General features: G+C 44.9%; 109 protein-coding genes, 2 pseudogenes and 1 riboswitch (1 of these 112 only partly in view). Of the genes and pseudogenes, 57 read left to right on the top strand and 54 right to left on the bottom strand.

The genetic code is table 11. The annotated features are described in order from the left end of the window. The 11 genes from KIK04_RS16330 to KIK04_RS16280 all read right to left on the bottom strand — a co-directional run. Nucleotides 1–296: the beginning of a DNA and RNA helicase gene (locus KIK04_RS16330; protein WP_232274678.1), read on the bottom strand. It extends 481 nt beyond the left edge of the window; 296 of the gene's 777 nt are visible here — the first part of the coding sequence; its start codon is at nt 294–296; its stop codon lies off the left edge, out of view. Between the two features lie 27 nt (nt 297–323). Then, on the bottom strand, nt 324–2984 hold the full coding sequence (locus KIK04_RS16325; RefSeq protein ID WP_232278772.1) for an acetate and sugar kinases/Hsc70/actin family protein: 2661 nt from the start codon (nt 2982–2984) through the stop codon (nt 324–326). A 25-nt stretch (nt 2985–3009) separates the two neighbouring features. Beyond that, complete coding sequence (locus tag KIK04_RS16320) at nt 3010–3705, bottom strand: iron-dependent peroxidase (protein WP_232274677.1); 696 nt, start codon at nt 3703–3705, stop codon at nt 3010–3012. Next, nucleotides 3696–4973, bottom strand: a complete 1278-nt coding sequence (locus KIK04_RS16315; protein WP_232274676.1) for a normocyte-binding protein — start codon at nt 4971–4973, stop codon at nt 3696–3698. The genes KIK04_RS16320 and KIK04_RS16315 overlap by 10 nt, the downstream gene beginning before the upstream one ends. A gap of 63 nt (nt 4974–5036) precedes the next feature. After that, the gene (locus KIK04_RS16310) at nt 5037–7274 is read right to left on the bottom strand and encodes a serine/threonine protein phosphatase (RefSeq protein WP_232274675.1); all 2238 of its coding nucleotides are present in this window, start codon (nt 7272–7274) and stop codon (nt 5037–5039) included. A gap of 56 nt (nt 7275–7330) precedes the next feature. Further along, nucleotides 7331–8194 (bottom strand): PP2C family protein-serine/threonine phosphatase, encoded by an 864-nt coding sequence (locus KIK04_RS16305; RefSeq protein WP_232274674.1) that lies wholly within the window; start codon nt 8192–8194, stop codon nt 7331–7333. Next, nucleotides 8191–8715 carry an FHA domain-containing protein gene (locus KIK04_RS16300; protein WP_232274673.1) on the bottom strand — a complete coding sequence of 175 codons (525 nt, stop codon included), beginning with the start codon at nt 8713–8715 and terminating at the stop codon, nt 8191–8193. The genes KIK04_RS16305 and KIK04_RS16300 overlap by 4 nt, the downstream gene beginning before the upstream one ends. 52 nt (nt 8716–8767) lie before the next feature. Then, nucleotides 8768–9322 (bottom strand): FHA domain-containing protein, encoded by a 555-nt coding sequence (locus KIK04_RS16295; RefSeq protein ID WP_232274672.1) that lies wholly within the window; start codon nt 9320–9322, stop codon nt 8768–8770. A gap of 199 nt (nt 9323–9521) precedes the next feature. After that, a complete protein-coding gene (locus KIK04_RS16290; RefSeq protein ID WP_232274671.1) occupies nt 9522–9974 on the bottom strand; it encodes a DnaJ domain-containing protein in 453 nt (150 codons plus the stop codon). 128 nt (nt 9975–10102) lie between these two features. Continuing rightward, complete coding sequence (locus tag KIK04_RS16285; protein ID WP_232274670.1) at nt 10103–10528, bottom strand: membrane-associated protease 1; 426 nt, start codon at nt 10526–10528, stop codon at nt 10103–10105. Between the two features lie 175 nt (nt 10529–10703). After that, the gene (locus tag KIK04_RS16280) at nt 10704–12872 is read right to left on the bottom strand and encodes a transcriptional regulator (protein WP_232274669.1); all 2169 of its coding nucleotides are present in this window, start codon (nt 12870–12872) and stop codon (nt 10704–10706) included. A gap of 586 nt (nt 12873–13458) precedes the next feature. On the opposite strand from KIK04_RS16280, the gene KIK04_RS16275 reads away from it, so the two are divergent. Then, nucleotides 13459–15483: a vWA domain-containing protein gene (locus tag KIK04_RS16275; protein ID WP_232274668.1), complete on the top strand. Its 2025-nt coding sequence runs from the start codon at nt 13459–13461 to the stop codon at nt 15481–15483. Here KIK04_RS16275 and KIK04_RS16270 read toward each other — a convergent pair whose 3' ends face one another. The 6 genes from KIK04_RS16270 to KIK04_RS16245 all read right to left on the bottom strand — a co-directional run bounded on the left by KIK04_RS16270 (nt 15484) and on the right by KIK04_RS16245 (nt 20675). Beyond that, nucleotides 15484–16470, bottom strand: a complete 987-nt coding sequence (locus KIK04_RS16270) for a serine/threonine protein kinase (RefSeq protein ID WP_232274667.1) — start codon at nt 16468–16470, stop codon at nt 15484–15486. Nucleotides 16471–16697: 227 nt separating this feature from the next. Next, nucleotides 16698–17762 (bottom strand): nucleoid-associated protein, encoded by a 1065-nt coding sequence (locus KIK04_RS16265; protein WP_232274666.1) that lies wholly within the window; start codon nt 17760–17762, stop codon nt 16698–16700. Nucleotides 17763–17933: 171 nt separating this feature from the next. After that, complete coding sequence (rplT, locus tag KIK04_RS16260; RefSeq protein ID WP_232274665.1) at nt 17934–18293, bottom strand: 50S ribosomal protein L20; 360 nt, start codon at nt 18291–18293, stop codon at nt 17934–17936. Nucleotides 18294–18381: 88 nt separating this feature from the next. After that, nucleotides 18382–18582 carry a 50S ribosomal protein L35 gene (rpmI, locus tag KIK04_RS16255; protein ID WP_232274664.1) on the bottom strand — a complete coding sequence of 67 codons (201 nt, stop codon included), beginning with the start codon at nt 18580–18582 and terminating at the stop codon, nt 18382–18384. Between the two features lie 63 nt (nt 18583–18645). Further along, nucleotides 18646–19143: a translation initiation factor IF-3 gene (infC, locus tag KIK04_RS16250; protein WP_232278771.1), complete on the bottom strand. Its 498-nt coding sequence runs from the start codon at nt 19141–19143 to the stop codon at nt 18646–18648. A 299-nt stretch (nt 19144–19442) separates the two neighbouring features. Next, a complete protein-coding gene (locus KIK04_RS16245; RefSeq protein WP_232274663.1) occupies nt 19443–20675 on the bottom strand; it encodes a glycosyltransferase family 2 protein in 1233 nt (410 codons plus the stop codon). 701 nt (nt 20676–21376) lie between these two features. On the opposite strand from KIK04_RS16245, the gene KIK04_RS16240 reads away from it, so the two are divergent. Then, the gene (locus KIK04_RS16240; protein ID WP_232274662.1) at nt 21377–21904 is read left to right on the top strand and encodes a phosphatase PAP2 family protein; all 528 of its coding nucleotides are present in this window, start codon (nt 21377–21379) and stop codon (nt 21902–21904) included. A gap of 129 nt (nt 21905–22033) precedes the next feature. Next, a complete protein-coding gene (locus KIK04_RS16235; RefSeq protein WP_232278770.1) occupies nt 22034–23254 on the top strand; it encodes an MGDG synthase family glycosyltransferase in 1221 nt (406 codons plus the stop codon). A gap of 194 nt (nt 23255–23448) precedes the next feature. On the opposite strand, the gene trmB is transcribed toward KIK04_RS16235, so the two are convergent. Both trmB and KIK04_RS16225 read right to left on the bottom strand, forming a co-directional pair. Further along, nucleotides 23449–24144: a tRNA (guanosine(46)-N7)-methyltransferase TrmB gene (trmB, locus tag KIK04_RS16230; protein WP_232274661.1), complete on the bottom strand. Its 696-nt coding sequence runs from the start codon at nt 24142–24144 to the stop codon at nt 23449–23451. An 87-nt stretch (nt 24145–24231) separates the two neighbouring features. Next, nucleotides 24232–24402 (bottom strand): hypothetical protein, encoded by a 171-nt coding sequence (locus KIK04_RS16225; protein WP_232274660.1) that lies wholly within the window; start codon nt 24400–24402, stop codon nt 24232–24234. Between the two features lie 278 nt (nt 24403–24680). Here KIK04_RS16225 and KIK04_RS16220 point away from each other — a divergent pair, with 278 nt between their 5' ends. The 7 genes from KIK04_RS16220 (at nt 24681) to KIK04_RS16190 (ending at nt 29001) form a co-directional block, all read left to right on the top strand. Further along, nucleotides 24681–25616: a tRNA modification radical SAM protein MnmL/YtqA gene (locus tag KIK04_RS16220; RefSeq protein ID WP_232278769.1), complete on the top strand. Its 936-nt coding sequence runs from the start codon at nt 24681–24683 to the stop codon at nt 25614–25616. A 1-nt stretch (nt 25617) separates the two neighbouring features. Beyond that, a complete protein-coding gene (locus KIK04_RS16215; protein ID WP_232274659.1) occupies nt 25618–26238 on the top strand; it encodes a tRNA 5-(aminomethyl)-2-thiouridylate-methyltransferase MnmM in 621 nt (206 codons plus the stop codon). Nucleotides 26239–26274: 36 nt separating this feature from the next. Then, nucleotides 26275–26670: a VOC family protein gene (locus KIK04_RS16210; RefSeq protein ID WP_232274658.1), complete on the top strand. Its 396-nt coding sequence runs from the start codon at nt 26275–26277 to the stop codon at nt 26668–26670. A gap of 19 nt (nt 26671–26689) precedes the next feature. After that, entirely contained in the window at nt 26690–27661 is a 972-nt protein-coding gene (manA, locus tag KIK04_RS16205) for a mannose-6-phosphate isomerase, class I (protein WP_232274657.1), read from the top strand. Nucleotides 27662–27835: 174 nt separating this feature from the next. After that, nucleotides 27836–28042 carry a helix-turn-helix transcriptional regulator gene (locus tag KIK04_RS16200; protein WP_232274656.1) on the top strand — a complete coding sequence of 69 codons (207 nt, stop codon included), beginning with the start codon at nt 27836–27838 and terminating at the stop codon, nt 28040–28042. 18 nt (nt 28043–28060) lie between these two features. Continuing rightward, nucleotides 28061–28495 (top strand): hypothetical protein, encoded by a 435-nt coding sequence (locus KIK04_RS16195; RefSeq protein ID WP_232274655.1) that lies wholly within the window; start codon nt 28061–28063, stop codon nt 28493–28495. Nucleotides 28496–28527: 32 nt separating this feature from the next. After that, nucleotides 28528–29001, top strand: a complete 474-nt coding sequence (locus KIK04_RS16190; protein WP_232274654.1) for a small multi-drug export protein — start codon at nt 28528–28530, stop codon at nt 28999–29001. Between the two features lie 141 nt (nt 29002–29142). Here KIK04_RS16190 and KIK04_RS16185 read toward each other — a convergent pair whose 3' ends face one another. The 4 genes from KIK04_RS16185 to KIK04_RS16170 all read right to left on the bottom strand — a co-directional run bounded on the left by KIK04_RS16185 (nt 29143) and on the right by KIK04_RS16170 (nt 34522). Continuing rightward, entirely contained in the window at nt 29143–30987 is a 1845-nt protein-coding gene (locus tag KIK04_RS16185) for a B12-binding domain-containing radical SAM protein (RefSeq protein WP_232274653.1), read from the bottom strand. Between the two features lie 79 nt (nt 30988–31066). Then, nucleotides 31067–32128, bottom strand: a complete 1062-nt coding sequence (locus KIK04_RS16180; RefSeq protein ID WP_232274652.1) for an ABC transporter substrate-binding protein — start codon at nt 32126–32128, stop codon at nt 31067–31069. Between the two features lie 4 nt (nt 32129–32132). Next, nucleotides 32133–32480 (bottom strand): chaperone CsaA, encoded by a 348-nt coding sequence (gene csaA / locus KIK04_RS16175; protein ID WP_232274651.1) that lies wholly within the window; start codon nt 32478–32480, stop codon nt 32133–32135. 32 nt (nt 32481–32512) lie between these two features. After that, nucleotides 32513–34522 carry a RecQ family ATP-dependent DNA helicase gene (locus KIK04_RS16170; protein ID WP_232274650.1) on the bottom strand — a complete coding sequence of 670 codons (2010 nt, stop codon included), beginning with the start codon at nt 34520–34522 and terminating at the stop codon, nt 32513–32515. A gap of 203 nt (nt 34523–34725) precedes the next feature. Between KIK04_RS16170 and KIK04_RS16165 the strand changes: the two genes are divergently transcribed. Next, nucleotides 34726–35799, top strand: coding sequence for an RluA family pseudouridine synthase (locus tag KIK04_RS16165; protein ID WP_232274649.1), 1074 nt, complete (start codon nt 34726–34728; stop codon nt 35797–35799). Nucleotides 35800–36050: 251 nt separating this feature from the next. Further along, complete coding sequence (locus tag KIK04_RS16160; RefSeq protein ID WP_232274648.1) at nt 36051–37070, top strand: DUF2332 domain-containing protein; 1020 nt, start codon at nt 36051–36053, stop codon at nt 37068–37070. A 270-nt stretch (nt 37071–37340) separates the two neighbouring features. Here KIK04_RS16160 and KIK04_RS16155 read toward each other — a convergent pair whose 3' ends face one another. Continuing rightward, on the bottom strand, nt 37341–37907 hold the full coding sequence (locus tag KIK04_RS16155) for a glutathione peroxidase (protein ID WP_232274647.1): 567 nt from the start codon (nt 37905–37907) through the stop codon (nt 37341–37343). A gap of 178 nt (nt 37908–38085) precedes the next feature. Between KIK04_RS16155 and KIK04_RS16150 the strand changes: the two genes are divergently transcribed. The 5 genes from KIK04_RS16150 to KIK04_RS16130 all read left to right on the top strand — a co-directional run bounded on the left by KIK04_RS16150 (nt 38086) and on the right by KIK04_RS16130 (nt 43318). Beyond that, nucleotides 38086–39333, top strand: coding sequence for a macrolide family glycosyltransferase (locus tag KIK04_RS16150; RefSeq protein WP_232278768.1), 1248 nt, complete (start codon nt 38086–38088; stop codon nt 39331–39333). Between the two features lie 68 nt (nt 39334–39401). Continuing rightward, nucleotides 39402–39512, top strand: a riboswitch (SAM riboswitch). Nucleotides 39513–39614: 102 nt separating this feature from the next. Beyond that, nucleotides 39615–40628, top strand: a complete 1014-nt coding sequence (locus KIK04_RS16145; protein WP_232274646.1) for a methionine ABC transporter ATP-binding protein — start codon at nt 39615–39617, stop codon at nt 40626–40628. Next, nucleotides 40618–41283, top strand: coding sequence for a methionine ABC transporter permease (locus tag KIK04_RS16140; RefSeq protein WP_232274645.1), 666 nt, complete (start codon nt 40618–40620; stop codon nt 41281–41283). Before KIK04_RS16145 ends, KIK04_RS16140 begins: the two co-directional genes overlap by 11 nt. Before the next feature lie 47 nt (nt 41284–41330). After that, nucleotides 41331–42176: a MetQ/NlpA family ABC transporter substrate-binding protein gene (locus KIK04_RS16135; protein WP_232274644.1), complete on the top strand. Its 846-nt coding sequence runs from the start codon at nt 41331–41333 to the stop codon at nt 42174–42176. 5 nt (nt 42177–42181) lie between these two features. Further along, nucleotides 42182–43318 carry an iron-containing alcohol dehydrogenase family protein gene (locus tag KIK04_RS16130; protein ID WP_232274643.1) on the top strand — a complete coding sequence of 379 codons (1137 nt, stop codon included), beginning with the start codon at nt 42182–42184 and terminating at the stop codon, nt 43316–43318. 137 nt (nt 43319–43455) lie between these two features. On the opposite strand, the gene KIK04_RS16125 is transcribed toward KIK04_RS16130, so the two are convergent. The 3 genes from KIK04_RS16125 to KIK04_RS16110 all read right to left on the bottom strand — a co-directional run bounded on the left by KIK04_RS16125 (nt 43456) and on the right by KIK04_RS16110 (nt 47624). After that, nucleotides 43456–44727 carry a DUF418 domain-containing protein gene (locus tag KIK04_RS16125; RefSeq protein ID WP_232274642.1) on the bottom strand — a complete coding sequence of 424 codons (1272 nt, stop codon included), beginning with the start codon at nt 44725–44727 and terminating at the stop codon, nt 43456–43458. A 1338-nt stretch (nt 44728–46065) separates the two neighbouring features. Further along, nucleotides 46066–46935: a 1,4-dihydroxy-6-naphtoate synthase gene (locus KIK04_RS16115; protein WP_232274641.1), complete on the bottom strand. Its 870-nt coding sequence runs from the start codon at nt 46933–46935 to the stop codon at nt 46066–46068. Then, nucleotides 46932–47624, bottom strand: coding sequence for a futalosine hydrolase (locus KIK04_RS16110; RefSeq protein WP_232274640.1), 693 nt, complete (start codon nt 47622–47624; stop codon nt 46932–46934). The genes KIK04_RS16115 and KIK04_RS16110 overlap by 4 nt, the downstream gene beginning before the upstream one ends. Nucleotides 47625–48174: 550 nt before the next feature. Here KIK04_RS16110 and KIK04_RS16105 point away from each other — a divergent pair. From KIK04_RS16105 to KIK04_RS16090, 4 genes are all read left to right on the top strand, one after another. Continuing rightward, nucleotides 48175–49407, top strand: a complete 1233-nt coding sequence (locus KIK04_RS16105) for an aminopeptidase (protein ID WP_232274639.1) — start codon at nt 48175–48177, stop codon at nt 49405–49407. A 293-nt stretch (nt 49408–49700) separates the two neighbouring features. Then, nucleotides 49701–50669, top strand: a complete 969-nt coding sequence (locus KIK04_RS16100) for an alpha/beta hydrolase (RefSeq protein ID WP_232274638.1) — start codon at nt 49701–49703, stop codon at nt 50667–50669. Between the two features lie 200 nt (nt 50670–50869). After that, the gene (locus KIK04_RS16095) at nt 50870–51433 is read left to right on the top strand and encodes a GNAT family N-acetyltransferase (RefSeq protein ID WP_232274637.1); all 564 of its coding nucleotides are present in this window, start codon (nt 50870–50872) and stop codon (nt 51431–51433) included. A 34-nt stretch (nt 51434–51467) separates the two neighbouring features. Next, nucleotides 51468–52766: an amidohydrolase gene (locus tag KIK04_RS16090; RefSeq protein WP_232274636.1), complete on the top strand. Its 1299-nt coding sequence runs from the start codon at nt 51468–51470 to the stop codon at nt 52764–52766. A gap of 253 nt (nt 52767–53019) precedes the next feature. Here the strand turns inward: KIK04_RS16090 and KIK04_RS16085 are convergent, their stop codons facing one another. The 4 genes from KIK04_RS16085 to KIK04_RS16070 form a co-directional block, all read right to left on the bottom strand. Then, entirely contained in the window at nt 53020–53427 is a 408-nt protein-coding gene (locus KIK04_RS16085; protein WP_232278767.1) for a GNAT family N-acetyltransferase, read from the bottom strand. Between the two features lie 659 nt (nt 53428–54086). Beyond that, complete coding sequence (locus KIK04_RS16080; protein WP_232274635.1) at nt 54087–54782, bottom strand: MBL fold metallo-hydrolase; 696 nt, start codon at nt 54780–54782, stop codon at nt 54087–54089. Between the two features lie 2 nt (nt 54783–54784). Then, nucleotides 54785–55462, bottom strand: a complete 678-nt coding sequence (locus tag KIK04_RS16075) for a TetR/AcrR family transcriptional regulator (protein ID WP_232274634.1) — start codon at nt 55460–55462, stop codon at nt 54785–54787. A gap of 157 nt (nt 55463–55619) precedes the next feature. Next, entirely contained in the window at nt 55620–56291 is a 672-nt protein-coding gene (locus tag KIK04_RS16070; RefSeq protein WP_232274633.1) for a hypothetical protein, read from the bottom strand. Between the two features lie 168 nt (nt 56292–56459). Here KIK04_RS16070 and KIK04_RS16065 point away from each other — a divergent pair, with 168 nt between their 5' ends. The 3 genes from KIK04_RS16065 (at nt 56460) to cdaS (ending at nt 58945) form a co-directional block, all read left to right on the top strand. After that, nucleotides 56460–56714, top strand: coding sequence for a YciI family protein (locus tag KIK04_RS16065; RefSeq protein WP_232278766.1), 255 nt, complete (start codon nt 56460–56462; stop codon nt 56712–56714). Nucleotides 56715–56966: 252 nt separating this feature from the next. Next, nucleotides 56967–58136 (top strand): MFS transporter, encoded by a 1170-nt coding sequence (locus KIK04_RS16060; protein WP_232274632.1) that lies wholly within the window; start codon nt 56967–56969, stop codon nt 58134–58136. Nucleotides 58137–58321: 185 nt separating this feature from the next. Beyond that, complete coding sequence (cdaS, locus tag KIK04_RS16055; RefSeq protein ID WP_232274631.1) at nt 58322–58945, top strand: sporulation-specific diadenylate cyclase CdaS; 624 nt, start codon at nt 58322–58324, stop codon at nt 58943–58945. Between the two features lie 200 nt (nt 58946–59145). On the opposite strand, the gene KIK04_RS16050 is transcribed toward cdaS, so the two are convergent. Further along, nucleotides 59146–59910, bottom strand: a complete 765-nt coding sequence (locus KIK04_RS16050; RefSeq protein ID WP_232274630.1) for a TrmB family transcriptional regulator — start codon at nt 59908–59910, stop codon at nt 59146–59148. A gap of 423 nt (nt 59911–60333) precedes the next feature. Between KIK04_RS16050 and KIK04_RS16045 the strand changes: the two genes are divergently transcribed. After that, nucleotides 60334–60966, top strand: a complete 633-nt coding sequence (locus KIK04_RS16045) for a DJ-1/PfpI family protein (RefSeq protein ID WP_232274629.1) — start codon at nt 60334–60336, stop codon at nt 60964–60966. Between the two features lie 41 nt (nt 60967–61007). On the opposite strand, the gene KIK04_RS16040 is transcribed toward KIK04_RS16045, so the two are convergent. The 5 genes from KIK04_RS16040 to KIK04_RS16020 all read right to left on the bottom strand — a co-directional run bounded on the left by KIK04_RS16040 (nt 61008) and on the right by KIK04_RS16020 (nt 63744). Continuing rightward, nucleotides 61008–61598 carry a hypothetical protein gene (locus tag KIK04_RS16040; RefSeq protein ID WP_232274628.1) on the bottom strand — a complete coding sequence of 197 codons (591 nt, stop codon included), beginning with the start codon at nt 61596–61598 and terminating at the stop codon, nt 61008–61010. Between the two features lie 214 nt (nt 61599–61812). Then, entirely contained in the window at nt 61813–62028 is a 216-nt protein-coding gene (locus KIK04_RS16035; RefSeq protein WP_232274627.1) for an aspartyl-phosphate phosphatase Spo0E family protein, read from the bottom strand. 271 nt (nt 62029–62299) lie between these two features. Next, on the bottom strand, nt 62300–62602 hold the full coding sequence (locus KIK04_RS16030) for a DUF3817 domain-containing protein (protein WP_232274626.1): 303 nt from the start codon (nt 62600–62602) through the stop codon (nt 62300–62302). A 143-nt stretch (nt 62603–62745) separates the two neighbouring features. Next, on the bottom strand, nt 62746–63147 hold the full coding sequence (locus KIK04_RS16025; RefSeq protein WP_232274625.1) for a DUF5360 family protein: 402 nt from the start codon (nt 63145–63147) through the stop codon (nt 62746–62748). A gap of 15 nt (nt 63148–63162) precedes the next feature. After that, the gene (locus KIK04_RS16020; RefSeq protein ID WP_269670952.1) at nt 63163–63744 is read right to left on the bottom strand and encodes a TetR/AcrR family transcriptional regulator; all 582 of its coding nucleotides are present in this window, start codon (nt 63742–63744) and stop codon (nt 63163–63165) included. A gap of 259 nt (nt 63745–64003) precedes the next feature. Between KIK04_RS16020 and KIK04_RS16015 the strand changes: the two genes are divergently transcribed. From KIK04_RS16015 to KIK04_RS15955, 13 genes are all read left to right on the top strand, one after another. Then, entirely contained in the window at nt 64004–64723 is a 720-nt protein-coding gene (locus KIK04_RS16015; protein WP_232278765.1) for a response regulator transcription factor, read from the top strand. A gap of 6 nt (nt 64724–64729) precedes the next feature. Further along, nucleotides 64730–66145 (top strand): HAMP domain-containing sensor histidine kinase, encoded by a 1416-nt coding sequence (locus KIK04_RS16010; RefSeq protein WP_232274623.1) that lies wholly within the window; start codon nt 64730–64732, stop codon nt 66143–66145. Nucleotides 66146–66325: 180 nt separating this feature from the next. Further along, nucleotides 66326–67207: a PepSY domain-containing protein gene (locus tag KIK04_RS16005; protein ID WP_232274622.1), complete on the top strand. Its 882-nt coding sequence runs from the start codon at nt 66326–66328 to the stop codon at nt 67205–67207. A 350-nt stretch (nt 67208–67557) separates the two neighbouring features. Next, nucleotides 67558–68079, top strand: coding sequence for a GNAT family N-acetyltransferase (locus tag KIK04_RS16000; protein ID WP_232274621.1), 522 nt, complete (start codon nt 67558–67560; stop codon nt 68077–68079). Between the two features lie 527 nt (nt 68080–68606). Continuing rightward, on the top strand, nt 68607–69359 hold the full coding sequence (locus tag KIK04_RS15995; protein WP_232274620.1) for a PepSY domain-containing protein: 753 nt from the start codon (nt 68607–68609) through the stop codon (nt 69357–69359). A 153-nt stretch (nt 69360–69512) separates the two neighbouring features. Then, nucleotides 69513–70394, top strand: coding sequence for a hypothetical protein (locus KIK04_RS15990; RefSeq protein WP_232274619.1), 882 nt, complete (start codon nt 69513–69515; stop codon nt 70392–70394). A gap of 83 nt (nt 70395–70477) precedes the next feature. Next, nucleotides 70478–71350, top strand: coding sequence for an AraC family transcriptional regulator (locus KIK04_RS15985; RefSeq protein ID WP_232274618.1), 873 nt, complete (start codon nt 70478–70480; stop codon nt 71348–71350). 215 nt (nt 71351–71565) lie between these two features. Next, nucleotides 71566–72192 (top strand): PepSY domain-containing protein, encoded by a 627-nt coding sequence (locus KIK04_RS15980; RefSeq protein ID WP_232274617.1) that lies wholly within the window; start codon nt 71566–71568, stop codon nt 72190–72192. A gap of 280 nt (nt 72193–72472) precedes the next feature. Then, on the top strand, nt 72473–73093 hold the full coding sequence (locus KIK04_RS15975; RefSeq protein WP_232274616.1) for a PepSY domain-containing protein: 621 nt from the start codon (nt 72473–72475) through the stop codon (nt 73091–73093). Nucleotides 73094–73360: 267 nt separating this feature from the next. Then, a complete protein-coding gene (locus KIK04_RS15970) occupies nt 73361–74278 on the top strand; it encodes an aldo/keto reductase (protein WP_232278764.1) in 918 nt (305 codons plus the stop codon). A gap of 65 nt (nt 74279–74343) precedes the next feature. Continuing rightward, a complete protein-coding gene (locus KIK04_RS15965) occupies nt 74344–74916 on the top strand; it encodes a DJ-1/PfpI family protein (protein ID WP_232274615.1) in 573 nt (190 codons plus the stop codon). Nucleotides 74917–75095: 179 nt separating this feature from the next. Continuing rightward, nucleotides 75096–75860 carry a GNAT family N-acetyltransferase gene (locus tag KIK04_RS15960; protein WP_232274614.1) on the top strand — a complete coding sequence of 255 codons (765 nt, stop codon included), beginning with the start codon at nt 75096–75098 and terminating at the stop codon, nt 75858–75860. After that, nucleotides 75857–76798, top strand: coding sequence for a DMT family transporter (locus KIK04_RS15955; protein ID WP_232274613.1), 942 nt, complete (start codon nt 75857–75859; stop codon nt 76796–76798). Before KIK04_RS15960 ends, KIK04_RS15955 begins: the two co-directional genes overlap by 4 nt. Before the next feature lie 167 nt (nt 76799–76965). On the opposite strand, the gene KIK04_RS15950 is transcribed toward KIK04_RS15955, so the two are convergent. From KIK04_RS15950 to KIK04_RS15940, 3 genes are all read right to left on the bottom strand, one after another. Further along, nucleotides 76966–77529, bottom strand: a complete 564-nt coding sequence (locus tag KIK04_RS15950; protein WP_232278763.1) for a GNAT family N-acetyltransferase — start codon at nt 77527–77529, stop codon at nt 76966–76968. Between the two features lie 159 nt (nt 77530–77688). Then, entirely contained in the window at nt 77689–78981 is a 1293-nt protein-coding gene (locus KIK04_RS15945; RefSeq protein WP_232274612.1) for a dicarboxylate/amino acid:cation symporter, read from the bottom strand. 117 nt (nt 78982–79098) lie between these two features. Further along, on the bottom strand, nt 79099–80163 hold the full coding sequence (locus tag KIK04_RS15940) for a DctP family TRAP transporter solute-binding subunit (protein ID WP_232274611.1): 1065 nt from the start codon (nt 80161–80163) through the stop codon (nt 79099–79101). Between the two features lie 84 nt (nt 80164–80247). Here KIK04_RS15940 and KIK04_RS15935 point away from each other — a divergent pair, with 84 nt between their 5' ends. The 13 genes and pseudogenes from KIK04_RS15935 to KIK04_RS15875 all read left to right on the top strand — a co-directional run bounded on the left by KIK04_RS15935 (nt 80248) and on the right by KIK04_RS15875 (nt 92996). Further along, on the top strand, nt 80248–81870 hold the full coding sequence (locus KIK04_RS15935; RefSeq protein ID WP_232274610.1) for an ATP-binding protein: 1623 nt from the start codon (nt 80248–80250) through the stop codon (nt 81868–81870). Between the two features lie 74 nt (nt 81871–81944). Then, nucleotides 81945–82379: pseudogene (locus KIK04_RS15930) on the top strand (response regulator); the annotation flags it as partial. A gap of 222 nt (nt 82380–82601) precedes the next feature. After that, nucleotides 82602–83057 carry a helix-turn-helix domain-containing protein gene (locus KIK04_RS24315; RefSeq protein ID WP_332330018.1) on the top strand — a complete coding sequence of 152 codons (456 nt, stop codon included), beginning with the start codon at nt 82602–82604 and terminating at the stop codon, nt 83055–83057. 133 nt (nt 83058–83190) lie between these two features. After that, the gene (locus KIK04_RS15920; RefSeq protein WP_232274609.1) at nt 83191–83859 is read left to right on the top strand and encodes a hypothetical protein; all 669 of its coding nucleotides are present in this window, start codon (nt 83191–83193) and stop codon (nt 83857–83859) included. A 494-nt stretch (nt 83860–84353) separates the two neighbouring features. Then, the gene (locus tag KIK04_RS15915; protein WP_232274608.1) at nt 84354–85295 is read left to right on the top strand and encodes a hypothetical protein; all 942 of its coding nucleotides are present in this window, start codon (nt 84354–84356) and stop codon (nt 85293–85295) included. 352 nt (nt 85296–85647) lie between these two features. After that, the gene (locus tag KIK04_RS15910; protein ID WP_232274607.1) at nt 85648–86583 is read left to right on the top strand and encodes a helix-turn-helix transcriptional regulator; all 936 of its coding nucleotides are present in this window, start codon (nt 85648–85650) and stop codon (nt 86581–86583) included. Nucleotides 86584–86716: 133 nt separating this feature from the next. After that, complete coding sequence (locus KIK04_RS15905; protein WP_232274606.1) at nt 86717–87631, top strand: effector binding domain-containing protein; 915 nt, start codon at nt 86717–86719, stop codon at nt 87629–87631. Between the two features lie 351 nt (nt 87632–87982). Beyond that, entirely contained in the window at nt 87983–88741 is a 759-nt protein-coding gene (gene map / locus KIK04_RS15900) for a type I methionyl aminopeptidase (protein WP_232274605.1), read from the top strand. 46 nt (nt 88742–88787) lie between these two features. Then, nucleotides 88788–89582, top strand: a complete 795-nt coding sequence (locus KIK04_RS15895) for a nucleotidyltransferase domain-containing protein (RefSeq protein WP_232274604.1) — start codon at nt 88788–88790, stop codon at nt 89580–89582. Between the two features lie 164 nt (nt 89583–89746). After that, nucleotides 89747–90226, top strand: a complete 480-nt coding sequence (locus KIK04_RS15890; RefSeq protein ID WP_232274603.1) for a DinB family protein — start codon at nt 89747–89749, stop codon at nt 90224–90226. 354 nt (nt 90227–90580) lie between these two features. After that, on the top strand, nt 90581–90919 hold the full coding sequence (locus tag KIK04_RS15885) for an antibiotic biosynthesis monooxygenase family protein (protein ID WP_232274602.1): 339 nt from the start codon (nt 90581–90583) through the stop codon (nt 90917–90919). Nucleotides 90920–91012: 93 nt separating this feature from the next. Further along, complete coding sequence (locus KIK04_RS15880; protein ID WP_232274601.1) at nt 91013–91924, top strand: polysaccharide deacetylase family protein; 912 nt, start codon at nt 91013–91015, stop codon at nt 91922–91924. A 214-nt stretch (nt 91925–92138) separates the two neighbouring features. Continuing rightward, nucleotides 92139–92996, top strand: a complete 858-nt coding sequence (locus KIK04_RS15875) for an MOSC domain-containing protein (RefSeq protein ID WP_232274600.1) — start codon at nt 92139–92141, stop codon at nt 92994–92996. A 170-nt stretch (nt 92997–93166) separates the two neighbouring features. Here the strand turns inward: KIK04_RS15875 and KIK04_RS15870 are convergent, their stop codons facing one another. Next, nucleotides 93167–93499, bottom strand: a complete 333-nt coding sequence (locus KIK04_RS15870; protein ID WP_232274599.1) for a MazG-like family protein — start codon at nt 93497–93499, stop codon at nt 93167–93169. Between the two features lie 214 nt (nt 93500–93713). On the opposite strand from KIK04_RS15870, the gene KIK04_RS15865 reads away from it, so the two are divergent. Next, a complete protein-coding gene (locus KIK04_RS15865; RefSeq protein ID WP_232274598.1) occupies nt 93714–94292 on the top strand; it encodes an LOG family protein in 579 nt (192 codons plus the stop codon). A gap of 36 nt (nt 94293–94328) precedes the next feature. Further along, nucleotides 94329–94991, top strand: coding sequence for an HAD family hydrolase (locus KIK04_RS15860; RefSeq protein ID WP_232274597.1), 663 nt, complete (start codon nt 94329–94331; stop codon nt 94989–94991). Between the two features lie 106 nt (nt 94992–95097). Here KIK04_RS15860 and KIK04_RS15855 read toward each other — a convergent pair whose 3' ends face one another. Then, nucleotides 95098–96090 (bottom strand): DNA-3-methyladenine glycosylase 2, encoded by a 993-nt coding sequence (locus KIK04_RS15855; RefSeq protein ID WP_232274596.1) that lies wholly within the window; start codon nt 96088–96090, stop codon nt 95098–95100. A 306-nt stretch (nt 96091–96396) separates the two neighbouring features. Between KIK04_RS15855 and KIK04_RS15850 the strand changes: the two genes are divergently transcribed. Beyond that, nucleotides 96397–96726 (top strand): YnfA family protein, encoded by a 330-nt coding sequence (locus KIK04_RS15850; protein WP_232274595.1) that lies wholly within the window; start codon nt 96397–96399, stop codon nt 96724–96726. Between the two features lie 186 nt (nt 96727–96912). Here the strand turns inward: KIK04_RS15850 and KIK04_RS15845 are convergent, their stop codons facing one another. After that, the gene (locus tag KIK04_RS15845) at nt 96913–97881 is read right to left on the bottom strand and encodes a hypothetical protein (RefSeq protein WP_232274594.1); all 969 of its coding nucleotides are present in this window, start codon (nt 97879–97881) and stop codon (nt 96913–96915) included. 219 nt (nt 97882–98100) lie between these two features. On the opposite strand from KIK04_RS15845, the gene KIK04_RS15840 reads away from it, so the two are divergent. Beyond that, nucleotides 98101–99792: a gluzincin family metallopeptidase gene (locus KIK04_RS15840; protein ID WP_232274593.1), complete on the top strand. Its 1692-nt coding sequence runs from the start codon at nt 98101–98103 to the stop codon at nt 99790–99792. 250 nt (nt 99793–100042) lie between these two features. Here the strand turns inward: KIK04_RS15840 and KIK04_RS15835 are convergent, their stop codons facing one another. From KIK04_RS15835 to KIK04_RS15815, 5 genes are all read right to left on the bottom strand, one after another. Further along, a complete protein-coding gene (locus KIK04_RS15835; RefSeq protein ID WP_232274592.1) occupies nt 100043–100645 on the bottom strand; it encodes a class I SAM-dependent methyltransferase in 603 nt (200 codons plus the stop codon). Nucleotides 100646–101305: 660 nt separating this feature from the next. Next, nucleotides 101306–102178, bottom strand: a complete 873-nt coding sequence (locus KIK04_RS15830) for a sugar phosphate isomerase/epimerase family protein (protein WP_232274591.1) — start codon at nt 102176–102178, stop codon at nt 101306–101308. A gap of 170 nt (nt 102179–102348) precedes the next feature. Beyond that, nucleotides 102349–104535: a hypothetical protein gene (locus tag KIK04_RS15825; RefSeq protein ID WP_232274590.1), complete on the bottom strand. Its 2187-nt coding sequence runs from the start codon at nt 104533–104535 to the stop codon at nt 102349–102351. Nucleotides 104536–104650: 115 nt separating this feature from the next. Continuing rightward, nucleotides 104651–105712 (bottom strand): Gfo/Idh/MocA family protein, encoded by a 1062-nt coding sequence (locus KIK04_RS15820; protein ID WP_232278762.1) that lies wholly within the window; start codon nt 105710–105712, stop codon nt 104651–104653. Nucleotides 105713–105747: 35 nt separating this feature from the next. Next, nucleotides 105748–106611: a sugar phosphate isomerase/epimerase family protein gene (locus KIK04_RS15815; protein WP_232274589.1), complete on the bottom strand. Its 864-nt coding sequence runs from the start codon at nt 106609–106611 to the stop codon at nt 105748–105750. A 435-nt stretch (nt 106612–107046) separates the two neighbouring features. Here KIK04_RS15815 and KIK04_RS15810 point away from each other — a divergent pair. After that, nucleotides 107047–107166 (top strand): annotated as a pseudogene (locus tag KIK04_RS15810) (excalibur calcium-binding domain-containing protein); the annotation flags it as partial. A gap of 692 nt (nt 107167–107858) precedes the next feature. Here the strand turns inward: KIK04_RS15810 and KIK04_RS15805 are convergent. From KIK04_RS15805 to KIK04_RS15790, 5 genes are all read right to left on the bottom strand, one after another. After that, on the bottom strand, nt 107859–108731 hold the full coding sequence (locus KIK04_RS15805; protein WP_232274588.1) for a hypothetical protein: 873 nt from the start codon (nt 108729–108731) through the stop codon (nt 107859–107861). 320 nt (nt 108732–109051) lie between these two features. Continuing rightward, nucleotides 109052–110416, bottom strand: a complete 1365-nt coding sequence (locus KIK04_RS15800) for a hypothetical protein (RefSeq protein ID WP_232274587.1) — start codon at nt 110414–110416, stop codon at nt 109052–109054. 271 nt (nt 110417–110687) lie between these two features. Then, the gene (locus tag KIK04_RS15795) at nt 110688–111038 is read right to left on the bottom strand and encodes a hypothetical protein (protein WP_232274586.1); all 351 of its coding nucleotides are present in this window, start codon (nt 111036–111038) and stop codon (nt 110688–110690) included. Between the two features lie 652 nt (nt 111039–111690). After that, nucleotides 111691–111822, bottom strand: coding sequence for a hypothetical protein (locus KIK04_RS24215; RefSeq protein WP_269670951.1), 132 nt, complete (start codon nt 111820–111822; stop codon nt 111691–111693). 44 nt (nt 111823–111866) lie between these two features. Beyond that, a complete protein-coding gene (locus KIK04_RS15790) occupies nt 111867–112139 on the bottom strand; it encodes a DUF2971 domain-containing protein (protein WP_232274585.1) in 273 nt (90 codons plus the stop codon). Nucleotides 112140–113347: 1208 nt separating this feature from the next. Between KIK04_RS15790 and KIK04_RS15785 the strand changes: the two genes are divergently transcribed. Continuing rightward, the gene (locus KIK04_RS15785; RefSeq protein ID WP_332329973.1) at nt 113348–113851 is read left to right on the top strand and encodes a VanZ family protein; all 504 of its coding nucleotides are present in this window, start codon (nt 113348–113350) and stop codon (nt 113849–113851) included. Nucleotides 113852–114045: 194 nt separating this feature from the next. Here KIK04_RS15785 and KIK04_RS15780 read toward each other — a convergent pair whose 3' ends face one another. Continuing rightward, nucleotides 114046–115269: an MFS transporter gene (locus tag KIK04_RS15780; protein ID WP_232274584.1), complete on the bottom strand. Its 1224-nt coding sequence runs from the start codon at nt 115267–115269 to the stop codon at nt 114046–114048. Nucleotides 115270–115343: the final 74 nt, after the last annotated feature.

Genomic DNA, 115343 nt, shown 5'->3' with positions numbered 1-115343 from the left:
TTCTCTTCAACCTCCTGTTGAAAGCGGACTTTTAACAGGATTTCCTTCCCTACAGAAGGGTACGGTATCTCAACATCTTGCTCTAGCATGTAAATGCGATCAGCATGCTTAACGATACCTTTCCTAACGGTCAGAACACCCTCACCGACATGTACATGCGCTCCCGAAATAACGCCATTAGAATGCTCATTATAATAAATATCTACGAAGTTGCGCGGGAAATCACGCAAGTTTTCTAGCATTTCAGATTTTAAAATGCGGCCTCGATTAAATTGGGGTACGAACTGCGTAAACAAAACATCCCTCCTCTCCGCATGAGTTCTTTATTTCAAACCGTCAAAGAAGTCCAATTCAGATAAGTCATTTTCAAAAGGGAAAAAGGTCTTCTCGCCTAAATACAGTTGCTCATGCTGACGAGCAATAGGTACGACATAGAAGCCCCAATTCTGCTCATCTGAAAATACGAAAAATTTAACTTCCCCATTCGTTATCGAGTCCGTATCGTCCTGATCTATTTTGGTGCCGAATCTCTTAACGATATCTTCATATAGAACGGCTTCATAACTGCTCATATCGTTCGTGCATACGTATTTATGCAACATTTGATCAGTACTATCTTTTAAATAAATTTCCATTTCGACCACGTTGATTGGTCTTGAAATATAGCCGTACACTTGATCCAACTTCTCTTGATGAGCAATAAGTATTTTCTCTTGTCGACTATGTGTAAAAGCCGTAACCGAATATGGAACGACTGGCGCATGATTCGTAATCGACGCTTCTATCGTACCTGCTTTTTTAGCACTCAAATAGCGGAGTACTCCACGCAAACAAGCAAGCTTCAATTCTGGCACTTTCCCACCATCTTCTGCCTTCTGCCTAAACTCGATGCTGCGACCAGGTACAAATTCTTTTAACGCTTCTTTAAACATATCGATGCGACAAGATTGCCCCGTAAGCTTAATAATGGAGAACTGTTGCAAGGAACCATCTTGATAAAACTCCTCAAGAAACTTTCGAACGACATCGTAAATGTCAGCCCTTATGAGCTGATTAATTTCTTTAATAGTAAAAATAACGTCTGGGAAATCGTGAACATCTATAAACTTACCTTCTTTTTGCAAGGAAAGCGTCCACCGATCGATCGTCGTTACTTTCAAATCATGGTCATCCTGCTGCGCATGTGTATCATTGAAACGATTGCGAAGCATGCCTGTCTTGCGGAAAAACTCCTTTTTCATCTCTTCCGCAAGCTCCCACAAAAAGTAAAAATTATTTCTCACGCGATGGTATTCGTCACGTGTTCTATTTTCATATTGTTTAAATCTTGTAGGTAGCATGCGTTCAGCCGCTTGGTAGTGAAGTTCTAGTTGTTCATAGACTGCCCCCACCCCAAACTCATCTACATGCCTATATATATCTGTACCTGGAATATCAATAATGTCATCGATGTCCGTAACAGAACGTTTATTTATGTAATATTCAACAAAAACAATTTTCATAAACTGCATAATGCGATACGTAATATTGTTTCCGCCGAAATTGGTATCTCCATTTTCATAGGACGTATGAATATCCAGTCGATAAGACATATGTCCATCCTCAATGCTAAAAGAGCAAGACGACAAATCTGTCGTACCGCCACCACAATCGATTACAAGTGCTTTGTACTCTTCGCCGTCTAGGTAACTATTTTTTTCAATTTGATTAGCAATCGTATTAAACAGTACGGCCATTCCCTCATCTAACGCATCGTCGGTTTCAATTTGGTACTCATGCAATATTTTCGTAAACATTTGAATAAATTGCACTTTCATCTTTACCGGACTCGAAATATGCAAATATTTAAATCGGCACTTAAACTGGTGCTCTGCCGTTTGAATAACAACTTTCATATAAGCTCTTAACATGTCACTTCGCGTAATAACCGCTGTATTACCGTGACCATCCATCACTTCTTCTGTCTTCTCATAATGGTTCACCCACCGTTTCAAGCCATGAAATACGGTTGCTAGACCACTATATCCGTTTCTTTTTGCAAATTTAAGCGCCTCATACCCGACATTAAACCTTACATCCGTCGGATCCGTACAATCGGCCACACTCACGACTGTCGGTAACATTTCAATCCATTCCTCATCGCCTTTGCTTATCTCTTCCGGAAACACGACATAATTAATGCTATTAAGCTTAACTCTGCCATTTAATAAATCATTGTCGCACGGAGCTGAGATATACCTGTTATCCAAATATGCACCAGCAGTCGTACTCGATGTACCAAAATCAATCGCTAATACCGCATCAGTCGTCTCTAACTCCCGTATTTCCAAGTCAGAAATCGGCACTTTGCAATAATACAAATTGGCAGGAGGTAGCGGATGTTCTTGGTAATAACTTTTGTACACATAATCAGAATCCTGCTTCCTAAAAAAGAGGAGGCTGTAATTTTTGTTAGCTGTCTTCCTCAGCTCAATCTCATGCTCTGTAGCTAAGTAAAACGAGCCCGCTTTCCGACCATCTTCTATGACATTTAAAATGCCACATAGTTCATCATGTTCATTGACAAGAAGCACATTTGACTCTGTAATACCGCTGCTTATTTCGACTCGGTAGTTGTCCAGCTTGCCTATTTTCAAGCCCGTGTAAAGCGTCATTCGAGCTGGAATACTAATGTTCCCAACGTCGGACAATGGCGTTCTTAAATATTTATTTATCGCCGCTTCAACGCGCTCAAATCCACCTTTTTTGTAACTGCTAATAAGTAAATGATCATCGGCACTTCTAAATTTCAAAATGATTTGTAGAATTTCTTCGCGATCCAACCTGTTAGCCATTCCTTCAATAAGTTTTTCCTTAAAGCAAATGTTGCGAAGCTCTAATGTGGTCATCTCCAACAATTGCTCACGTGTATATTTCGTAATATGTTGAGCTTTATGATCACGATTCGTCTTGTAAAGTTTATATGAATATGAGTTTGAACTCATCATGTGTCCTCCCTTGGCCTAACGGTCAGTAGAGCGCCATATTATCAATTTGCATCGTCTTGTCGACATCAATGATGCCAAAATGATAATCCCAATAAATATCGGTATGAAATCGCAACGGCAAAAATATTTCTTTAATGAGATCGATTTTAGCCCGCGCTATTTCTGTTTCTTCCTGACCGATATAGAACAAAAGCTCATCTCGCTCTTCACAATTAGCATAAATAGTCGAATGTTTGAAAATTTTACGCAGCGTATCTTTAAGTAAATAAACCGCTTCGCCTGTCTCATATAAACGCAATATATTGAGCGCAATCGCCTCTTTTTCTTCTTGCTCGAACAGTCGCAGCTTCTCTTTTACACTCGTTCCGAATATACCCGCTTCAATATCTCTTAGTACAAATCGAATATAATATTCGCGCTTGTTCATTCCTTGCATTAGATCGATATCAGCCAAAAAGTGAATAATAAGATCGAAAAAAGCGTCTCGCATTTCTAAATCATCCGTAAAGTTAACATCATAATAATCTCGGAAAATAGCATAGAACCGATAATATGGATTGATTTCAACGGTAGGTTCTACTACGGTCGAATTAAGAACTTCGGTACTTAATTCCATATATGGCGAATACACTTTAGCTGCTTTAAATTGTAACTTTTTTTTACTTAAATTCGCCTGTTCTGCCTTAATGACGAGATCCCAGATGTAGTTCAAGCCCATTCTCCTTCACATTTATATTCGGGAAAATACATCTGAACTTCGGATACAATAAAGCTCAATATGTCATGGATAATAAATTGACTACTTTCGGGAATCCGGAAGCGCAGCCGCATCACCTTTTTGTCGCTTTCCATTCTGACGTTATCACTAATAAATGGATTCATACCGTAAGTCGCTTCTTCACCGTCTGAACTTTCTAAAATGATTACCTGTTCAAGATCTACAAACTTTGAACTTTCGAACGAATTAACAATGCGTACAATTTCGCCTTTGGCCCTTACTGTCAACGCTTGTTTATGAGCAAATCGGTCAGTAAAGCTGCTCTTTTTCTTATTTGATACAAGCTCGTACTCAAGCTTATGAATTTTACTGGACACGGGCTGTATAATTTGCAGTACGTTCCAAAGACTCGATTTTTCCTCAGGTGTAACTATCGTTAGTTCTTCTGGTGTCCGCTTAATGTAACGCATCATGGACTCATCACCATCGACAAGATAGCCGTGCTCGGTTCCCGTCAGCACAAGTGACAACACATGCTCGAAGTTGACGCGATCCTTAGCCGGAATTGGAAAACCCGCGTTTCTTAATTCAAGCCGCTTAATGTTCCACAAAGGCACTTTGTCGAGTTGTTTATACGGCTCGTACTGCTCTAAGTTAATTGAAATCTCTAAAATTTCTTCCTCTTCCGACAACGTGCTGTCACAAGCAATAAGCATTACGTCAAAAAACTTATAGGCGTACGGATTGTTCACCGTCTTCCACGGTAAATTGTTTTTTTGAAAGACGTGGTACAGCTTTTCAATTTCCGCCATATAAGTCGGGTTCTGTGCAAGCCGCACTTCAATGCGATGGTTGCCGCTAGCAGTCACAATTTCGCCTGTAAACGTACGGCGACTGTAAATGAGCTGCTTAAGAGTTGCGTAGTCACACTCCAGAAACAAAGTTAATAGACACGCCTCTTCACGCTGACTTAACTTGGCTAGCAAGCTTTTCATGTCGCACATTTTCTTTTCTGCATCGCTCGGAATCATCGGGTACAAAAATTCGTGAATCGGATCTATGTCCTCTCGTGCACACATCGTTACATAAATATCGTGCCGCTCTCCCAAATCCTCGATTTCGTTAAATACCCGCTCTTCCAGCTTCCGATTCATCTCTTCCTGATATTCAACCAAATTAAGAAATACGCTCGTCACGATATTTTTCAACATTTTACGCTGCTCCAAGTCTTCCATCTTGCTCAGCCTATCTTGTACGATGTCCTTCATAGCTTTTTGTTCTCTCCCTCCTCTGCACGGTATGACTAGCTTCTATTTTCCACAGAGCTGTATTTACGGATTAGGTTGTTCTGGCTTCGTTTCGGGTTCCTTAGGCTTACGTTGTTCCTCTGGCACCTTTGTCGGTGGTATTCCGTCTGTAGGTGATGGTGCTGGGGTTTCTTTTATCGGAGCCTCGTTGCTCCCGCTATCCTTAGGGACAGAAGGTTCCGTAGTATTCTTAGGCACTGCTACACCTGCACCAGACTTCTCTTTGACTGCTGCTCCTTCGCTCGCTGGTTCCTTCTCTTTAGCCGCTGCTCCTTCGCCCGTTGGCTCCTTTTCTTTAACTACTGCTCCTTTGCCCTTTGGCTCCTTCTCTTTAACTACTGCTCCTTCACCCTTTGGCTCCTTCGCTTCAGACCCTTCTCCAGCCTGTCCCTTTGCAGCCCCATTACCATTAGCAGCATGACTATCAGCACGGTTGGCGCTTCCATTTCCAGCACGGCCACTGCCTTCCGCTGATCCTCCAGAAGTGGCGCCAGCTTCACGATTACTCGCTGGACCACTACCGGCTCCAACTCCAGCTCCTGTACCCGCACCCGAGCCGCTCGCCACTCCATTCGCGTCAACCCTCGCTCCACTTCCGCCATCGCTAGCACCATCTCCAGTTCCACCGCCACCACCGCTTGCGCCAGTGCCACCTCCATTTGCACCTGTTCCAGCAACGCTTGCACCAGCACTACCCGCGCCCTCAGCTGCACCAGCTGGCGGTACCGGCTCTAGCTTCTCCACAGCTTTCGTAATTTTGCGCTCCATGCCTAACACTCGTTCCAGCATACCTATTTCCTGATAAATTTCCTGCGCCTGAGCAAACGAGTCTATCGCTCCCGTATAATCTTGGGCGGCCATACTCTCATCGCCCTTTTTCTCCAGCTTTTCAGCTTCCAACTGCTTCGTCCCTTTATGAACCCCATACAACTTTTCATCTACCGCATCGAGCTTTTCTTTAATTTTGCTCTCCCCGTCGTCAAAAGAAGCAGCCATCGCCGCCTTACGTGCCTTTTGATACGAGTATTTCGCCCCCATGTAATCTTCGCCTTCAAACCTCACGTCGCCCTCCTTCACCAAGTCCATGACCTTCATGTAGGATTTCGTCCGCTCGATACGCTCATTAATTTCGTTAATATCAAAATCTTTTTGTGACTGCGCTTCCTTATGCGCCTTGTTGTACATCGGCAGCGCCTTCGCATAGTCGCCGTCCTTAACGAGCTTGTCCCCGTCCACAATTAACTGCGCAAGCCGTTGCTTTTTACCAAGAAGCTCTCTATGTATTCGATCCTTAATTTTAATCGCGGCATTTCGCCCTTCACTAAACTCTTTCATCGCTTTCTCATAATTGCCGTCATCCATAAACACTTGTCCATTTTGCTTATGTTCCAGCATGCCTGTCACAAGTTCCGCCTTACGCTGAGCGTCCCTAATCATAAAGAACAACACGCCACCGCCAAGCAACACCATAACGAGCAGCAGCAAACCTATCTTCTTTACCCATTTCCATATTCGCTGCGGGTCCTCTGCAAATATCTTATTCACATAAATAGCCGCGGCAGAGTAATTTTTGATAACGCCCTGCTGCTTACTTAGTAGCACCTCTTCCAGCGTATCAACTAAGCTGTCTGCGTCCTTAGCTTCCTCTACGGCATCGGACATTTCTGCGCTATTTACGCTCTCCCACATTCCTGAAGTACAGAGCAGCATAATATCGCCATCAGATAACCTGTACTTTTTCGAAATAAACGGTTCAAACTCATCCGGCTTTCCTAAATATTGGAGCAAATTATGCCTTTCTTCATGCCGATCGAGCCAATCCTCTGAGATTTGTTCTCCATCCAACATTTGCTGTGTCAAGCTCGTATCCTTACTTTTGAAATTCAACCTTCCCTGCTTAAAATGATGCAGTCTTGCATTTCCAGCTACAACCCATCTAACACGTGTATAGTCAGTTACGATTAGCGTCAAGCTCGCCTTTAGCCTTACCCGCCTGCTTTCCGTTTTCAACAGCTCATTCGCTTCGCGCATATAACGCTTTAGTCTGAATCGTGCCATCGTCGGCTTCTCATGAAACTGTCCAAGAATGCTCTTTATCGCCAATTCCGCGCTTTCTACCTCTCTATCTGAATCAAGCCCATCGGCAATAACCCAACAGGCCTTATCATCTAACTCCATATACGCGAAATAATCTTTATTTCGTACAAAAGTGCCCGCTTCAGACACGAAGCCTGTCACAAACTCGCTGTTGTCCTTTCTCATACTCGCTTCCCGCTCCTCCTTTGCTCCAAAGATGTTCTCTCAAGCCGTAGCAAAGCCTAGTAGCCTTGCTCCATAATTACAACTGTTGCATTATCCTGATTGTGCAATCCCTTTTCTTCCACGGCTTGGATAATTTCTTGAGCAGCATCATACGGAGAAATAGGTTGAGATAAAATGTTCTCCAAGTCTACTTCCGACAACGTGTTGTACACTCCATCGCTACATAAGACAACTTTATCGCCTGGATGGAGCGGTATAGGATCGCTGTATATTTCCATATTTTTAAAACGGTCGTACCCTAAGTAATTAACGAGGCGCTTGCCCATTGGATTATCAAGCACTTCTTCTTTTGTAATTTCATGTCGCAAATAACGATCTTGTAATACCGTTTCCAGTGTGTGCTTCTCATTAATCGTTATAAACTGTCCATCACGGAAAATGGAAATGCTGCTGTCCCCGACTGCTCCCCAATACAAATAATCGTCTGCAATTACAGCGGCGACGAGTGTCGTTCCACCTCGTGCACCTTTTAGATTACGCAATATTTCGCTATTGCTTAACTTAGCTGCTTTTGCAAAAAAAGCCGGGAGCACCTGTAAGTCATCCAGCTTCAAAAATTCGCGAATAAATGTGGTTACAGCTACCGTGCTAGCCATCCGTCCATTTTCTAACCCGCTAATTCCATCGGCAAGTACCGCGATAGTTCCATACCGAGTTGCTACAGTCGAAAAAGAATCATCTTGCTCTTCCCGTGTACCAATCGTTTGTCCATTGCCAATCAACATACTAGGCACCGCGGACTGCTGAATAACTAAGCGCCTTCTGAGATAGAGAAGTATTAATAATGCGAAAGCAAATGCCGATACTATGAGGTAAGGTGTCAGATTGAGCTCTGCCAACTTTGCGATCATCGTCATCATTCCTTGTCCGACTGGTTATCCCACTCAAAATGAATACCGCATAGAGGAATGAAGATGAATTTGCTTCGTCCCAGTTGAAGTACGTCATATGCCGCTAACTCTACTGGTGTATAGACCGCTTCATTGTTATGGTAAGCCAATCCAGAAGCATCGCCTGGAAGCAAGTAGAAATTTCTTTTTTTCGGGTCGTACACGATAACCGCATGGTTCCGTCTCGAAATCGCGTTATCACCGAGGATTCGAATATGCATTTCCTCTGCACGGCCAATAAAGTTCTTCTCGGCCATAATGCGATAATCCTGGCCAAGTTGTGGCCCTTCGATACAAACGAGCCATCCGGTTACCGGCGAAATGCCTTCCGTTTCGCCTAAGTACGGCATCGTTCTATCATCATCTTCCGCCCTCATCGGCGCTTTTTTACTTTCCACTTCAGGCTCAACTGAAATACTGCAGTAAGGACATATGCTGCCGTGCTTCCGCGTACTAAACATGTGACCATTTGCGCATCTTCTCAAACTCATCCTATTCATTCCTCCGTTTAATTCGCATCAAGTTTGCACAACACCCTATTCATTACTTCACTAACAAGCGTGTATTCGCTATGTATAAAATATTGCCGGACGTCAATGGATGAGGTTGATCACTTCCCAGCTTTACCTTTTCACTGGAGATGGACCGTTTCATACCAATCCCGTTGCGGGACTCCAAATCCTCCACATACCAGATCCCCTTTGCATAATTCAACACAGCATGGCTTTTGCTAATCAGGGATGCATAATCTGAATCCGATAAATCTATATCAACCTCACTCTGGCTGGAACTTTTGCCGACTAGCAAGGATGTTTCCCCCTGTATATACCATTCCTTTACGCTTTCCCCCTCTTCATCCAGCAGAACGAGCTTCGAAATCCCTTCCCCTATTTCGCGCACCTCGTGTCCAGCAGGGGCCAATATTTTTTTAATTGCCCATGCTGCCGCTGCAATAATAAGTAGAATGGTAGCGTAGATCATGACGCTGCTGTTCGTATTCATCACGTAAGCATAATAGAGTGCTGCTAGCGCAACAATGACAATAAGTACATCTATTACCCTAATCCAGATGGATTTTGAAATGGCCGTTTCTCTCACGTCTAACCCCCCGATTCACATCTCAATTCCAAAGTTTACTAGAACCTGAATACCCCTAACATCTGCTTAACAAATTAAAAAGCGCCCCACACTTTGACTGCATGGCTGCAACTGCCATCACATCGCCAAAAGAAAGGAGCAGGTTGCCGCTTCTCCCACTGGGGAGAGCTTTCTTCCAATCTTTTAAATTAGTCCTGCGTCATTTCTTTTTTGCTCCAAAATATCGATTGAACAAATCGGTCGTATCAAGCGGATTTTTGTTCGCGCTTGCATCGTCCTTCTTGATGGATGCTTTCTTTGTTTTTGGATTAAAGCCAAAAAACTGTTCAAAGTTTTTTTCCACGTTGCGGATATCGAACGGTTGCGAACTTGCTTGGTTGCTCTGCTTGTCTGCCCCACCTTGCGCAGTTCCGGTTGAAGAGCTGCCCGTATGCGCCCGTCCTCCGTCTAAACGTTCGTTATACGCTTGCCTTGCCGTTTCATCTGACAGCGTTTCGTACGCTTTTTGTACTTCCTTAAAGCGTGCTTCTGCGTCATTGTTGCCAGGATTGACATCCGGATGATATTTTTTAGCTAACTTGCGATACGACTTTTTCATTTCTTCTTGCGAAGCGTTGCGTGACACTTCCAAAATGTCGTAATAGTTTTTCATCTTTTTTCATCCCTGCACTTTTTTTATTTCGAGCTGTTTCAATATCGAAAAGTTCGTTTATATACATTTCAAGGGGCAATAAGCCCCTTGAAATGTCGTTCACCTTAATCAAGAGAGGGTTCGGCTGATTAAACAGCGTATCCGCCTTCGATTTTAGTGAATTCTGTTTTGTCTTTCTTTTGTTTGATGAAGAGCGTGAACGTACCTACGCCTTCTGTGTCGCCATAACGCTCTGTGTAGTCTACAACGAATGCGTTTGGCAGGTGGATTTTGCGTACGACTTGGTCCGCAGCAATAACTTCAAGCGTTACTTTACGGTAGCAGTCTGCTTTTTCAGCAGATACGAGCGACCACAATGCCAATTTCATTGTGTCGTCAGCGCTATCGCCGTCAGTTGCAGTGATGATTTTACCCGACAGTTTGATAGTAGCACCTACGTCTGTCGATCTTGCGTTGGAATCATCCGGTGTGTCTGTCTCATAAACTACGGATTGGATGTTGTCCATTCCCAGCTCGATCGTTTCGGAACCTTCTACTTTAAGTCTGAAACCCATAGATAAAACCTCCTTGGAATGTATAAGTACCCCCGGGACACTAGTACGTTCCCGAGATCTATGTTCAGAGGAGAATCGTTTGACAATTCCCTCAAACATACTTCTTAAGCTTGAAAATAAACCCATAATAACGTCTCCATACGTTCACGATACCGCTGCTCGCGGCATCTGCGGTTTATGCTTTGACTGGCGTCGTGCCTTTTGTAATCGTAACCTCAAGGTTTTTAACGTTACCGTTAAACACTAAGTCAATATGACACAAGTTGTTCTTATCATCGATAATGTAGCTCATGTCATCACCGTCATGGATGATGGAGTTCACATACCCACGAGTGCTCAGCCATTTACTCTTCTGACTGCTTGGGTTGTTACTGAAGAACTTCGCGATATTGTCATGCTTAAAGTCGCCGGTTTGGAACCGGAGAATTCGCTCTATATAAGTGCTCACAAGCGTCTTATAGATAGAATCAAATCCATCCTCAGCCATTGCTAGACTGCGCGCTTTGTAAACGGTAATACGCCTAATGTCTTTGCCTTGCAGCTGCGCATTCTCGGAGGAGAAGACGAAACCGAAGTTCTTTCTGTTAATCGAATCCTTAATATTGTTCGTGAAACCGGAAATTTCCTTAGCCATCGTCGTAACCGCACGCAAGCTGTTTTCACCTGCTTCGATATCAAAACGAACACCAGGATACTCCTTGCTAATACTCTTAAAGTATTCACGCAAATATTCAGGACATTGATAAGCAGATACGATACCTGCCGCGATGTAAGCTGCGCCTACATAGACGCCCTCGATCCACAGCTTCAAAATATCTTCTTTCTCTTTCGAAAGTTGCACACCGTACTCGGTTTGCAACATGCGGCTATCGATAACAACACCTGATTTATCTTTTGGAATAATGGTGAAGTTAGGAACAGCAGGAATGGCAAATTCGCTATACTCTTTACGGGTAAGTACATTGCATTTATCGATGTACTTGTCGATTCCCGAAGTTGCCATGCTGTTAAATGTCGTCTCTTCACCAGACTCAAAGCTGAAGAACAATTGCACTTTATAGTCTTTAATGACTTGAAGCAGCATCGTCAGCGATTCCATATTGTTGCCGTCTTGCTTCACAATTTTCTCATTGCCTTTAAAGCGTTCACGACTGACCTTAACTTTGCCAGCAGTTTCTAACTCTATCGATGGCACGATACCGAACCAGATCGTCTCCGAGAAATCGTTTTTAGCATTTACGGTATTCAGGAACGTTTCAAGACGAGGAATGTTGCTGCTCTTCACGAGCATGTCCAACTTCACATTTGTTACGAGCATTGACGGTGCCATGCCACGGTTTTTGATTGCATACTGATCAAAGAACAGTTTGACACCTAAAATTTTCTCTACAAGCGGCTTGACTGTTTTTACAAAATCGTCTTTTGCGTTTTTGTAAAATTCCAAATATGTATTATAGTTTTGGATTTCGGTTTGAATGTCGACTTCATTTTGCACGGCAGGCAGTGGGCAGAATGTACGTACGACGAGATCTTTAACATAAGACGAAGGCGTTTCTGTAACAGAATCGTAGTCGTCTTCAAACACGCTAACAAGACCTGTACTGCTGTTCTCGTCCATAATCATTAATGCTGTACTGTCGCTTTTCGGTGCTTCAATAATTTTCAATTCACCGTTCTCGCCGATCATCAGCATACCAATTTGGATCGCTTCGGATTGGTTCTCTTCTTGCGATCCGCCTAGCAATAATCGCGTTTTAATATCTTCGATCGCGAGCGGGAGCAACGCCATTACATTGTTATAGTTCTTGCTCGCATCTTCAAACATGCCGTTCAGCTTATCACCGAAATCAAGCTTCTTCGGATCACCTTCATCCAACTGGTCATATTGACCGTACAAGTAATGAATTTCTTTTCTTACTTGACGAATATCATCCATAACCTTTTTCGGCGAAATCATGTCTAGTAAGTTTTCAAACTTAAAATCGACATTTGTCATTCCTTGGCTTTTTTTCGTATCAATTAAAGTAAATAACATTTTCAAGAAATCATTGTGTTGATCAATGCGGATTTCAGAGATGCACTCATCGGAAATGCCGTCCGGCTTTTTCAGTGTGTACACCACTTTTTGATTGCTTGCATTGTAGAATGAATACACTGTCGGGGAAAATTTTTCTAAAAACTCATCAAAACTTTTAATGAGCAAATGTTGATTAATTTCTTTAATCTTATCGTCACTGAGGCTGTCTATTCCTTTTACATCCCCCACGATAGTCATAATGTCGAGCTTTTCCGGGTTAATTTCTTCAAACAACATCGTCCGGTTCGTTTGATAAATAATTTCCACGGTAGTCAGCTATAAGCACTTTACAGCGCCGTTTTCAGTGAAGTGGGCGAAGAATCGGGCATTGCAAAGGCTTACAACTCCCTCCTTTCTATTCTTGAAATAACAACAAAGAGGCCTGTCCATCTCAACAACTAGCTCTATCATCCAACTATTTTCGATTCGAATATTCGAACGTGAAAAAAGTACTGTATAGTGCTATTTTATTGCGACTTCCGCGCAACCCCTCAATTGTCTAAAATATCCTGTAACCTGCCATTATCTTACGCCTCCATGTTTTATTTTGTCAACACAGTTTGTTTTTGAGACTTTTTACCTATATATTCATGTCTTTTTATCTATACATCTGATTCTATTCACGTCTTTATCTCTATTTTTCGACCTATTTTTTAAAACTAGCTTTATTTTCCGAAACCACTGTTATATGCTGGAAGCGTTCTTCACTAGGCTCACGACTTTGATTTTATTCCTGAATTTACAATACTTTTTCATCCCATTTAACATAATTGTCTCATTTTACAATCTATATCGGCAGAACGAACACGAAAGTTTAGTCTTGCACTAAATAAAAAAAGGGTGAGAAAAGAAAATGTACCGACTGAAGAAAATTTTAGGGATTAAACAATTTCTATGTACACTGTTAACTGCTACGATGCTACTAAGTCTTTTTGCCTCTACGGCATCAGCCGAAGCGGAGCAGGACATAGGCATTGATGCCATGTTTGTACTAGACACTAGCTACTCGATGAATGAAACCGATGAAGAACGTATATCTGCTGAAGTCATAAAAATGTTTATCGACATGAGTGAGGATGTACGAACTCGATTCGGATTTGTCGCCTATAACCATAATATTGTGGAAGCCATGCCGCTTACTTCTTTGGCATCTTCACAGCAACGGAAGCAATTAAAGCACAAAATTGAATCGTTGCGCTTCTCTGGCTATACCGATCTCGGACTCGGTTTACGCAAAGGTAAAGATTTACTGGCAGGTATAAAGAACCAAAGTCGGAAACCTTTTATGATACTTTTGTCTGATGGCGGCACGGACATTGGCAACAATTCTAATCGCACCGTCCAACAGTCTGACAACGATGTGGAACATGTCATTAGCCATGCTAAAAAACAAGGCTACCCGATATACACAATCGGGCTGAATGAAGGTGGCGCCGCGAATCGCAAGCAGCTGGAGCGCATTGCATCTAGTACTGGAGGAACTTCTTTTATTACAGATAGTGCTGAAGACTTACCTGAAATTTTTAACAAAATATTCGCAAATCATATTAAATCTGTACTTATTCCTGTGGCATCCATTACAGGTACTGGCCAATTGCAAGAAGCAACCGTCAACATTTCAAACTCTAGTATGAATGAGGCGAACATCATTTTATTGTCAGAGCACCCAATGCGCGAGGCTCATTTGTACTCCAGTTCCAAACATACCTTTTTTAATAAATCAAAGAAGTATTCACTATTGAAAGTGCTCAATCCGAAAAAAGGGAACATGTTAGTTAAGTTCAGAGCAAAGCCAGGCGATTTGGTGAAAATATATTTGCTAGGCAATTACAGCATACAGTCTAAGCTTGAAATGACGCCTAGCTCTGTACTGAAAGGGCAAAAGACGACGATTGGCGCTCATTTATATCAACCAACTACAGGGAAACAGGTTAAGGATAAAGATGTGTACAGCGTGATGACAGCTGAACTTGCAGTTAAGCACTTGCCGAGCAATAAGGAACAGCGACTACCTCTTAACAAGCTTGAGGGCGGGTTTGAGCTACAGCATGTATTTAATAAGTCTGGAACATACGAAGCTAAACTTTTGCTGAACGGTCCTGACTTTTATCGCAACAGTCTCGTCACGAAGTTCGACGTACAAAATGTTGCACCCCAACAAGCTAGCGATAGCAAAATAGCCATTTCAAAAGATGACGGTGAAACCAAAATCAATTTACTTGAACATTTTAAAGATCAAAATAATGACCGTTTAACGTTTACTATCGCAGCAAACAATAAGTCACTTGAGCTTGGCGATATGCGTGTACAGGAGCAATTTTTGACCGTCTCGCCTGCACAATCCGGAACTTACAACATAAAAGTGACCGCAGATGATGGAGATAAGGGGACTATTTCGGCGGAGCTGACGATTACCGTTCAATCCATTTGGGATGTGATCAAACCGCTGCTGGCAGGACTCATTATTGCAATTGCACTGGGGCTGCTTATTTACTGGCTCACTAGACCAAAGCCGAAATTCACTGGACGATTTGAAGGTTATTTCTTAGAAACAGCCAGTGGAGTGGAGTATCCGGTCAAATATTGGCCGATGACATCGTTTGACCAACGGCAGCGCGTCACCTTGCAAGAGTTGTTTAGAAATTTGAATGTAAACGAACCGTTAGCGGAGACCGATAAAATATGGTTTGAACCTGGGAAAAATGGAACGATGATTATTAAACACCTTACGAACTGCACCGTTGTGCGCGGAACAGTTCCTATATTAGCGAATAGCAAAGAAATCCTCACCTATAATGACAAAGTGTACATTACATTTGAGGACGGTATTACCGAAATTGAAATTAGATATAAAGAAACAAAAACGAGTACCCCATAATCACTTTTCAAACAATCGTGTTTGAGGCAACATTTGTTTAACTTTATACATAAGATGCTCCGCTTGGACCGCTAGTTTAAACCATTCCAAGGAGGAGCATCTTTTTTGATGTTTGAGTGCAAGCCCCCACATAATAACATGGGATAGCAAAGGTGTGATCTTCTTATTGTTTCTGTTGATATGTTCCAAGTTATCTTCAAACAATCTTGCTGTTACGTCCGTCGGCGCCGAACCACTCAATACGTAATACAAGATAGCAGCTAGGCTGTATATATCTGAATGTACGCCTTGCTTGGACTTGGTAGAGTAAAGCTCAAGCGGCGAAAATCCTTTTGTCGTAAAAATATGATGCATCTCTTCTCGTCCATCTTGTTGCTGAACATGAGTAGCAGAGCCAAAATCAATGAGCTTAGGCAGCCCCACTTTGTCGATAATAATGTTTTTAGGCTTTAAATCACGGTGAATAATGCCTTGTTTATGAATATACTCTAGGGCAGCTATTAACGGAACAATCGTTTGTTTAAAAAAATGGGGTAGCCCGTTAGGCGACTGTATCGGTAGTAGCTCTTGTATATAGGCGTCCAACGTCGTGCCACGGCAATATTCCGTAACTAAGTACACCGTTCCATTTTCTTCGAATTTCTCGATAAAGGCTACAATTCGTTCATGTTCTAACTGCGATAGCATAATCACTTCATTCAAAAACGTTTCCCTCAGCTGTTCGAATTTATGGCGTTCATTTGGCATCCTACATAACACCGACTTATAATCCAAATCACGCATTGCTAAAGCTCTAGGGAAAAACTCTTTCACAATCCGGGTTTCACCTGTTTCCATATGACGTGCAATATACACATTGGAAAGTTCACTACTGGAAATCGCGCGCTTTATTTTATAAGCGCGATTTAATTTGACGTTTCGTTTCAGGCATCTATCATGTAATGCCGTCTCCACTACACCTACCCCGCATTCCGCCAATCGGCCCATTTTCAGTGCCTCTATTGTAGCATATGTTCCAATTTATTGGCGCAAGCGCTAGCTAACATTTCACTAAAGCTTTCGCTGTACATATTGCGGAAGTAGGACTATTGACCTCCTATAAACTTCCTTCATCGTGTGAGTCTAAATGAATCGTACTTTATAACTAGTTGTTCAGAGCAGTCTAATCAAAATAGGATCGTAGCGGCTAGTGTAGCTGCTACGATCCTACAATGTTATTCTTCCTCGTTATAGTACACTTTGTAATAATGCATGCCGCGCTCTTCATCGTATCCCTTCTCCACATACGGGAAGCTCTCGCTCTTCAGCTTTAGCTCTACCCCCGTATCCGTGCGGATATGATTACGCATCGTGCGTTTCACCTTTTTCAGCGCTACCTGCGAAATCGGAAACTGCTCTACAGGCGGCAGTTCGTTCATCTCCTCGTACGACTCCTTGTAAGCTTTAAAGAGTGGCATGTGGTCAGGCGTGCCAATAACTTCTTCCACGAACGATTCTTCCGAAAACTGATCGTTCTTCGCAAAATAATCGATTGTGCTGTTAATGAATTGCAGCTTTTCCTTCTTCTCTGGCGGCGTCTCCGCAGCTGGCTCGATCACATTCTCATAAAAATCAGTACACATTTTAATGTATTGATCCGTTATGTAATGTTCATCTTCCAACAACTTGACGCTTAAGAAATCTTCTTTCCAATACAATGCTTCTTGATTTCCTTTGTTCACCATATCAACGATACCAACGACGTAGCCTGACTGTGCCTGCACGTTCAACACGATACAGCCTTTATCAAGCTTACGAATGTTAACGCCTTGTTCGAGCTGCACGCCCAGGTCATCTTCCGCTCGCTTGTCTACACGCAAATAGTTGTCCTTGTTCTCCGACTTAAACAAGCCAATTGCATCAATGTTAAAATTGTTATACAAAATGTTGTTCAAATGTACAACGTACAACTCCCCCGCCTTAATTTGCGGGTGCGATGACTGCTCGTACAAATGGTTCAGCACATGTATCGATTGCTCATGAAAGGTGACTGGCCGCTGAAACATATTGCTTGCGTATGTATACACCTCATTCAGCGCCAAATCCGCTTCATGACGGAATGTGTAAAAGGTGTCGAACTTAAAGTTGGACACAAAGTATTTAAGCAGCGCCGCTTTTACCTCGTCGCTTGGAATGTCATACAGCTCTTTCGATACGACAACGCCCTCGTCGCGTGATTTATTACCCACCTTATGAATGACCATTTGGTGAATATCGATTTTGGATACATCAATCATCATCGGTCTTCCCTTCTGTTCCCTCACATCTTTTCATTATACTATTTTTTGATCACCTCCAACAACAAAAGCACTTTCCATTTAGCCACGCAAGCGACAGCCATATGAACAAAATAAACAAAAAAAGCACCCCTCGGATTTACATCCAAGAAGGTGCTTCTATACACTTATCAATTAAGCGTTGATTTTGCCTTTAGCCAATGTAGCCAAGGAGTTAAACGCGTTAATATCGTTAACAGCCAAGTCAGCCAACATTTTGCGGTTGACGCTTACTTCAGCCAATTTCAAGCCGTGCATCAATTTGCTATAGGACAATCCGTTCAAGCGAGCCGCTGCGTTAATACGAACGATCCACAATCTGCGGAAGTCGCGCTTTTTGTTGCGACGATCGCGGTATGCGTAAAGCAAGGATTTCATTACTTGCTCATTCGCTGTTTTAAACAAACGGTGTTTAGAACCGAAATAACCTTTAGCTAGTTTCAATACTTTTTTATGACGACGACGTGTCGTGAATCCGCCTTTTACTCGTGCCATGTCGTATAAACCTCCCAATCAATTCATGTATCTGAGTTGAAACAACTGCCCGTCCGCGGACGGCATCGTTTCGGTATAAGTTCAATGCTTATTTCAAGTTAGCCAATTGTTGCTTCATACGACGAACGTCGCCTGCTGCTACGATTGGGCTAGAGCCGAGAACGCGCTTAGCACGCTTCGATTTGTGGGAAAGCAAGTGGTTTTTGTACGCTTTAAAGCGACGTACTTTACCTGTTCCTGTAATCTTAAAGCGGCCTTTCAAGCTGCTATGCGTTTTCATTTTAGGCATAATCATTTCCTCCTCAAGTTCAAAAATCAATCCGCCGCCTTGACCTTGCGCGGCGAGCCAAATTTAGTTGCTTTTTGGCGCCAAAATCATAATCATGCTACGGCCTTCAAGCTTTGGTGAACGCTCTACGACGCAAAGCTCTTCAGCTTCTTTCAAGACGCGCTCCAATACTTTCTGACCGATAGAAGCATGTGTAATTTCGCGTCCACGGAAACGAACAGAACATTTCACTTTGTCGCCCTCACGTAAAAACTTCAACACGTTGCGGAGCTTCGTTTGGAAATCGTTCTCCTCGATGTTTGCACGGAACCATACTTCCTTAACATCAACGATCTTTTGGTTCTTACGTGCTTCTTTTTCTTTCTTCTGTTGCTCGTAGCGGAACTTGCCATAGTCCATAATGCGGCATACCGGCGGTTTCGCTTGTGGAGCTACATTAACCAAATCCAAGTTCAAGTCGAAAGCCATTTGCAACGCTTCACGGAACGGTGTAATACCGATCTGCTCTCCTTCAGCGCCAACAAGGCGAACTTCCTTCGCACGAATTTCCTCGTTAATCATCAGATCCTTGCTAATATGTGCCACCTCCAGTTCAAATTCATCCCTATATCTATGGTGAAGCAAAAAAGGGATGCAGGCTCATCAGTGAGCCCACATCCCTCATATCGACATTCGTTATGAGAATCACAGTACACTTCGTAAACGAAGGAAAGTGATAAGTCCATACCAGCCAACGAAAGTCGGTCAGGTGAGAAGCGGGCGCTTCTGCTTAATCAAATTCATATGCAATTAAAGTACTCAAATAATATATCATGCATGCATATCAATGTCAAGCACTAATTACACACGACTCGTTTCCCTTACTTGCCTTGTACTTCTTCCAAGCGTACCACGCGAGTATGTTCCGTATGGCTCCACACTTTGTTGTTCTGAGTAAAGAACGCGTAGAACGTAATTGGCCACCAAGAGAGCAAGAAGATTGGGAACGTAATAAGCGATGCATAGATGCGCCAAGAACGAACACCTTCGAGCACAAGTGCCAAAATAAACGCTGCACAAGTCGCTCCCAACGATACAATTGCTACCCACGGAGGTAGGAACTGATAGAACGTAGCTACATTCGGCCCATTAAAGAATGCTGCATCCACCCACAGGAACATCGTAAGTAAGAAAGTCAACAGAACCGTGTATACAGTAACGGTGTACAAAGCCATATCAAACTTAGCTAAGTTCCGCTCTTTAATACTTTGCCAGAGCAACGGGAAGAAAAAGCGACGGGAAACGGTAAAGTGACCCTGCATCCAACGAAGACGCTGACGAGCCGAAGCTTTGAACGTGATCGGCTTCTCATCATAGACACGTGCTGTATAGCTAAACACGGGATTAACACCATTTTTAACACAACGTGCTGTAAATTCCAAGTCTTCAACCAAGCTCGTAGCACCCCAGCCCAATTCCTGCAGCAATTTGCTTTCAAAGCACATTCCTGTACCACCAAGGAAGTTAGCCATGTTCAAGTTTCTACGAGAAAGCTGCCACAGACGGTTACAATACCAGTATGTCACGCCGTAAGCTGCTGTAATCCAAGAATCATGTGGGTTCTTCGTATCGATATAACCTTGAATGACACGAGCACCTGAACACAATTCGTTGTTCATTTCAGACAAGAAGTCTGGGCTGACCAAGTTGTCAGCATCCAACATGATTACCGCGTCATATTGACGGGGCATATCCCACAAATTTTTGAGCATCCATTCGATAGCATAACCTTTACCACGTTGATGCGGGTTGTGACGTTCACAAGCATTAGCGCCATGTTCACGTACGATATCAGCTGTGCCATCCGTACAGTTATCACAAATTACGAATACATCGTAAAGTTCTTTTGGATACTGTAGTTTTTTTAAGTTATCGACCAAGGCGCCGACAACAGCTTCTTCGTTATGAGCAGCAACTAGCACCGCAAACGATTTTTGCGGTTCAAATTGTTTCTGGTCTTTTTTTCTGTAAATGCCGAACAGTGAAAGCGTGAATTGATACACCCCTAGCACTGCCAGCAACACTTGTAAGCTGACAAACAATGTATCCACCATATTGGTGTCCCCCTTTTAATACCCCTTAAATCATTTCTGTACGTAAAATTAAACATTGTCTTGTTAGCAATCTCTGTCTACGCTGTTAAGACTTTCATATGTTACCCGTGTTACCCGCTAAAACGGTCGATAACGATTTTCTCTTGTTTGCATCGGTTTGTCAAAACCTTTTATTGGCTTTCAGAGGCCAATTGTATGGTTATGTCTTTAGTTCTATGGAAAGGCAGCATCTAATCTTGCTTTATTGCCTGTTATGCTCTATTTTCATCCATTTGCTTTAAAATTATGGCTTTGGACCCCCTTTTCGTCAAAAACTGACCAAAATAAACAATAAAAAAATGAATTAAAAATTCCAAGCATGAATCAGACGGGTGATCGTTTCATAAAGTTGCAACACGCACATGAGAATTGCCTTACAATATTGTAAGCTTAATTACATTATTGTTATTGAAAGTAAGATTAAATAAAAATAAAAATTAAAAAAAGTTCTTGCGCCTTACCTGTTTAACCGCATAAAATCGCTTTGAAACATTCTTTTCAACCAAGATCCATACTCCTGTAGCATGTCCAACTCGTTGTCACCCTAGAACAATTATACCACAACAAAACCATTAAATAACAGCACCTTTCCTAAAAATGACATTTCAACTCCATACAACTTCAGTTACAATGACTATATTCCGCACATCGGAGGGACGTCTATGACGCGGGTAATCGCGTGGCTTGGACATCAAGAGCGGCAGCTCTTTGTTTGGATTAACCATCGTATGCATCATCGCAAACTTAATCTTGTGCTTTATCCGATAACTCACTTAGGTGGAGCGACATTCACGATTACGTTTACCTTGATGTTAGCGCTGTTTGCTCCCGCTCCTTGGGAAACGATCGGTTGGCAATGCTTAATCGCATTAAGTTTAAGCCATGTACCCGTGGCCGTCATTAAGCGATTGTATCCACGAATAAGACCGCATCTGGCCTTGCCTAACATTTATACGTTTCGCAAGCCTTTGATGGATCATTCGTTCCCGTCCGGACATACAACAGCAGTCTGTTCTGTCGCTGTCCCACTCATGATTGCAAATCCAGTGCTCATATGGCTGTTGCTTCCTGTTACAAGCATCGTGGCCGTATCACGCATGTATTTAGGTCTTCATTATCCGTCCGATTGCTTAGCAGGGGCGTTCATCGGAGCGGGTACAGCAGTGAGTATTGTGGCGCTATGGACATAATTTTTCCTTAATGAACGTAATCAATACGTAATCAACACGTGAACCATACATGAGTCATACATGAACAATCCGTAAACAATATTCATAATAAATTTATTTCTGAATGAAAAGGGTGAAAGGATGACACTTATGCAACATGCTGTGACATGGTCCGTACCTTCCAATAGCTTAGTCGGATTTACATCGGACAAAAAACGCATATTGTTGTTATCAGAACGATTTGGCGCTGGGCATACGCAAGCAGCTCATGCTCTGGCATTCAGTTTGCGCAAGCTGTCTCCGCACGTAGAAACATGTGTGCTAGAGCTTGGCAGCATCTTAAACCCAAAAACAGCACCGCTTATTATCGAAGCGTATCGAAAAACAGTAACTGTCCAGCCTAAGCTAGTAGGCTATATGTATAAAACGCAATACCATCGTTCGCTCAATCGCTTAACGACGCTTGCCTTGCATCGCTTGTTCTACTCCCATGCGATGGCAGTTGTACGAGAGTTGGATCCTGACATTATCGTATGCACACATCCGATTCCGAATGCAGTCGTGTCACGTCTACGCCGCCTAGGCCTCAACGTGCCTTTGTGTACATTAATAACGGACTACGATGCTCACGCTGCTTGGGTAAGCCCTGCTGTCGATCGTTATTTTGTTTCGACCGATAAAGTAGGCAGTAAGCTTGCTGCTCACGGTGTCACTGAAGCTCAAATTCAAGTAACGGGCATACCCGTGCACCCGAAGTTCTGGGAGACGCACGATCTACCGACAAAGGCTGAAACACGCAAGCGCTTTGGCTTAAAAACAATGCCAACCGTGCTCGTCATGGGCGGCGGCTGGGGCCTGATGGACGCTAATCATACGAACGAGTTGCTTACGCGTTGGCGTGAACACATCCAATTTGTGTTCTGTATTGGTGACAATGAAAAATTACGCAAACAATTGTCCAGTGATCCACGCTTCGCACATGAAAATATCCATTTACAAGGATATACAAATGAAATCGACCAGCTAATGGATATTTCCGATCTGCTTGTGACCAAACCAGGCGGAATGACGTGTACAGAAGCATTGGCTAAAGGTATCCCTATGTTGTTCTATCCACCTTTACCAGGGCAAGAAGAAGAAAATTGCTCGTACTTCACTGAGCAGGGATATGGTCAACCCATTGAATCTGCACACACGGTGACGAAATGGATGCACCAGCTTGTACACGATTATGAGGATGTTCTGGCGCGCAGACAACAATTCGAGCGGAACGTTTCACGCTATCATCCTCGCGCATGCGCGGACAGCATTATGAAAATGCTTGAAGAAGAAGCGCGCCCCGCACAAGCGTACTCTATCAGCACGCGCTAAGCTAAACGCATTCCCTACTAGCTCACTACTACCTCACGGCTGCACGTTCTAATTCAAGCAGCTAAGGCCACCTTGATCGGACTTGAAGTACGCTAACTTGGATATGACAAAAAGGACGCGCCCCTCTTTTGGAGGGAAATCGCGTCCTTTTTGCCATATATGATGAAAGCAAAGAAATGTATGTTTCTAAATCGTTATGATTGCTTCGCTGCACGGTATTGGCGAATCGTTTCAGCACCGAACAGTACTTCTACGCGGTGAATATTCATTCCCCGACTGTGGAATTTCTGTTCGTATTCAGTCATAACGTGTTCTTCATTTACACCATCGCGATGCAAGTTCAAGGAAATGTTACGCATTTGCAAACCGTACTCTGCAAACGAGTTAAGAGACGACTCGAACAACGTTTCAGAGTCTGTCTTCATGTGCAGCTCGCCTTTGTCGTTAAGCACCTGTTGATACTTATCCAAAAAATGCGAATGACTCAAACGGCGACGTGCATGGCGCTTTTTCGGCCATGGGTCACTAAAGTTAAGAAAAATACGTTCAATTTCGCCATCTGCGAACACTTTTTCAAGAAATTCGACGTTAGCCCGCACGAGCGCAATATTACTGCGTCCTACTTGCCCCTCGCGCTTCTCCTGCACTTTCTCGGTAGCACGGTGAATAAGCTCATCGTACATATCGATACCGATAAAGTTCACGTCTGGGTAATTAAGGCTCATTTGACTAACAAACTGACCTTTACCCATCCCCAGCTCGACATAAATAGGACGGTCATTCCCGAAATATTGCTGCCACTTTCCTTTGTGTTGCTCCGGCTCCAGCACGACCAGCTGCGGCTGTTGCTCCAGCAGTTCGCGCACGCCTTTTTTACCACGTAAACGCATGTGCTTTTCCTCCAATGTGTATGCTCCAATTCCAATCCATAATTGTGCATGACATCGAACGAAAAGTAAAGAGATGGTTAAACCTGTTTATTCAATTCCGTACAGACGATCGATTTGCTCGGCTACTTTCCGTCGTGCGTCGGACTTCAAACTCGGATGTTCATGAAACCGTTGACCCATCAATGCCATCGCTTCTTTAACCGTCAATTCAACCTTTATCGTTTGTTCGCCATGCGGAATGCGTACTGTAGCGTTCATAACTATCACCTCACCAATTATTTTATGATCCATTGTCGCCTAAAACGTGTGTACGTATGCCATTGCTTTGGTACGTTAAAGCGTTAGGAAAAGGTGCTTGTGCTTCTATATTGTATGCATTTACGCAGTAATAATATAACATGTTATGTTAGCTTTTTTCAAGGAGGAGGCTTCGCCTTTTGCCCTTAAATCTGCTACAATTAAATATAAAAAAAGCAACGTAACGCTGATGATTGAAAGGGTTTGCTTGCAAATTGAACATCAACCATGATTCACATATGACTCCTGCCTTGTGGGGAGAAAAACGATTCCATACGTGGAATTACGAGATGAGAGAACAGTTTGGTGATAAAGTGTTTAAAGTCATGCTGGATGCTGGATTTACGTGCCCTAATCGGGACGGAAATATCGCAACTGGTGGCTGTACATTTTGCAGCGCGCGTGGCTCAGGTGACTTTGCTGGGCGTCGTCGCGATGACTTGGTGACCCAGTTTAATACGATACGTGATAAGCAGCATCTCAAATGGCCTAATGCTAGATATATTGGTTACTTTCAAGCATATACGAATACGTATGCACCGGTAGAGACGCTGCGCGAGTATTTTGAGGTTATTTTGGAGCAGCCAGGCGTGGTCGGTTTATCGATTGCGACTCGTCCAGACTGCTTGCCAGATGATGTGGTCGAGTATTTGGCTGAGCTAAATCAGCGCACGTATTTATGGGTTGAAATGGGTTTGCAGACGATTCATGATTGTACGTCACAGCTCATTAACCGCGCTCATGATACACAATGCTATTATGAAGCGGTCGAGAAGCTGCGTAAGCACAACATTCGTATTTGCAGCCATATTATATATGGATTGCCGCAAGAATCGCACGAGATGATGATGGAAACGTGCAAAGCCGTCTCCAATATGGATGTGCAGGGCATTAAGTTGCATTTGTTGCACTTGATGCGTAAGACGCCAATGGTGAAGCAATATGAAGCTGGATTGCTACAATTTTTGGAGATGGATGAGTACGTGAAGCTAGTCGTTGACTCGTTGGAAGTGCTTCCGCCAGAGATGATCGTTCATCGTGTTACAGGTGATGCACCGCGTGATCTACTTATCGGGCCAATGTGGAGTCAGCGTAAATGGGTCGTGCTGAACGCGATCGACGCAGAGCTTAAACGTCGTAACACTTGGCAAGGCAAGCTATGGAGGGATTCTTAATATGGGCTTCCTATCTGTACTTAGCTATGCGCAGCAATTGGTGAAGGAACGCGTACAGCCAGGAGACTTCGTTGTTGATGCAACGATGGGCACAGGTGTGGATACGCTATTTCTTGCGCGCCTCGTTGGGCCACGCGGTGCCGTGGCCGCGTTTGATGTGCAAGAGCAGGCACTTGTGCTAACGCAGAAGCGTCTGCACGAGGCGGACGAGATGCTGGACGTGCCGAAAGTGCAGGAAGCATCCAGGGCAGCTCGCAGCACTCAGGTGGGCTTACATCTCGCAAGCCACGCCGATATGCTTGAGGTGCTTCCCCCTACTTGGCATGGCAAGACGGCTGCCGTCATGTTCAACCTCGGCTATTTGCCAACAGCCGATGCCAATAAAGCCGTAATAACAGAGTCGGGCACAACGCTTAAAGCGCTTGAGTCCGCAATGACATTGCTCCGCCCTGGCGGTGTGTTGAGCATTGTGCTCTACCCAGGCCATGATGGCGGAGATCGAGAAGCAGATGCTGTGCTTGCTTGGGCAACAGCGCTTCCTCAAGGTATGGGGCAGGCTGTCACATACCGTATGCCGCAACGTCCGCACGCTCCATATGCGATTGGCGTGGAGAAGCGATAGCAACATTTTTTATCCAACAATAGGGAGCTGAGAGAAATGGGAGTACGCAAGTTGGAACATGTAGGAATTATGGTTAATCAGTTAGAGCCCTCGATTCAATTTTATGAGCAGGTTGTCGGCATGAGGTTAAAAGATACGCTCGTGCATACCAACGGCGTACTTCGCCTTGCTTTCCTTAGCTTTCCAAACGCGGACGAAACCGAGTTGGAGCTTATTGAAGGGTATAATGATTCACTGCCTGCTGAAGGCAAGGTTCATCACATCGCCTTTACCGTCGATGATGTAGAAGCTGAATTTGCCCGTATTCAAAGTTTGGAGCATGTTGAACTTATTGATCAGGAAATTGTAACGCTGCCGAACGGAAGTCGCTATTTTTTCTTTAAAGGTCCAGATGGCGAGTGGCTTGAATTTTTTCAGACAACCAGAATATAACGACATAGGAGTGAGAAGGATGAAAACACCTTATCCACTAAAGTTTCAACCAGAGTTTAAAGAGCGAGTCTGGGGAGGTCGTGCTTTAGAAGGGTTTGGACTTACCTTACCTGACGGTCATATCGGTGAAGGTTGGATGATCGGTGACCACCCAAATGGTACGACAAAAGTAGTAAACGGTGACTTAGCTGGGCTTGGCCTTGATGAAATTCGTACCGAGTTTGGAGCGGAGTGGCTCGGCTCCAAAGGTTGCTCTGACAAAAACGGCCGGTTCCCTTTATTAATTAAATTGCTTGATTGTAATGATGATTTATCCATACAGGTACATCCTAATGATACATACGAAGCTTTGCCTGACGGTGAACTTGGGAAAACGGAAATGTGGTATGTACTAGACGCTAAGCCAGACGCAAAAATTATTTACGGTCTGAAAGAAAACGTAAGCCGCGAAATGTTTGCTAAGTGTATCGAAGAAAATAACATTATAGAGCATTTACATTATGTTTCAGTCCAGGCAGGAGACACCTTCTATATCCCCGCCGGAACTGTACACGCCCTGTGCGCAGGCGTCGTAGTCGCTGAAATACAACAGAACTCGGATACGACATATCGTCTGTACGATTATGACCGTCCTGGTTTGGACGGAAAGCCACGCGAGCTTCATATTGAACACTCTCTTAATGTTATCGCCTATGAAGGCGCTGGTGCATCGCACATGAAGGCAAATAGCGCCCCACCGAACCACTGGCTCACACTTGCCGACTCCCCTTATTTTATTGTGGAAAAAGGTATTGTCGACGGAGCGTGGTCATTAACAACCACACCAGAAAGCTTTGTCATTCTCACGATATGTGAAGGCAGTGGATTCCTGCAATGGGCAGACCAATCACTGACGATACAAGCGGGAGAATGTATTCTTCTACCGGCTAATTTAGGCACTTATTCGCTTCATGGAAATTGTACCGTACTGCGTTCCATCGCCAACTCATAATCGCACAGCGGCATAAAGCAACGTGGCATCCTCTCGTTATTGAGATAACGAGGGGATGTTTTTTATAATGCCAAAAAATGATCCATTCCATATTTTATGTTAATAATGATTGACACAATGTTAATGATCTATTACATTATGTTATATAATACCAACAAATCAAAAGGAGGAACCATGCTCAAGACAAGAGTAAAAGAGCTGCGCGCACGCTTTAATTGGACGCAAGACGATCTTGGGCAGCAAGTTGGAGCAACCAGGCAAACGATCGGATTAATCGAAAAAGGAGATTACGCGCCTTCCATCATTCTTGCACTAAAAATTGCTCGCGCCTTTCAACTGCCGGTTGAAGAAGTGTTTTTGCTAGAGCAGGAAAGCAGCTAATTCGATAAAGGGGGATGCATGATGAGTAAACTAAGTAAAATGATTTCTTCTCCGTTGTTCACGATCATTTACCTCGTTACAATCGGCGCCTTTATACTTCTTATGCAAAGCCAAAATTTCGTACAGCAATCTCCTGCTTTGCTCATGATTTTAAGAGGGCTGTTAATTGTCTTCGCAATCGCTATGATCGCAAGCTGCTGGAAAAGACCACTATCTCATTTCTTTTTACCACTAGAGTTCCGCGAGGAAGATGAAGGACAGCAATGGATTACTTATCGAGCATGCAGAAAAGTATATATTTATTATTACGTGGCGATTCCCGTGGCCATTATTATCTCGCTACTGTTCAGCCATGTGAACTTTGTGCCCCTGCTCGTCTTGTTTGCACTCGCTATTGGACAATTTTTTGTATATTGGCTAGAAATTCGCAAGCTTGATAGACCAACTAATTAATGCGTTTATAAAAAAGGAGATTTCGATCACACATGGACTTTCAATATTTGAATTCAATCCCAGAAGTATGGCAGTATGTGGCCTTATTTATTTTAGCTGCTTTACCATGGCTCGAAGTTATTTTTGTTATCCCGATCGGGGTCGTCCTCGGTTTATCCCCGCTTATGGTAGCCATTGTCGGGTTCCTCGGCAACTGGATTACGATTTTACTGATCGGGTTGCTCTTTCATAAGTTTGATCAATGGAGAGAGAAACGCGGGAAATCGAAATCAACAGCAAAATGGACAAGAGCGCGGAAAATTTGGGATCGCTACGGCGTTCCAGGCTTAGCTCTGCTCGGTCCGTTGCTGATCGGTACTGATATTGCCGCCTTTATCGCACTCGCACTCGGCTCTCCTCGCAGATGGGTCATGATTTGGATGACGCTAAGCTTGGTTTTCTGGACGGTATTACTCACCTATGCATCCATTTACGGCATTGATTTTGTACAATATTTAAAAGGTTAATAATCGCACAGCCCTACCTGCATTCCACATGTACATTTTTCAGACAAAAAAACCGTGTCACAGCGGCGTTGCGGAGCGTTTACCATTCCGTAATTCCATTTGCTGCTGACACGGTTTATTTTTACATATCCAAGTTAAAAGTTAAGCATGAACAACTGCGTGCTCACGAATATAAAATACGAGCGGCTTCTCATTCTCTGTCTGCTGGTAAATTACTAGCGCGAGCGTCGAACCCTCTTGCTCGGCACCATCGCTTACATGGTCGTCGGCATTGGAGTTACCGTTGTCCCCAGACGAATCACCCACGGAATCACCTATGGAATCAGCCTCGCCAGGCTGGAGCCATTTTGCAACGTTGAACGGCAGACGCTCCACGACAGCGTGCTTATGCAGATCCTTTTCGTTAAGACCAAGCGCTGCAAATTCACTACCCACCACTGCTGGCTGCTCTGCTGCCATGCGTAAGATACGTGCAACCTCGGCTTTTTCCAACGCATCATTCCACCATATTTTGCGTGGCTTATACTTATGGTTATTAAAGTAGTCCAGCTTCATTAAGCCTCGTGCCACTTCTGGTCGCTGGATACGGTGCGCCTGCAAAAATGCTTCCAGACGCACGAACAAATCTTCCAACTGGTGGCCGATTTTTTGCCAGCCGTTGTTGTCCCAGAAGTCCCCGAACGCTTGGAAAAAGTCAAACGGCGACTCAAACTCCGTATGCATCAGATGCTCCATCGTTAGATCCATCCGGTGCGAGTTCCAGAACTTTTCCAAAATATCTTCCAGACGCTTCAAGCGTACCACGTCGTCGAACGGCATCATATCGTTGCCTAGCATCTCGTACGGTGCATTGTCCATATACACATAGCCGTATTTCTCTGCATCACGGCGCAAGCCTGTACCGCGCAGCATCTTCAAGAAGCCCAATTGCAGCTCCTCGGGACGAAGGGCGAACACGTCATTGAACGTGCTGCGGAACGTATTGTAATTTTCCAAAGGCAGACCCGCAATCAGATCTAAATGTTGATCAATTTTTTTGCTGTCCTTCACCTTTACTACAGTACGTGTGAGCTTAGCAAAGTTTTGTCGACGCTGTACAATTTCATTCGTCGGATCGTTCGTCGATTGAACGCCGATTTCAAAGCGGAATACGCCTGGTGGAGCATGCTCCGCCAAGTAATCAAGCACTTCCGGACGCATAATGTCAGCCGTAATTTCAAACTGAAATACGCAGCCGCGATGATTTTCAATCAGAAACTTGAACATTTCCATCGCATAGTCACGCTTAATATTAAAGGTCCGGTCTACAAACTTAATGAGCTTTGCACCGTTATCAATTAAATAAAGCAAATCGGCTTTCGTCTTTTCAATATCATAGTAGCGCACGCCCACTTCAATACTGGATAAGCAAAATTGACAACTGAACGGACAGCCGCGACTCGTTTCAAAATAAACGACCCGCTTTCCAAGCTGCGGAATATCTTCAGGCAAGCGATGCGGCGACGGCACCGTGCTCAAATCCAACTTCGGACGTGATGGGTTAATGAGCACCTCTTCACCTTTGCGATACGCTACGCCGAATACGAAATGGTATTTTTGCTCGTCGCGAATCTCACGCAACAAGTGTAAGAACGTCTCTTCACCCTCACCTACAACGATAAAGTCGACTTCTTTAACACGGTTCATCCAAAATTCCGTGTCATACGATACTTCAGGCCCACCAAGCACAATCTTGACATCGGGCCGAACTTTACGGAGCATATTGATGACTTGAATCGTCTCTTCAATGTTCCAAATATAACAGGAGAAGCCAACAACGTCTGGCTGCCGCTGATAAATGTCAGACACGATGTTCATAAATGGATCTTTAATCGTGTACTCTGCCAATTGGACTGGAAACTCCTCACCAATGTGCGTCTTTAAACAGCGCAGCGCTAATGAGGTGTGAATATATTTCGCGTTTAATGTTGCAAGAACAACTTTCATCGTAGCTATAATAGCCCCTTTCTACTTCTCAACCTTACTCAAGTATAACGAATTACCGCCAAAAACTCGAAAGTCCACTTTATCCCTTTATTTTTTCAACATATTTCAGTACGTCATCCAGCATCAAATGAGCCGCTTTCACACCACCTGATCGATTCCATACGACATCATTCACTTCAAAGACACGCCCATTTTGCACAGCCTGTAAATTACTCCACAAAGAATGTTGCTGCCAACTAGCCGCATTGGGTACACTATCCATTTGATCGGGCCCCTCTTCCGACATCGAGAAGAATAGCACGTCACCATCTAGATCTGGAATCCGTTCTTGTTTCACACGAGCAGAATGTTTCTGTTTATTTTGCGGTTCGGGACGAGCAAATCCAAGCTGCTCCACCATGACGCCTGCGAACGAATCTTTGTAATAAACACGTGCACTATTCGGCAAAAAACGAACGAGCGAAACCGTCATCACCGTGTGCTTCCCAAGCTTCTGTCTTGCATCTGTAATGCGTTGATCGAATTCTGCTACTACACGCTCACCTTGCTCGGTTCGATTAAGCGCTTCAGCATACAGCTCGAGGTTCGGCTTCCAATCCGCTGACAACGTTTCAGAAAAAATGGTCGGTGCAATCTTGCTTAATTGTCGATACAGCTTACCTTGTCGGGTTGCGTTGCCGATAATGAGATCCGGCTTTAAGCTCCATATTAGCTCGACATCGGGCTGTTCCTCACCGCCGACGACGATCACATTTTCCATTTCAGCCTGAATATGCGCATACCATGGCGTTCCCTCTCCTACTTCTCCACTCCAAGAACGTGTCGCTCCGACCGGCTTTACACCTAACGCAAGCAATGCCTCTATGCCTTCATTCGTGAGGACGACTACACGCTGCGGCGTTCCGGTTATCTCCGTTTCCCCCATCGCATGCGCCACAACGCGCTTCTCGTTGCTCGATTGGTCGCTGTTCGTCGTGCGATTCGACTTTGGTTCTTTTGAAACCACTGCTGTTTCTGAAGGTGAATTCCCCGCACTTTCTATCCCGCACGCCGTGAGCAAGATGGAGCTGAACAGCACGACGATAGCTGTCAACACCCCTTTGCCCAAAAAAGAAGGTCTAACATCGACGGTATTTCTCATGCAGCTAAGCAATCGGCGTTCCATTTGGCACCTCTTCATCCGGCCGGAGTAGCACAACATCGCCCTCGCTCGGTACACCGCCTAGAACGAGCACCTCGGAGACAAAGCCCGCGATGCGGCGGGGTGGGAAGTTAACAACAGCAACCACTTGGCGTCCGATCAATTGGTCTGCATCATATCGCGCAGTGATTTGCGCACTGGATCGTTTGATGCCGACAGCTCCGAAATCAATGTGTAACTTTATAGCGGGCTTACGGGCTTTTTCCAAAGGCTCCGCACTAACAATCGTTCCAACACGCACATCAAGCTTCATAAAATCATCGATCGACACCTGCGCTTCATCCGCTCGCATCCGCATCCTCCTCATCTGACACTACCGTTCACTTACCACTCTTCTTCCAAATGAACATCCTGACGCGCGGCCTCTTCCTCCGTCTGACGGAAGAAGGCCAAGAATGGGCCTCCGAACTGCTTCAGCTTCGCTTCGCCGACACCTTTAATACGCAGCATGTCCAACTCCGAAGTCGGGCGATACTCCGCCATTTCTTTCAGCGTGCTGTCGTTAAATACAATGTACGGCGGCACATTCGCCTTGTCCGCCAGCTCGCGCCGAATAAGGCGCAGCTGTTCAAACACGGTCTCATCAACGGCAGATTCCGTTTTCGGCTTAAGCGACTTCGCGACCTTCTGCAAGACGTTCAAATTCCCTTTCAGCACTTCTGCTGCTGGTTGTTGCAAACGAACAACCGGATATTGACCCTCGCTCAACTGCAAGTAGCCGTCTGCAATGAGCACGTAAATCAGATCGGAGATCGCCTTCTCGGTCAAGTGACGCATTTCACCGTGCGTGGAAAGCTTGTCAAACCCATATTGAATAACTTTTTTGTTGCGGGAGCCTTTCAACACGGATGCTACCATTGAGACACCGAACCGCTCGCGCATGCGGTAAATGCAAGAGAAGATTTTTTGCGCTTCCACCGTAATATCAATTTGCTCGCGCTCGTCTTTACAATTGCCGCACATCCCGCAAGGCTCCGCATCAGGCTCACCAAAGTAGCGCAGCATCACATTTTGCAAACAACCAAGCGTGTAGCAGTAATCGATCATCGACTGCAACTTGCGATATTCATTGGCCTTCCGCTCTGGAGAAGACTCACTCTGCTCAATAAAAAATTTCTGCGTTAAAATGTCCTGCGGATGAAATAACAGCACGCATTCGCTCTGTTCACCGTCTCGTCCCGCACGACCCGCTTCTTGCACATACGCTTCCATATGCTTGGGCATATTGTAGTGCAGCACGAAGCGAACGTTCGACTTGTCGATGCCCATGCCAAAAGCGTTCGTCGCTACGATTACGCGCACATCATCATACAAGAACGCTTCCTGCATACGAGCGCGTTCCTCATCGTCCATGCCGGCATGATAGCGACCGGCTGGCACACCCGCTTTGCGCAGCGTCTCGTACAGATCCTCAACGTCCTTGCGCGTAGCCGCATACACGATTCCCGCATGGTGGCTGCGCTGCTTCACATAATCAAGCGTGAATTGCTTACGCTCCTCACCACGCAGTACCGTAAACGCCAAGTTGGCACGCTTAAATCCAGTAATGACTAGCTCTGGTTCATTTAGCTCCAACAGGCGCATTAAGTCTTCCGTCACTTCTGGAGTCGCAGTTGCCGTAAACGCAGCCATCAACGGCCGAACACGCGGCCGCTGTGCGCTAGGCCGTGCTTCGACCTGTTCACTCTGCCCGTTCAGCTCGTCTGCCATCATCGGCGGCTCTGCTTCATCAAAGCCGAACCAATTGTAGTTGTCACCCTCTGGCACGGAGTTCCGAGCGCTCACTGACGCCGTATTTAACGGCTCACGCTCGTCTCCGCGCTCGTCCCCGACCAGCAGCTGACGTACAAACGGCGCCACCGTGCGATAGCTCGGACGGAAATCGTGTCCCCATTGCGACACGCAGTGCGCCTCGTCGACCGCGACGAACGAAATGTTAAGCGCCCGTGCGCGCTGTACAAACCATTCGCTTTCCAAGCGCTCCGGTGCGACATACAGCAGCTTCAAGCGGCCTGTTTCCGCCCGACGTAAAATACGCCCTGTCTCACTCGCGTCAATCGTGCTGTTAATATAAGCCGCTTCCACGCCTAAGCTTTGCAGCGCATCAACTTGATCCTTCATTAAAGAGATAAGCGGCGACACTACTAGCGTCAACCCCGGTAGCAATAGTGCCGGGATTTGATAACAAATCGACTTCCCCCCGCCTGTTGGCATGATGCCAACCGTATCGCGCCCAGACAATAAATGTTCAACTATCAGCTTTTGTCCTTCACGAAAATCGTCATATCCAAATATGCGTTTAAGCGTGCTGCGCGCTTGCTCCATCATTACCATACGTTCGTCCCCTTCTCTTCTCCCGTTCAGCAATCCTTATTCTAACGATACCTTCTATTATATCACGGCCGTATCGTATCCTAAAACGAAGAGAAACTGCCTCTTCCTGCATAAAATTAGCGAGAAACACCGCTTTCTGCTATAGTGAGTAAAGTTAAATACGAACGATATCGTAAGCAGTGATTAAGCCGGAGGTAACATACATGCAGAACAATCAGCGCCGTTCGAGCAGCTCAACGAGCAGAACGAATAAAGCAAACAAAGCGAATAGCTCGAATAAAGGAAACAAGCCATACAGCAAACCTAACAACCTATCGGGCAACAAGCCTAGTTTCAAAAGTAATAGCAAACCACATGCAAAATCGGCACCTAAACCGCATGCAAGCCATGCGCAGCCTAAAGCATATCCGGTTACTGAGCCGACAGAGCTGCTGCTCTTTTTGTTAAGCAGCCTATCGAACTTAGGTCGTAATGCAGTCAAGTCCATTCTCGCTCGCGGGCAAGTATCGGTTAATGGCCGTGCCGTGACGGCATACAATTTCCCCCTTCAGCCAGGTCATACCGTCACGATTCAACGCGAGAAGATCGTCGAGCAGGAGCCGCTAATCGGGCTGTCCATTGTACACGAAGATGAGGACATCATCGTTATCCATAAGGAAGCGGGACTACTCTCGATTGCGTCTGATCAAGAAAATGAGATCACCGCATACCGCCAACTCACGTCGCACGTGCGGCAGCACAATCCGAACAGCCGGATTTTTGTCGTACATCGTTTGGACCGCGATACGTCTGGCGTCATGTTGTTTGCTAAGAACGAACAGGCGAAGCAAACGTTGCAGAACTCGTGGCAGGATATGGTGCAGGAGCGCTCGTATGTCGCACTTGTTGAGGGTAAAGTGAAGAAAGAGTCAGGGACGATTAAGTCTTGGCTCAAAGAGAGCAGCACGCTCAAAATGTATTCCAGCCCGTATGACAACGACGGCCAGCTTGCGGTAACACACTATAAGGTCATCCAAACGATTGCTCAGTTTTCGTTGTTGGAAGTTCATCTCGAAACCGGACGGAAAAATCAAATTCGCGTCCATATGCAGGATATCGGCCATCCAATTGTAGGCGATAAAAAGTACGGCTCTAAGTCAAAAGCGATCGGCAGACTCGGGTTGCATGCCCGCGTAATCGCATTTACGCATCCGACAACAGGCCAACTGATTCGTTATGAAACAGATATTCCAAAAACGTTCTTAAAGCCTTTCCGTACCGAAACGGCACCACAATAGATTTTCTATAACGGGTAGCAACATTTCCAAATTTTCAATACGCGTCGTATGCACAACAACCGCTTCTTACTAGAAAAGAGGATTAACGATCCTTCATCTGGTACGAGAAGCGGTTGTTTTTTGTTTCTTCGATAAATTTTATTTATATAGTTTATATTTTATTTAAAATATTTTTATATGGAGGATGTTGTAAAATAGAGCAAGACGACCCGCTCATCCGTCGTTCACCCCAATCCTAGGAGGGTTTTCAGATGAACAGACAACAATTATCGCACCAATTTAGAACCTTTGCAGAGAATTGCCACGACTCAAGTCCATTGTACGAGCATTTAGCGATGAATATCGCAGAGCATGATGAACTGCTTGAATTAGCGTCACATGCCCAGCAAAGCCAACCTGTCGCGAACTTATTATTTGCTGCTGTTCATTATTTGTTACTCCAAGGAACGCCACATGATCTAGCTCAATACTATGCAAGTCTTGTGGATGAGCCACATGAAGCTGAGCATTCGTTCGAGCATTTTGAATGCTTTTGCCGACATTACCGTGAAGAAATTGTAGCGCTTCTTAACCACAAAATCGTTCAAACGAACGAAGTTAGGCGCTGCTCTTATCTGTACCCAAGCTTCTGTTACATGTACGAACAAGGAGTGAAGCCGTTAGCATTGATTGAAATTGGTACCAGCGCAGGGCTGCAACTGATGTGGGATAAATATAGCTATTCCTATGGCTCGAGCGATAAATATGGAAATTCCGCTTCTAAGGTGCATATTCAAGCTGAAATTCGCGGGGATCGCAGTCCTTTCTTACTGGCAACAAGCCCACCCGTAACCGCGAGATACGGGATCGATTTACATCCCAATGACTTATCCAACCCTGAGCATGCCTTGTGGCTCAAAGCATTAATATGGCCTGAACATAACGCGAGAGTTGAACTGCTTGAGCAGGCAGCCAGCTATTTAGATACTGAATCGGTGCAGCTCATTGCAGGCGACGGGGTTCAATTGCTGCCGCAAATCGCGAGCCGAATTCCAACTACGTCGACGATTTGCATTTTTCATACTCATGTGGCAAATCAGCTTCCGGCGGCCGCTAAACATGCACTTGTCGAACAAGTCAAAGCATTAGGTCAAACGCGAGATGTGTTTCATTTACACAATAATATGTGGAGTGCGGATCTTCAGCTTGATTATTGGATTGATGGGACTGCCTATTCGCACACGGTAGCTGAAACGGATGGACATGGACGGTGGTTTCGGTGGAAAATGTAGGGGGAAACATGGCCTCACAGAACTCTCAAGACTCACAAAAAACAGCGATAAAAACGGGCTTGACTCAAGCCTTGGCGTATAAGATACAATAGTTTAATTTCTAACTATGGATTGAAAAAATAAGGGGATATCTCGAAAGTCATTGAAAATGACAGCGAGACATCCCTCTTTCATGTTAGGAAGCAAAAAGGGTTATTCCTATGTGACGGAGGTCACCGTAGGTAGCCCCTCATGGGCTCTTCACCTAGTGAGGACTGTAGATCCCCTATTTCACTTATTTTGCAGCGAATGACTTACGCTTCGCTCAATATCAACCGCAAAGTCAAGCGGCGATTCAAAAGGTTCATAGCGACGTACGACGTCCCCATTGGCATCGATTAAGAACTTAGTAAAATTCCACTTAATAGAATCGCCGACTAGCCACTCGGGATTTTTCTCACTAATCATCAATCTTAACAATTTAGCTTGAATGTCAGACTCATCAAAGCCGCCAAATGGCGCTTGCTGCTTCAAATGTTGAAACAATGGATGAGCATCTGCACCGTTTACTTCCAACTTCGCAAATACCGGAAACTTCACGCCATAATTAAGCTGACAGAACGAAGTCGCCTCCTCATTTGTTCCAGGTTCCTGCTCGCCAAACTGATTGCACGGAAATGCTAAAATTTCAAACTCCTGCTCCCGAAACCGATCATACAGTTTTTGCAAATCATCATATTGCGGGGTAAATGTACATTTGCTAGCCGTATTGACTAGCAACAGCGTCTTCCCCTTGTAATCAGCTAGCGAAATTACGTTACCGTTCGTTTGTGTTACTTCGAAATCGTATATACTCATTTGACCACACTCCATATTTACGTCAGTCATGTCATGCTTTTATACGTCCACATATGTTCATATCTTAGCAAAAAGGAAACATATCGGTCTATAAACTTCATGATATATTCATGAACAAGGCCTATGTAATTGCTATAATATACCTGTACTGACCATAAACATGATGGAGGTGTTTAGATTGGCTCGTGCCTTACTTGTTATTACCCCTGCCGAAGGACATGTTAATCCAACACTAGGTTTAGTCAAGCAACTGATCGACAACGGTGAGGAAGTCATTTATGTGTGTGCAGAACAATATCGTGCCAAAATCGAACGTACGGGAGCACAATTTATCTCTTATCCGTTTGATATCCATTCTTTCACTGACGACCCATCCATAAAGCCCACAGAGTATCAGCACCCGTATCAATTTGCTAATTTTATGGTTCGCGGCATTATTGAGCCGATCATTCCCGAAGTGCTGAAAGTGACGCAGGACGGCTCCTATGATTATTTAATTTTTGACTCCTTAATGGGTTGGGGTGGCACTATATTAGCAGAAAAGCTTCAACTTCCAGCCGTATGCTCCATCGCTTCGTTCGCTTTTGTTGAACCTCTAGGATCAGGGGAAGAGACGCAGGAGGAAGTTGCCACAGATGACAAATATGCTGCTACAGCTACTCCTATTGATGTTGAACAACTATACGCGAGTACGATGGAAGTGGCTCAAAAATTAGCCAATCAGTTTAATCTGCCTGTTCCTACTATTGAGGAAATTACACGCCATGTTGGGCGACTGAAAATGGTTTATACAAGCCGTTATTTTCAACCACAGGTCGAACAGTTGGATGATAGCTTTAATTTTGTCGGCCCATCTGTTGTACCACGCCATGATGCACCTTCTTTCCCAATCCATCAACTTCAAGACCTACATAAACCGATCGTGTTCATTTCACTAGGGTCCATCCTGAGCCAAAATATAGATTTCTATAAACTTTGCTTTACAACATTTCGAGATATGCCGATTCAATTCGTGCTGTCATCAGGCAAATATACGGATATGGCGCCTATTGCCGATTTGATTCCTGACAACTTTATCGTGGAACCTTTTGTTCCTCAATTGGAAGTGCTACAGCGTGCAGATGTGTTTATTACACACGCCGGCATGAACAGTACGAGCGAGGCTTTGTATTATAATGTGCCCCTCGTTACAATCCCGTTAACATCCGATCAACCGCTTGTAGCAAACCGAGTTCAGGAGCTTGGAGCAGGCGTTGTCGTTGATAAAAACAAGCTCTCTCCTGAAACACTTAGAGCCGCCTTACTAGAAGTGTTGAACAACCCTTCCTATAAGCAGCAGGCCCATGTTATTGGCGAATCATTGCGCCAAGCTGGCGGCTACAAGCAAGCGGCGCATACGATTATGAGCTATTTTGCCAAAGTATAAATAAAAAATATAATTGACAAAAATATCTTTCGTGTATATGATTGGTCACAACAAAAAAATTGAATCATTTCTTATCAAGAGTGACTGAGGGAATAGGCCCGTTGACGTCCGGCAACCTTACCATAGAGTAAACGGTGCTAAATCCTACAGAATGTGTTCCACGTTCTGAAAGATAAGTCGTTCGATTACGATACGAATGAAGCCTCTTTCGGAATGTGAAAGAGGCTTTTTTATGTTTAATAGTCTTTTTACCAGACTAACAACTAGGGGGAGTGAGCGAGATGATCGAGATTCAACATCTGGTAAAGGAATACAAGACCGCAACGTCTACCGTTATTGGCGTCAATAACGTGTCGCTAACGATAAACAAAGGCGAAATCTTCGGCATTATCGGACGCAGTGGTGCAGGAAAAAGCTCTCTGCTACGCTGCATCAACTTGTTGGAAGAGCCTACGTCAGGAAAAATCATTGTCGATGGCATTGATCTAACCCGCTTAAACGGTGAAGGGCTTCGCCAAGCCCGCCTCAAAATCGGGATGATTTTTCAACATTTTCATCTGATCCGTTCCAAGACGGTCTATGAAAATATTGCGTTCGCGCTGAAAGCAAACGGAAAGTCGACTGCCGAAATTCAAGCCCGTGTGCCAGAACTGCTCAAAATGGTTGGCTTGTCTGACAAAAGTGACGTGTACCCTTCACAATTGAGTGGCGGGCAAAAACAACGCGTAGGTATCGCCCGCGCCCTAGCCAATGAACCACATGTCTTGCTGTGCGATGAAGCGACGTCGGCCCTTGATCCCGAGACGACCCAGTCCATTTTGCAGCTCTTAAAAAAAATTAATCGCGAGCTCCAGCTCACGATCGTCCTGATTACGCACGAAATGGAAGTCGTGAAAGACATTTGTGATCGGATGGCTGTGATGCAAAACGGCGATGTCATCGAAGAAGGAAATGTGTACGAGGTGTTCGCCGATCCGAAGCATCCGACGACGAAAACGTTTTTGAGCACGCTATTTCAATTCGAGCTGCCAGAGCGACTACTACAGCAGCGCAAAGGGGCCATCGTCAAAATTCATTTCGTTGCCCCGCAGGCGGAGGAAGCAGTCATTACCGATATGCTGCAATCGTTTCAAGTAAAAGGCAACATTTTGCACGGCAAGATCGATTACATACAAGACAATCCGCTTGGCATTCTTATTTTAGAGCTAATCGGAGACGACGCAGAAGTTAAGCGGGCTATCGCTTATATTGCAGAGAGAACCCACCGACTGGAGTTGATACATCATGCTCATTGATTCTCTAATTCAGCTACTGCCTGACCTGAACAAAGCTTTTTTACAGACGATTTATATGGTTGGTATTTCGCTGGCCGCCTCCTTAATCGTCGGACTTCCAATTGGTATTCTATTGTTTATTACAGATAAAGGCCTTTTCCTTGAGCATACGCCTACCAAAAATGTGCTCGGCTTTATCGTCAATCTTGTACGTTCGATTCCATTTATTATTTTGCTCGTTACGCTGTTACCTTTAACAAAGCTGATTACAGGCACTACGATTGGCCCAACAGCAGCTTCTGTGTCCTTATCCATTGCGGCAATACCCTTTTTCGCCCGCTTAGTTGAAACGGCATTGCGCGAAATCGACAAAGGCGTCATTGAAGCCGCAGTCGCAGTTGGCGCGAAGCCATGGATGATCATTAAAGACGTGCTACTCCCTGAAGCAAAGCCTGGCATTATCCAGGGCATTACGATTACGGCCATTAGCTTAGTTGCGTATTCCGCAATGGCAGGTACAGTCGGCGGCGGCGGAATTGGAGATTTAGCCATTCGCTTCGGTTATTATCGCTATGATAACACGGTGATGTTAACGACTGTCGTTGTTCTTGTCTGCTTAGTTCAATTGATTCAGTACGGCGGGGATTTCATCGCTAAGAAAGTAGATAAACGCTAAGGAAATCGGTTCCATTCACCATCACAACTAGACGGAGGTATATTCATATGAAAAAATTCGCAACGATCCTTTCCATCATTTTATCCATTGGTCTGCTCGCAGGCTGCGGCAGCAATTCGTCCCCTGCAAGCGGAACAGGCGCGGCAACCGAAGAAATCAAAGCGCTTAAAATCGGTGCCACTGCCGGACCTTACAGCGATATGGTCACAAAAGTAATTAAACCGATTATGGAGAAAAAAGGGTACACCATCGAAGTCGTTGAGTTCAGTGATTATGTACAGCCCAATAATGCGCTCTCCAACGGAGATATACACGCAAACTTGTTCCAGCACAAAATTTACATGGAAAATTTCGCGAAAGAGAACGGCATCCAATTGTCTGAACTCATTCCTGTACCAACAGCACCAATGGGCATCTATTCTAATAAATATAAAAATCTTGATGAAATCGCAGCTGGTAGCACGGTAGCAGTCGCAAGCGACCCGACGAATCTTGCACGTACGTTAGGACTGCTGCAAGATGCAGGTCTCATTACGATAAATGACAACGTTGATCCACTCCGTGTCTCAGAGAAAGACATTAAAGACAATCCGAAGCAACTCGTGTTGCAGCCGCTTGAGGCTGCGCAACTGCCGCGTGCTGTTGATAGCGTTGACCTGTCACTCGTTCCAGGTAACTTCGCCTTGGCGGCGAAGATGGACTTGTTGGATGCCCTTCTGCTTGAAAACATGCCGGATGACTATCGCAACCGTGTCGTCGTTAACACGGCTGATTTGGACAAGCTGTTCGCAAAAGATTTGAAAGCAGCCGTTGAATCCGCTGAGTTCGAGCAAATTATCGACGAGCAATTCAAAGGCTTCGGCAAACCGCAATGGATGCTAAAAGGGAAGTGATTAACATGAGCGAACCGATAATCGTGAGAGGGGCACCTGCCCTTTACTATTGTGAAACTGGCATTTTGAGTAAGCTCGATACCTTGCTTGAGCCATATGGCTTTAAGCGAGTGCTCGTCGTACACGGCGAGCACTCGTGGCAAGCGGCGCAGCCCTTCTTTCCACAGCAGACTCGCCTTACGCTGCTGCAATTACGCTATAACGGCGAATGCACAGAGGCAGAAGCACAGCGTGTTGCTGACTATGCCCACGCCGAGCAAGCAGACGTTATTCTTGGCGTAGGCGGCGGCAAAGTGCTAGACCTCGTGAAAGCAGCTGGCCACGTTGCGCAGCTTGAAACGATACTTGCGCCGACTTTAGCCTCAAATTGTGCCGCGTGGACACCTTTAAGCGTGTTCTACAATGAGGACGGACAATTTACGACGTATACGATTTTCCCAAAAAGTTCGCTGATGGTACTAGTAGAACCAACCATCTCCCTGCACGCCCCTATCCCCTATTTGCGGGCTGGAATTGCAGATACACTCGCTAAATGGTACGAAGCAGATGTCCTTATTCGCAAAGTGAACAACCCTTCGTTAGCGATTCAAATCGCCCATCACGCGGCTCACCTATGCCGCTCAATCTTATTGATGCACGGTGAAGCAAGCATTCAAGCGGCTGAAAGCAAGCAGTTGTCGGATGCGTTTATACAAGTCATCGAGACGATTATTATGGCTGGCGGCATGGTCGGCGGCTACGGTGATTATATGGGCCGGATCGCTGGTGCGCACGCCGTCCATAACGGACTGACGGTAGCTCCCGCAACCCATGATCGGTTACATGGAGAAAAGGTAGCCTACGGCATCCTTATTCAACTTGTGCTGGAACGCAATGAGCAAGAAGTGTGGGACTTGCTTCCTTTTTACAAAAAAATGAAGCTGCCCTATCATTTAGCTGGTCTAGGTCTTTCCTTGGAAGACCATGAAACGTTAGTTCAAATCGCGGTTGGAACGACCCAACCACAAGAGTCGATTCATCTGATGGATGTGAAAAAAGACGGTTCATCGATTAATGCAGATGATGTGTACCAAGCTATTTTCAAGTTGGAAGGTCTTGTTTATGAGGCTGAAGATCGAATATCAGCTTCTGTCATGATTTAAAACTCGGTTATACGTGGAGGCAGCATGATGTTCATCATTAATGCGGAAGGCTCTACATCATTAAACCCGCTCCTATATTGAAGCCATGGATTCAAAAATATACCTCCACGGCTAACAAAAAAGGAGCGGGTTATTTTTTATGCGGATATATCGCGTGAACGCCGTTGTTTAAATGGAGGTTTTTTCCCATACGTCAACGTGCGCCATACCCACTCCACAGGTCCATAAGCAAAACGCTTCATCCACCAGTTGCTAATCACAATTTGAAATGAAAATATAGCGGCGCAAACGAGCATAGCCCATGCTGGACTAACCTTTCCGTACAACCCTAACCCATAACTGTAAAAAATGAATGTGGAAATAATGGATTGTGCTAAATAATTGGTAGCCGCCATACGTCCAACTGCTTGCAGCGGCGCCAACAGTCGCTGCCATAACTCTTTACGAGTCAATAAAATAAGTGAAGTGATATAGCACAAGCTTAGCGCACTACCACCAACGAAATACGATATGTGCTGGAAAAGACCATGTACGCTCCTGCCCATAAATTCAGGGCTTACGAAGACGGCTGGCAAGGTGATGGCTAAACCGATAACGAGCGCGCACACCCACAATTTTTTAATCCAGCTTAAATGGATAGCCAGGTTCTTAAATATTTCCGTTTTTCCGGCGTACGCCCCAAATAGGAACATAGCAAAAAACAATGGCAATATACTAAGGTAGCCGATGCGAACCAAGTTCAGATCCGCTGCATTTTGTGCAAAAATAGCAGCATATGTGCCTTGACTGTACGTAAAGAGTGAACCGTTAATGATTGTACGGCCTAATTCTAAAGGCATCAGCTCCGATGCAGAGGAAGCTGATCCTGCTGTGGCTAATATGAGTACGATGAGTAAAGTCAATAACACGACCGGAATAAAGATGAGGCTGAACGCCCATGTAAGAAGTGTCTTAGGTTGACAATTGCGGAACAATAGAAGGATAAAGCCCATGATGGAGTAAAAGACCAAAACATCGCCAGCCCAAATGAAATAAGAATGAATAAGTCCGATACCGAGCAAGACAAGCAACCTTCGTATAAATAAACGGGCAGGCTGCTCTCCTTTTTGCTTCGCACGTTGTATAAAGATCATAAAGCCTAGACCGAATAAGAACGAGAACATCGTATTGAATTTGTTTTGAGCAAATATGACAATCCCTTTCTTTACCGCCTGATCCCATACATCTGGCCACAAATCGATATTCGAGATCGTTGTATAAATAAACGGATAAGAGAAGTACTGCATATTCACAATAAGTATACCTAATAATGCAAAGCCACGAATAAGGTCAAGCTCTGAAATGCGCTCCGTTTGATGTAGTGGAAGTGTCGGTTTAGACTTAAGAGCATGCTGATCATGGTTCGTCATCAACATTATCCTCCCAACTTCATTATGGTGTAATAAAAAATACCTGTATTTAACCGAAATCACATCTGTCTGGAAAATAAGCATGTCATTTATTGGTTATTGTGAAACCAAAATAATTATAGTTTCATTAAACAAATAAAACAAGTAATTAAAGTAACAGAACCAGTCATTAAAGTGCCAGAACAAGTCATCATCCCTTATGCACCGTTTATTCGCTCATTATACTTACAGTAGTTCATCATAATTACCCACTAACAATATTCCGTAATAAAAAAGATGATAAACGTTACAGATTGTCGAGAAAACCCTGTCTTTTTCTCAAGACTTGGGGTTCTCATTTTTTTCAGATACAGAAGAGAAAGGGGATTATCCCCGTTTGATATGCTCCCCTTACTATCTTTCCACACATGCCAAGTAATCACCTTTCGTGATTTTGAGAACGTGTACACGCGTTCAGTAGGGAACAGTTCTTGCAATACTCCGGCTCAGAGGCGTACTGCCTGTAACCCTCACGGTTGGTTGTTCGGTAAGCAGGCCGTTGCTTAGCTGGACAGACGTAAACATTTTGCTCGGCATTATACGAAAATGCCCATTATTGTACAATTTTTGCGCGGTGTCGTATTGAATTTTATAAAATTGCTGTCGAGAAAGCAAAGTTAGTTCTTAACGGTTGCCATAGTGGCTATATCGCCAGATTTGCCTCGTTTTGATTTCTAACGGTTATAGGTGCGCTTATTTCTCCAATTTCATTCAAAATCCAGCTGTTTTCATCGTAATAAGCCCCCTCATAACCGTTAAATGTTGAATGGGTTCATATTCGCTGAAATAGCAACTGTGACGACTGTTAGGAGAGGAGGCACAGTGAATCAGCTGACCACCAACGGTTAGGGCACAAGGGAGCAACTGACTACTAACCGATAAGTGCGAAGCTGCTTGCCGTTTTCTCAATTAAGAGAAAACCTCTGCTTAACAAATAGCCCATTCAACTTTTCACACTGAAAGATTGGAGCACGCAAACTATAGAGTGTGGGTTGGTGTTTATGATAAGAATGATAAATTGCTCTAGCAAAGCGAGTGCACGCTTAAATTAGATGCAAATAGTACGGTAAACATGTAATCGTGAAGACTTCGCCTAGATATACAACATCACCCCAAACAATACGGATAGTGTCGGATACATCAGCGCTATCCGTATTTAGTTTATAAACAAACGAATGCCTCTCTAGAAACATCACCTTTCAGGGTATAAAAAGAAGCACCCTTAATTCACATTGGGTGCTCTCGTTAGGTCAGCATATGAACTTCATCTGTTACCTGTTATAAATAACTTTCCTTACACTACCAGCGCAGCGCTGCCAAATCTACCTTGGGCACAAGCCCTGCTTCCGCAGCGCGACTAAGCAGCGCATGAACTGCAGCATAGCCATCCTCACCCAAGTTCGCAGAAAACTCGTTGACGTAAAGATCGATGTGAGCTTGCGCTACTTCAGGCGACAGCTCCTGCGCAAGACTCATCACATAATCGCGCGACACTTCTGGGTGCGCCCATGCGTACTCAACCGATGTGCGAATCCAGTCTGCAATGGCATGCACATCCAACGAACGTCGAGCAATAATAGCGCCAAGCGGAATCGGCAAGCCTGTGTCGGCTTCCCACCAGCTCCCTAAGTCTTGCAGCAAGTGCAATCCATACGTGTGGTAGGTGAAACGCGCCTCATGGATGACGAGCCCAGCATCAACTAAGCCATCACGTACGGCTGGCATAATTTCATGGAATGGCATGACGACTATTTCGCCTACACCACCCGGCACTTGCTGGGCTGCCCATAACCGAAACAGCAAATAAGCTGTGGAACGCTCACTAGGTACGGCTACGCGGCGACCAGATAATGCCGCTGCACCGCTCACACGGCCAGCATCGCCATTCGAACGGTTCAAGCTGCTGTTCGTCAGCACAAGCGGACCGCAGCCGCGTCCTAATGCCCCTCCGCACGGTAACAATGCGTAATCTGATTGCACCCATGGCAATGCCGCATACGAAATTTTAAGAATGTCCGGCGCATCTACACCTGCCATTGACGCGATTTGATTCGTAACGTCAATATCAGCGTACGTCACCTCAAGCTGAGGTGCATCTGGTACGAGCCCATGCACCCACGCATGAAAAATAAATGTATCATTTGGGCATGGCGAAAAAGCGATTTTCATACGAGCACCTCCCGAAGTACTGCACTTGTTGCTTCCAGTGCATCCAATGCATCTTTGATGCGCCATGCCGCCCGATCACGAGGGCCGACCGCATTCGATATTGCGCGAATCTCTAGCATAGGGACGCCGTGCTCTTGCGCAGCGACAGCTACACCGTAGCCCTCCATCGCCTCAGCCGCAGCCCCTGGTACGCGCGCAACCAACTCCGAAGCCGTCTCCGCGGTTCCCGTAACGGTTGATAACGTAAGCACTGACCCGCTCTGAATCGGGAACGAAAGCGATGCTGCTTGTAGGGCTTCCGTTACCGTTGCCGCTAGCTGTGCATCGACTGAAGCGCGTGCGGAACCGAAGCCCAGCTCGTCCAAGCTGCAAAAGCCTTCTGGCGTTTGTGCGCCTAGATCGGCTGCGATAATTTCGTTCGCCACCACGATAGAGCCCACTTCGGCTTGACCTGCAAAGCCTCCAGCAATACCCGCGTTAACAACTAAATCGTATTGCGCTGCTGCAAGCGCCTTCGTCGTATTGACCGCAACGGCTACTTGACCAACGCCGCCAACGAGTACATCAAATGCGTTAGAACCAGCCAAGCCTCGCAATATTGCATCCCGCTCCGCCGTGACAGAGGTCACAATGAGCACACGCTTGCGTGATGGTTGCTGTCCATCGCTCGAACGTTTCGAATTCAACATAAGTATCCCCTTTATATATACGATAGCTAACCATACTATACTATTACTTTAAGTCTAAGACCAAGTTATCTAAATCTTAATGCTCAATGCAATGACTTGCAAACGACAACTAGCCTACCCAACCATCGTGTAAACAGCTATTTTTCAACGGATATGAACAAAACCTGAAAAAAAGCTTAAAATTAGCTTAAAATGATATAAATTTTTATATCTAATTGTTCGATATATATAGTATGAACAACAATTGTTCTACATATAGGAGGGGTCTACATGGATATTGCAATTGCTATCTTATCCTTCTTGGGTAAAATTATTCCGCCACTTGTTGAGCTTTTGACAGCGTTGGCACGATAATTCCGCCCACAAAAAGGGAGTGCTTTTATAACAAAAGCGCTCCCTTTTTTATTTAGATATTTTAATAAATTCTACGCCTTCTCCCTTCCAACCTACATCCCTAACGTTTTGTAATTGCGCTACCGCATCTGGGTAAATTAATGGTATAGTGAAATATTAGTAATACCATTTAGATACATACAAAGGTGGATGGCTCATGACTACTTTGGCACAAAATTTAGAGAAGTACGCTCAACTCATCGTCAAGGTCGGCGTCAATGTTCAACCCGATCAGGACGTCTGTGTTACATGCTCAATCGAGATGGCATCATTAGCACGACTCGTGGCCAAAAAAGCTTACGATGCCGGTGCAAGATATGTCCATATTGATTGGACCGATGAGGAAATGTCACGTCTGACATTTGAAAAGTCCGCTGACGATGTATTTTTGCAATATCCACAATGGGAAACCGCAAAACGCAATGAGTACGCGGAAAAAGGCGCTGCCTTTATTTCGATCGTTTCCCCTAACCCTGATTTGTTGAAGGGGATTGATGCACAGCGGATCGGTAATTATCAGAAGAGCGCTGGCAAAGGTCTTGAGAACTTCCGTCGTTACATTCAAGCGGATAAAGTGAGCTGGACTGTAGTCGCAGCTTCTACTCCTAATTGGGCAGCGAAGGTGTTCCCTGACGCACCTGTTGCAGAAGCGATTGATAAGCTGTGGGCAGCTATTTTTGAATCGGTTCGTCTGAACAACGAAGATCCGGTCAAAGCGTGGGAAGAGCACAATACAACGCTGCACAAAAAAGTAGACGTGTTGAACAGCAAACACTTCCGCAAGTTGCACTACAAAGCGCCAGGTACGGATCTCGTGATCGAGCTGCCGTCGAAGCATCTCTGGGTCGGCGCAGGCAGTACTAATGAGCGCGACGTTCCATTTATGGCTAACATGCCGACTGAAGAAGTGTTTACTGCCCCACAAAAAGATGGCGTAAATGGCTACGTATCAAGCACGAAGCCGCTTAGCTATGGCGGCAACCTGATTGACAATTTTAAGCTAACGTTTGAGAACGGGCGTATCGTGAAGATCGAAGCTGAGCAAGGCCAAGACATTTTGCAACAGCTAATCGATACAGACGAAGGCTCCCGCTTCTTGGGCGAAGTGGCGCTTGTGCCACATGAGTCCCCGATTTCGCAATCCAACGTGTTGTTCTATAACACGCTGTTTGATGAAAATGCATCGAATCACCTTGCTATTGGTAGCGGATACGCGTTCAACATTGAAGGTGGCAAGACGATGTCACAAGAAGAACTAGCAGCAAATGGTCTTAACACGAGCATTTCGCACGTTGACTTTATGATTGGTTCCGCAGAGATGGACATTGACGGTATTCATGAAGATGGTACGGTCGAGCCACTATTCCGCAAAGGGAACTGGGCTATATAAGTTGATAAGTTGCAACGAGTAAAGCGGTAGCAGTAGCGGTAGCAGTAGCGGTAGCAGACTACGTACTGTTGCCACTTTACGGCTATCGAGTCGGTTAACGATAGTACGCAAGACGCGGTAGGCGGTACGCAGTATGCGGTACGCAGTATGCGGTACGCAGTATGCGGTACGCAGTATGCAGGATGTAGGAAGGCAGCCCTATCGGGTTGCCTTTTTTTACGTTACGATAACATATACATGTGCAAACACTAAATCGTTCTGGCCATAATTGATGAACTAGGAGGCTAGCAGCCATGTCGTTGAATCCAACGTTTAAAGCTATTTTGGCAAAATTAGAAGCACTCCAATCCCGTCCACTTCACCTCCTCACTCCAGAGGAAGCACGCGGGCACGCGAAAGACCCTTATTCCACTCGCCCTGTAAATCCGAAGCTTGCCGGTGCAGAACGTGTAACAACGAGCACCATCGAAGGGCCGTTTGGACCGATTCCGGTACGCATTTATACACCTGCTGGAACAGGGCCGTTCCCTGTCCTCGTTTATTTTCATGGTGGCGGCTGGGTGCTCGGCAGCCTGGACGGTGTGGATACCATCTGTCGACGTATGACCCAGCTGGCTAAAGTCGTCGTCGTGTCCGTGTGCTACCGCTTAGCACCCGAACATCCATTTCCGGTGCCTGTACAGGAAGCGATGTACGTCACACAGTGGGTAGCCGAACAGGCGCATAGCTTGCAAGGTGATTTGAATCGAATCGCGGTTGGCGGAGACAGCGCGGGAGGCAATCTTGCTGCTGCCGTTACGCTAATGGCAAAAGAGCAAGGAGGGCCAGCACTAGCTGCCCAACTTCTTATTTATCCAGCAACAAACTGTATGCTGCAATCGGACGCTTACGATCAATTTGCGACAGGTTACCTCGTCACGCGTCACGCAATGGAATGGTTTCAAAATCATTATTTGCCCAAGCCTGAAGATGCGCTGAATCCGCTCGCCTCACCCTTGCTATGCGACGATATGCAAGGATTGCCACCAGCCTATATTGTGACCGCACAATGCGACCCGCTTCGCGATGATGGCGAACAATATGCACAGCGTTTGCAGGAAGCAGGAGTGTCGGTTACCTTGCAGCGCTATGAAGGCATGATTCATGATTTTATGTCCTTTGCCGACCCACCGTGGGAAATGGAAGAAGCATTAGCCGCCATTGACGAGACAGCAGTAGCGTTTAAGCGCTACATATACAACGATGATCCACGCTCAATCTAGCAGCTTTAGTTAGCACTTATACCGTATATACCGCGATGTACAGCGAACGGCGATCCACGTCTACGACAGACGATGGTTTCGCCGTTTTCTTTTTTCCAAAAAAAGATCATCCCCATCATTTGACTTTGACGCAAGGTCAACCTATATACTCAGCAGCAGATGAAGAGCTGAACACACCATGATAAAAATGAGGCGATTGTATGTTGAGCAACAAGCAGCGAGTACGCTTAAAACCCATTCAACCTGAAGATTTACAACCTTTGTATGACCTTATTTATGGCGACCCTACTCCAGCTTGGAAGCAATGGGATGCACCCTATTTTCCACTTGAAATCATACCTTTCTCGCAGTTTGAAGAACATTTTTATAAGAAGCAAGTGAATCCCGTTGACCCTTTAGATTGGATGTTGATCGAGGTAGACAACCAAATCATTGGCACGGTCAGTTATTATTGGGAGCATAAGCCTTCCAATTGGCTCGAAGTTGGGATCGTTATCTACCAGCCCACGTATTGGAGCAACGGATACGGAACAGAAGCGCTGCGAATATGGATTGATGATTTGTTTCAAAAAATGAGCTTAGCAAGAGTCGGATTAACGACGTGGTCTGGCAATGAAAGAATGATGAAAGCAGCCGAAAAATTAGGGATGCAGCTCGAAGGCCGCATGCGCAAATGCCGCATCCATAACGGCCAGCATTATGATTCGATCCGCATGGGCGTATTACGCGAAGAATGGCAAGCTCATTGGGATGAATCGGTATGAATTGAGAGTATAAGTATAGGAGGCTAATACGGATATGGCTAAAATACTAATTAAGAACGTGACTATCGCGACAATGATAGCGGGGGCTGCTGACACTCCTCTTGTCGGAGACATCCTTATTGATGGAGACCGCATTTCGGCCATGCAAGCAGACATTCATGAACCAGCCGCTGAAGTGATTCAAGGCGCGGGTTATGTCGCGATGCCTGGACTTATTAACGCACATCAGCATACGCCAATGAGCTTGTTGCGGGCATTTTCCGATGATTTAATCTTAATGGATTGGCTCAATCACAAAATGCTGCCTGCGGAGGCCAAAATGACCCCAGAGGATATTTATTGGGGAGCTAAGCTGTCCATGGCCGAAATGATAAAAACAGGCACGACTACCTTTGCCGATATGTACATTCATATGAATGTAATTGCGCAAGCGGTGCAAGAAGTCGGAATGCGGGCGTCATTGACGCGCGGGTTAGTCTTCTTAGAGGATGATGGGGGGCGTCGCTTGACAGAAGCGCTCGATTTAGTGGAGCGCTGGTCAGGGAAAGCGGATGGAACCATTACGACGATGTTAGGGCCGCACGCACCTTACACGTGCCCCCCTGAGCCTCTGCAAGAAGTGATCAAGCTGGCTGAACACACGAACGTGCCGATTCATATTCATTTGGCGGAGACGATAGAAGAAGTCAGCAAGATTCGGGAAAGGTACAATCAGACCCCGACCGAGTACTTGTTCCATCAGGGCTTATTTGCCCGTGCCCATGTCCTGTTAGCGCACAGTGTTCACCTGAATCGCAGAGATGTAGGTTATTTAAAAGGAATGCGCGGTGGTGTATCACACAATCCCGTTAGCAACCTGAAGTTGGGCTGCGGAATCGCCCCCATCATAGACATGATGGAGCAAGGGATTACGGTTGGCTTGGGGACGGATGGAGCGGGAAGCGCGACTACGGTAGATATGTTTGAGGAAATTAAAGCAGCTGCGTGGCTGCAAAAGCTGGACTACGGTGACCCCACGCGCATGCCCGCTATCCAAGCTTTGCGCATGGCGACATCTGAAAGTGCGAAGCTACTCCAGATTGATAAGGAAGTTGGCACACTGGAAGTTGGCAAAAAAGCGGATCTTATTTTAATAAATATGAAAAAGCCGCACCTCCAACCGATTCACAACGTGAATTCCCTACTTGCCTATAGTGCAAATGGCGCTGACGTTGATACGACAATCGTTAATGGCAAAATATTAATGAAGCATCGTCAATTGCTAACGATTGATGAGGATGAGTTATACCGTCAAGTATCATGGCGTGCCAAAAGACTCGTTGAGGGCGTTTGAGTATATCTATATCACACATATATCACACATATCACACAACTTGGCGGCCTCCTCAGGAAGTAATTCGTACCGATTCATGTGGCCATAAGCATAAAAAAGAGGGGTCTCAACAGTCATTGAAAATGACGGCGAGACATCCCTCTCTCTCCATGTTCGCGAGCAAATAGGTACGAACCATACCGTTCATCCACTGCTGTACTGTGGCTAACGCGACTTATCAACTTAGGGGACAACCCCGTATGATTTATATGTATTATTGGCTTCCAGCTTGCCTATGATAGTTCCTCTTAATCATACCGTTTGTCTTCGTCATTCCGAGCTTATCATAATAAGGAACTAAGTCATCGTCACAACATAGATCAACCATGTATACGTCTTCTAATTCTTGTAGCATCCGATTTACTAATTCCTTGCCTATACCTTTTTGTTTGTATTCGGGTAACACTTCAAGAAGTGGAATGTAGGCAGATAGTACACCATCGCTTATCGCTGTAATAAATCCAACAACTTGATTCGTACGATCATCAATTGCAAGAATCACTTTACTGCTTTGCTTTAACAGCAGTAAGTGAGTCTGCGGGCTTGGCGGATTAGGCCAGTCCACAAAAAATCCTTGTAAATGGTCAGATGTAATTCCAGCGAGTGAGTTCTTATATTTCATCATAGTTCAGCTCCTAATTGATAGTAATTTCACTTATAAGTCAGCTGATACTTATTAAAAGTAAAGTAACAAAATATGACCTCCAACCATGATGAAAATACGATAAGCTATCTAAATATAAGTTATTCTACTCCCCTTTTCAAAATCCCTTCTATATGGAAGTTATATTTTGGATTTATTTTACTGACTCTTATTTTTGGGCTGACAATAATTGCGTTCAACAATAAGCAAAAGTGGGGCAAATTAATGTAGAAGTACAGCTTTTGAGATGAGATAGACGATTATAGGAAAAAGCCTGCTAATGTGCAGGCATATCAATCCAAGATGAGCTAATGAATACCTTTAAAGACGAAAAAGATGTATATTTACACTTATTTTAACGTTCAGGCCACAACTGATGAAAAATAGATGTATGATTGCAGGCATTTATTACCCCGTCTGTTAGCGGCTACAAACGGGGGTGTTGTTAAAATACAAACAATAGTGTTACTAAGAGGCAAAATAATAGAAGAATCAGCAATCTTATTCGCATCTTCTAATCCACCCTTCAACAAGCCACTCCGTGAGGTGGGATGAATCATAACCATCAGCAAGTAGCTATATAGAGCTGAAAAGTCTAGAAAACCTGCACGCTTACGTTTACGTTTACACCCTCTCCACTAGACGTTCCCTTTCAACAGCGAGACTCCTTGCATATAACTCTCTATTTGCCAGCTAGGCTCTAGCACGGGACCACCGTGGCAGACTTCCAGCCGTTTCGGGTTCAACTCGCTTACAATCCGGCTACTTTTCACCGCTTCGGCCATATCAGCCGTAAACATAAGCATGGGGCGCCGCAGCTTCCCGCTTCTTGATGTAAATAAATCTCCCGCGAGCAGTACTTGATCCTGCTCATGATAGTATACGATATGCCCGGGTGAGTGCCCCGGTGTCAAATAAGGCTGCAAGCCAGCTATCGGATGCAAAGCGCCTGTGGCATCATCACTTAGCGGCTGGGCTAGTCCAGCACGTAAATTATGCTCTACCTTCTTGCGCCGCGGATACGGGATTTGACCTTCCATATATGGAATTTCGATACGATGTGCGTATACCGAAATCGCGTCCGTTCCTTGACTGTCTACGATTTTGTGAATGGCTCCGACATGGTCAGAGTGACCGTGTGTGAGTACAATTCGCCGCAACGGCCCCGCATTTAAGCTGTCGATGAATTTCATAATCCCTTTAGCCATAAATGGCATTCCGCCGTCCACAAGTGTAACGCCATCTTCGCTCACAACTACCCAGACGCGAATCGGAATAAGCAGCCATGTTTTGATACTCCAAATATGTTCAGAAACTCGTTCGATTTTTAGCATGATCATTCTCCCCTTTTTATCGTTGATGTTATGCCAGCAAGCATCACTTCTAATGCAAGGTCAATGGTCGCATGTAATCTTTCCATCAGCATGTCGAACGGTTCTTCCGAATCGACATAAGTGCCAATCACGCCATGCAGCGTAAAAAATACGATGCGGCTGTACGCCAGAACGGTATCTTTCGGTAGATTGGACTGTGCAGCTTGGGCAGCTTGCGCCGTGTGCGCCGTGTGGGCTGACGCCACATAAATATGCACTGCCCGTTGCAGCAAGGCAAACAGCCCATTGCGCAACTGTTGCACCTCTAAGGCTGGCTGCTCCTCGTCCACTCGTGATGATTTAACCATAAAGAACAGATGATATAGCTTTCGATTTGTCAGGCAAAAAGAAATAAATACACGGCAGACCGATTTCAATAATTGTTCGGGTGACAGCGACTTATTACCAAGTTCAGCTTCCATTTGTTCGTACAACGTTTGCAAAGGCTGCTTGGCCAAATGATGCAACAGCGCTTCTTTATCTTTAAAGTAAATATAAATAGCTGTATGCGAACAGCCGGCTGCTTTGGCGATTTGTCTCATCGTCACGACATCAAATCCCTGCTCTGCAAAAAGCTGTCCCGCCGCTGCCAAAATCGCTCGCTTCGTCTCCTCTGCGCGCAGCTCTTTTTTTCCTGCCATAAGTGTTGTTCGCTCCTTTATGTAAGCATCTATAATTTATAACCATTGGTTACTAACCGTTGGTTATAAATTATCAGAAACTTTTTCCAATGTCAATGGTGCGCATAAAAAAAGAGGGCCTTCCAAATAAATGGTAGCCCCCTTGGCATTCATATTATTAGTTTTTCGCAATACGTGCAAAAAGCAAAAATCCATTTTTTTCTGAAAATGACAGGTCATATTGCACTCCGTTACGAACGGTGGAACCTGTCAAAGAGTTATCTTTCGATATTTCTTTCGATAGGCCAGCATCAAGAAGTACCTGATCAATTTCGTCAGCAGACAGTTGTGGGTTTGTAGCAGTTATCAAAGAGCGAGTTATATTTAATCTCTCAATTACCTCATTCTCTGTCTCTGCCGGTTTACCAATCACGCCAACATCACGTAAAGTGAGATCATTTTTATGAATCGTACCCATAATCCCCACTTTATCATTGAATACATATCTAAAAGATAATACTTCTTCTCCTCTTGATACCTCGACGTTATCCTTATTAATGCTAAATCCATACTCATTCGATGTTTTGTTAAATTCAATAATAAACGTATCTAAATCACTGAGTGATTCGTAAGGTTTTATTTCCGGTTGTTTCTGTTTTTCAGGCTCCGCAGGAGGCTCTGGTGTAGGCTCCGGCTTAGCTTCTGGTGTAGCCGTTGTCGTTGATGTAGATTCTGTTGTAGCAACTGGTGTAGATTCTGATGTTGCCTCTTCTTTTGCCGAACACGCACTCACGATAAACACGGCAATCAATAGTACATACCACTTTTTGTTGATACGATGCTGACTCATGTCTTCAACTCCCTGTCAAATTAGCACAACTATTTTCCTAGTTCTTTATCCTTACTCACAGGAATATTATACTAAACAAAAACTCATAGAGCAGCACATCTTGTATATTTGCTATAATTAAATCGCTTTTGTTCGCAAGGAGTTCCCATTTTGAAAGGAGACCGAAGAATGGCTCATTTTGCTGCAATCTTACATATGCATGATGTTGAAAAAAGCCAAACGTTTCGCCCAAACCACTTGTCCTACTTAGAGGAATTGGGCAAGCAGGGTAAAATTTTTGCGAAAGGGCCGTTTGGCGATGGCTCTGGCGGGATGGTCGTGTACATTGCCGACACGTTGGAGGAAGCTCAACAGTTGGCGCAACAAGACCCTTATGTTGTCGAGGGCGCACGTAAATTAGATTTGCGTGAATGGAAAATATAATGATATAAAGTGCTCTAGGCTGCTTAACACTTCACCAGTTGTGTTAAGCAGCTTTTTTATGTTTAACATCTGTTAAAGATCTGTTTCACTTTCGCACTTTCTGAACCAGATTCGCTTCTATGTCACAGTCCAACGAATAAAATGTATACAATCCCAATATATACAGCACCTTAAACGTAATATAATAGTTGCGCACTTCAAAAAAGGTTACTATAATGGTAGTAACTTTTTATGATGCAAAGGGTGGGGAGTTTGAACTTTCGTGTATACATTTTAGCAATCGCCGCTTTCGTCGTAGGTACAGTGGAGTTGATTATCGGTGGTATTCTTGACCAAGTTGCCGCAGATATGAACATCTCTGTAAGTGCGGCAGGACAGCTGATCACCATTTTCTCAATTGTGTTTGCGATTGCAGCACCAATATTAATGAATCTTACAGCTAAAGTTGAACGCAAAAAGCTGTATTTAATCTCATTGGTTGTGTTTATGATTTCCAATATCATTGTTGCGCTTAGCTCCAGTTATGCGATGGTCATGGCAGCAAGAGCATTGTCAGCAGCAGGTGGCGCACTCATCATCGTTCTCTCGATTACGATTGCGTCCAGCTTAGTAAAGCCTGAATTTAAAGGCCGCGCTATCGGTATTATTTTCATGGGTATTAGTGGTTCGCTTGTGTTAGGTGTGCCAATCGGGATGGTTATCGGAAACGCGTATGGCTGGAGATCGCCATTCTGGTTTATTGCAGCTCTTACCGTTGTAGCGATGATCGGAATTTTTGCTTTCTTGGACAAAATTCAACCTACGGCTGTCGTACCTTTACGTCAACAACTCGCTTCGTTGAAAAGTGCTAAAATCATTAGCGGTCAACTGATAACGTTCCTGTTCTTAACTGGACATTTAACGTTGTACGCGTACTTGACGCCTTATTTGCAAGAAACGTTCCAACTCAACTCAACATGGATAACTATCGTGTACTTCTTGTTCGGTATCGCAGCTGTTGCCGGCGGTGGTATGGGCGGCGTGATGGCAGATAAACTCGGCACCAAACGTGCGCTACTGCTTATCGTTTCCACGTTTGCAGTTACGATGTTCGTCTTGCCGTTAACAGCTCAAATCTCATTGTTTGTGTTTATGGCTGTAATGATGATTTGGAGTGCGCTTAGTTGGGCGGTATCCCCTGCTCAACAGAGCTACTTGATGCAAAGTGCGCCGGAAACAGCGGAAATTCAATCTAGCTTGAATACATCCATTATGCATTTAGGTATCGCGGCAGGTTCGGTTGTTGGTGGTGTTGTGATTGATCACAGCTCTGTCCTGAACAATGCATGGGTCGGTTGTGCCTTTGTCGTCGTTGCACTTGGCTGTGCAGCGTTCTCAGTTACACGTCCGATGAAGACTGCTGTTCCAGCTAAAGCTGAATAATTCAATATCGTGTAACCCCTGTTGTTCTCTTTCTGTACGAAGGAGCACGGCAGGGGTTTTTGTTATCGCTTTTGCTGCTTTTTTCGTTTCATTTCGTATCGTTGCATCGTTGTCGAATAATTAAGGGGCCCCTCGCTCACATTATAACCATACGAAGTCTGGGCGTTATAAGGAGTATAACGACGATGGAACTTGGCAATTGCGATACGTCTATGATGAAACAACTGCTGCAAGCTGATTTAGAGCATCTATCCATCGACATTCAGCGCAGCAAAGAAGTGCTGCAACATGACACAGGCTGCTTACTCGGCTTATTCGAACAAATTCGGCAGCACTTTACGCACATTGAAGCAACGGCTACTTCGTTCTACTTAAATTGCTATTTATCACCGTATATCGAACAATATGCAGAGTTGACGAAGAGCATTACGTATTTGGCAGCGCATAAGATTGGGGCGCTTATTGTCGTCCAGCGTGAGGATTTACTTGAAGAGCTTATACAGATCGGCACGCCAATTGGAGCAACATTGACCCATACGCTATTGGAATCTATTTTCAATCCAGGAACACCGCTGCATGACGGTGCTGTTATTATTCGCTCTAACGTCATCGTGTCAGCTGGAAACATTTTGCCACTAACCCGTACTGCACCGATCGGCAAAAAAATGGGAACCCGTCATCGCGCAGCATTGGGCTTAAGTGAGCAAAGCGACGCACTAGTGCTTGTCGTATCCGAGGAGTCAGGCAGAGCGTCTTTTGCTTTGGACGGTAAGCTGTATCCGATAACCGCTGGTGGTTTACTCAACTGAACATGATAATGAACACGAGCATGAGACGTTTTTTTACTCTTTAGCAGATCTACAGTCCACATTAGGCGAGTAACAAATAAGAGGGATGTCTCGCCGTCATATTCAATGACTGTCGAGACATCCCCCTTGCTTCACACTGACTACATGCAACTACACCATTAAGTTGCATGCTGTCTGTTCAGCGAGCTTTCTTCATACTGTTAGTAACGCAGTTGCATCAAAATCGACTTAATTTCCGCATCGCGCATCAAATCGGCGTGATACTTGTCTGTAATTTTGGCGAGTGCCACATCATGATAAAAATATTCCACAAAAAATTTCACAAACGGCTGGGCCATCGTCCGCATCGCTTTCCACGAGCCATCTTCCATCCCGGCAAACAACAACTGCTCGGAATCGGCAACGATAAGCTTAAATCGTTCCAGATGCATATGCTCCTCGGTCGGAATCAACGTGTATAACTTAGCAATGTCTGCGTGTATCGGCGGGGCTCCTGTCACGAGTGCTTCAACGCGTACACCTTCCCGCGCCTTCTGCTCTAGCAAAGGCTTCACTTCCGCAAACTCATCGCTCCACATCGAGAGGATGATCGATTGCTTCGCCTCTGCAATCATATGCTTGCAAAATGCTTCGATCGAGCTATCCGTCTTTAAGCTCCATACTTGGTCGTTGGCATACGACTTCTGCTTGCCAACCTGTTTCAAGCGGGCAATCTGCTGCTCGAACTCATGGGACAGCTTGTCGATGACAACCTGCATCGGCACGGCCGCATACAATTTCTTCTTGTTCGATATCGAATCCAAAATTAATCCTTTATCGATCATCCGGGAAATCACTTCATATATTTTCGCTTTGGGCACGCCAGAATGCTTAACTAATGTCGTCGTGTCCATCGCATCTTCGCTCGTCACGAGCGTCTCATAAACTTTGCTCTCGTATTGCGAGAAACCGAATTTTTGCAGCATGGCTCCTCCTTATGATATCCATAAGCATGTTAGTAGTATCGTTCTCAAATGAGGTTAGCTACGCAACCTGTATACACTAATCATACCACAATTTAGCGCGCTTGCGAAAAACCCGCACGGGGCGAAATCGTGTTTTTTTACGTATGACTGCTGCTACGATGTGATTCATTTTCAATAAAAACAGCCATACAGCCACCGTTGAGCAACATCTGTAGTGCCGCAGTAGCCTTAAATAGCTTAGAGTTATTCATGAAGTTATCGAGTGCGATTACCTTTAATGCGACATTAAAATGCATGTATACAAGTAACTACCTGTAGTATACAATCATGACCAACATCGTTGTGAACGCTAGCGTGGAGTGTATTTTTATACTACATATTGCGGGTCTAGTCGCATAATCCCCTATGAAAGGATTTTTTAACATGAGCGAACAGCGTCAGTGGAGTGTCGGAATTGTACTTTTTGATGAAGTGGAAGTGCTTGATTTTGCAGGGCCATTCGAAGTATTTTCTGTTGCAGCTTACGAGCATCATGTAGCGAAGGACGAAGGATTTCCTTTTATCGTTCGTACCGTCTCCGAGGCGGGAGTGATGATATCGGCTTGTAACGGGCTAAAAGTACAGCCCGACTATAGCTTCGCGAATGCGCCTCATTTTGATATCGTTGTCGTCCCCGGTGGTTGGGGAGCGAGAGAACGAGAGATTCATAACGAATCAATGATTCGTTGGATACAGACGCGTGCGCCATTAACAGAACTGATGACATCCGTGTGTACAGGATCTTTATTGCTAGCTAAAGCCGGATTGTTGGATGAAAAAAGAGCGACAACCCACTGGGCGAGTTACGAGCGCTTCGAGAGCGAGTTCCCAACGGTGCAAGTTGTGCGCGATGTAAAGTATGTGGATGAAGGCAATCTATTGACTTCAGGCGGTATTTCAGCGGGCATCCATATGTCCTTTCATATTGTGCGACGCTTGTTAGGTGTTGATATTGCCCGTAGCACAGCGAAGCGCATGGAGTATGACATTATTTTTGAAGATGATACCGACGTATAAATAATAGAAGGCCCGACCTCCATGTCATGGGGATCGGGCCTTCACTGCCTATGCGCGATCATAGAGCTAGCCCAGTCGGATACACGTTCACTTACAATTGTCCCAACTCCACCAACGAACACGTTGTGATCAAGCGTTCCAGTGTAAGTTATTTTTCGTTCATTTTCGGCCACATATGATATGTGTGGAGTATCAGGCTTCCATGTCCGCGCAAAAGTAACCCCCAACAAACTACTCGATGCAGATATGTTAGATATGACTCCTTTTGAGTCATAGTCAACAGTAGCATAACCACGAATCCAGTAAAGTTTCATGTCAAAGATTACAGCGTCGACCGTTCTTGTGAATGTTTGCTGTGGTGAAACTTTTGATTCATTCGTTACGTTAGTTACAGTAGTAACAGTTCCTGTTGATTGATCTTTTAAATACGCAAGCAGCGCAGCAAATTCATCGACCGTATTCACGACAATTCCTTCATGGTTAGAAACGTTGGACAATTTTTTTGTCTTACCGAAAGCTTTGTAAACCTCATCATAGCTGTTATATTCCCCTTGGTTTGCTGTAAAATATTTAGTAGGCACAATACTGCGAACATCCACTTTTTGAACACTCTGAACAGCTTTTTTTAACATTAACGACATCTCATTTCATTATTTAAAAAGAAAGAAGGTAACCAATAAATGAGTATAATATCGTATATTGGATTCTGGATACCATTTGTTGCACTTGGACTCTTTGTTTGGCTGTGCATTTTCCTGTACAAGAAGTTTATGAATTAGGTTAGAAATGCACACCTCAACCTATACAAGCAATAGCCTCCCCCCTAGAAGAATAAAATTTGACTCTCTACTCTTCCAAACTACTTGCTATCTCTTTTAGAGCCTTTTTTAAAAGATGCTTTTTCTGGGCTTCTAACAATACGTCATCTAATTCTTGACTTAATTTGATAACGTAGTCATCTGTCAACGAGAGTCCGTTTTCTACAGCATCAACAAGCTTCTTTCGATGAGCTGCAATCTTTTTTAATAAATCACTGTCCCCGTTCTTATATAGTTCTGGCAAAATGTAAAAATAAACCGGATGAGATTATTTCGAAACAGGAAGCTTAGATTAAGCTTTTGGAGGCACAACTGGAATACGTAAAAAAGTTAGACAGGAGCGCTCGTTCGGTGTTGATATCGCCCGTAGCACAGCGAAGCGCATGGAGTATGACATTGTTTTTGAAAATGATCCCGACGTATAAATAATAGAAGGCCCGAACTCCATGTCATGGGGATCGGGCCTTCACTGCCTATGCGCGGTCATAGAGCTAGCTCAGCCGGATCGACTGAAACTAGGATCTATGCTGCTGCTCTTGCTTCAATTGACGATCGAACCAGAAGTTCCCGATCGGCACGAGTGATGCCACAATCGCGACGATTGCGCGGCCAATCGGCCAACGATGCGCAAACATCACATGCGCGACAGCAGCCACATAGAGGCAGAACAAGACGCCATGCGCCATACCTGCAACTTTTACGGCCTGAGGAAAGTCAGCCCAATATTTTAGCGGCATTGCGATAAGCAACAGGACGAGGTATGAAATACCTTCGATTATACCGACTACACGCAAGCGACCAATAGGGGTACTTAACATGTTAATAACACCTCATGTTCTTCAATGAAATAAAAGGATACGTTCTATTCAATAGCTTAGTAGAAAAAGAGGGCAAACGCAATAAACCTGTCACGATGAAATTGACTGTTATGTGGCGGAGAATCAAGATTGCATCTTATCGCCTACACAGTTCGCGCTACACTTTTACGAACTAACCAAGGGATAAATATCAAAGGATAAATCAGCAAATACAAATTGAGTCCCCACCAGAACGGATCGAACTCTAGGCGGAGCGACCAATATGCAATCGCCTGCAAGCCTGAACAGGAAGTCAGCACAAGTGATATTAAGGCCCATGGCTTCCACAATTCTTGCTGCTTGCGCTGCAACCACAAGCTATAAAAACCTGTCGCTGATATGAGTAAATCAAGCGGCATAAACGACCAGTTCCAAGCCACAAGAATAGGATTCGTATAATCGTTGTATACGACCTCCGGCGGAAATAAAGATAGCGCGGTCATCAACCAATACACTATAAAAAAGATGTCCGTGATCCAAAATAAAGCTCGCATCGCTCGAATCATACTGCAAGACTCCCCTCACTCACATGTATCGACTTTCGATTCGGTTTGTTTACAAAGTCCATGGACAAGCACATCAACCATTATGGCTACGTTTTGTGTAACCGTATGAGATGAATGCATAAGGAATTCTGGGTCAAAAATAGCCGCAGACGCTCCCTTCATCATCTGAATAATCGTCTGCACATGCACGGGTCTAAATTCCCCATTAGCTATCCCCGCTTCTACGATAGCGGTAACCGTCCCCCACTCTTCTTGCAGCAACTTATTTATTTTCTCCCATTCTAACGGAGCATATCGTTTAATCTCAGCGAGAAGACGTTTGTCTCCTAAGCGCAATCCTTGCGGGACGATAGACAGCACCGCATATAGCTTCTGCACAGAGGTCAAGGCAGAATCGTTATAGATGTGCTGCTCTGTCTGGATCACCTCAGCAATAGATTCATCGACAATCGCGCTGATCAATTGCTCTTTCGATTCATAGTATTGATATATCGTTCTTTTACTTGTCCCTAATCGTGCCGCAAGCTCATGAGTCGTAAATTTCAATCCTCGTTCCGTTAATAATGCAATAGCGGCAGTCCTGATTCGATCCCTCATAACAGTGAGTTCATGACCTCCTATGCGAAAATGTATTGCGAAAACTTAGAACTATCGGCGTTGGTGGTACTGAAATCTATAATTCTGGTACCATCGTGTTAAGAATAGACGTAACTTTATATAGCCGTCAAGCCCACTTGCATTTATCATTAATTTAAATCTGCACGTATTTATTTATTGATGAACGGGGTATTAATTATTATGCTTGTATAAGCTACTGACAACAAAAGGGAACTACTCTTGAACAGGAGACGAAATGATGAACAACGGAAACGGAAATGGAAGTGTAAGTGGGCACGTTCTGATCGTTGAAGATGAAGCAAAAATTGCACGCGTCATGAAACTAGAGCTGGAATATGAGGGATATACCGTCGATATTGCGGGGACAGGTACCGAAGGACTGAGTAAATTTAATGCTGGTCAATGGGATCTTGTTCTGCTCGATGTGATGCTACCTGAGCTGAATGGACTTGAGGTGCTACGACGTATTCGGGCTACAGGCAATGTAACGCCTGTCATTTTAATTACAGCTAGAGATTCCGTGCCTGATAAAGTAAGCGGGCTTGATCTCGGTGCGAACGACTATATTACGAAGCCTTTTCAAATTGAAGAATTACTTGCGCGCATTCGTGCATGTCTGCGTATTCATCAACTCATGCATAAAGAAGTCGAAATTAAGGAATCCCTATTGCAGATCGGTGATTTAACGATCAATGAAAAAGCCCGCAGCGTGAAACGCGGTGAGAAAGAAATTGAACTCACGCCACGAGAGTTCGACTTGCTCGTCTTTCTAATGAATCACCCGAATCAGGTGCTGAATCGCGAGCAAATTTTGACGAATGTGTGGGGCTTTGATTATTATGGCGACACGAACGTGGTCGATGTGTATATCCGTTATTTACGTAAAAAGGTGGACCATGACTTCGCGACTACCCTTATTCATACGGTACGCGGAGTCGGGTATGTGATGAAGGAGTAGCTGCGTATGAATTTAAGAAACAAAATTCATTTGTACTCTACCGTCTGGCTTATTCTTATTACGCTCGTCATTAATACGTCGATATTCGTTTTCTTTTACCGAATGACGACGTCCGAGGAGCTGGAGCGGGTACGCTTGCACGCAGAGCAGATCGCGACAGGCATTAGCAAGTTTGATCTTAACTCTATTCCAGTTAAAGAATTGCTTGACGCTTACTTGCCGCCCGATGGCATGCTCCGCATTATCAAGCCAGACGGTAATAGCGTAGCCAACACAGCAACTGCCCATACAGAAGCTGATCTTTTAAAATATAAAAAACTGCCTAAGACGTACAAAAACGTCCAGACAGAAGAACTGAAACAAATTCAAGGCATGACGCTCGCCGTCGCCTACGTCCCGCTTATATGGAAAGACGGGTCAGTCGCCGTGCTCGAAGTGACAGAAAATCTTGCCTCCATGGAAGAGAATTTAAAAATGCTTCGCTACATCTTAATTGTCGCGTCGCTAGTCGTACTTGTCCCTTCCTTCTTGGCGGGAAGAATGTTAAGCCAAGTCATATTACGTCCGATTAACAACTTAATTCGGACGATGGAAGAAATTCAGCGCCGCAGCATGTTTAAGAAGCTCGAGCTGAAGGGCAGTTCAAAGGACGAGTTGTACAAGCTCGGCAACACGTTTAACAAGATGATGGACCTGCTTAAAGACAATTTTGACAAGCAGCAGCAATTCGTTTCGGATGCTTCGCATGAGTTAAAGACACCGCTTACCGTCATCGAGAGCTACGCCAGCATGCTGAAGCGCTGGGGAATGAATGACCCTGAAGTGCTGGCGGAATCCGTTGACGCCATTTATGCGGAGGCCGGGCGGATGAAAGATATGGCGAATCAAATGCTGTCGTTGGCTGGACAAGATGCAGAGTGGGACATTCAGTTGTCGAAAGTTAATGTAACGGCGATCGGCCAGGAAACGATTAAGATGCTAAAAATGGTGCACGATCGTACGATTACGTTCCATGGAGCTGAGCACGACATCATTGGCGATGCCGATGAGAAAAAATTAAAGCAGCTCATGTACATATTGCTTGATAACGCGCTTAAATATAGCAGCCATGCGGTTGAGCTGCATGTGGGATATACGCATGAGGCACAGGACGCACCGTCGCAGCACAGTCAGGCGGGTGTCTTTTTCAAAGTGAAAGATCATGGTATCGGCATCCCACAGGAAGATATTGAACATATTTTTGACCGTTTCTACCGTGTAGACAAGGCACGTAGTCGGGAAACGGGTGGCACAGGTCTGGGCTTGTCCATCGCCAAGCGAATTGTAGACGCCCACAGTGGGGAAATTGAAATTGACAGTCGGGAAGGAGAAGGCACATCCTTTATCGTTACCATACCTTTCGCCGCACACGAGCAGGTGTAACATGCCTAACGCATGTCGTATGTCGTATGTCGCATAGCGCACAATGCACAACGCACAATGCACAATGCACAATGCACAAATAAATTTTCACACTTGCGACTGATTAGCGGTTTTTCTCAGTAATTTCTCATTTTCATGCTTTATAGTATGGTTAAAATGCAAACGATTAGGTGATGCCTTATGATGCAAATGAAACGTAACCGAATATTCGCGCTAGTCGGCGCGGCGGTCATCCTTATCGCAATATTGCTCGGTGTCAAATTCATATTCGCGAAGGAAGACCATGCTTTATTCAGTAAAGAACAGATGCGGAAGCACATCATGGAAAAGTACCCCGGCGAGATTACCGACCTTAGTCTTGAGCCAAGCGGTCGCAACTTTGTGTACACAATGAAATTGCATAATGAGAACGGCACATATGACATTAAAGCAGATGCATCAACGGGTGATGTGCTTCACTTAGCACTCGTGAACAAAAAGGTGAACGGCAAGCCAACAACACCCACTCAACCAACGACGCCTAACAATCCTGACGGGTCAACGGTGACGCCTAAGCCGGTTACACCAACTACCCCGGACAAACCGAAGCAACCGCCCGGGACGAAATCCATTACCGAACAACAAGCGAAGCAAATTGCACTGCAAAAAGCTCAAGGCAAAGTGACGCAACTTAAGCAAGGCAAGCGCAACGGTGTGGACGTCTACGTTGTCACCGTAGATTCTGCAAAGTCCAAGTCTATTGTTGAAGTCAACAAACGGACTGGCGGGGTTGAGTTTTCGAGCACACAGAAGAAGAAACAACAGCCTGCCAAGCCAACCGAAGGAACTAGTGGAACGGGTGGCACAGGTGGAACGGGAGCTACAAAGAAGCCGCAATCGATAATTTCTCAAGCGGAAGCCAAAAAAATTGCTACTACAAAAGTAAAAGGCACCGTTATAAAGATCGAATATGAAGAAGATGACGCTCAATATGAAGTTGAAATTCAAACTTCCAACAACGAAACGGTAACGGTTGAGGTCAATGCTTACACGGGTAAAACGTCTGTCTCATGGGACGACTAACGAACACGCAACTTCTTACACGGGATCCCGCAAATCATAGACGGGTCACCCATTTCATACTAGGCAAAAAAATGCGCTAGTCTACGTTTAAGGCAGCGAAAAGGGTCGAATTCGGGAACCAATTTGGAACCGAACTCGACCTTTTTTATTGATCAATAACTCTTTACGCAACTATTATATTGTGGCTTAACCCTACTTAAGGGAGCGGCTAGGACAAACACTCCTACACCCTCCCTTTGCTTGCTTAGGTACCAACTTGCGACCAGCACAGCATGCTTGTTCCATTTTCAAATACAAGATATACTTCAAAATGTAAATTAACTATTAAATTTGGAAGGGAAGTACCTTCATTGTTTAACATTCGTCCCGAGCAACATCAAGATATAATGGCCATTCGAACGGTAAACAACCTCGCTTTCAAGGGGGAAGGCGAAGCCAAACTGGTAGAAGCGATCCGAGCATCTGCGTTTTTTGTTCCCGAGCTATCTTTGGTTGCCGTTACTAACGAAGGCGCTGAAGTCATTGGACATGTGATGTTCAGTACGATCTCGATTGAAACGAGCAGCGGAACCGTACCCACATTAGGACTTGCTCCCATGGCTGTCTCACCTGATTACCAGCAACAAGGAATAGGCTCTGCCTTGATTAGAGCAGGATTAAAAAAGTGCGAAGAACTAGGGTATGAGCACGTTGTCGTGCTAGGTCATCCTGATTATTATCCGAAGTTCGGTTTCGTACCCGCACATACGAAAGGAATTGCGTGTCCATTCCCCGTTCCCGCTGAAGTATTTATGGTGCTTGAAACGAAGAGTGGTTCACTGAGTGGGATTAACGGAACAGTTCAGTATCCGCCTGCTTTTAATGCCGTGTAGATGCGAAATGGATATGGAGCCGAAGCTGGAGCTGAGGCCGGAGTTTCAGTTGCAGCTGGAGTTAGAGCAGCCTCAGCGATGTATAGAATCTCCCTTTCGATTCTAACGGTTACCACAGTCGCTAATTGCTAGAATGAGATACCATTTGAAATCTAAAGGTTATGCTAGCGCTTATTTTAATGAAAATGGCTTAAATGTCGTATCCGATCATCAAATAAGCGCTCTGGCATCCGTTAGAAATCGAAAACGTGCAAATCTGGCAAAATAGCAGCTGTGGTAACCGTTATAGGTTGTATCCTTCTCGCCATAACCTCCCCTGATTCGAAAAATTGCAGCCCACCATTTTTCCCCACCGTGCTATTCATCAATTTGCAACAAATTCCGATATATGATATAAATTCGTATTAGATCTCACCGTTCTCATCAATTTCTAATGTTGTTATCGCGAACTTCTCATTTTTATATCTTATGATGATATTAATCACACAGAAACAAACCGACAACAAACACAACTGAGGAGGATATATATGAATAAATTTGTTATTGCATCATTAATTGGAGCTTTGTCACTAGGTGGAATCGGTGTTGGCGTAAACGCAATGAGCGGCAACGGCAACGACACGAATCCTGTTAGTGCTAGCCCAGTAGCCGTGAAAGTAGCAGCAGAAAAAATCAACACGGCGGTCGCTACTGCTTCAACTGTACAAGCAACTTCCAAACAAAATAACAATAATGACGATGATAACGACGACAAGAAACCATTTAAGTCGCTTATGTTTAAAGTAGACGATGATGTAAGCAAAAAAGATAAGAACAAAGTGAAAATTTCGTTTACGCAAGCAAAGCAAGCGGCGTTGAAATTGTTCAATGGTACAATTGAAGACATCGAGCTGGAAAAAGATAATGGACGTCTCTACTACCATGTTGACTTTAAAAATACCGATGACGACTTCGACGTCTATGTGGACGCGATCACAGGTAAAGCATGGCAAACTGACGATGACGATGATGATAAAGTGAAAGTTACTCCACCTAAGAAAAAGGAGTCTACTTCTACGACCAAGCCTTCGAACAAACAACAGTACATTACGAAAGACAAAGCTGTCCAAATTGCACTGAACAAAGTAGCTGGCACGGTTACAGAGGTCGAATTGGACAACGACGACAATAGATACGAATATGAAATTGAAATTAAAACAACAGACGGTCGTGAAGTCAAAATTGATGTGTCCGCTAAAACGGGGAAAATCCTGAAAGTGGACTGGGAAGACGAAGATTAATTTAATCTTTTACAATTGAGTTCATGCATGTACCGGCGCTTACGTTAGGATTTGAATCCTATCACGTAAGCGTCTTTGTTGTATATGGCACACAAATTTGCAATAATTTAAATTAATTCTTAATTATCATTCATACAAAGGATGGTGAATTCAATGATTCAAATGAACAAACATGCCGTATGGCTAATCGGCGGGGTAGCCGCCCTGCTCATCGCCCTAGCAACCTTGTACCTATTTAATAAAGATAAAGATTTCGCAACATTAAATGGTGAAATAATAATGATGCAAAGAAATGGAGCACCCGTCGTTCCCCTAATTAAATATGATCCCAAAAAAGAGGTCACCACTGAAATTCGTAACGTGATATATCAACCACAGTACAACGTGAACAACCCAGACCAGCTCATTGCCGTGATTGATAATCAACGCAACTCAAATATTCAGGACGTCTATGCCATTTGGGACGACAATGGCTCCTATACACGAAGGCAACATCTTTACTCCGGTGAAAAAGTAACCTATCCCAAATTTGTCCCTAGCAGAAACGCAATTAGTTTCATAACGAACAATCAATTAGCCTATTACAATTTGGATAGCAAACAATTAACCCTGATTACGAACATCGAATCCCCTTACTACGATTGGCTAGATTCCAACACAGTCCTGTATACGGACGACAGTAACCCTGCTCATTCCAATATTGGAGCATACAACATCGTCAACCATAACAAGTATGTGTATAAACGTAATGCTGCTCACCCTTCTCTTTCTTTTAACAAAAAGTTTTTAGCCTATCAACTGTTTAACGCGAAAAATATCGTCCATATCGAATCATTAAGCGAAAATAACCGAACTTCTATCCAAGTCACAGATCGAACTTTTTGGCCTTTTAAACCTTCTCCAGATGGAGATTATTTACTAGCAAACATGCATAAGTCCAGTAGTACCGATCTGGTCATTATTGATACACATACGAACCAAATAAAAACGATTTCTCCCTCCACATTTGCCGAGTATTTAGATTGGAAACCCTAAATGATCCCGACAAAACGGTGCACGAAATGTCGGATCGACACATTCAACCCCTGCTATTCTTATAACCAAGGAGGTGATCGACGATGGATTCTCTTCAGGGCATGAATGGCGCGATACAGTATATAGAAGACCATCTTACCGATGAGATTGACTTTAAAGAAGTCGCAAGGATAGCGCTCTGCTCCGAATATCATTTTAAGCGAATGTTCTCCTCGCTTGCAGGCATTTCGCTATCGGAATACATCCGCCGCAGACGGCTAACTTGTGCAGCATTTGAGCTTAAAGACAGCCCCGTGAAGGTCATTGACCTGGCCATCAAATACGGGTACAACTCACCTGATTCTTTTGCACGGGCTTTTCAACAGTTACACGGTATCACCCCGTCAGAAGCCCGAAATAGTGGCCATCCACTGAAGGCTTACCCGCGAATGACTTTTCAAATTAGCATTAAAGGAGGAACTGAAATGAACTACCGAATGGAGGAAAAAGAGGGCTTTCGTATCGTTGGGATTCATAAAAGGGTGCCCATTATGTTCAATGGGGTGAACCCAGAGATTGCTTCTATGTGGAAAAGTTTAGGCCTTGAGACGATCCGGACACTCAAAAATCTTTCCAATGTTGAGCCGGCAGGGCTAATCAGTGCATCTACGAACTTTTCTGAGGGCAGGTTGGAGGAAAAAGGAGAACTCGATCACTATATAGGCGTAGCCACGACGAAAGATTGTCCGGCGCACCTCACACCGCTTGAAGTGCCTGCCTCTACATGGGCTGTATTCGAAGCGATCGGGCCGTTTCCGGAGACGCTGCAACAGATATGGGGCCGCATTTATTCCGAATGGATTCCGTCGTCCAACTATGAACTTATCGAAGGACCGGAGATATTGTGGAATGAGCATAAAGATGTGAGTTCACCCACTTTCAAAAGTGAAATATGGATACCCGTTGTGAAAAAGTAAAAAGCAAGCGTGAGCGGATGAAGTCATTACGCGAATGTAAAGTTGAGCTGCTACGGCAGCTCTTTTTTATGTTCTCCTTTTTCAAAGCAAACACAAAGCAAACTCTCATCGTTTTCTAATCTAACTGTCGTTGTCTTCTCATTTTCAAACTATAAGATGTAATCAAGAAAGAAGTTCGCACAACAAACGGACGAAAATTTGAGGAGGAATTGAAAATGAAAAAATTCGTAATCGCAACATTGGTAGGAGCATTGGCATTGGGTGGAGTTAGCGCTGGGGTGCACGCGATGAATGATGATGACAATAGATATAGCAAATTTGCGGCTGCAAAGCTGGACGATGATGTAAGCATGGCGGATGCGGAAAAAGTGAAAATCACAGGCCCGCAAGCGAAGCAATTGGCTTTGAACTTGTACAACGGCACGATCGAGGAAATTGAGTTGGAAAAAGAAAACGGACGTCTTGTCTATCATATCGACTACAAGAACACAAATGACGACAAAGACGTGTATGTCGATGCTTTGACAGGCAAAGCATGGCACGACCAAGATGACGACCGCGATGATCGTGACGATGACGACAATGTGAAGTCCGTCGTTGCAAAAAAGAACGCGTCCAATGGGAATGCGATTGCTAACAAAGTGAAAATCACGAAAGAGCAAGCTATTCGCATCGCGCTTAACAAAGTGTCTGGCAAAGTCGTAGAAGTGGAACTCGACAAAGATGATAACCAATACGAGTACGAAGTTGAAATTAAAACGAACGATGGCCGTGAAGTGAAAATTGACGTATCTGCAACAACGGGCAACGTATTGAAAGTGGACTGGGAAGACGAAGATTAATTAAACCTGATTCACCATAGAGTACACGAACTTATCGGCGCTTACGTTAGGGTTTGAATCCTATCACGTAAGCGTCTTTGTTGTATCTCATTTATTTCGAATGATGGTTGCCCTCTATGGATATCCGTGATGAAAAATATTCAAAGTAAACTAGTAATCTAAGCAAACTCTCATCGTTTTCTAATCTAACTGTCGTTGTCTTCTCATTTTCAAATTATAAGATGTAATCAAGAAAGAAGTTCGCACAACAAACGGACGAAAATTTGAGGAGGAATTGAAAATGAAAAAATTCGTAATCGCAACATTGGTAGGAGCATTGGCATTGGGTGGAGTTAGCGCTGGGGTGCACGCGATGAATGATGATGACAATAGATACAGCAAATTTGCGGCTGCAAAGCTGGACGATGATGTAAGCATGACGGATGCGGAAAAAGTGAAAATCACAGGCCCGCAAGCGAAGCAATTGGCTTTGAACTTGTACAACGGCACGATCGAAGACATCGAGTTGGAAAAAGAAAACGGACGTCTTGTCTATCATATCGACTACAAGAACACAAATGACGACAAAGACGTGTATGTCGATGCTTTGACAGGCAAAGCATGGCACGACCAAGATGATGACCGCGATGATCGTGACGATGACGACAATGTGAAGTCCGTCGTTGCAAAAAAGAACGTGTCCAATGGAAATGCGATTGCTAACAAAGTGAAAATCACGAAAGAGCAAGCTATTCGCATCGCGCTCAACAAAGTGTCTGGCAAAGTCGTAGAAATTGAACTGGACAAAGATGATAACCAATACGAGTACGAAGTTGAAATTAAAACGAACGATGGCCGTGAAGTAAAAATCGACGTATCTGCAACAACGGGTAACGTATTGAAAGTGGACTGGGAAGACTAAGCTAGACCTAAGCTAGACTACAGTAGACTGCGTAGGCAGATTGCGGCTTCCTTGAAGCCTATGGTCAACAATAGATGGAAGAGCTAGCCTTAGGGCTGGCTCTTTTTTGTGTGCCAGTCTAGTTGTACCGTTGGACACAAGAGCGGCGTACATATTGCTCATTTATCTCATTTCTCTTCGAGACGGGCAACCGCTCGCTTTTGCTGTGAGGGCTGTATTACAATAAAGAGAGTACAATTAATAACGAAAGGCGGTAATCACATGAACATGAACTATCGCAAATTAGGAAAATCGAACTTGAACGTGTCCGTCATTGGACTCGGCACATGGCAATTTGGCGGGGAGTGGGGCCGTGATTATACACAGCCTGAAGTCGATGGTATTTTAAGCCGTGCCAAAGAGCTAGGCATTAACTTTATTGATACCGCGGAATGTTATGGCGACCACCTGTCCGAGTCGTTTATCGGCGATTTTGTAAGCCGTGACAAGCGCGAAGACTGGGTCATTGCTACGAAATTCGGGCACAAATTCCATGCACATATGGATCGCACTACGCAGTATGGTGCAGATGAAGTGCTTGTGCAGTTGGACAACTCTTTGCGTGCGTTGCAAACCGATTACATCGACTTGTACCAGTTCCATTCGGGTTCAGACGATGACTTTAACAACGATAAGCTGTGGACGTTGCTCGACAAGCAAGTCCAAGCCGGCAAGATTCGTCACCTCGGCTTGTCGTTAAATAAAAGCAACAGCATGCACCAAACCGAGCGCGCTACGGAAGTCGGCGCGTCCGTTATTCAAGTCGTGTACAACCGACTTGACCGCGAGCCAGAAGCCGACGTGTTCCACTCCTGCAAGGCTCAGGACTTGGGCGTGCTGGCGCGTGTTCCGCTTGCTAGCGGCTACTTGAGCGGCAAGTACAAGCCAGGCGCGCAATTTGCTGCTAACGATGTGCGGCAGAAGCACGATCAGGAGGCTGTTTACGCGAAGCTTGAACAGGTGCAGCACATTATGCAGACCGAAGTTCCAGCAGGCATGAATATGGCCGAATGGGCATTGGCTTGGTGCTTGAAGCATGAGGCGGTTACATGCGTCATTCCAGGCTGTAAAGACATTGCACAAGTCGAAAGCAATGCTCGCGCTGCGGCACACGTTAGTACAAGCCATCCGCAAGCGGTCATATAAGTTACTCAAATAAGTGAATTTCCAAATGAAAACCACTTCATTTCTAGGCATAAGGAGTGAACACCATGAAAGTAGCTCTAATCATATGGGATGAATTTACCGATTTGGACTTATTTTTGCCTTGGGATCTTCTAAACCGTGTCCGATTGTATGGAGGTAGGAGCGATTGGGAAGTAAACATTCTAGGAACTAAAAAAGAACACGTATCGGATGCGGGCATGGTTATTTCTACATCGGGCATGTTAGAAGAAGCATCGAGAGCCGATGCTGTTCTTTTTACAAGTGGAAAAAAGGTGCCTGAATTAATAAACGATCCCTCCTTTCTGAGCAGAATAACACTCAACCCCGATCAACAATTTATTGGCGCGATGTGTTCTGGAACTCTAATGCTTGCCGCCTTGGGACTATTAGAAAATCGTGAGGCAACAACGTATCCTACACGGAGAGAAATGCTCCAAGCGTATGGAGTTACGGTAGTCGATCGACCGTTTGTCATTCAAGACCGAATTGCCACAGCGGCTGGTTGCCTAGCTGCTATTGACTTATCCACTTGGGTTATCCGCTCCTTAGCCGGGGAAGACATGGTTTCAACAGTCATGCAAACTGTTGCACCTAATGGACTACAACAAGCTTTATAAATTAAGAGGCCTTACCTATCAAACAGATCGAGACACCGATACAGCGGTGGCTTCGGTCTGTTTTTTCTTACTCCCTCTATTTTATTCATAAAAAGCTCCATATTGGATCTACTTTCTATCCGTAATAAGGAGTAAAATAAAGGAAGTTTATTCACTACAGGTCAAAAGGAGAATCGCTAATGAATCCGATTTCGAATCCGACTACCACAAACTCCACATCCGATACTACCCAATTTTCAAATCCATTACATCTATTTCGTGAAGTACCCACACTACATACAGACCGCTTTGTGCTGCGCCAAGTGACAACGGCAGATGCCGATGATGTATGGGCTATTTTTTCACACGAAGAGGTGTGCAGCTATATTCCGCTGTCTCCGTTTGGATCACATGAAGATGCCTTAAAGGAAATCGAATGGTATGCGAGCATTTTACATAACCAAACGGGAATACGCTGGGGTATCGAGGACCGCACAAGTGGACGTATGATTGGAACGTGCGGCTTCTTCTACATTGCAGCTGAACATAAACGCGCGGAAATCGGATACGATCTCGCCTTTTCGCATTGGGGACAAGGTGTGATGACCGAAGTTGGACGTAAAGTAGTTGCCTTTGGCTTTCAGGAGCTCCAATTCAATCGGATCGAGGCTAAAATCATTCCAGAAAATGTCGGATCAGAGAAGCTGCTGACCAAGCTCGGGTTTCAATATGAAGGAACGATGCGGCAATCCGAATTTGAAAAAGGCGGCTATGTCGACATCGCCATGTACGCCCTGCTGCGAGCTGATTTCACGGCAAGATTAGCGTCAGCGTCGGCAGTTGCAGTCGCAACGTCGTCCACGAACTCAACAGCAGCAGAGCCAGCATGTGACGATATCCAAGGCAGCGCTGAGTTTATAAAATCTAATGCTCGCAGCCCTTTCGATCAGGAGACTGCCAAATGAACAGAATAACACTGTCATATTTGTATATCATACTAGCAATGAGCATTGTCGGTAGCTCTGTTGTGGCAAGTAAAATGATCGTATTAAGCTTGCCCTTATGGCTGGCTACCGGTATGCGTTTTTTGATCGCAACCATTATTTTAGTACCGCTGCTGCTGATCAAGGAAGGAAAATTTCCCGTTGTGACGCGCAAAGATGGTTGGTCCTTATTTTTGCAATGCTTTGCGGGTGTATTTATGTTCAACATCTTTATGCTGTATGGGCTTAAGTTTACAACAGCGAGTGAAGGCGGCATCATTACGAGCACGATTCCTGCGGTTGTCGGCCTAATCGCCTTCTTGTTTCTTAAAGAAAAGTTGTCCATGCTCAAAATAGTCGGCATCCTACTTGCAATCACAGGTACAATGGCCGTGCAATTGCTCGGCGAGTTTACACCAGACAGCCGCGGTGCGCTCTCTTGGCTCGGCAATTTGCTCGTCTTCGCCTCTGTTGTCTGCGAGGCGCTGTTTATCATTTTAGGCAAGTCGGTATCAAATCGCTTCTCCCCGCTTGCCATTTCCACAGCAATGAGCGTCATCGGCTTGCTGTTGTTTGCACCGTTCGCAGCTGTTGAGGCTGCGTCATTCGACTTCGCGGCCCTCAGTCTGCAATCATGGCTGCTCATCATTTATTTTGGCGTCGTCGTAACCGTTATCGCCTTCCTACTCATGTACAAAGGGCTGACTAACGTACCTGCCAGTACAGCTGGCGTACTGACTGGCTTAATTCCGATCACAAGTCTGATCCTTTCAGCCGTCCTATTAAAAGAACAGCTGACATGGGTTCATTTTACCGCTATCGTATGTGTCTTGGGTGGGATTACATTTATTGCATACGGTGATAAAAAAGTAGCCATTACAGCCACCGCTCCACCTAATATCAAAGTGCCTCATTCTTGATGCAGTTGTACATAAACATCCTACATGCAGCTCCGTCTCACATAGACGGGGCTGCCCTTTTTCAAAAACCCCTACAGTCATTCAGTAATATTATGCCATTATGGATCGGGTACACAAATTGATGGCAACTACTGCTTTTTTGTCTCCAAAGTGCTGAACGGGAGCATCTAGGCTTTAAACGTAAGCGGCAGCTCATTTATATTTTTTCGCCATATCATATGATCCTCACCCTCGCCCCAATGGTCCTTCAACCAATGAGCGGGCTCACCTAATTTTTTCATCCATATTTTCTGCGCACTCTTATAGCCGCTATCTAAACAAAATTCGTCAATGCCCCGACTCTGCAAAGTTAGAAGCATTACATTTAACAGTAATGTTCCAATACCCCGTCCTTGATAATTCGGATGTACATATAACGTTCCTATCTCATACTCGCCGTACCATGCTTGTCCCGTGCAATCTTTAATTAATTCGCTAACAGGGCCGCACTCAACTGTACCGATCACTTGCTTATCTTGTTGATGTACAGCTATTAAAAAATATCGGTCTCTTCCGCTGCTGTCCAAGTCAGACTTTAAATATTGCTGTTTACTCACATATTCGTGCTCGATATCGTCCAGTAAATCAGCCAAGCCTTCTTTTGCAAACGTATCCTTTATAACGGCACTAAAAAATTGATGCAGTTCTTCTACGTCTACTAATCGCGGCCTTCTTAGCTCTATATCATGCACGCTGCTCATCCCTTCATTTTTTAAAATTTAGGACGCACCTACTCGATATATATTTTTGTACGTGTTCGAATAAAGATCAAGCTTTAAATCTCACATTTTCCCATACAAAAAGACCCCCATCCCACTTTCAACGTGGTGATGGAGGTCCATGTTCATTACCTACTTCGCTTCAGCAACCGGATTCTTCTTCAAGGATGCGCGATTTCTAAAATCACTGTCAGCTGCATACTCAGCCGGCGGATGGAATTCTTTTTCCATTTTCGCCACAACAACCGTAGCTACGCCGTTACCGATCAAGTTCGTAATCGCACGAGCCTCAGACATAAAGCGGTCTACACCGATCAAGATGGCCAGACCCGCAACTGGGATCGTCGGGAACGCCGCCAGCGTTGCTGCCAGTGTAATAAATCCTGAGCCCGTTACACCCGCAGCTCCTTTAGATGTAAGCATCAAAATGCCAAGCAGCACCAACTGCTCCCATACGGAAAGATCAACACCGTACGCTTGTGCAATAAATATCGCAGCCATAGATAAGTAAATCGATGTTCCGTCCAAGTTAAAAGAGTAGCCTGTCGGCACAACTAGTCCGACAACCGATTTCGAGCAGCCGTACTTCTCCAGCTTATCCATCAAGTTCGGCAGTGCCGACTCGGAAGAGGACGTACCAAGTACGAGTAAAATTTCGTCTTTAATGTAACGAATAAATTTAAAGATGCGGAAACCGAACATACGCGCAATACCGCCCAAAATAAATACGACGAACAAGAACATCGTAATATAGACGCAAGTCATCAATAAGCCTAGCTTTGTTAATGATCCGATCCCGAATTTACCGATCGTGTACGCCATAGCACCGAACGCAGCAATTGGAGATACTTTCATAATCATATTTACGATATTGAAAAACGCATGTGTTAGTCGATCAAACAAATCGACAACAGGCTTCGCTTTCTCGCCCATCGCTGTCAACGCCAAGCCGAAAAATACCGCGAAGAACAAGATTGGCAGCAAGTCGCCTTTTGCCAATGCTCCAACTATATTTTCAGGCACGATCGCGATGACGAACTCCAACATGCTCTGATTGTTTTCCTCTGCTTTTTGCACGTACTGGCTAACATCCCCTTGCACAGCAGCGGTGTCAAAGCCATCGCCCGGTTTAATAATGTTAACCACGATAAGTCCGATTGCCAACGCAATGGTGGTCACGATTTCAAAATAAAGCAGCGCTTTACCGCCGATGCGACCAACCTTTTTCATATCGCCCATGCTGGCAATACCATTCACGACCGTGAACAAGACGATCGGCGCGATAACCATTTTAATCAGCTTAATAAAGACGTCCCCGAGTACCTTTAGCTTCTCACCAAAAGCTGGGAAGAAATGACCGACCAATATACCAAGAATAATAGCGATGACCACTTGGACCGTTAAGTTTTTAAAGTTGATTCTCATACGGAACATCCTTTCTTTGTCTCGATGTACAATGTGAACGAATTGTGAATTTGTGTCCTCATTGTAGAAAAGAAAGCGGTTCCATTCAAGAATATGGTCATATTGGTCTTTTTGGTCTTAAGGGCTGTCGAAGTTATATTGTTGTCGCAACGTCTTAATTTGCTGTAATAATGAAGCGCCAACCTCCTCCTCCACTTGCTTATAAATCGGCGCCAACGCCGCTATCCACTCGTCCCGCTCCGTGGCACTTAGCTGATGAATATCCATCGTGCCACTTTTCACAATTTCATGGAGCTGCTCGTCATTAAGCCGCTGGGCAAGCTCCCGATTCCATTGCGTCGTCTCGGCTAACGCCTGCTCCAACACGCCACGCACATCAGCCGGAAGCTCCTCCCAGAACGTGCGATTAACGATGATCGCATAACCCAAATACCCATGATTACTCAACGTCATATGCTGCTGCACCTGATAAAGACGCTTACTGTAAATATTCGAAATCGTATTTTCCTGACCATCAACATCACCGCGCACCACACTGCGGTACACCTCGGTAAAGGGCATCATGACCGCTTGGGCGCCTAGGGCATGGAACTGCTGTTCCAATACTTTGCTCGGTAAAATGCGGAACGTCTGGCCCGCAAAATCTGCGGGGTGAATTAATGGCCTCTGTGCGCTCGTCACTTGCTTAAATCCGTTGTTCCAAAAGGAGATGCCTTTCATATTCGCGTTCGCCAGCTCCGCAAGCAGCTGCTTGCCAATGTTACCGTACAGCGCTTCGTCTACTGCTTGCTGATTCGGGAAGGCAAACGGCAAGTCAAACGCCCCCCAACTCGGGAAGGCGTTCGTTAAATTCGAGAAGGAAGGTGCGATCATGTGCACCTCGCCCCGACTAAGGGCATCTAGTTCATACTTATCCGAATATAGGATGCCATTCGGGTACACCTGTACTTCGACGCGATCACTCAAACGTTCGCGCACCAGCTTAGCAAAATGCTCCGCCGCCAAGCCTTTGGGTGTATTTTCAGCGACAACATGACTGAATTTAATCACGATCCGATCTTTCAGCCCTGCTTGCTCCGCATCGTAGGGTAAGGGCTTTGCCATGCTGGGGGGAAACCCGATCAGAATAGCAGTAATAAGACCAACAAGCACAAATAATCCGATACTAACGAACGATCTCATTTATTTGCCCCTTTCCTGTTGATTCTTTCCATTCATTATTTCACAATGGTAGAAAGACGTAAATGGTAGGGAGCGAGACGAGCCATGCATTCATTCAACATTCGCCACTTGCGCCATATTCGCAATTTGCCCGTATATGGGAAAATTGCGTTGCTTGCTTTCGGCCTAGCTTCTTTTTCGCTCTTAATAGGCGGTACCATCGTGCTCGGCATTATGACGCGTATGACCGAAGAGGAGCTTGGACGACGGTTAATGACGACGGCGCGAACCGTAGCAGAGCAGCCGCACATCCGTCAAAAGGTGCAGCTCCCCGTTAAGCAAGCACAAGATATCGCCTACGAAACCGAAAATATTCGGATGATTAATGAGGTGTCCTATATCGTGGTGCTCAATATGGAGCGGATTCGCTATTCTCATCCGATTGCGGACCGGATCGGGCAGCCGATTGAAGATAAAGATGCGGAGCCTGCCTTTGCGGAGCATTCGTATTTGTCCAAAGTAAAAGGCGAAGTTGGCGCCGCACTGCGGGCTTATGTGCCCATCATGAACGCGCAGCATCATCAAGTTGGCGTCGTGATGGCTGGAATGCTGCTGCCAAGCATTGGCGAGATGATATGGAATCAGCGTGGGCCAATTGCGGCAACGCTGCTGCTCGCACTCGTATTCGGGTTGCTCGGGGCTTGGCAGCTATCCCGTCATATTAAGCGGCAAATGTACAACTTGGAGCCGCAAGAAATTGCGCGCATCTTATTGGAGCGCACGGCAGCTTTTCAAGCGATGCACGAGGGTGTCATCGCGGTAGATAACAAGGAGCGCATCACGATTTTTAATGAGCGCGCGAAGCAAATTTTCGACATTGAAGGCAATCCGGTGGGCCGACCCATTCGTGATGTTATCCCTGATACGCGGCTACCCGAAATTTTGATGCTGCAACAGCCGATATATAATCGGGAGCTGATCGTGCGCAACGCGGTCATTTGGAGCAACCGCATTCCTATTACGGTGCAAGGGCAAACCGTCGGAGCGATCGCCATTTTTCAAGATCGAACGGAATTAACGCATTTGGCGGAAGAATTAACAGGCGTCAAAGCGTTTGTCGATGCCCTGCGCGTCCAAAATCATGAATACATGAACAAGCTGCATACGATTGCAGGTCTTATCCAATTGGAGCATTACGAACAAGCACTCGATTATTTATTCGAAGTGTCAGAGCGGCAGGAAGAGTTGCTCTCCTTTGTCAAGGAACGCTTCTCCGATGAAGGCATCGGCGGACTGTTACTAAGTAAAATTTCACGTGGTCAGGAACTCGGTATTCACGTAGAATTAGACAATCGCAGCGGACTCACGCATTTTCCACCGAAGTTGGATCGGCATGATCTCGTACTGCTGCTCGGAAACTTAATTGAGAACGCTTTCGACGCCTTGGAAGCATCTACACGTGAACGGAAAGATATTGTCATTAGCGTGGAACAAGACGATTTTGTCCTGTCGATTATGATTGAGGATAATGCGGACGGGATGGATGAATTCACGCAGCAGCATATGCTGGAGAAAGGCTTTTCCACCAAGGCTGCCGACGGGCGCGGCATCGGACTTTATTTAATTCGCAATATTATTGAAAAAGGGTGCGGCGAACTGGTCTGCCATTCGTCTACTGGCAACGGCACGACGATGACTGTCACCTTTCCCATGCAAGAAGAAGCTTAAATCTTCCACTCACGAGCATACATAGCTTAACGAATCTTTTGCACAGTCGAAAGGAGTCAAAACGGATGGATGCGATGCAAGCTCAAGCAAACGGGTATCGCGTGTTGTTAATTGAAGATGATCCGATGGTTCAGGAAGTGAATCGGCAGTTTATCGAAAAGGTAACTGGGTTTCGGGTTGAGGGCGTGGCTGGAAATGGGTTGGAAGGATTGAAGCTAGCACGAGAGCTGAAGCCGGATCTCGTGTTTCTTGATATGTTCATGCCTGTGCAGGACGGAGCCGAAACGTTGCGGCAGCTGCGTGCGGAAGCTCTGCCTGTTGACGTTATCGTCGTGACGGCAGCCAAGGATTTGCCTACGGTTAAGCAAATTATGCAAAAAGGTGTCTTCGATTACATTATAAAGCCGTTCAAGTTCGAACGAATTGCCGCTGCGTTAGAGCAGTATCGGGCGTATCGGCAGGCGCTGCATGAGGAGCGCCCTGTGACTCAGGCTGAGCTGGATGTGATTTTGCGCAGCGGGGGTTCGTATGGCTCCTTCAGCACGGTTGCGGACAATTTGAACCATGCTACGGAAGCTGGAACGGGATTCGCAGCGCCGGGCACGGCTGTTGATAGTACGTGGGAAACGATAGTTGGAGTAAGCGGTGTAAGTGGTACAGCTAGCACAAATAGCATAGCGGGTATAGCCAGTACAACTGGTGCAGCAGGTACATCTGGTGCACCTAGCGCAATGCACACAGCGGGTACAGCCAGTACAGCGGGTACAGCAGGTACATCTGGTGCAACTAGCGCAATTCACACAGCCGGTGCAACTAATGCAGCTAGCACAGCGGGCACAACTGGCACGTCATCAGCTGCCGCAGGTGGCATCACGCCTAGCTCAGCGGCTGAAACCGCCTTGAGCATGACGGCAGCCTTCGCAGTAGGCGCAGCATCTGCACTGCCTAAAGGCTTGCAACCAAGCACGATGCGGCAAATTGTACATTTGTTGCAGCAGCAACGCTCCTTTTTGACGGCCGAGGAAGTCGCAGACGGCGTTGGGTTAGCCCGAGTAACCGCCCGCCGCTATTTAGATTATTTGGTTCAGACAGGCTGTGTCCGCCTTGATATTCGTTACGGTAGCGTAGGTAGACCTGTGAATCGTTACGGACTTATCTCACCTGCTGAATCACCGTCTCGCTCCTAAGTTTGCAGGCGATCGTCTACTTTTTTCAGTCTAACCTAGGCAATCGCCCGCACGTGACATCCGACTATTCCGTATACTGCTAGCAAAAGCCCATAGGCTTTAACAAGTCAGCGCGGGTAAAGGAGTCGTGAATATGTATTACACCTATGATACTTACAGTGCTAGTAACGCTCAAAATGGTTTCAATGACTACACAGGCTATACGGGAACTGGCTATGCAGGCACGGAGTACGCAGGAACCGACTACTCAGGTACAGGATATGTAGACACCAATAACATGGGGTACTTTAGTTATACAGGATATACAGATTACGATCGTCAGCTCATTCCCATTCCAGGCTTAGGTCCAGGGGGAATAGGTAATATTATCGGAATACCAGGGCTGCCAGGTATTCCAGGAACGGGCATACCCGGAATACCCGGTGTTCCGGGCACCACTCCTGGCACACCGGGCGTACCACCAGGCACAGGCGGTACACCCGGTGCAGGTGGCGCAGGAACGCCTACCCCACCACCGCAGCAGCTCATCGTGAAATTCCAGCAACTTTCCTCAAACCCTGCAGCTGTGCAAAGTTTTGCCAGCCAGCATCAGGTGCAAGGCGTTGCCGGCGCACCCATCGCACAGTTTGCAGCAGGCTGCAGAGGGCGATGGACCATTATCATCACCAGAAACTTCGAAGTATTCTTAATGTTCATTACCTCAACGAACCCTGTTGGCAGCACGACCGGATTTATTTGGCCTACATTCAGCTTCGGATCATTCCCAAGCTCCAATATCGCCGTTTATGACTGTTCCTTTTAGACCGTTAAATGGTGGGCAACTGGTATAGAAAGTCTCTCTTTCGTATGAAGTGCCCTAGAATGTTCAGCAGTTAAGCCTAGATGTGTCCAATGTCTAAGTCTGAGGGATACCGTTCAGACGAAGATAACAAAAAACAGGTCGATTATGGTGGTATGACCCGTATTTAACCATAATTGACCTGTTTTTTGTCACGTAATCGTGTTCAATAGAGTAGCCCCTTCATCGTATCTTAAACGCTTACCCGTTCATTCAATAGGGGGCTGATCCGTTCCGCCGTGTACTGTCGTTGTCGTGATTTCCTTTTACACGAATCAATCATGAGCCATTTTTTATAGACTGGGGACTGTCGCACTTTCATTAAGATCTATTATATGTAAAACAAGGAAAGAAAAAATTGGTATCCATAATAAATGTGTGTATGTGCAACCTTCGACATATGTAGCCCGTCTGAAACATGAACGAAGCAATTACACATCTTTGAGGAGGCACTAGCGATGAAAACATGGAGTAAATTTCTCTTAACTACAACAGCCGTTACACTTTTAGCACTACCATTGTCAGTTTCCGCTCTTAGCAGCGTAAGTTCAACAGGATCCGTTCCTACTGCAAAGGTTATCGACAATAAGAAAGTACAAGCTGAACAAGCTGCTACAAAAGGACTATTAGAAGAGATTAAACATACAAAGGCAGGCAGCCACGTCCTCGTTAAAGATAAAGGGGTACACCCAGGAAATCAAGATACGATCATTCTCAATATAACGAGCAGCGTACCGGTCGTCGATCAGCACGGGAAACCTGCTGATTTGGTGGAAGCACTGCAACAGGAATGGACCGTAACTGCTTACTATAACCCAGCGATTACGAAGAGCTTGCCAGCTAGAGGCAATGCGGAGAAGTTCGTTGTTGAGCGCCCGGAGGTTAAAGCGATGGTATCGACAGGTATTATTGATACTACAGCAAAAGACCGTGTCGTTATGGTTAGCGATAACAAAATCGTTTTGAATTTGTCAGACGAGACCGTTATTACAGATAGAAAAGGCAAGTCGCTTAAGAAGTCGGACTTGAAAGCGGGTCAGCGTATTGAAGCTCACTATGGCCCGATGATGACGGCGAGCTTGCCGCCAATGACCCCAGCTCTTAAAATTGTTGTCTTAAATGATACAAGCCGTCTGGAAGGCGTTGTAGCGAATACGATAAACAAAGACACGAAGAGCATTTATGTGAATACAGCCGGCGACAAAAACCGTAAAAACGATATGGTCCTTCATATTAGTGAGGAAACTTCCATTATTAACATCGTTGGTACGCCAGTGAAGCGGGAAGAGATTAAGAAAGGCACGAAGGTGGTAGCTTACCATTCTCTAGCAACTACATTTTCTCTTCCTCCGCAGAGCAGTGCTTTTGTAATTGTCGTGCAACCGGAACCTGTAAAATAATTCAAACAGCACCAGACACTGAACTGCACCCCCATTGTTAGGCACGAGCCTGCAATGGAGGTGCAGTTTTTCTATACCCAGATTCAGTATGCACAAAAAAGGGACGTCTGTAAGAGAAACGGCTGCGGTATTTAACATCGCGAGTCGTCGTACCCTTTAAGCTGGCAAAAAAATTGGAATTACAAGGTGCAGATGCCCTACAATAATTAACATGTAGTTGTAACGATGTTACAGTAGCTTCTATGATTGAATACTGAACATGAAGTACTGTGCCGAAATCACTCTGTAAGCACGTGGGTACGATTATGGTTCTATTTTTAAACACCACCATACAGAAATGCGAGTTGATTCCATGAAAATAGACCGCCTGCTGTCCATCGTTATTTTGCTGCTGAACCGCCGAATCGTGCAAGCCAAAGAACTTGCCGATCTGCATGAGGTATCCGTACGCACTATTTATCGTGATATAGACGCTATTAATCAGGCTGGCATCCCTATCGTCACGTACCAAGGAGCCAGCGGTGGCATCGGGCTTGCGGAAGGCTATCGCCTAGACCGCAACGTTATGACGAATGATGAACTAGCGACAATGGTCACTGCGCTTAATAGCATTTCTTCATCCTACGAAGATCAGCGCAATCAACAGCTGTTGCAAAAAATTAATAGCATTATTCCGCCGTCACAAGCGGAACAATTTCAAATGAAGACGCAGCAGTTTATCGTCGACTTCTCCCCTTGGGGCAAGCATAGCTACTTAGAAGAGAAGCTCACCCTACTCAAACAGGCGATTGAGCAACTGCGCACGGTATCGCTCACCTACTGCAACGCGAACGGCGACATGTCTGAGCGTACAGTAGAACCGTACACGCTCGTTCTGAAGCGGCAAACATGGTATTTGTACGCTTTTTGCAGGCAGCGCGAGCAGTTCCGTTTATTTAAGCTGTTTCGGATGAAGCAGCTGGCCATGCTCGACACCACTTTCGTGCGGCAGCACATTTCCTTCGAAGAACTGCCTTGGGAACAACAATGGTACACTCCCGAGCACAACATCGAAGTGAAACTGCGGTTTAGCAAGCAAGTTAGACACTTGGCAGAGGAATGGTTTGGCGTGGAGCAACTGGTTGCAGACGATAACGGCACGTATCTCGTGACCGCCTCTTATCCGGAAGACAATTGGCTGTACGGCTTTATTTTGAGCTTTGGCCCCGATGTTGAGGTGCTAGAACCCGCTCATATTCGGGCAAAAATACGAGCGAGCGCGGAAGCGATATTCCATACATATAAATAGGCTAGAATAGACGAGTAATCGTAAAAAAGATAGCCCTGCAAATAAACCTGACAGAGGGTTGTCATGTTACCTCCGTTATACTTGGTTCATACGAAATCAATATGTAGCTTGTAGGAGATAAGGAGTGTTATACATGACAACAGCAAAGACAGCAAAGGCAACAATGACTGAAATGATCGAAATGGCACCAACGGTGGAAATGACCGAAACGGTGCAGACTCCTCCAGCAGAATGTCAAAGCTGTGGGATGCCGCTCGTTAGCGAAGACGTGCTCGGCACAGATCACGAGCAACGTAACGTAGCCGATTACTGCAAATATTGCTTTGCAAACGGTGCTTTTACACAACCAAGCATGACGATGAACGACATGGTCGAATATTGCGTGCCCATTTTAGTAGCTGAAGGAATGGACGCACAAACTGCACGCGCGACCATGCTTGCTTGCCTACCGAACTTAGCACGCTGGCAAGCGCATGCTGGACAAGCGGCAGAAAGCAGCGCCACTAGCGATACGGAGCAGGCTAACTTGGCTGATCCAGCTAACTGTGCTGACTTGAGCCAGCCCGTCCGGCTAGAGCAGCGGGATGCCATCCGCCTTATCGGCCTCGCTGAGCGTACGACGAATGCGCGGGAAATGAGCGCCAATGGCGTCATTCCGCAGCTATGGCGCTGTTTCTGGGAGGAACAAGTTCAGCAACAAATCGCAGATCCCGCACAGCCTGGCCCTATTTATGGTTGCTATTCCGATTACGAAAATGAGATCTACGGGGAATACAAAATACTCGTCGGCATAAGCGCCAACTCGCTCGACCATGTGCCCGCAGGCATGTCGTCTACACTCATTCCAGCCTCTACGTACGCTGTATTCACGAGCAGACGCGGCCCACTTGCACAAGTTGTGGGCGAAACGTGGCAAGCCATTTGGAAATGGTCTGCCACGTCTGGTATGAAACGTGCTTTTACAGGCGACTTCGAGTTGTACGACGAGCGCAGTATGAATCCCGAAGACGTCCAAATTGACATTTATATTGCAATTGTGAATGAATAAGCTTAGCCTAAATAAGTCCAACAGGGTCACTACCTGTCGGGCTTTTTGGCTTTTTTGGCCCTGATGACCAAATCAAAGTCAAAACCGAACTTTATCTCCATTTCTCGGCTCGTCTGCTCCCTCTTTGGCGTGTTTGAATATTTGAAATGAAACCCATTATATGCTAATTTAGCATGTATAGCTTGGATGTATAGATGAATGTGTAGATAATGAATGAGCGATACCAGATAAACGTCGTCTCGCATATGATGACTACTAAATTCCCTCCGTCTAAAAAGGTGCAAACCTTGCTCATAGGCTGAAATATGAGTGGTGCGGGTACTGGCAACATCGTTAAGGAGGAAAGTAAAGATGGTCATTTTAAAGAAGCCGGACGAAATTGAACTGATGAAAAAAGCCGGACAAATCGTGGCAGCATGCCATCGAGAACTAGCAACACGCATCAAACCTGGCGTTACAACGCTCGAACTAAATGATTTTGTCGAGCAAATGATTCATGATTTAGGCGGGAAACAAGTTACGAAAGGGTATAAAGGTTTTCCTTTTGCAACGTGTGCATCTGTGAACGATGTGATCGCCCACGGATTTCCGAATAGCGTGCCGCTCCAACAAGGCGATATTGTAAAAATCGATATTGTCGCTTCATACAACGGTTGGATGGGCGATTCCGCTTGGTGTTATACAGTCGGTCCGGTGTCAGATGAAGCGCAACAAATCATGCGAGTTACAAAAGAATGCCTCTATTTGGGCATTGAGCAAGCCATTATCGGCAATCGCATCGGTGATGTGACCCACGCCATTCAAAAGCATGCCGAATCACACGGCTACACGATCGTGCGTGAGCTGCTTGGACATGGGATTGGCCGCTCCTTACATGAAGCACCAAGCTTTGTGCATGCAGGTGTACCTGGCAAAGGGTTCCGCCTTCGAGAAGGCATGGTCATTACGATCGAACCGATGCTCAACGAAGGAACAGCTGATATATTTCTTGATTTAGATGGCTGGACCGTACGTACATGGGACGGCAAATTATCTGCGCAATACGAGCATACGATTGCGATTACGAAGAATGGCCCTATTATTTTGACCGATCAGCAGCACACCTTGTAATACATTCAAATACATTCCACCAGCCTGAGGGGAGCACAAAATAGAAATGGACGAACGCCTGCCCATTCCAGTCGAACAACTGCTGCAACAATATGTGCAACTGTTACATCATGAGTTACCGAATCATATTTCTGCGGTATATGTTTACGGGTCAATCGCACTAGACGCATTTGATGAACATAAAAGCGACATTGATTTTGTGACGATTATCAATAAAACTTTAAAAAAAGATGACATTCAACGCTTAAAGCACGTTCATCACACCTTACAAGAGCTTAATCCGCTCGCCACACGGATGGATGGTATGTATATTCGTATCCAAGATATCGGCAAACAAAGTGTTGCCATCCCACCCTACCCTTGTTATGCGGACGGTGTGTTCAAACCGGCTGCCTATTGGGACTGCAACCATGTAACTTGGTGGACATTAAAGCAGCACGGCATTCGAATAGATGGGCAAAATATTAAATCCTTAATAGACACAACGTGGCATCACGTCGAAGAGACGATGAACGAAAATCTCAATCAATATTGGGCGCAAAAAGCGACGAATCCTCTCTATTATTGGTTTGACGACTGGGTTGAATTTGCGGTACTTACGTTGTGTAGGATCGAGTACACGTTAACTTACAAAAAAATCGTGTCCAAAGCGCAAGCAGCCCAACATGCAATCGGAACATTACCCGAAAAATGGATTCCGCTTATTACAGAAGCACTTAACATACGCAAAGGCAAATATGCCCCTTCCTACTTGTCTCGCCTTGAGCGGGCAAAGCTGACGGAGCAGTTTGTAAAAGAGCGTATTGCGTGCTGTAATAGCACTTATTTTGCACACAAGTGAAGCGTAAGTCAGTAAGAGATGCCACCTACCTATGTGTCAAAGTCATGTCATGTTGGAGTGAGCATCTCTTGTTTTTATAGACTGTTTTCGTTATAAACTATTCTCGTAATAGGCTGTCTGCGTAACAGTTGTTATTCATACATGTGTAAAGGGGTGGAGTTTAGATGAATGCAACGGATTTAATCATTTTTAATTTTGAAGAAGTTAGACGGAGAAGTATTCAAGTATGGCAGGCTATTCCCGCAGAAATGTTAAATTGGAAACCGGATGAAGACGCTCTTACTTGTGCTGAAATGATTCGACATATTTTACAAGCTGACTTTCTTTATCACCAAGTTCTTATAGGGAGAGGTAGTAAAGGACTAGTTCATCTATTTAATCCCTTTGAGGCAAAACCATTCATATCCGTAGATGATGAGCTTGAGTTTGCACAGCCTTATCGTGAGGAATTGTTGAAATATATCACAGCTATTCCTGTTAGCGACTATGCAACGATAAAAATAGACCTCTACGATCTAGGTGGTTTTATTAGAACGCTTGGGGATATGTTATTACGCATTCCTTACCACGAAGCTGTTCACACAGGTCAGTTGTTAGATTATATGAGAACAATGGGAATTGACCGCCCTAAGATATGGGATTGATCGTACACCGAAATAAGCATACGTTCAACTCGGTATTCACATGCTAAATGTCGCCAAGTGCTAACCAACGAAACTAGTAAAGATAGTTGTGCCTAACCAGACAACCTCGAACACCTTCTTAAATCCTTTGGTATCAACCTTTTCAAAAATAGGGGCAAACAAGCAACACCCCGTGTACGAACAGCCTTTTTTATATCCAGCTCATGCTGTGTATACTCTGTGCATACTCTCTACTTGCAGTCTCTAGTCTGTCACGATTATTCCGCCTACAAAGTATTTGACGTTCCACACATTCCCAAGTACGCTTAATATATGTTTTTATTGTCGTACATTACTATTGGGGGTAGTAAGTTTATGAGTCAAATGGCAAAGACACCTCAACCGCCTTATTATGCGGTTATTTTTTGTTCATCTCGTTCGATGGAGGATGAGCATGAGCAGACCAATTACGGGGAAATGGCAACGAAAATGGTAGAGTTGGCAGCTCAACAGCCAGGCTTCCTTGGCGTGGAAAGCTCCCGGGACAGAAGTGGATTCGGAATTACGGTTTCTTATTGGGAATCTCATGAAGCGATTGCAGGATGGAAACGCAATACCGAGCATCAGCTGGCGCAAAAGTACGGGCGGGATATTTGGTACTCTGAGTTTGCAACGCGAGTGTGCAAGGTGGAGCGGGATTATTTTAAGTCGTAGCGGTGTCTTAAGGGATGTTCAAGTCATAGCAAGAATATCATGTAAACAGGAATAAAAAAGCGATTCCACCGTGGAGATGGAGGCGTACATGCGATGGAGAACGTAATGGAACGGCTCGGCTATGAGGCGAATACTAAGCTCTTAATCATTAACGCAGACGACTTCGGCATGTGCCATGCAACGAACGCGGGTATTATGCAACTGCTGGCAGAAGATGCTGTGTCCTCAGCCAGCTTGATGGTGCCATGCGGCTGGTCAAAGGAGGCAGCGACATGGAGCGCTGCCCATCCACAGCTGAATGTCGGCATTCACTTAACGTTCACGAGTGAGTGGGAAGGATATAAATGGGGGCCTGTCGGCCTACGTTCTGGCGCTGAGCTTTCTTCCCTCATCGCCCCAGACGGGAGCTTTCCGAGCGAATGCCTGACTGTAGAACATCAAGCAAACGCTGCACATATTCGCGCTGAATGTATCGCACAAATCGAACAGGCGCTTGCTTATGGCATAAGTCCCTCGCACGTCGACAATCATATGGGTAGCTTGTATGGATTGGCAAGTGGGCGTGATTTTTTAGATGTTGTATTAGATGTATGCGCCCAGTACGGATTGCCTTTCCGCCTTCCACGTGCCATTGCCCGCATGAATTTGCCTGTGGAAGTGATGAAACACGCTCAAGCGAGAATGGCCCAAGCAGACGCGAACGGAGTCGTCATTATCGACCATTTAGTTGGTCTTCCTTACAGTGTCAGTGTGGACAGCAAGCAGACGTATGACGACATGAAGACGGATATGCTTGCGTTGCTGGACGACATCCAGCCTGGCATCACGGAACTGTATACGCATCCATCACACGTGACGGACGAATTGAAAGCGATTACTCCCTCGTGGGAACGACGGGGCTTTGAATTCGAGCTGCTGCGTGATCCCGATCTGAAGCAAGCGATCGCAGATGCCGACATTCGCGTTATACGCTGGTCGGATTTGCGAGATGCGCAGCGAAGTTAGAGCCTACATGATTCGTCGGAGCAGGATGAACCTTTAAAGGATGAAACAGTCGCAACATAAGCAACAGATACACACATCTGATTAGAAGCTGGTCGGAATCGTGTAGCTATGTTAGGAAATAGCTGTTAGAGAATAACAGTTAGTAAATAGCAGTCAGTGAATAGCAAATAGTGAGACTCTACCTGAATTCAACCCAAGCTAAGGAGTCATGCCTATGAACAAAGTTGGTGTTCTCCAAGAAATTGTGCGCCATCCCATCAAATCGCTCCATGGCGAAAGTGTGCAGCGCACACACGTGATGAGCTACGGCCTATACGGAGATCGCAGTCACGTCTTGTGGGATCAATCGAGACCCGGAAAATATTTGACGATGACGCAATGCCCTGACATGGTGAAATACAGGGCTCGATTTGTGATGGATGAAGCTTTAGGAGAAACGAGCGGGGCGATTATAGAATCCTCAGACTTAGACTTCACAGATTTAGGTACAGGAACAGGTTCGAATTTAGATTTGAATTCGGGTTTGGCCTCGGGTTCGGGTTCGGGTTCAAAGGACATTTTGGCTGCTTACCCACCTGTAGAAATTACTACCCCGACCGGTGAAGTCATCCGTTGGACGGACGCTGCGTTCCAACATGAAATGGAACAGCTCTCAGGCCGTGAGTTATCGCTTGAGCAGTATGCAACAACCGAAGTCCTGTTTGGTGCGATCGAAGAAGAGCATGTACTAATCGTTACAGATGCTTCCCTGCAAGCGTTACACCCGCTATGGGGGCAGGAAGCAAATTTCCATCGCTTTCGCCCGAACTTGCTGCTGGCGCTGAACGAGCCTAACCCGTTTGCCGAAGAAACATGGTTCGGCAAGACGCTTCATATTGGCGATGTTCAACTTAAAGTGCAGCGGTATTGCGAACGCTGCATGATCATTACCATCGATCCTGACAGCGCGGAACAAGATGCCTCGCTCTTAAAATGGATTGCGAAGGAACGCAGCAACCATTTTGGCGTTTATGCTACTGTGGTCAAGACGGGAATCATTGAAGCTGGCCAAGCGGTGTGGTTGAGCGAATAATCATAAGGCTTCTTGGGCCTGATTCTAGCGGCCGTTTAGCAGCTAGGCTGGTCCGATAACAGTCACGCGGAGCGACAAGATAGTATGCATATTATGCATATGTGAATGTGTACGCACGTGCGTATCTATCCAATCTGCTCCGCTTCCTCACCTCGCGATTGTACGATAGACTACTCTGGATCAAGCTGCTCTTTAAATCGTTCCGTCAATTTGGCGATATGCGCTTCTGCAACTTCGCTCAGCTCGATATCGTATTTGTCAGCAAGTATAATCAGGTTCGCCAGTACATCCCCCAGCTCCTCTACAAGCTCTTGCCGCAATTCTTCTTCACTTTGCTTCGCCTCATCCGGTCGATCTCGCCCGATTTCAATTGCACGAACAACGCGTGACACTTCGCCTACTTCTTCCATCAAAAACCCTACTCGAATAAACGAGTTATACTGCGCCCAATTTCGTCTACTATAAAAATCGTGCACCCATTCTTGAAACGGCTTCATTTCCATTTTGCTCTCCCCTTCTCGTTGTTATTGGCCTTGCAGTACGCCCGTCATCCATTCCATTTCACTCGCGTCTCACTACTGAATTCCATTGTACTTTCTTCATTTTGTATTCCGTCGATAGAAGGACAGCAGGCTGTTTTTTGGTAGCTTTTGTCTACCCATCGTCTGAGCAAGCGATTATACTATGGAACAGTATACCATTTGAGGAGGCCCAAAAATGAACAAAATTTGTGTGTTTGCAGGCTCCAATTTAGGAGTGTACCCCGATTATGCCGAACAAGCACGCGAGCTTGGGAAGCTAATGGCTGCACGAGATATAGAACTCATATACGGCGGCTCAGTTGTCGGATTAATGGGCGAAGTCGCTAATGAAGTGCTTAAGCATGGCGGCAAAGTAACGGGCATCATGCCGCGCGGCTTGTTTCGTGGCGAAATGGTACATACACAGTTAACCAAACTCATTGAGGTAGCGGACATGCATGAACGCAAAGCGACAATGAATCAGTTGTCCGATGCCTTTATCGCACTTCCAGGCGGCCTCGGAACCTATGAAGAAATGTTCGAAGTGCTCAGTTGGGCGCAGCTCGGTATCCACCATAAACCAGCGGGGTTATTGAACGTTCGTCAATTTTACACACCACTGCTAGACATGGTAGACCACTCTATTGAAGCAGGCTTCGTCAAAGAAGAGCATAAGCAACTGCTACTCTCAGCACCCGATGCAGCTAGCTTGCTCTCGCAGCTACAGACTTACATTCCACCCGTTTTCGGCAACAAGTGGAATCAACTTAGCTAGCTCAATTTAATATACATCGCGGAGGATGATCAGCTTATGTTTCAACACAAAACATACATTCTATTTGATCTCGATGGCACATTGACCGACCCTAAGCTAGGCATTACACGTTCCGTTCAGTACGCGCTTCGTCAGCTCGGTATAGAGGAACCAAACGTAGACAAATTAGAGCCATTTATCGGCCCTCCCTTGCAAGAATCATTCCCACTCTATTACGAGATGGACGAAGCAGCAACGAAGCGAGCGATACACCATTATCGCGAGTATTTTAAGGACAAGGGCTTATATGAAAATGAAGTCTACGTCGGCATACGTTCTCTGCTAGCCACTTTAACCGAGCATGATCGGACACTCATCGTGGCGACATCCAAACCTACTGTGTTTGCTGAGCAAATTATCGATCATTTTCAACTCCGACCTTTCTTTCAAGAAGTAGTCGGCAGCGAACTAGACGGTACGCGTTCCAACAAAGCAGACATTATCTCGTTTATTTTAAATAAACATCCACATATAGCGCCTAGCCAATTTGTTATGATTGGCGATCGGAAACATGATATTATCGGGGCAGTCCATAACGGAATCGCCTCAATTGGCGTAACTTATGGATACGGTTCAGCAACAGAACTATTAGAAGCCAAGGCCGATCTGCTCGCCAATTCCGTGCAAGAACTTCAGGATCTGTTCGTACCCGTAGTTTAAACTTTCGTATCGCATAACTTCAAAATAAGTTCAAATTAAGTTCAAAGCTAAAATGGCAAGCACGTAAACTTCCACTTCTACGAAGCTGCGCACTTGCCATTTTTCATTAACCCCACTCATCATCAAGGCTACGCCATAAATAGAAGGTTGCGTAAGCTTCCCAACCCGCCCAACGCGTCCCATACTGCTCCATTTCTGCAAGCGATGGCTTATGCTCTAGCTTCAATAGTCGCTTAATCGCGTTATGTAGTCCAACATCCGCTAACGGAAATGCACGCGGATTGCGCAAGCAATGCATGAGCACGGAATTGGCCGTCCATGCACCGATCCCACGAATAGCGGTCAATTGCTTAACCGCATCAGAAAAACTGTTCAGCGCAATAAGCTGCTTCTTCGATAGACGCCCGCTTGCGATTTGCACGGCAACTTCGATGAGATACTCAGCTTTTTTGCGGGAAAATTGCAAAGGCATCACTTGTTCCGGCGTCAGCTTCGCCACGACTTCTGGGCGAGGAAACAAATAAAATCGTTCGCCATCATGTTCAATGTACTCCCCGAACTGCTGTACGAACCGCCGCTTTAATGTCGCGGCGAACGACATCGTAATTTGCTGGCCCATTATGGCCCAGCATAACGAATGATACAAGCTCGAGCTACCGATAATGCGCAAGCCGGAATAGCGCTTCGCAAGCGGCGCCAATATCGGGTCCCGCTCCGCAAAAGCATAAAACGGACGCAAATCGCGCTGTAAATCGAACCATTCGTCGATTTCAGTCCGCACCGCCGCCTCCCAATCCACGCTTGCTAAACGGTGATGGCTCAAGCCGTATACCGTTGCGTGCAACTGCGACTGCGGCTGCGGCTCGCGCTGATTATTCCCCTCTACGCCATGGCTAGCTTCGCTACTCAATTCCAGTATCATCGGCACTCCATTTACATCCAGCGCTTTAGACACACGATGCCCATGAACCGTGACCAGCACGTCATTATCCCCCCGCTTAAGATGCGTTAAGCAGTGCTCAAAATCAAAATAAGGCGGAACATCAATAACTATCGTTCCCTTATTGCTATTGCTTGTGCTTCCTAAGCAAGCCTCCATTATTTCCGCCCCCTCAATTGGAACATACGTTCTATTATATTTTTAAAATACCATAATTTACATCAAAAATCCACCAACTTTCCCTGAATAGTTCTTGATAGATTATTGACGATTTCTTGATCCGTTCTTGTTCCGTTCTTAATCAGTTCTAGATCCGTTCTAGATCTGTTCTAGATCTGTTCTAGATCCATTCTTGATCAGTTCTTGATAATCCCTAGACGAGCCACACAGAGGATTGTCTTTTCGTTACCTATTCATGTACGATGAGTAGTAATCATGTTCTGAAAAAGGAGATATCTGTCCGCTATGTTTGTTGCAATCATTCTGTTCATTATCGCTGGGCTCGCTGAAATTGGAGGCGGGTATTTAGTATGGTTATGGATACGTGAAGCCCGTCCACTCTGGTACGGAATTGTAGGTAGTATCATTTTAATCGGCTACGGCATAATTCCAACCTTGCAGGCGTTTCCCTCGTTTGGGCGTGTATATGCCGCATATGGTGGGGTATTCGTCATCCTTGCTGTGCTTTGGGGCTGGTGGGTCGATAAACGCTCACCCGATATGTATGACTGGATAGGTGCAGCTTTCTGCTTAGTTGGGGTAGCTATTATGCTATGGGCCCCTCGTCAAGGATAGGCATTCAGTAAGAAGTCAGTAAGAAGTCAGAAGAAATTCTGGAGCAGGTCTGGAAAAATCAAACCATCCGCAGGCTGTCGACCACGTTATCGACAGCCCTGCATCCCTTTAGGATTGCTACTTTAGGCTAGATCCGACTCAGCAAATGTAAAAATACGATAGCGTGTAGCCCCTCCTATTATGAAGCTACGCCTTATCATGTTCAGTATCGCCATCCCCCCATACAAGTACCATCCCTGTTTCCAGCACCTGAACCGTACACTCGGGCTGCGCTGGAAAAGACAGCTGCAAATGTGCAGCCTCGTCCTCCATCCCCCACAAGCATAGCGACTCCGTCACATAATCAAGCAGCGAACGATCGCTATCGTCGAATACACCTTTTGACTGAGCGTCACGAATAAAGGCCAGCTTCGATTCCAATGAAGCGACTGCAAAATATTTTTTCACATCTTCCAATTCAATAACATCTGCGTCATCCAACCAAACATAAGCGATATGCGTATGCTCGAATGTCGTTTCCAAATTTACCAAGGCGGCTGTCACTCCCTTAGAAATCGGAACAACGCCCAGACCATCGCTCGTTAACAACGCAACTTCCTTTGTCCGCTGGCGATTGACCTCTTCGATATAATGAAACGGATTATCCAGCGGACCAATCCCCCAACGCGCTTGCACTAATGCTCTAATTTCCTGCTGTTCAGCCTCGTATTGGACAAGGTCCCCATAATCGGTGGGCCCCTGTGCAGCGCAATCCAGCTTATATTGTTCATACGCCGCGGCACTTTCAAATCTATTGCACAATAGCCCGTCATCCCAGAGCAACAGGCTGAGAAACTGTGTGAGATTACGTGCGACAATACGTACCTCGTCACCAAAATCCATCGGGCTAACGCATACGATATAAGCCTCTTCCAAATGTTCCACTGTGCCAAAATCGGTTAGAAATCCATAATGAATGCCATCGCATCCGTTGCTACCAAAAGAAATGACATCGAGCGGAGTCGATGCATAATGATAGCCGTTATCGTCTACATGCATGCTTAATTCTAGCGGCTTGTCTCGCGTCTTCAATTCCTCCGCCAACTCCACTAATTGTAATAATGTTGGTGGAAGCCGGTCTGTGTATTTTCCAAACTGTTGAAAGTATGCCGACATGCTTGCCCCTCCTTCACTGCAACGCTATACCCTTTACATAACGTATCCAGCCCGTACGATGTTGCATGTAATGTTGCAGCGACAAAACTATTTCCACTTACTTAGAGATGACAAGAATGTAAGTTTCATGTAACTTAAATCGATAGAGATAACCTATGAATACACGTAAAATAAACACAAAACGAGTAGAATCTACTTCCTAGAGAGGAGAGCCAGTTCATGTATGATCAGACAAACCGTTCTACCTGGATAAAAGGTAAACAACGCGCATGCTTGATGTTGCTACTTGTGACCTTATGCGTGTTGAGCGGTTGCATGCCAAGCTGGCTACTCGGCACAAGTACAGCTAATCGTGCACCTACAAATACAAATAAGAACATAACAACGACAGATATGTCCTCCCCGATACACTATGATATAGACGCAACCTTAGACGAGCGCGCACATACGATTCACGCCACAGCAACGATCACCTTTCGCAACGTATTTGGTCGTTCTTTAAGTGAGCTGCTATTTCATTGGAATGTAGATAGTTATCGATTTTTAAATGAACAACCTACGATGTACAAAGCAGTGAATGAACGTTTACGGGTAACGTTAGAAACGGATGGCAATAAAGGAGCAGCACAGGTCGACAATTTCGTAGGCGGTGCCACGACACACCAAGTGGTCGTAGGCAAGCAATTAGCAGAATTCGAACATAAACGGCAAATGCTCAACATCCAGCTGCCGAAAAAGCTTGCCCCTAACGAAACGATCCAGCTAACGATTAAGTACGAAGTCAGCGTTCCGTACGGCGCACAACGCCTGTCCTATATGAAAGATTATGTGGGCGGAACGTATTGGACTCCGCAATTAGCTGTTTATAATTCGATTGAAGGCGTATGGAATCAAGCTCCTGTCTATACGAGCTATAATAGTGACTTTTTTTATGCCGCCGATTATACGGTAAAGCTGGATATGCCCGCGAATTGGACGGTGGTCACCTCTGGACAACAAGTGTCACAGCCTGCCGCTCGAACAACGGATGGAGAACGGTCGCCGGAGCACAAGCAAGCGCAGCCGCATAGGCAGCATATTTATGCAGAAGCACGCGGTATTAGGCAGTTCGTGTTCTACGCCAGCCCACACTGGGGAGTCACCGAACGAGCTCTACAACAGGGTGGAAAGCTCATTGCTGTTGGATCTCAACCTACGGACGACCAAATGAACAAAGATATCGACTTGGCACAAGATGCTGTTCATTTTTTCACGCAAAAATTCGGGCCGCTCCCATCTCAAACTCTTACATTTGTGGAAGCTCCGTTACGTGAAATATTTGATAGTACAGACGGAGTTATTGTCATAGGCCGAGAAGGGGGGCAGAACCCATTGCAGCCGGAGCAGCGGCAGATGCGCATCTTGCAATTGATAGCTAAGCAATGGTTTCAAGCGGCCGTAGGAAGCAACCCGCATACCGATGCCTTTTTGGCGGAAGGATTGTCACAATTTGCAGCAGATTACTACCTCTTTGAGCGGAAAAATGTTCCTTGGCCTCAGCGCGTTCAGCGCAACGAAGGCAGCAGTGGCGGTAACAGTGCACATGGTGACGCTAGTGGTGGTGGGAGCAACGGCCTTAGTGGCAACGTGCGGAAATTTGAAGCCGTTACTACCTTGCCTATTACGTTACCGCTAACAAAAGCGCGCGATCAAGCAGAAGCACTATATCGCTGGAAAGGCTCGCTCGCGATGGCAATATGGGCGCAGGAAGTCGGTATAGAGTCGGTCGACCGTGTGATGCAAGCGTATTACACACGTTACAGCGGCCGTATCGCAAGCGTTGACGGGTTCTTAAATGTCGTTGCCCAAACACTGGATTCCGACCATAAAGGCCGCCTGTATCACTTATTGAATGCACGCACACCCCTATAACAGAAGAGGGAGATACTTGTATAAACGTATCTCCCTCTTCTTTTTTTCGAGGAAGCCCTTTCACAAATGGTGACTTCTGACGTACGAATAAAATATAGCTCTCCCCACTCATAGCCGCCTCACAACGACTTTGGAGGGTCGATTTTTTATGTATATAACAATCGGCAGTATACCTGCTCACAAGCAGGCTTCCCCCGTAACCGTCCATCTCATCTCAAACATTGTATATACACGCTGCGAATAGTTGCTTCTACTTTTTCTTCAGCAAGTGAATATACCATTTAAGGCCCGCGTTATGGTTAAACAGGCTCACCTTATCTAGCACTTCAAATAACCCGCACTCTTCTATTTCTTGAACTTTTTTTTCAATCAGATGATACGCAACAGTTGTCGTATCTTTGTGCGAATACAAGGAGGACACGATCACACCGTTAGCTGTTAAATGCTCGGCATATCGGAGTAGTGCATTCGGTGTATTGGGCACGTAATGCAGCGATTCGTTAAACACGACAACATCATATTTTTTCTGCGGCACATACTCATTGATATCCGCACAGTCAAAATGATGCCCTGGCGACTTATTCGTCGCGATTTGAACCGCTTCCTGCGAAAGATCAACACCTGTATATCCCTGTCTCTCACTATCCGTAAACATATCGAACAATAAGCCCGTGCCACAGCCCATATCCAATACGCCTGCATCTGCCACAAATTTTCTTATATACCCATAGACGATTGCGTATCTTGCATACTCTGTGATATCTCCTAAGTAATCCCACACACCTGTCTTGTACTCCTCATCCCACTCTTCCTGTTTGTATTCAAGATGATCCTGCATGTTCGCATTTTCCACGATTAATTCCTCCTAGTAAGTTATATGAAAGAAGACAAATGTCTTCGACTTGCCCTTGTTCAAAGCCATAACGCAACCATTTTTTCTCTAAAAAGAGTTCAGCGTACTTGAACGTACTAAGCTGAGCTGAGCTCCATTTTCAAAAGATTAAACCGTTTTAAATTTATGGCTGTAAAATGGCCGGACGGAACATAGGTTATCGGAAAATAAGGGTGCGAAAAGGAATCGTGTACAAGAGATAAAGCTTCAACTTTATACACGTAACGATGAAACGACAACGATGACTGTAGGTGAGGTGTATGTTCAACAAAAGTAACAGCTGAGCCGTATATGGCGTGATGAGATATTTTCTAATAGAAACGAATTCATATTTAACTAATAGTATACGTTCGGTTTTAGAGAAGTCAAATTAAGATATCATAAAGTATTTTATTGAAAATGATATCCATTTGCATAAAAAAACGTACGACAAACCATCACGGTTAGCCGCACGCATAAAGACCATTTATCGAGTCTGTGATTGCAATTGAGCTGATCATACTTGCTACCTTTTCTGTGCGAGAACGAAGACATGCAGAGGCACTACCCTTGTAAAAGGATTACCCGAAACTGTTTCGATATAACGCTGTCCAGCTATGGAATAAGTCCAATGATTCGCTATTATTTATAGCGCTTAATAAATTGTACTGCTTTACGAATATCAGCCTCTGGTGAATCTCCCACCTCACGCTCAATCGTCAAATAGCCGGTGTAACCAATATCAACGAGTGCTTGGAAATAGGCGTCGAAGTCGACTTTGCCTTCACCGAGCGCTAACTCTTGAAACGGGCCGGAGGTCGCCATTTCGGCGATTTTTTCATGTGTCATCGGCTCGTAGCCAAGCATGCCGTACACTTCGCGTGGGTCAACTTCGCGATGGCGGACGCCGTCTTTGACATGCGTATGCACAATGTAATCTTTTAAGATGTGCACACCTTGCACGGGATCATCCCCTGTAACCATGACCATGTTGGCAGGATCAAAGTTGACGGCAAAGCCACGTCCCGACAAAGTGTCGAGGAACGATTTTAAGTGAGCGGCAGGCTCAGGCCCCGTTTCGATTGCAAAATGGGCGTTCAAGCTGTTCGCATATTGGCTCAGCTCTTCGCAAGCGGCCTGCATCGTGGCGTAAATTTCATTTTGCTCGTGCGGGACGATTCCGATGTGCGTCGTCACGATATTCGTGCCGAGATCCAAGGCTAGATCGAGTACGCGTTTAGACTTTTCGATCTTTTCTGGGTTGGCCGCGCGATCTTGGAAGCCGTGTCCGCCGAAGTCGCCGACTAGGGCAGACACTTGCAGACCAAGCGACTCGATGTAGCTGCGCAGCTCTTTGCGGGCTGCTGGCGTAAGATTTGCTGCATCCATTTCACCGTGTGTCGCATATATTTGTACACCGTCCGCGCCAACTTCCTTCGCCTTTAACAACGCCTCGCGTACTGGCAGTCGGAAACTGTCCGTAATGACCCCGATTGCATTCGTTAGTTTGACCATGCTTAAGCCACTCTCCTTATTGGACATCTTTTTAAGATTTATTTTTCAGCGGTATCCCTGATGTTGCACTCGCTGTATACTACTTCTGATTTGTTGTTACCAGTTCGCGCCTTACTCCTTACTACATACTACACACTACTTGTTATTTGTTATTTGTTACTTATTACATGCTACTTGTTTCTTGTGGCTTCGGCGTGCTCCCGAAATTTAGCTACAAGCTTCTCCTTCATCACACCCGCCATTAGACCGCTCGCCAACTCGGCAACCGTCCAGCCCGACTCAATCGCCCAAGGCCCCCAACCGACATCGGCCAATGAACCGAACACTTCGCCTAACTCCACATCGTAGGCACGCGCCCATGCGCCGTCGATTTGGGCATTGGAGCTATCTATTTGTGCCTCTAACACAAATGCCGCACTGTCCTGCCAAAGATCGATAAACAGCGGATCTTCGGTCACAAAATAAGCTTGCATCCACGCCATCGGCAGCCAATTGTTCGAGTACAGCAAGTCGACGACGGGATTGCCGTTTTCCGCGATAAGCGAACTTTCCCCGTTACCAATTCCCGGCCGCATTAACGCTTTGTACCCTTCATCCCATTCCAGATAAGCGCCGGAGGGATGTTTGAAAGTCTGCAAATCTGCGGTTACGCGATAAAGCCAATCGCGATGTACCTCTTGTTGCGTAGCCCAGTACAGCCAGCTCAACGGCAAAATAAGGCGGCACAACTCCTGTGTCTGACTTTGCTCACGTATCGTGTCGGGGTACACGGCCATTAGGGCTTCAAGACCTTTTTGCCCAGCATCGAGGAATAGGCGCAGCCCTGTTAGCTGGTAAGCCATAAGGAGTGCCGCGTAGTAGTAGGCGTTGTAGTGAGCGCTCGGAAACTCGGCAGGCTCTCGCCGCAGCTGTTGCATCATCGTCGGCTCCCGCTCCAGCATGATCGCCTCTGTCCGCGATACTCTCGTTCCATCCGATCCTGTCGTCTTGAGCAAAAAGTTAAGTGCCATCACGCACTCGTCCAGATGGTCATCTGATCCTTCCACAAAACATTGCCACAACTGGGGCAAAATCGCCCGTGCCGCATCATCTTGGAAGCATAGCCCCCACGCTTCCGCATGCCAGCGCATCATCCCGCTCCAAGGTACATGTTCTGTGCACAAAAAGTAGTCAAACACGTATTGGTTCAGCCGTTCCCCGATGACGCGGCTCCTTTGCTCGCCTGTCAGCCAGTGGTGCATCGTGAACGCCATCGCCGTTTCACCGATACAGTCGGCCCGTTGCAGGCGGCTCATGCGCTGCGTGCCGTCGCCGTATATTTCGGTGCCGAGCCCCTCATGGACACCGGTCCGGCCTTCGTCGTACAGCACGCCAGAGCGCTCGAACCAGTTGATCGCGCGGCAAGCGGAGTTCGTTACAGCGTCCATAAACGCTGCTTCTGATGCTTTGTTATCGACCGCATCCACTTCTGATGCCACGCTATCGACCGCGGCCACTGTAGCATGGTCGAGCGCATCCACTGTAGCTACCGCGCAATCGACCGCGATCCTACTTTCCTGAACGCCCCTATCTGTAGTCGTAACTTTCGTCACCGTTGCATCTTTCGTCACGATCGTACCTGTCGTCATGATCCCCTCGTGGCCGCTCCAATCCTTCTGCTTACTGTGCCTTATAGAAGCCCGCACCATCGGCCGCAGCGCATCCAACATCGCGGCCGTAACAGGGCGACCAAGCAGCCAGCCGATAACGTATGCAACGACGTGGCGAATTCGCTGCACCGGCGCGTACCGCGCCCGCACAAACGGGCTCAAACGGAACACGCAAATTAACAGCTCATCCGGTCGCTCGAACCAGAGCGCACGATCTGACACTTGCGCGTAGAACGCATCATCAAGCGCAATCCGATCATGTCCGTGCACTTTAGCAAATTGCAACATCGGCACATGGTGCGTGCAAGCTTTTGCGTACGGACGAATGCGCAAGCCGCATTGGTCATCGAGCAGCGCACCCGCTGGCATATCGCCAAGCGCGATCTCTTTCGAGCAGTACACTAAGCGCTGATAGCGGGTCGATTGCGGCGGTTCGCAATACACATGACCGATACTTGCCGTATACTCGGCAAATACCCGCTTCCCCTGCGCCAGCAATTTCTCCAACACCACACGCTGATGCGCAGGAAATAGCAACGGGTCCTCCTCCGTACCGCCCAGCAACGCAATTGCTGGATATGCATCCAGCAAGCCAGCTCGCAGCTCTTCAGGTCGAAACACATCCACCCTCGGTTCCACAAGCCGGATCGCGTGCAGCAAATCGTTATCGCCGCGTGTAATAACAGCGAGCAGCGGCGCGTGACTCAATCGCCCTCTCTCCCTTCTTCATTCAATCGCGCACAGCACGTGGCATAGATGCCGATTTTCGAGTGAATTGCTTAGTCCGCCATTCGCGTACGAATACGAATACGTTTAACACCCTCTACGTATACACAATCTCCGTGCCCTTTTTGCTCGACTCGTAAATGCCGCACAACATTTTCATCATCTCGACCCCATCCTCAACCGGACAAATCGTTTCTGTCCGTCCAAGGCAACAATCGATAAAATGGTTGATCTCATTTTGGAAACCACGCTCAAAATCAAAGCTTAAATGATCAATTTGCGGTGCTATATTCATAATCGTATTGTGCCGCTCACTAATAATCGTTAGCTCCGGCTCCACTTCAGCTCCACCTTTATCTCCGAACAGCTTCACGGACAACTCATCTTTTTTCAAATGCAGCGAGAAACTCACATCTACCGCAAGCGAAGCTCCATTTTCAAAACGAATCAATGCATTGCCCAAATCCTCGACCGTATTCAACTCCGCATTATAGTCAGCCGCTTGATAGAACGACAAATGCTCAATATGACCGCGATTGCCGAGCAAATTGTACGTATTGCCGCTGACCGATTTCACCTTCGGCTTGCCCATAAGATACCAGCACAAATCGATCATATGCACGCCCAAATCGATCAACGGCCCACCGCCAGAGCGCTCCATGTCACTGAACCATCCGCCTGGATTGCCCAGCCGACGCAAGCATGACGCCTTCGCGTAATAAATGTGGCCGAGATCGCCTGCATCAATAAACTTTTTCAGCACACTCGTATTCGTTCCATAGCGGCGTACATAGCCGATCTGCAACGTTTTTCCGCTCTTTTGTTGAGCCGTTTGCACGGCCAGTGCATCTTCCACCGTCTTACACAACGGCTTCTCTACTAACACATGCTTACCCGCTTCCAAGGCCGCGATCGCGATATGGGCATGCGTATTGTTCCATGTACAAATGCTCACCGCATCAATTTCCTGATCCGCAAGCAGCTCCTTATAATCGGTAAACACCTTAGTCGCGCCATACTTATCTGCTTTTGCCCGCGCGCGCTCCTCATTCAAATCACAAATCGCAACAATATCCGCTTCCTTGTTCTCAGCATAGCCGGCTAAATGATTATCTGATATCGAACCTGCCCCAATTAATGCTATTCTTACTTTACTCATCACGAACTCCGTCCCCTCTGCACCTTTATTTATTGTTAAACCTCGTTCCATATCCGTCTCGCATTTTCCAGTGCAAGTCGTGTACCTTCCAGACAATCTTCCATTCCTTCAAATTCAATCGAAATAGGCCCGTCATACCCTGCTGCCTTCACGATTCGAATCAAATCGTATAATGGTAAATCTCCCTGCCCCACAATCGCACCGCGCACATATTGCCCGTGTAGCGAACGGAACCATCCACCGCCAGGGTTGCGGTCAGCAGGTCGCAAATAAAAATCTTTCAAATGGACCATTGATGCCAAATCGATATTGTTAGCCACCGCTGTAAGTGGATTCTCATCAACGCAAATGAAGTTACCTACATCTAATGTCGTGCGGAAATTGCTGCGATCCACTGCGAGTACAAGCCTTTTTACACGTTCACTTGCCTGTACATAGAAGCCATGATTTTCAATCGTCGTCGTTATGCCATATGAGGCCGCATAGTCGGCAATTTGCTGACACGCTTCCACTAGCTGCGGGAAATCTTGCTCAAAAAACGCGTACCCCGTCTCTGCATGCGGGCGGCTCGCCACATCATGCCGCATATGCTTAATGCCTAGCTCATTTGCCACATCCACATGTGCCTTTACTCGCTCAATCTCTTTATCAAAAGCGCTTTCATTTAGCCCTGCAAAATTAGCCCCCATACAATAATTGGACAGCTCCAGTCCGATGTTGCCTGCCGTGTCCCGAATTTGCGTCACCAGTGCTGACTGTTCCAACAAATCGTATTCTAACGGCACAATTTCGGCATGTTCCGCTCCTTGTTCCTGTATCCACACAAGCACATCCGTCACCGACATCTGCTGGCGTTGCATCGCGGCATACAAGCTGTACGTACTTATTCCCAGTTTCAAATGAGTCACTCCTTTATGCGAAATGGTGTCAGGCTGTTGTCTTCTCCATTATAAAAAAGTGAACACAAAAGCCATTGCACTATATTCCAAAAAAGTTGGACTTTCTTCCACAAATCTCGGATGTGGATTTTGTACCTATATTTTCTAAGGAAAATGGAGGAAATTGAAATGTTTTGTCGTAATATATAAAATGAAGAAATTTAAGGAGGTTACATGTTGAAGAAACAATTGGTGTTATCGATGTTAATTGCCGTGTTCGCATTGAGCTCGATCGGCAGCAGTGTGTCCGCCGCTAACGCTGTAGCAAGTCCGAATACCGAAATTCAGCTGGAAAATGTAAAAAAGAAAAGCGGTACATCCAAATCGAAATCAAAATCAACAACCAAGAAAAAATCCAGCACAAAGAAAAAGAAAGCAAAGGTTCAAGAGACAACGGAAGTCTACTACAAGAACTGTACGGCTGCGCGTGATGCGGGTGCAGCTCCATTATACGAAGGTGATCCAGGGTATAGAACAAAGCTTGATCGCGATAAAGATGGAGTGGCTTGCGAGTAAATACGAGTATAACAAAAGAGCCCATTTCTCGGGCTCTTTTGTCACGACGCCTAGCTAATGCCAGGTGTGTGTTCGGCTGCCTCTGCTTCCCAGAAATCCAACTTGCCGGACCGAGGGCGAATGCCCGATGCGTGAAAATGTTGTTATAAGATGTCCCCACCTACAGAGCGTCACTTATTACTCTTAATTTCATGTCATTTCTTAAAATGAACCTCTAGTCATAAAAGTTTTTTCCATATCACATTTCCACCTTGACTTACTTTAACTTCACTTATAACTAATCTTGTTGAACTTAATAAATCTACAGCAACTTACTCATAATCTGTTCCTTCAGGAAGAACCTCAGTAATATATTCTTTTCCTTTATATATATGAAATAATTATTGATAAAGGATTATCCATTGTTACTCCTTGTCTATGTAGAAAGTGAGCTACTTATTATTTTTGCAATTTTGCGGGGATATTTCTTATAACGTTCTTGTATCTACGAACCCGAGAGGCTTAAGGCGCGCACGCTCCGGGTCCGACGGACTTAGCCTCGCAGGGTTGTTCGCTGATTCAACTTTCTAGCTTACAACCTCTTGCAAACCAAGGGTAGAGCCCTCAGTGTAGATACGGTGTTATGAGAAGACCTCGACTTCATCGAATTTACCAACAAAACAAGTAAATATAACAACGTCGTATTCGAAATATCAATACTTGTAGGGATTCTCACTAATTAAATTCTCGGTTATTATTTCGTAATACTTCCTGTCATTGATCAATAGGTGAAGTGGACTGATAACATGAACATTGATCCCTTTATTGTTTCCTTTGTACCGAATCATGCCTACACATATAATTATCAATTCTTTTTTCACTTTTAGTTCTTGATTTATAGTTGTCAAGAATGCTTCTAATGCCTCTTTTGTTGTTTTAGTTGGATCAGCATAGAAAGCCTGAGGCAAATAAACACTAATTGGATATTTTTCATTAACTAGATTAATATATGCGTAACCATCGTCTTCATGAAAGTGCACATGCCTAATTCTTCCGAAAATACACTTTCTATACCCTACATAGTCAGGGGTTATATGCATAGAATCAAGGCTAAAAATCCTTATTTTTGAACTTCCAAGGTCATCGATCTCTCCGTTATCAACTACTGCTATAGTATTAGCTTGATTGCCTTCCAATGTCTTTTTCGTTTTCAGTTTTTTGATTGGTATTTTTACCTTATCTTTTGATTTTAGGTTTTTACTCTTATTTGCTATTGTATTAATAATATGTTCATCCGTTACAGAAGCCGCTTCAATTACATCAAGAATTTTCTTTTTTTCAACTTCCCCTTTATATTGAAGATAATAAGGACAGTCTATATCGTGTAGATCTCCTTGACCATTCCAAGTACTATAAAATTTTTTTCCATCTTTGCGATGTGTAAATTTAATCATTGCATTGCACTCGTCACTAATACAGTACAGATGTCCTTGATATTTGGATTCATATAAATACTTATCAAGATGCTCATAAAATACTTCCTCTGTGTCCGAACCACTCTGATAAAATGCCCACTCTATCTTCATGTATCCACCTGCCTACTGAGGAATATTTATCTAGTTTAATTGTAACACATCTTTTCCCAGAAATTTCACTAACATTCGAATTTTTGAGGTTTCGCATAATGTTCTTGTATCTGCGAATCCGAAAGACTTAAGGGAGCAGCGCGACCGAGTACGACAGACTTATGGTTATCTCCTGATCCCATATTCTTTGAAATACTTCGGTCAAATTAAAGGGGCTTGTCCCCCGTAGTATGGATACGGTGTTAGCTGAGGTTGATGTCATCTCGATAAGCAATCAAAATAAAATGGAGTATGGGATTATTCCATACTCCATTCAATACCTAACCTTCAATAGAGGCAGCAACTTTTAAATCGATTGACTCTTGGTTGGTTTTCTTCTTTATTTTTATATCTTCAATAATACCACCAGGGATATTTAAAATGATAATTCCTGTAGATGAGAGTGAAGATAACTCTCTTTCTAAAATAGCCCATGTAATTTTTTCAATTATAGTAACCAGCGAGGGCACTAGCGATACAATATTCTCTATATAGCATATTTCAGCATCTGGCTTTACTTTATTAAAGTGCTCTTTAACCTCAGGAGCCACTCCCTTTGTAGCCCAAATAACCCCAGTTTCAGCTTCATAAATACCAAGTCTACTTTGGAATGCATATGCATGTCCAAGTGAAAATTGTGAATCCTTCAACTCAAAAAGGACAATCTCATCACCTATTGACACAATAGCATCAATTTCTTCTGGACCTTGAGTAATATTAACTAAAATATCTTGTTCTGATATCCCTAGATTAATTAATGTTTCAACTAAATTAATCGTCATCCATTTGCTTCCATCCAACATTCCGTTTGCTGTATCAGTGACCGCAAGATATTCTTCTACTGTCTCATCTGTAATTAATCTATTACAACGACTACACCTGATGCCGTGCTCCCCCATTAAATTGATGCTCTCCTTTACGGGAGCTTTGTTAATTTGTTCAGAAGTCTTTTTACACAAAACCACATATTCTGACCTAAGTAATTTTAGATCTATTAGTTTCTCAATAAACAAATTTATATCCAGAATTCTCTCGAATTTCGTCAAAACATCCCTTCTAAGTAATCCTCCTGAAGATTTTATTGACATGAGTATATTGAGTAAACTTGGATCATAAAGACTATTTGCAATATAATACTCTTCCTTAGAAAACAGTGGCGCAGTATATGTTTTACTGAGTTCATCAAATGTCTTACTAATACGTCTATACTCTTCCCATTGTTTTATTGATGGAATTCGCTTTTTAAAACATCCTAGAATTCTGTCAATTTCATCAAAGTCATTATCGATCAGTATAAAGCATATATCAATTGAGAATTTCGTATTTTTCGCTTTTTTCGAATCCTCCTCACTTTCCTCTCCTACTTTTAGTATGCAGTAATTTACATTATTAAAACGAAAAAAAGAATTCCAAGTATACTCATTAACACTTAAAAGTCTTCTTCTCAAATAATTAAACTCAAACATATGTCTATTTGTATTGTTATCATCATGCTCCACGTGGGGTATACCAAGTTCTAATTGAAATGTTTTCTTTGCTTCTTCAATAGGAAGAACATACCCCACACTGTTAATCGTTTCCATTAATTGAGAAATAATATTTTTAGAAGAAATATTAGATACTATGTAGTTCTTTATACTTAACACTAAAACCCCTCCCTTATTCTCGCACATTAATTATAATTCTATTTTCTTCTTCATACATCAATTTCAGCTAACGTTCCTGTATTCACGTCGTCCCACCGACTTAAGGCTCCGTCAGGACCTGTCCGCGATGCGGTTAGTCGGTACGAATGTGTCCGCTGAGTCCTCTTCACTGCCAGTCGCATTTCGCAGACCGAGGGCCAATAAGCCCGATACGTGAATATGTTGTTACCATATTCTTCGAATAGCTTTACTTAAACGTTCTTTTGTCTGTTTAGTTATTTATTTGTGAAATGATGTACTTTTTACTGGCGTAAACATAAGTTTTCGAAATCAGAAAGAACGCTTTCAGAAAATAAGCGAACTCAGTTATTTCATTCAAATTGGTTTCTAGTTCAACTTCATTTTCCTTTTTCGAGCGCCAACTAACTTTGATTTTTGGTTCTTTTATAGAAAAAGCAATGCTGAACCTCAAAAAAACATCATCACCTTTTAAATACCAATTTGATTCCGCATAAATCTCCAACATTAAGATATGGCTTTCGAGGATTGATACAAATGCAGATACTAGGTCATAATACAATTCAATATCTTGAATTTTAGGTACTTCAAACTCGTGTTCCATCTTATTTCGAATAGAATTCAATCTCGATAGTGATCTTGAACTAAACACCCCTGATTCACGAAGGAGTTCAAGCTTTTTATCAATACCTAGCCTTTTATTTTAAAGAACTTATATAAATTATACGAATAAAAGAATGTTTCAATTTGGCAATCCATAGCTCGTTTAATATGTGATACACAGTTAATTAAACTCAAATGATTATGTTTAGTTGAGACTAACTCTAGTTCAGCAAATTGAAGATAGTCCCTAGGGGAGAGCTCGAAAGGTGGTTGTATAATATCTTCACCAGAATAACTGTCATTTTCCAAACTAAAAAAATGATTTGTGAGAAATTGCTTCAGTATTTCTATTTTGTTCATGTGTTTCTCCTTTACGGTAATTTCCTCTAACGTTCTTGTATCTACGAACCCGAGAGGCTTAAAGAAACGCATGCGACTGGGTCCATCGTACTTAGCCTCGAAAGATTGTTCGGTGTTATCAAAAGTAATTGTCTTCCTCGAATTATCTGTATGTGTATTCTGATTTAATAATTTCCACTTTATATACATATAAATATTTTTAAAGGAATCCTTTCACTTCTTCAATTTGTGCTTTACATTTCGTTCCTATTATTTGCGATGGGACGCACTTCGTGTCTGGGGTTTAATGGAAGTTAGATAAATGATATTAAATCATCTTCTGTAACTCTGTACTCAAATACAACTGGCTCAGCAATTAACTCATCAATTCCATGAATAATTCTTACTTCTTGTTCTTCTGAAAAACCTGCATTTTCAAACCTCATTCCGTGCCGAAAAATTTCACCTACAACCTTCAGTGATATAAAGTCTATATTCGTATTTGTGAATTTTTTTTATATTCCTCAATTATTTTTTCTTCACTTAACTCATTTTTGATTACTTCTATTTGCCTTTGACTGTCGTAAATAACATCTTTAACTACGAACTCTTTATTTTCTGTTGATTTAATAGCATTAAAATAATCCAGTTCGAAACCAATAGCTACTCCTCTTCCATCGTTAGCGTATGACCTCCACTGTCTAAGAAGAGCACCATACTTTGAAAAGCACGCAATATGAGGTTTAAAAAATGCTCTGTCCAATATTCATAAACAGACGCAAGACTATCAAGATCAATTCGTTTGTTCTTTAGTGTCTCTTGTAATTGATGAACTATCCACGTTATCTCGGTACTATCGTTTGTTTTAAATGCTGACGTTAATCTTCTATTTATATTAGAAACAATACTTATGAAAGTATTTAAGCAACAGTAATGACATATTATTTCACCCATGATGTTATCCCTCTCCCTATGTTATTTACAATAGTTTCTGATAACACCAAATCTACAAATTTCGTGAACAAATCAACTTTAGTACGATTTACGAAGTTCGCAAATTGCCCCTATACTTACAATTTACGAAACATTAAACACGCTATATTATCAACACAACAACACCCACTCTCTCCCTTTACTCAACCTTGCTCCCTAGACCTAATTTCCTTCTATATCTCACATCCATAAAATGAGACCACACTACCGTTACAAAGTAAATTTTACCTGTATTTTCCTTTATATTCCTTACATCCCGTTTTACCAAAGTAAGTATTACACGGTGCTTGCGGCTATCAATTTGCTGTAACAAGCGTAGGACTCCTTCCGTTGACAACACTGTCAGCAACTTCTTTTCCGTTTAGGGTGTGTCCAACGTTTTGAAAAACCTACTTCCCCTTCCACAACACATAGACAGAAGTACAAAGAACTGATAGCTTGATTAATGTAACTATGCAATCGCTTCTATTCATGCAATTTCAACATATAACTCTTCACATTCAATGGGGTTACGGACTCCATCACGTAATCACCATGCTCTATGAATCGATCTACATGGCCTAAATAAGCTTTTTATGTTTTGAGACTTAATCCTTTTAGAACCACTTTTTGTTGCAATCTCACCATAGGCATGCATCCTCATGCACTACAACATTTTAATATGCTTTCACATATGTATTCGACATCCCCCATCACCCCTTCCTCTTTTTCCCACACAACAACATAAAAAAAGAGACACAGAGCTATCCTCTAATGTCTCCGATGCTTCCGGAAATGTATTGCTCCTTATATCCAATGTCAAAACGAATACGTCGTAACGCCGCTAGCAAATAAAGTCGTGTTTACAATAAAGGGAATGCCTTTCACGCTGAGCAGCAGATCAACAACAAGCATATGCCGCGATTAAGTTGCTCCGCCCTCTAACAAATGATAGGCTAATATTTATCAATCAATTGTTACGATTAAAGGAGCTTCTGCATGACGATGACGATTACACATCAACGGAAATTTATGATTTGGATGCTGCTTACCATCGTATGGATGGGGTTTATTTTTTATAAATCATCACAGTCCTACTCGGAGCAGGATTTACGTCCAGCCTTTGCCTCCTATATCGAGGCAGAAACGCTGCAAAAGTACATTCCGCACATTTCTTTTACCTATGACAATCAGCGTGTGAGCTGGGAAGAGCCTTATGACTTTGTTGAATTTTTTATTCGTAAAGCGGCTCATGTGGTATCGTTCGGATTACTATGCTTTCTGTCTATCAAAACGCTGTTAGCGACATCGTTACGAAGAGGAACTGCGATTCTTTTTGGAGGTTTTTTCTCATTCCTATATGCGTGCTCGGACGAGTGGCATCAATCGTTTGTCATCGGCAGGACAGGACATATTGAGGATGTGTGGGTCGACTCGATCGGAATTGTTCTGATCGTGCTCTTTTTTGCTTGGCGCACATTCGCGCAGCAGAAATCATCTTAACTCCCTACCCTCAACCACATGGCGGACGCATACGAACTTGCGACTTTCACGTCTTATATAACTCACCTAGCTCTTACGGCTATCCACAGCAGCTCCAAGAGGGGCGCTATGGATAGCTTTTTTTAGCTTTTGGGCTAACGTTCCGACATACCAACTTCCATAGCTTGCGGTGCTAACACTTCTATTTCCGAAGTTTACATCTGACTTTCCGCATAATAAGACTGTTTCGACTTCTGGTATACGTTTACGAACAAGCCAATCGAAATCAAAACGGCCATAAGCGCAAAAATCATACACACAAGCTGCAAATCAAACCATTCTGCCATCAATCCTAGCGTAGATGTAGCTATAATTTGCACAACACTTTGAAACATACCTTCCGTACTCCCGAATCGCCCCATAATAGACGTAGGCACATTATTTTGATAAAACGTGCTGTATCCGGTATTTGAAAAAGACATCACAAATCCTAAGAAGACAAAGCTGAACGTAGCCGTCCAAAATTGAGAAGATAAATAAAACATCGCATAGCCGAGCGTTGAAAATAGCATACCTACCGCTAAATACGCTTGGAGCGAGAATCGATTTGCCACAATGGCTGATGCCGCAGCACCGAGCAGCGCTCCCACTCCTGCTAGACTCACAATAAGCCCATAAAGCTGGTCATCAAGGTGTAAGTATTGCTTAATGTACGTCACTTCTTGCGAATCGAGCGCGAAGAAAATCATGATTGCGCTTTGATACAGCAAATAAATGCGGATAAAATAGCGCGAATCTAGCATAAATTGCTGCACAAGCTTCCAATCTTCTAGTATGACTCGCAGACGAACAGGCTCCCGCTTCGCTAGATTCTCATCCACCACATTTGGCAGCATGCTGATCAGAAATGCACATATAAAGAAGCTGACCGCATTTATAACAACACACCAAGCGGTCCCGATCGTAATAATGAGTACGCCTGCAATCGCTGGCCCTAGGAGAAATGAGCCTGAAGTTAGCATACTCATCAGCGAATTGAATCGCTTGCGCTCATCTGGTGCAACTAACTTTGTAATATAAAAGGTTGAACTCGGGCCGAAAAAAGCTGACGCTAAATTAGCAACGAACATAATGACATATATCGCCCATATCGACGACATCAATGGAATGAGGAAAATTAACGCTCCCCGAATAACGTCCGCTAGAATCATCAAATGCCTTTTGTTCATACGATCAATGACTGAACCTGCCCATAAATTCGTAAACAGCCTCGCAATGGGCCCGATTATGTATAACCCTGCTACAGCAGCTGCTGAATTCGTCATATCCAGCACTAAAATGTTCAACGCAATTAAGTAGATCCAGTTGCCAAAATGAGAAACCCCAATTCCACCTAACAGTAAAGCATGCTGCTTCCATCTCCCCATCCCGTTATCCACTAATCCGCCCACTTTCCTCTTTGTTGATGGTGCATAGCCTCACCTGTTAGAGAACAGTTTAGTGGATAAATCAG

This window comes from Paenibacillus sp. 481, from assembly GCF_021223605.1.
Taxonomy (GTDB): domain Bacteria; phylum Bacillota; class Bacilli; order Paenibacillales; family Paenibacillaceae; genus Paenibacillus_B.
This window is presented reverse-complemented; position numbering and strand designations above follow the sequence as displayed.

Excerpts from the sequence above, each read along its gene's own strand:
- KIK04_RS16325 (WP_232278772.1), bottom strand. The coding sequence starts at position 2,984 with ATGAGTTCAAACTCATATTCATATAAACTTTACAAGACGAATCGTGAT.
- KIK04_RS16320 (WP_232274677.1), bottom strand. The coding sequence starts at position 3,705 with ATGGGCTTGAACTACATCTGGGATCTCGTCATTAAGGCAGAACAGGCG.
- KIK04_RS16315 (WP_232274676.1), bottom strand. The coding sequence starts at position 4,973 with ATGAAGGACATCGTACAAGATAGGCTGAGCAAGATGGAAGACTTGGAG.
- KIK04_RS16310 (WP_232274675.1), bottom strand. The coding sequence starts at position 7,274 with ATGAGAAAGGACAACAGCGAGTTTGTGACAGGCTTCGTGTCTGAAGCG.
- KIK04_RS16305 (WP_232274674.1), bottom strand. The coding sequence starts at position 8,194 with ATGATGACGATGATCGCAAAGTTGGCAGAGCTCAATCTGACACCTTAC.
- KIK04_RS16300 (WP_232274673.1), bottom strand. The coding sequence starts at position 8,715 with ATGAGTTTGAGAAGATGCGCAAATGGTCACATGTTTAGTACGCGGAAG.
- KIK04_RS16290 (WP_232274671.1), bottom strand. The coding sequence starts at position 9,974 with ATGAAAAACTATTACGACATTTTGGAAGTGTCACGCAACGCTTCGCAA.
- KIK04_RS16285 (WP_232274670.1), bottom strand. The coding sequence starts at position 10,528 with ATGGGTTTCAGACTTAAAGTAGAAGGTTCCGAAACGATCGAGCTGGGA.
- KIK04_RS16275 (WP_232274668.1), top strand. The coding sequence starts at position 13,459 with ATGTACCGACTGAAGAAAATTTTAGGGATTAAACAATTTCTATGTACA.
- KIK04_RS16270 (WP_232274667.1), bottom strand. The coding sequence starts at position 16,470 with ATGGGCCGATTGGCGGAATGCGGGGTAGGTGTAGTGGAGACGGCATTA.
- KIK04_RS16265 (WP_232274666.1), bottom strand. The coding sequence starts at position 17,762 with ATGATGATTGATGTATCCAAAATCGATATTCACCAAATGGTCATTCAT.
- rplT (WP_232274665.1), bottom strand. The coding sequence starts at position 18,293 with ATGGCACGAGTAAAAGGCGGATTCACGACACGTCGTCGTCATAAAAAA.
- rpmI (WP_232274664.1), bottom strand. The coding sequence starts at position 18,582 with ATGCCTAAAATGAAAACGCATAGCAGCTTGAAAGGCCGCTTTAAGATT.
- infC (WP_232278771.1), bottom strand. The coding sequence starts at position 19,143 with ATGATTAACGAGGAAATTCGTGCGAAGGAAGTTCGCCTTGTTGGCGCT.
- KIK04_RS16245 (WP_232274663.1), bottom strand. The coding sequence starts at position 20,675 with ATGGTGGATACATTGTTTGTCAGCTTACAAGTGTTGCTGGCAGTGCTA.
- KIK04_RS16240 (WP_232274662.1), top strand. The coding sequence starts at position 21,377 with ATGACGCGGGTAATCGCGTGGCTTGGACATCAAGAGCGGCAGCTCTTT.
- KIK04_RS16235 (WP_232278770.1), top strand. The coding sequence starts at position 22,034 with ATGCAACATGCTGTGACATGGTCCGTACCTTCCAATAGCTTAGTCGGA.
- trmB (WP_232274661.1), bottom strand. The coding sequence starts at position 24,144 with ATGCGTTTACGTGGTAAAAAAGGCGTGCGCGAACTGCTGGAGCAACAG.
- KIK04_RS16225 (WP_232274660.1), bottom strand. The coding sequence starts at position 24,402 with ATGAACGCTACAGTACGCATTCCGCATGGCGAACAAACGATAAAGGTT.
- KIK04_RS16220 (WP_232278769.1), top strand. The coding sequence starts at position 24,681 with ATGACTCCTGCCTTGTGGGGAGAAAAACGATTCCATACGTGGAATTAC.
- KIK04_RS16215 (WP_232274659.1), top strand. The coding sequence starts at position 25,618 with ATGGGCTTCCTATCTGTACTTAGCTATGCGCAGCAATTGGTGAAGGAA.
- KIK04_RS16210 (WP_232274658.1), top strand. The coding sequence starts at position 26,275 with ATGGGAGTACGCAAGTTGGAACATGTAGGAATTATGGTTAATCAGTTA.
- manA (WP_232274657.1), top strand. The coding sequence starts at position 26,690 with ATGAAAACACCTTATCCACTAAAGTTTCAACCAGAGTTTAAAGAGCGA.
- KIK04_RS16200 (WP_232274656.1), top strand. The coding sequence starts at position 27,836 with ATGCTCAAGACAAGAGTAAAAGAGCTGCGCGCACGCTTTAATTGGACG.
- KIK04_RS16195 (WP_232274655.1), top strand. The coding sequence starts at position 28,061 with ATGATGAGTAAACTAAGTAAAATGATTTCTTCTCCGTTGTTCACGATC.
- KIK04_RS16190 (WP_232274654.1), top strand. The coding sequence starts at position 28,528 with ATGGACTTTCAATATTTGAATTCAATCCCAGAAGTATGGCAGTATGTG.
- KIK04_RS16185 (WP_232274653.1), bottom strand. The coding sequence starts at position 30,987 with ATGAAAGTTGTTCTTGCAACATTAAACGCGAAATATATTCACACCTCA.
- KIK04_RS16180 (WP_232274652.1), bottom strand. The coding sequence starts at position 32,128 with ATGAGAAATACCGTCGATGTTAGACCTTCTTTTTTGGGCAAAGGGGTG.
- csaA (WP_232274651.1), bottom strand. The coding sequence starts at position 32,480 with ATGCGAGCGGATGAAGCGCAGGTGTCGATCGATGATTTTATGAAGCTT.
- KIK04_RS16170 (WP_232274650.1), bottom strand. The coding sequence starts at position 34,522 with ATGGTAATGATGGAGCAAGCGCGCAGCACGCTTAAACGCATATTTGGA.
- KIK04_RS16165 (WP_232274649.1), top strand. The coding sequence starts at position 34,726 with ATGCAGAACAATCAGCGCCGTTCGAGCAGCTCAACGAGCAGAACGAAT.
- KIK04_RS16160 (WP_232274648.1), top strand. The coding sequence starts at position 36,051 with ATGAACAGACAACAATTATCGCACCAATTTAGAACCTTTGCAGAGAAT.
- KIK04_RS16155 (WP_232274647.1), bottom strand. The coding sequence starts at position 37,907 with ATGAGTATATACGATTTCGAAGTAACACAAACGAACGGTAACGTAATT.
- KIK04_RS16145 (WP_232274646.1), top strand. The coding sequence starts at position 39,615 with ATGATCGAGATTCAACATCTGGTAAAGGAATACAAGACCGCAACGTCT.
- KIK04_RS16140 (WP_232274645.1), top strand. The coding sequence starts at position 40,618 with ATGCTCATTGATTCTCTAATTCAGCTACTGCCTGACCTGAACAAAGCT.
- KIK04_RS16135 (WP_232274644.1), top strand. The coding sequence starts at position 41,331 with ATGAAAAAATTCGCAACGATCCTTTCCATCATTTTATCCATTGGTCTG.
- KIK04_RS16130 (WP_232274643.1), top strand. The coding sequence starts at position 42,182 with ATGAGCGAACCGATAATCGTGAGAGGGGCACCTGCCCTTTACTATTGT.
- KIK04_RS16125 (WP_232274642.1), bottom strand. The coding sequence starts at position 44,727 with ATGACGAACCATGATCAGCATGCTCTTAAGTCTAAACCGACACTTCCA.
- KIK04_RS16115 (WP_232274641.1), bottom strand. The coding sequence starts at position 46,935 with ATGAAAATCGCTTTTTCGCCATGCCCAAATGATACATTTATTTTTCAT.
- KIK04_RS16110 (WP_232274640.1), bottom strand. The coding sequence starts at position 47,624 with ATGTTGAATTCGAAACGTTCGAGCGATGGACAGCAACCATCACGCAAG.
- KIK04_RS16105 (WP_232274639.1), top strand. The coding sequence starts at position 48,175 with ATGACTACTTTGGCACAAAATTTAGAGAAGTACGCTCAACTCATCGTC.
- KIK04_RS16100 (WP_232274638.1), top strand. The coding sequence starts at position 49,701 with ATGTCGTTGAATCCAACGTTTAAAGCTATTTTGGCAAAATTAGAAGCA.
- KIK04_RS16095 (WP_232274637.1), top strand. The coding sequence starts at position 50,870 with ATGTTGAGCAACAAGCAGCGAGTACGCTTAAAACCCATTCAACCTGAA.
- KIK04_RS16090 (WP_232274636.1), top strand. The coding sequence starts at position 51,468 with ATGGCTAAAATACTAATTAAGAACGTGACTATCGCGACAATGATAGCG.
- KIK04_RS16085 (WP_232278767.1), bottom strand. The coding sequence starts at position 53,427 with ATGAAATATAAGAACTCACTCGCTGGAATTACATCTGACCATTTACAA.
- KIK04_RS16080 (WP_232274635.1), bottom strand. The coding sequence starts at position 54,782 with ATGCTAAAAATCGAACGAGTTTCTGAACATATTTGGAGTATCAAAACA.
- KIK04_RS16075 (WP_232274634.1), bottom strand. The coding sequence starts at position 55,462 with ATGGCAGGAAAAAAAGAGCTGCGCGCAGAGGAGACGAAGCGAGCGATT.
- KIK04_RS16070 (WP_232274633.1), bottom strand. The coding sequence starts at position 56,291 with ATGAGTCAGCATCGTATCAACAAAAAGTGGTATGTACTATTGATTGCC.
- KIK04_RS16065 (WP_232278766.1), top strand. The coding sequence starts at position 56,460 with ATGGCTCATTTTGCTGCAATCTTACATATGCATGATGTTGAAAAAAGC.
- cdaS (WP_232274631.1), top strand. The coding sequence starts at position 58,322 with ATGGAACTTGGCAATTGCGATACGTCTATGATGAAACAACTGCTGCAA.
- KIK04_RS16050 (WP_232274630.1), bottom strand. The coding sequence starts at position 59,910 with ATGCTGCAAAAATTCGGTTTCTCGCAATACGAGAGCAAAGTTTATGAG.
- KIK04_RS16045 (WP_232274629.1), top strand. The coding sequence starts at position 60,334 with ATGAGCGAACAGCGTCAGTGGAGTGTCGGAATTGTACTTTTTGATGAA.
- KIK04_RS16040 (WP_232274628.1), bottom strand. The coding sequence starts at position 61,598 with ATGTTAAAAAAAGCTGTTCAGAGTGTTCAAAAAGTGGATGTTCGCAGT.
- KIK04_RS16030 (WP_232274626.1), bottom strand. The coding sequence starts at position 62,602 with ATGTTAAGTACCCCTATTGGTCGCTTGCGTGTAGTCGGTATAATCGAA.
- KIK04_RS16025 (WP_232274625.1), bottom strand. The coding sequence starts at position 63,147 with ATGATTCGAGCGATGCGAGCTTTATTTTGGATCACGGACATCTTTTTT.
- KIK04_RS16020 (WP_269670952.1), bottom strand. The coding sequence starts at position 63,744 with ATGAGGGATCGAATCAGGACTGCCGCTATTGCATTATTAACGGAACGA.
- KIK04_RS16015 (WP_232278765.1), top strand. The coding sequence starts at position 64,004 with ATGAACAACGGAAACGGAAATGGAAGTGTAAGTGGGCACGTTCTGATC.
- KIK04_RS16010 (WP_232274623.1), top strand. The coding sequence starts at position 64,730 with ATGAATTTAAGAAACAAAATTCATTTGTACTCTACCGTCTGGCTTATT.
- KIK04_RS16005 (WP_232274622.1), top strand. The coding sequence starts at position 66,326 with ATGATGCAAATGAAACGTAACCGAATATTCGCGCTAGTCGGCGCGGCG.
- KIK04_RS15995 (WP_232274620.1), top strand. The coding sequence starts at position 68,607 with ATGAATAAATTTGTTATTGCATCATTAATTGGAGCTTTGTCACTAGGT.
- KIK04_RS15990 (WP_232274619.1), top strand. The coding sequence starts at position 69,513 with ATGATTCAAATGAACAAACATGCCGTATGGCTAATCGGCGGGGTAGCC.
- KIK04_RS15985 (WP_232274618.1), top strand. The coding sequence starts at position 70,478 with ATGGATTCTCTTCAGGGCATGAATGGCGCGATACAGTATATAGAAGAC.
- KIK04_RS15980 (WP_232274617.1), top strand. The coding sequence starts at position 71,566 with ATGAAAAAATTCGTAATCGCAACATTGGTAGGAGCATTGGCATTGGGT.
- KIK04_RS15975 (WP_232274616.1), top strand. The coding sequence starts at position 72,473 with ATGAAAAAATTCGTAATCGCAACATTGGTAGGAGCATTGGCATTGGGT.
- KIK04_RS15970 (WP_232278764.1), top strand. The coding sequence starts at position 73,361 with ATGAACTATCGCAAATTAGGAAAATCGAACTTGAACGTGTCCGTCATT.
- KIK04_RS15965 (WP_232274615.1), top strand. The coding sequence starts at position 74,344 with ATGAAAGTAGCTCTAATCATATGGGATGAATTTACCGATTTGGACTTA.
- KIK04_RS15960 (WP_232274614.1), top strand. The coding sequence starts at position 75,096 with ATGAATCCGATTTCGAATCCGACTACCACAAACTCCACATCCGATACT.
- KIK04_RS15955 (WP_232274613.1), top strand. The coding sequence starts at position 75,857 with ATGAACAGAATAACACTGTCATATTTGTATATCATACTAGCAATGAGC.
- KIK04_RS15945 (WP_232274612.1), bottom strand. The coding sequence starts at position 78,981 with ATGAGAATCAACTTTAAAAACTTAACGGTCCAAGTGGTCATCGCTATT.
- KIK04_RS15940 (WP_232274611.1), bottom strand. The coding sequence starts at position 80,163 with ATGAGATCGTTCGTTAGTATCGGATTATTTGTGCTTGTTGGTCTTATT.
- KIK04_RS15935 (WP_232274610.1), top strand. The coding sequence starts at position 80,248 with ATGCATTCATTCAACATTCGCCACTTGCGCCATATTCGCAATTTGCCC.
- KIK04_RS24315 (WP_332330018.1), top strand. The coding sequence starts at position 82,602 with ATGCACACAGCGGGTACAGCCAGTACAGCGGGTACAGCAGGTACATCT.
- KIK04_RS15920 (WP_232274609.1), top strand. The coding sequence starts at position 83,191 with ATGTATTACACCTATGATACTTACAGTGCTAGTAACGCTCAAAATGGT.
- KIK04_RS15915 (WP_232274608.1), top strand. The coding sequence starts at position 84,354 with ATGAAAACATGGAGTAAATTTCTCTTAACTACAACAGCCGTTACACTT.
- KIK04_RS15910 (WP_232274607.1), top strand. The coding sequence starts at position 85,648 with ATGAAAATAGACCGCCTGCTGTCCATCGTTATTTTGCTGCTGAACCGC.
- KIK04_RS15905 (WP_232274606.1), top strand. The coding sequence starts at position 86,717 with ATGACAACAGCAAAGACAGCAAAGGCAACAATGACTGAAATGATCGAA.
- map (WP_232274605.1), top strand. The coding sequence starts at position 87,983 with ATGGTCATTTTAAAGAAGCCGGACGAAATTGAACTGATGAAAAAAGCC.
- KIK04_RS15895 (WP_232274604.1), top strand. The coding sequence starts at position 88,788 with ATGGACGAACGCCTGCCCATTCCAGTCGAACAACTGCTGCAACAATAT.
- KIK04_RS15890 (WP_232274603.1), top strand. The coding sequence starts at position 89,747 with ATGAATGCAACGGATTTAATCATTTTTAATTTTGAAGAAGTTAGACGG.
- KIK04_RS15885 (WP_232274602.1), top strand. The coding sequence starts at position 90,581 with ATGAGTCAAATGGCAAAGACACCTCAACCGCCTTATTATGCGGTTATT.
- KIK04_RS15880 (WP_232274601.1), top strand. The coding sequence starts at position 91,013 with ATGGAGAACGTAATGGAACGGCTCGGCTATGAGGCGAATACTAAGCTC.
- KIK04_RS15875 (WP_232274600.1), top strand. The coding sequence starts at position 92,139 with ATGAACAAAGTTGGTGTTCTCCAAGAAATTGTGCGCCATCCCATCAAA.
- KIK04_RS15870 (WP_232274599.1), bottom strand. The coding sequence starts at position 93,499 with ATGGAAATGAAGCCGTTTCAAGAATGGGTGCACGATTTTTATAGTAGA.
- KIK04_RS15865 (WP_232274598.1), top strand. The coding sequence starts at position 93,714 with ATGAACAAAATTTGTGTGTTTGCAGGCTCCAATTTAGGAGTGTACCCC.
- KIK04_RS15860 (WP_232274597.1), top strand. The coding sequence starts at position 94,329 with ATGTTTCAACACAAAACATACATTCTATTTGATCTCGATGGCACATTG.
- KIK04_RS15855 (WP_232274596.1), bottom strand. The coding sequence starts at position 96,090 with ATGGAGGCTTGCTTAGGAAGCACAAGCAATAGCAATAAGGGAACGATA.
- KIK04_RS15850 (WP_232274595.1), top strand. The coding sequence starts at position 96,397 with ATGTTTGTTGCAATCATTCTGTTCATTATCGCTGGGCTCGCTGAAATT.
- KIK04_RS15845 (WP_232274594.1), bottom strand. The coding sequence starts at position 97,881 with ATGTCGGCATACTTTCAACAGTTTGGAAAATACACAGACCGGCTTCCA.
- KIK04_RS15840 (WP_232274593.1), top strand. The coding sequence starts at position 98,101 with ATGTATGATCAGACAAACCGTTCTACCTGGATAAAAGGTAAACAACGC.
- KIK04_RS15830 (WP_232274591.1), bottom strand. The coding sequence starts at position 102,178 with ATGGTCAAACTAACGAATGCAATCGGGGTCATTACGGACAGTTTCCGA.
- KIK04_RS15820 (WP_232278762.1), bottom strand. The coding sequence starts at position 105,712 with ATGAGTAAAGTAAGAATAGCATTAATTGGGGCAGGTTCGATATCAGAT.
- KIK04_RS15805 (WP_232274588.1), bottom strand. The coding sequence starts at position 108,731 with ATGAAGATAGAGTGGGCATTTTATCAGAGTGGTTCGGACACAGAGGAA.
- KIK04_RS15795 (WP_232274586.1), bottom strand. The coding sequence starts at position 111,038 with ATGGAACACGAGTTTGAAGTACCTAAAATTCAAGATATTGAATTGTAT.
- KIK04_RS24215 (WP_269670951.1), bottom strand. The coding sequence starts at position 111,822 with ATGAGGTTTGAAAATGCAGGTTTTTCAGAAGAACAAGAAGTAAGAATT.
- KIK04_RS15785 (WP_332329973.1), top strand. The coding sequence starts at position 113,348 with ATGACGATGACGATTACACATCAACGGAAATTTATGATTTGGATGCTG.